General features: G+C 74.1%; 83 protein-coding genes and 1 pseudogene. 27 read left to right on the top strand and 57 right to left on the bottom strand.

Features of this window, described 5'->3' with window-relative positions; all coding sequences use genetic code 11:
- The 4 genes and pseudogenes from ACZ1IK_RS05200 to ACZ1IK_RS05185 form a co-directional block, all read right to left on the bottom strand.
- Positions 1–235: pseudogene (locus tag ACZ1IK_RS05200) on the bottom strand (transposase); the annotation flags it as partial.
- A 183-nt stretch (positions 236–418) separates the two neighbouring features.
- Positions 419–3,121 carry an aconitate hydratase AcnA gene (gene acnA, locus ACZ1IK_RS05195; protein WP_020625084.1) on the bottom strand — a complete coding sequence of 901 codons (2,703 nt, stop codon included), beginning with the start codon at positions 3,119–3,121 and terminating at the stop codon, positions 419–421.
- 201 nt (positions 3,122–3,322) lie between these two features.
- A complete protein-coding gene (locus ACZ1IK_RS05190) occupies positions 3,323–4,795 on the bottom strand; it encodes a class I SAM-dependent RNA methyltransferase (RefSeq protein ID WP_020625083.1) in 1,473 nt (490 codons plus the stop codon).
- Between the two features lie 159 nt (positions 4,796–4,954).
- On the bottom strand, positions 4,955–6,907 hold the full coding sequence (locus tag ACZ1IK_RS05185; protein ID WP_049147139.1) for an APC family permease: 1,953 nt from the start codon (positions 6,905–6,907) through the stop codon (positions 4,955–4,957).
- 134 nt (positions 6,908–7,041) lie between these two features.
- Here ACZ1IK_RS05185 and ACZ1IK_RS05180 point away from each other — a divergent pair, with 134 nt between their 5' ends.
- Complete coding sequence (locus ACZ1IK_RS05180; protein ID WP_020625081.1) at positions 7,042–7,743, top strand: potassium channel family protein; 702 nt, start codon at positions 7,042–7,044, stop codon at positions 7,741–7,743.
- Positions 7,740–8,453 carry a potassium channel family protein gene (locus tag ACZ1IK_RS05175; protein ID WP_020625080.1) on the top strand — a complete coding sequence of 238 codons (714 nt, stop codon included), beginning with the start codon at positions 7,740–7,742 and terminating at the stop codon, positions 8,451–8,453. The genes ACZ1IK_RS05180 and ACZ1IK_RS05175 overlap by 4 nt, the downstream gene beginning before the upstream one ends.
- Here ACZ1IK_RS05175 and ACZ1IK_RS05170 read toward each other — a convergent pair.
- Genes ACZ1IK_RS05170 through dut form a run of 4 tightly spaced genes read right to left on the bottom strand, consistent with a single transcriptional unit; the run spans position 8,405 to position 10,702 of the window.
- Positions 8,405–9,109, bottom strand: a complete 705-nt coding sequence (locus ACZ1IK_RS05170; protein WP_020625079.1) for a DUF3159 domain-containing protein — start codon at positions 9,107–9,109, stop codon at positions 8,405–8,407. The two genes, ACZ1IK_RS05175 and ACZ1IK_RS05170, sit on opposite strands and share 49 nt — an antisense overlap.
- Positions 9,110–9,132: 23 nt before the next feature.
- Positions 9,133–9,450, bottom strand: a complete 318-nt coding sequence (locus tag ACZ1IK_RS05165) for a single stranded DNA-binding domain-containing protein (protein ID WP_041104625.1) — start codon at positions 9,448–9,450, stop codon at positions 9,133–9,135.
- Entirely contained in the window at positions 9,447–10,223 is a 777-nt protein-coding gene (locus ACZ1IK_RS05160; RefSeq protein WP_134377119.1) for a DUF3710 domain-containing protein, read from the bottom strand. The genes ACZ1IK_RS05165 and ACZ1IK_RS05160 overlap by 4 nt, the downstream gene beginning before the upstream one ends.
- Positions 10,220–10,702, bottom strand: a complete 483-nt coding sequence (gene dut, locus ACZ1IK_RS05155) for a dUTP diphosphatase (protein ID WP_010078549.1) — start codon at positions 10,700–10,702, stop codon at positions 10,220–10,222. The genes ACZ1IK_RS05160 and dut overlap by 4 nt, the downstream gene beginning before the upstream one ends.
- Before the next feature lie 117 nt (positions 10,703–10,819).
- Between dut and ACZ1IK_RS05150 the strand changes: the two genes are divergently transcribed.
- Positions 10,820–11,362 (top strand): DUF3093 domain-containing protein, encoded by a 543-nt coding sequence (locus ACZ1IK_RS05150; protein ID WP_036382817.1) that lies wholly within the window; start codon positions 10,820–10,822, stop codon positions 11,360–11,362.
- A gap of 19 nt (positions 11,363–11,381) precedes the next feature.
- Here ACZ1IK_RS05150 and ACZ1IK_RS05145 read toward each other — a convergent pair whose 3' ends face one another.
- Positions 11,382–11,681, bottom strand: coding sequence for a DUF4193 domain-containing protein (locus tag ACZ1IK_RS05145; RefSeq protein WP_002858157.1), 300 nt, complete (start codon positions 11,679–11,681; stop codon positions 11,382–11,384).
- Between the two features lie 291 nt (positions 11,682–11,972).
- Here ACZ1IK_RS05145 and sepH point away from each other — a divergent pair, with 291 nt between their 5' ends.
- The gene (gene sepH, locus ACZ1IK_RS05140) at positions 11,973–13,412 is read left to right on the top strand and encodes a septation protein SepH (RefSeq protein WP_044659533.1); all 1,440 of its coding nucleotides are present in this window, start codon (positions 11,973–11,975) and stop codon (positions 13,410–13,412) included.
- 30 nt (positions 13,413–13,442) lie between these two features.
- On the opposite strand, the gene ACZ1IK_RS05135 is transcribed toward sepH, so the two are convergent.
- The 3 genes from ACZ1IK_RS05135 to ACZ1IK_RS05125 are packed head-to-tail and all read right to left on the bottom strand — an operon-like array spanning position 13,443 to position 18,076.
- Complete coding sequence (locus ACZ1IK_RS05135) at positions 13,443–14,624, bottom strand: alkaline phosphatase family protein (protein WP_044659532.1); 1,182 nt, start codon at positions 14,622–14,624, stop codon at positions 13,443–13,445.
- On the bottom strand, positions 14,621–15,289 hold the full coding sequence (locus ACZ1IK_RS05130) for a DUF5998 family protein (RefSeq protein ID WP_044659536.1): 669 nt from the start codon (positions 15,287–15,289) through the stop codon (positions 14,621–14,623). Before ACZ1IK_RS05130 ends, ACZ1IK_RS05135 begins: the two co-directional genes overlap by 4 nt.
- Before the next feature lie 57 nt (positions 15,290–15,346).
- On the bottom strand, positions 15,347–18,076 hold the full coding sequence (locus ACZ1IK_RS05125; RefSeq protein ID WP_044659531.1) for a bifunctional acetate--CoA ligase family protein/GNAT family N-acetyltransferase: 2,730 nt from the start codon (positions 18,074–18,076) through the stop codon (positions 15,347–15,349).
- A gap of 48 nt (positions 18,077–18,124) precedes the next feature.
- Here ACZ1IK_RS05125 and ACZ1IK_RS05120 point away from each other — a divergent pair, with 48 nt between their 5' ends.
- The 4 genes from ACZ1IK_RS05120 to ACZ1IK_RS05105 are packed head-to-tail and all read left to right on the top strand — an operon-like array spanning position 18,125 to position 25,926.
- Positions 18,125–20,833, top strand: a complete 2,709-nt coding sequence (locus ACZ1IK_RS05120) for a DNA gyrase/topoisomerase IV subunit A (protein WP_465098371.1) — start codon at positions 18,125–18,127, stop codon at positions 20,831–20,833.
- A gap of 36 nt (positions 20,834–20,869) precedes the next feature.
- Positions 20,870–21,901 carry a 3-oxoacyl-ACP synthase III gene (locus tag ACZ1IK_RS05115; RefSeq protein WP_002858168.1) on the top strand — a complete coding sequence of 344 codons (1,032 nt, stop codon included), beginning with the start codon at positions 20,870–20,872 and terminating at the stop codon, positions 21,899–21,901.
- An 18-nt stretch (positions 21,902–21,919) separates the two neighbouring features.
- Positions 21,920–24,856, top strand: coding sequence for an alpha/beta fold hydrolase (locus ACZ1IK_RS05110; RefSeq protein WP_447127176.1), 2,937 nt, complete (start codon positions 21,920–21,922; stop codon positions 24,854–24,856).
- A complete protein-coding gene (locus tag ACZ1IK_RS05105) occupies positions 24,853–25,926 on the top strand; it encodes an NAD-dependent epimerase/dehydratase family protein (protein WP_285139790.1) in 1,074 nt (357 codons plus the stop codon). The genes ACZ1IK_RS05110 and ACZ1IK_RS05105 overlap by 4 nt, the downstream gene beginning before the upstream one ends.
- Before the next feature lie 227 nt (positions 25,927–26,153).
- Here ACZ1IK_RS05105 and ACZ1IK_RS05100 read toward each other — a convergent pair whose 3' ends face one another.
- Complete coding sequence (locus ACZ1IK_RS05100) at positions 26,154–28,259, bottom strand: DNA gyrase/topoisomerase IV subunit B (protein WP_073116530.1); 2,106 nt, start codon at positions 28,257–28,259, stop codon at positions 26,154–26,156.
- 252 nt (positions 28,260–28,511) lie between these two features.
- Between ACZ1IK_RS05100 and ACZ1IK_RS05095 the strand changes: the two genes are divergently transcribed.
- Positions 28,512–28,721 carry a DUF7455 domain-containing protein gene (locus tag ACZ1IK_RS05095; RefSeq protein WP_002858172.1) on the top strand — a complete coding sequence of 70 codons (210 nt, stop codon included), beginning with the start codon at positions 28,512–28,514 and terminating at the stop codon, positions 28,719–28,721.
- 65 nt (positions 28,722–28,786) lie between these two features.
- Here ACZ1IK_RS05095 and ACZ1IK_RS05090 read toward each other — a convergent pair whose 3' ends face one another.
- The 3 genes from ACZ1IK_RS05090 to ACZ1IK_RS05080 form a co-directional block, all read right to left on the bottom strand.
- Entirely contained in the window at positions 28,787–30,337 is a 1,551-nt protein-coding gene (locus ACZ1IK_RS05090; protein WP_239074670.1) for an RNA polymerase sigma factor, read from the bottom strand.
- Positions 30,338–30,497: 160 nt separating this feature from the next.
- Complete coding sequence (locus ACZ1IK_RS05085) at positions 30,498–31,556, bottom strand: DUF4192 family protein (RefSeq protein ID WP_044659524.1); 1,059 nt, start codon at positions 31,554–31,556, stop codon at positions 30,498–30,500.
- 36 nt (positions 31,557–31,592) lie between these two features.
- Positions 31,593–32,549 (bottom strand): PAC2 family protein, encoded by a 957-nt coding sequence (locus ACZ1IK_RS05080; protein WP_044659523.1) that lies wholly within the window; start codon positions 32,547–32,549, stop codon positions 31,593–31,595.
- A gap of 233 nt (positions 32,550–32,782) precedes the next feature.
- On the opposite strand from ACZ1IK_RS05080, the gene ACZ1IK_RS05075 reads away from it, so the two are divergent.
- The 4 genes from ACZ1IK_RS05075 (at position 32,783) to ACZ1IK_RS05060 (ending at position 38,137) form a co-directional block, all read left to right on the top strand.
- Entirely contained in the window at positions 32,783–34,315 is a 1,533-nt protein-coding gene (locus tag ACZ1IK_RS05075) for a leucyl aminopeptidase (protein ID WP_044659535.1), read from the top strand.
- 115 nt (positions 34,316–34,430) lie between these two features.
- Positions 34,431–35,810, top strand: a complete 1,380-nt coding sequence (lpdA, locus tag ACZ1IK_RS05070; RefSeq protein ID WP_036383063.1) for a dihydrolipoyl dehydrogenase — start codon at positions 34,431–34,433, stop codon at positions 35,808–35,810.
- Between the two features lie 98 nt (positions 35,811–35,908).
- A complete protein-coding gene (gene sucB, locus ACZ1IK_RS05065; protein ID WP_044659522.1) occupies positions 35,909–37,774 on the top strand; it encodes a 2-oxoglutarate dehydrogenase, E2 component, dihydrolipoamide succinyltransferase in 1,866 nt (621 codons plus the stop codon).
- 18 nt (positions 37,775–37,792) lie between these two features.
- Positions 37,793–38,137: a hypothetical protein gene (locus tag ACZ1IK_RS05060; RefSeq protein WP_010078527.1), complete on the top strand. Its 345-nt coding sequence runs from the start codon at positions 37,793–37,795 to the stop codon at positions 38,135–38,137.
- Positions 38,138–38,253: 116 nt separating this feature from the next.
- On the opposite strand, the gene ACZ1IK_RS05055 is transcribed toward ACZ1IK_RS05060, so the two are convergent.
- Complete coding sequence (locus tag ACZ1IK_RS05055) at positions 38,254–39,927, bottom strand: serine/threonine-protein kinase (protein ID WP_230277972.1); 1,674 nt, start codon at positions 39,925–39,927, stop codon at positions 38,254–38,256.
- 108 nt (positions 39,928–40,035) lie between these two features.
- On the opposite strand from ACZ1IK_RS05055, the gene lipB reads away from it, so the two are divergent.
- Genes lipB through ACZ1IK_RS05040 form a run of 3 tightly spaced genes read left to right on the top strand, consistent with a single transcriptional unit; the run spans position 40,036 to position 42,580 of the window.
- A complete protein-coding gene (gene lipB / locus ACZ1IK_RS05050) occupies positions 40,036–40,737 on the top strand; it encodes a lipoyl(octanoyl) transferase LipB (RefSeq protein ID WP_036314221.1) in 702 nt (233 codons plus the stop codon).
- Positions 40,734–41,741, top strand: coding sequence for a lipoyl synthase (gene lipA / locus ACZ1IK_RS05045; protein WP_002857341.1), 1,008 nt, complete (start codon positions 40,734–40,736; stop codon positions 41,739–41,741). The genes lipB and lipA overlap by 4 nt, the downstream gene beginning before the upstream one ends.
- A 26-nt stretch (positions 41,742–41,767) precedes the next feature.
- Complete coding sequence (locus ACZ1IK_RS05040; protein ID WP_044659516.1) at positions 41,768–42,580, top strand: DUF4191 domain-containing protein; 813 nt, start codon at positions 41,768–41,770, stop codon at positions 42,578–42,580.
- A 122-nt stretch (positions 42,581–42,702) separates the two neighbouring features.
- Here ACZ1IK_RS05040 and ACZ1IK_RS05035 read toward each other — a convergent pair whose 3' ends face one another.
- The gene (locus ACZ1IK_RS05035; protein WP_049146950.1) at positions 42,703–43,203 is read right to left on the bottom strand and encodes an RDD family protein; all 501 of its coding nucleotides are present in this window, start codon (positions 43,201–43,203) and stop codon (positions 42,703–42,705) included.
- 151 nt (positions 43,204–43,354) lie between these two features.
- Between ACZ1IK_RS05035 and glnA the strand changes: the two genes are divergently transcribed.
- Together glnA and ACZ1IK_RS05025 are read left to right on the top strand one after the other, a co-directional pair.
- On the top strand, positions 43,355–44,779 hold the full coding sequence (gene glnA / locus ACZ1IK_RS05030) for a type I glutamate--ammonia ligase (protein WP_036314201.1): 1,425 nt from the start codon (positions 43,355–43,357) through the stop codon (positions 44,777–44,779).
- A 153-nt stretch (positions 44,780–44,932) separates the two neighbouring features.
- The gene (locus tag ACZ1IK_RS05025) at positions 44,933–45,937 is read left to right on the top strand and encodes an LLM class flavin-dependent oxidoreductase (RefSeq protein WP_036314199.1); all 1,005 of its coding nucleotides are present in this window, start codon (positions 44,933–44,935) and stop codon (positions 45,935–45,937) included.
- Positions 45,938–46,003: 66 nt separating this feature from the next.
- On the opposite strand, the gene ACZ1IK_RS05020 is transcribed toward ACZ1IK_RS05025, so the two are convergent.
- Both ACZ1IK_RS05020 and ACZ1IK_RS05015 read right to left on the bottom strand, forming a co-directional pair.
- Positions 46,004–49,126: a bifunctional [glutamine synthetase] adenylyltransferase/[glutamine synthetase]-adenylyl-L-tyrosine phosphorylase gene (locus tag ACZ1IK_RS05020; protein ID WP_082067608.1), complete on the bottom strand. Its 3,123-nt coding sequence runs from the start codon at positions 49,124–49,126 to the stop codon at positions 46,004–46,006.
- A 10-nt stretch (positions 49,127–49,136) separates the two neighbouring features.
- Positions 49,137–50,477: a glutamine synthetase family protein gene (locus ACZ1IK_RS05015; protein WP_044659515.1), complete on the bottom strand. Its 1,341-nt coding sequence runs from the start codon at positions 50,475–50,477 to the stop codon at positions 49,137–49,139.
- A 36-nt stretch (positions 50,478–50,513) separates the two neighbouring features.
- On the opposite strand from ACZ1IK_RS05015, the gene panB reads away from it, so the two are divergent.
- Positions 50,514–51,377, top strand: a complete 864-nt coding sequence (gene panB, locus ACZ1IK_RS05010; RefSeq protein WP_044659514.1) for a 3-methyl-2-oxobutanoate hydroxymethyltransferase — start codon at positions 50,514–50,516, stop codon at positions 51,375–51,377.
- A gap of 68 nt (positions 51,378–51,445) precedes the next feature.
- On the opposite strand, the gene ACZ1IK_RS05005 is transcribed toward panB, so the two are convergent.
- Positions 51,446–51,658 (bottom strand): SPOR domain-containing protein, encoded by a 213-nt coding sequence (locus ACZ1IK_RS05005; RefSeq protein ID WP_036340724.1) that lies wholly within the window; start codon positions 51,656–51,658, stop codon positions 51,446–51,448.
- A 36-nt stretch (positions 51,659–51,694) separates the two neighbouring features.
- On the opposite strand from ACZ1IK_RS05005, the gene map reads away from it, so the two are divergent.
- Positions 51,695–52,639 carry a type I methionyl aminopeptidase gene (map, locus tag ACZ1IK_RS05000; RefSeq protein WP_127435149.1) on the top strand — a complete coding sequence of 315 codons (945 nt, stop codon included), beginning with the start codon at positions 51,695–51,697 and terminating at the stop codon, positions 52,637–52,639.
- A gap of 21 nt (positions 52,640–52,660) precedes the next feature.
- Complete coding sequence (ppgK, locus tag ACZ1IK_RS04995; protein ID WP_049146942.1) at positions 52,661–53,485, top strand: polyphosphate--glucose phosphotransferase; 825 nt, start codon at positions 52,661–52,663, stop codon at positions 53,483–53,485.
- A gap of 158 nt (positions 53,486–53,643) precedes the next feature.
- Here ppgK and nrdR read toward each other — a convergent pair whose 3' ends face one another.
- The 24 genes from nrdR to dinB all read right to left on the bottom strand — a co-directional run bounded on the left by nrdR (position 53,644) and on the right by dinB (position 81,182).
- Complete coding sequence (nrdR, locus tag ACZ1IK_RS04990) at positions 53,644–54,138, bottom strand: transcriptional regulator NrdR (protein ID WP_002855838.1); 495 nt, start codon at positions 54,136–54,138, stop codon at positions 53,644–53,646.
- A gap of 43 nt (positions 54,139–54,181) precedes the next feature.
- Complete coding sequence (dnaE, locus tag ACZ1IK_RS04985; protein WP_044659512.1) at positions 54,182–57,778, bottom strand: DNA polymerase III subunit alpha; 3,597 nt, start codon at positions 57,776–57,778, stop codon at positions 54,182–54,184.
- Between the two features lie 107 nt (positions 57,779–57,885).
- The gene (locus ACZ1IK_RS04980; protein WP_082067607.1) at positions 57,886–58,848 is read right to left on the bottom strand and encodes an RluA family pseudouridine synthase; all 963 of its coding nucleotides are present in this window, start codon (positions 58,846–58,848) and stop codon (positions 57,886–57,888) included.
- Between the two features lie 4 nt (positions 58,849–58,852).
- Positions 58,853–59,323 (bottom strand): signal peptidase II, encoded by a 471-nt coding sequence (gene lspA / locus ACZ1IK_RS04975; protein ID WP_115166288.1) that lies wholly within the window; start codon positions 59,321–59,323, stop codon positions 58,853–58,855.
- Positions 59,324–59,379: 56 nt separating this feature from the next.
- Positions 59,380–59,979, bottom strand: a complete 600-nt coding sequence (locus ACZ1IK_RS04970) for a DivIVA domain-containing protein (protein WP_073116553.1) — start codon at positions 59,977–59,979, stop codon at positions 59,380–59,382.
- Between the two features lie 139 nt (positions 59,980–60,118).
- Positions 60,119–60,415: a YggT family protein gene (locus tag ACZ1IK_RS04965; protein ID WP_049146938.1), complete on the bottom strand. Its 297-nt coding sequence runs from the start codon at positions 60,413–60,415 to the stop codon at positions 60,119–60,121.
- Between the two features lie 7 nt (positions 60,416–60,422).
- Positions 60,423–61,055, bottom strand: a complete 633-nt coding sequence (locus tag ACZ1IK_RS04960) for a cell division protein SepF (protein ID WP_127435625.1) — start codon at positions 61,053–61,055, stop codon at positions 60,423–60,425.
- A gap of 110 nt (positions 61,056–61,165) precedes the next feature.
- Positions 61,166–61,954, bottom strand: coding sequence for a YggS family pyridoxal phosphate-dependent enzyme (locus ACZ1IK_RS04955; protein WP_256748603.1), 789 nt, complete (start codon positions 61,952–61,954; stop codon positions 61,166–61,168).
- Positions 61,951–62,772 carry a purine nucleoside phosphorylase YfiH/LACC1 family protein gene (locus tag ACZ1IK_RS04950; RefSeq protein WP_060974345.1) on the bottom strand — a complete coding sequence of 274 codons (822 nt, stop codon included), beginning with the start codon at positions 62,770–62,772 and terminating at the stop codon, positions 61,951–61,953. Before ACZ1IK_RS04950 ends, ACZ1IK_RS04955 begins: the two co-directional genes overlap by 4 nt.
- On the bottom strand, positions 62,769–63,992 hold the full coding sequence (gene ftsZ / locus ACZ1IK_RS04945) for a cell division protein FtsZ (protein ID WP_049146932.1): 1,224 nt from the start codon (positions 63,990–63,992) through the stop codon (positions 62,769–62,771). The genes ACZ1IK_RS04950 and ftsZ overlap by 4 nt, the downstream gene beginning before the upstream one ends.
- A 317-nt stretch (positions 63,993–64,309) precedes the next feature.
- Positions 64,310–65,038, bottom strand: a complete 729-nt coding sequence (locus tag ACZ1IK_RS04940; RefSeq protein WP_465098370.1) for a cell division protein FtsQ/DivIB — start codon at positions 65,036–65,038, stop codon at positions 64,310–64,312.
- 53 nt (positions 65,039–65,091) lie between these two features.
- Entirely contained in the window at positions 65,092–66,579 is a 1,488-nt protein-coding gene (gene murC / locus ACZ1IK_RS04935) for a UDP-N-acetylmuramate--L-alanine ligase (RefSeq protein WP_036314167.1), read from the bottom strand.
- The gene (gene murG / locus ACZ1IK_RS04930) at positions 66,576–67,706 is read right to left on the bottom strand and encodes an undecaprenyldiphospho-muramoylpentapeptide beta-N-acetylglucosaminyltransferase (protein ID WP_010078501.1); all 1,131 of its coding nucleotides are present in this window, start codon (positions 67,704–67,706) and stop codon (positions 66,576–66,578) included. Before murG ends, murC begins: the two co-directional genes overlap by 4 nt.
- Positions 67,703–68,995, bottom strand: coding sequence for a putative lipid II flippase FtsW (gene ftsW, locus ACZ1IK_RS04925; protein WP_070709560.1), 1,293 nt, complete (start codon positions 68,993–68,995; stop codon positions 67,703–67,705). Before ftsW ends, murG begins: the two co-directional genes overlap by 4 nt.
- A gap of 43 nt (positions 68,996–69,038) precedes the next feature.
- On the bottom strand, positions 69,039–70,634 hold the full coding sequence (murD, locus tag ACZ1IK_RS04920) for a UDP-N-acetylmuramoyl-L-alanine--D-glutamate ligase (protein WP_063189725.1): 1,596 nt from the start codon (positions 70,632–70,634) through the stop codon (positions 69,039–69,041).
- Positions 70,631–71,758 carry a phospho-N-acetylmuramoyl-pentapeptide-transferase gene (gene mraY / locus ACZ1IK_RS04915; protein WP_036314159.1) on the bottom strand — a complete coding sequence of 376 codons (1,128 nt, stop codon included), beginning with the start codon at positions 71,756–71,758 and terminating at the stop codon, positions 70,631–70,633. The genes murD and mraY overlap by 4 nt, the downstream gene beginning before the upstream one ends.
- A complete protein-coding gene (locus ACZ1IK_RS04910; RefSeq protein ID WP_063189728.1) occupies positions 71,755–73,269 on the bottom strand; it encodes a UDP-N-acetylmuramoyl-tripeptide--D-alanyl-D-alanine ligase in 1,515 nt (504 codons plus the stop codon). Before ACZ1IK_RS04910 ends, mraY begins: the two co-directional genes overlap by 4 nt.
- A complete protein-coding gene (locus ACZ1IK_RS04905; RefSeq protein ID WP_465098369.1) occupies positions 73,266–75,023 on the bottom strand; it encodes a Mur ligase family protein in 1,758 nt (585 codons plus the stop codon). The genes ACZ1IK_RS04910 and ACZ1IK_RS04905 overlap by 4 nt, the downstream gene beginning before the upstream one ends.
- 38 nt (positions 75,024–75,061) lie before the next feature.
- Positions 75,062–76,816: a peptidoglycan D,D-transpeptidase FtsI family protein gene (locus ACZ1IK_RS04900; protein ID WP_230594441.1), complete on the bottom strand. Its 1,755-nt coding sequence runs from the start codon at positions 76,814–76,816 to the stop codon at positions 75,062–75,064.
- Between the two features lie 68 nt (positions 76,817–76,884).
- The gene (gene ftsL / locus ACZ1IK_RS04895; protein WP_230297511.1) at positions 76,885–77,454 is read right to left on the bottom strand and encodes a cell division protein FtsL; all 570 of its coding nucleotides are present in this window, start codon (positions 77,452–77,454) and stop codon (positions 76,885–76,887) included.
- Positions 77,455–77,474: 20 nt separating this feature from the next.
- Positions 77,475–78,470 (bottom strand): 16S rRNA (cytosine(1402)-N(4))-methyltransferase RsmH, encoded by a 996-nt coding sequence (gene rsmH / locus ACZ1IK_RS04890; RefSeq protein WP_036314148.1) that lies wholly within the window; start codon positions 78,468–78,470, stop codon positions 77,475–77,477.
- Positions 78,471–78,612: 142 nt separating this feature from the next.
- A complete protein-coding gene (gene mraZ, locus ACZ1IK_RS04885) occupies positions 78,613–79,044 on the bottom strand; it encodes a division/cell wall cluster transcriptional repressor MraZ (RefSeq protein WP_002854575.1) in 432 nt (143 codons plus the stop codon).
- Between the two features lie 322 nt (positions 79,045–79,366).
- Positions 79,367–79,753, bottom strand: a complete 387-nt coding sequence (locus ACZ1IK_RS04880) for a DUF3040 domain-containing protein (RefSeq protein ID WP_012750919.1) — start codon at positions 79,751–79,753, stop codon at positions 79,367–79,369.
- A gap of 133 nt (positions 79,754–79,886) precedes the next feature.
- Positions 79,887–81,182 carry a DNA polymerase IV gene (gene dinB / locus ACZ1IK_RS04875; RefSeq protein WP_063189731.1) on the bottom strand — a complete coding sequence of 432 codons (1,296 nt, stop codon included), beginning with the start codon at positions 81,180–81,182 and terminating at the stop codon, positions 79,887–79,889.
- Between the two features lie 56 nt (positions 81,183–81,238).
- Between dinB and ACZ1IK_RS04870 the strand changes: the two genes are divergently transcribed.
- A complete protein-coding gene (locus ACZ1IK_RS04870; protein WP_063189733.1) occupies positions 81,239–82,354 on the top strand; it encodes a polyprenyl synthetase family protein in 1,116 nt (371 codons plus the stop codon).
- 42 nt (positions 82,355–82,396) lie between these two features.
- On the opposite strand, the gene ACZ1IK_RS04865 is transcribed toward ACZ1IK_RS04870, so the two are convergent.
- Entirely contained in the window at positions 82,397–82,795 is a 399-nt protein-coding gene (locus ACZ1IK_RS04865) for an Rv2175c family DNA-binding protein (RefSeq protein ID WP_044659490.1), read from the bottom strand.
- Positions 82,796–83,005: 210 nt separating this feature from the next.
- Here ACZ1IK_RS04865 and ACZ1IK_RS04860 point away from each other — a divergent pair, with 210 nt between their 5' ends.
- Both ACZ1IK_RS04860 and pknB read left to right on the top strand, forming a co-directional pair.
- A complete protein-coding gene (locus ACZ1IK_RS04860; RefSeq protein ID WP_063189735.1) occupies positions 83,006–84,178 on the top strand; it encodes a LysM peptidoglycan-binding domain-containing protein in 1,173 nt (390 codons plus the stop codon).
- A 54-nt stretch (positions 84,179–84,232) separates the two neighbouring features.
- Positions 84,233–86,182 carry a Stk1 family PASTA domain-containing Ser/Thr kinase gene (gene pknB, locus ACZ1IK_RS04855; protein WP_465098368.1) on the top strand — a complete coding sequence of 650 codons (1,950 nt, stop codon included), beginning with the start codon at positions 84,233–84,235 and terminating at the stop codon, positions 86,180–86,182.
- A 24-nt stretch (positions 86,183–86,206) separates the two neighbouring features.
- Here pknB and ACZ1IK_RS04850 read toward each other — a convergent pair whose 3' ends face one another.
- Positions 86,207–87,619 (bottom strand): class II 3-deoxy-7-phosphoheptulonate synthase, encoded by a 1,413-nt coding sequence (locus ACZ1IK_RS04850; protein ID WP_036316682.1) that lies wholly within the window; start codon positions 87,617–87,619, stop codon positions 86,207–86,209.
- Between the two features lie 71 nt (positions 87,620–87,690).
- Positions 87,691–88,398: a lysophospholipid acyltransferase family protein gene (locus ACZ1IK_RS04845; protein ID WP_036384573.1), complete on the bottom strand. Its 708-nt coding sequence runs from the start codon at positions 88,396–88,398 to the stop codon at positions 87,691–87,693.
- A gap of 68 nt (positions 88,399–88,466) precedes the next feature.
- On the opposite strand from ACZ1IK_RS04845, the gene ACZ1IK_RS04840 reads away from it, so the two are divergent.
- Both ACZ1IK_RS04840 and ACZ1IK_RS04835 read left to right on the top strand, forming a co-directional pair.
- Positions 88,467–89,237 carry an alpha/beta hydrolase gene (locus ACZ1IK_RS04840; protein ID WP_170080066.1) on the top strand — a complete coding sequence of 257 codons (771 nt, stop codon included), beginning with the start codon at positions 88,467–88,469 and terminating at the stop codon, positions 89,235–89,237.
- Between the two features lie 114 nt (positions 89,238–89,351).
- Positions 89,352–91,187: an AMP-dependent synthetase/ligase gene (locus tag ACZ1IK_RS04835; protein ID WP_049146976.1), complete on the top strand. Its 1,836-nt coding sequence runs from the start codon at positions 89,352–89,354 to the stop codon at positions 91,185–91,187.
- A 61-nt stretch (positions 91,188–91,248) separates the two neighbouring features.
- On the opposite strand, the gene ACZ1IK_RS04830 is transcribed toward ACZ1IK_RS04835, so the two are convergent.
- From ACZ1IK_RS04830 to ACZ1IK_RS04795, 8 genes are all read right to left on the bottom strand, one after another.
- Entirely contained in the window at positions 91,249–92,712 is a 1,464-nt protein-coding gene (locus ACZ1IK_RS04830; protein WP_049146974.1) for a mycothione reductase, read from the bottom strand.
- A gap of 82 nt (positions 92,713–92,794) precedes the next feature.
- Entirely contained in the window at positions 92,795–96,313 is a 3,519-nt protein-coding gene (locus ACZ1IK_RS04825; RefSeq protein ID WP_134377089.1) for a pyruvate carboxylase, read from the bottom strand.
- Between the two features lie 111 nt (positions 96,314–96,424).
- Positions 96,425–96,988 (bottom strand): MerR family transcriptional regulator, encoded by a 564-nt coding sequence (locus tag ACZ1IK_RS04820; protein ID WP_036384587.1) that lies wholly within the window; start codon positions 96,986–96,988, stop codon positions 96,425–96,427.
- Between the two features lie 212 nt (positions 96,989–97,200).
- Positions 97,201–97,716 carry a bifunctional nuclease family protein gene (locus ACZ1IK_RS04815; RefSeq protein WP_073116584.1) on the bottom strand — a complete coding sequence of 172 codons (516 nt, stop codon included), beginning with the start codon at positions 97,714–97,716 and terminating at the stop codon, positions 97,201–97,203.
- Positions 97,709–98,452, bottom strand: a complete 744-nt coding sequence (ftsR, locus tag ACZ1IK_RS04810; RefSeq protein ID WP_060974307.1) for a transcriptional regulator FtsR — start codon at positions 98,450–98,452, stop codon at positions 97,709–97,711. The genes ACZ1IK_RS04815 and ftsR overlap by 8 nt, the downstream gene beginning before the upstream one ends.
- 12 nt (positions 98,453–98,464) lie before the next feature.
- Complete coding sequence (locus ACZ1IK_RS04805) at positions 98,465–98,890, bottom strand: FHA domain-containing protein (protein WP_049146965.1); 426 nt, start codon at positions 98,888–98,890, stop codon at positions 98,465–98,467.
- Between the two features lie 101 nt (positions 98,891–98,991).
- On the bottom strand, positions 98,992–99,378 hold the full coding sequence (gene gcvH / locus ACZ1IK_RS04800) for a glycine cleavage system protein GcvH (protein ID WP_002854607.1): 387 nt from the start codon (positions 99,376–99,378) through the stop codon (positions 98,992–98,994).
- A gap of 85 nt (positions 99,379–99,463) precedes the next feature.
- Complete coding sequence (locus tag ACZ1IK_RS04795; protein WP_134377088.1) at positions 99,464–100,999, bottom strand: peptide MFS transporter; 1,536 nt, start codon at positions 100,997–100,999, stop codon at positions 99,464–99,466.
- Between the two features lie 100 nt (positions 101,000–101,099).
- On the opposite strand from ACZ1IK_RS04795, the gene ACZ1IK_RS04790 reads away from it, so the two are divergent.
- The gene (locus ACZ1IK_RS04790; RefSeq protein ID WP_036316668.1) at positions 101,100–101,621 is read left to right on the top strand and encodes an adenine phosphoribosyltransferase; all 522 of its coding nucleotides are present in this window, start codon (positions 101,100–101,102) and stop codon (positions 101,619–101,621) included.
- A gap of 108 nt (positions 101,622–101,729) precedes the next feature.
- Here ACZ1IK_RS04790 and ACZ1IK_RS04785 read toward each other — a convergent pair.
- On the bottom strand, positions 101,730–103,104 hold a 1,375-nt coding region (locus tag ACZ1IK_RS04785), incomplete at its 5' end, for an AAA family ATPase (protein WP_445373305.1).

The raw sequence follows: 103,104 nt of genomic DNA, 5'->3' as shown, positions 1-103,104 counted from the left end.
ACCGTGTCCCAGGTGCCCTCTTCGGCCATGCGGCCGTGCCAGGTCCACACTACTCAGCCAGGGCCCGGAGACCTCGGGCAGGTCCCGCCACGGGATCGAAGCACCTGTCCCGGTGGATGATGGCTTCGACCCTCGTGCGGTCATCGGCGAACGGCCGGCCCTGCCGGCCCGTGCAGGCGGGGAGCATCTGGAACCGGGACGTGTCTTCGAGGGCGCCAGCCGACCCTGGATTCATTGTCAGACACGCCCTAGGCCCGTCTGGCCCGAGGGTGAGCCGGACTCTGAACTGGGGGATGAAGAGCGGTCGTGCACCGGGGTCGGCCCCAGCGGCCACGACGACGGCGGCCCGCCGCCCTCCGTGCGGAGGGCGGCGGGCCGCCGTCGTCGTGGTGCCCGCGCGCGGGCGGTGTCCCGTGGATCAGGCCTTCGCGGCGATCTGACGGAGCACGTACTGCAGGATGCCGCCGTTGCGGTAGTACTCGGCCTCACCGGGGGTGTCGATGCGGACGACCGCGTCGAACTCGGTGACCCTGCCGTCCTCACCGGTGGCCGTGACCTTCACGGTCTTCGGCGTGGTGCCCTCGTTGAGGGCGGTGATGCCGGAGATGTCGAAGGTCTCGGTGCCGGTCAGGCCCAGCGAGTCGGCGTTCTCACCCTCCGGGAACTGCAGCGGCAGCACGCCCATGCCGATGAGGTTCGAGCGGTGGATGCGCTCGAAGGACTCCGTGATCACGGCCTTGACGCCCAGGAGCGCGGTGCCCTTGGCCGCCCAGTCACGGGAGGAGCCGGAGCCGTACTCCTTGCCGCCCAGGACCACCAGCGGGGTGCCCTGCTCGGCGTAGTTCTGCGCCGCGTCGTACACGTAGGCCTGCGGGGCGCCCTCCTGGGTGAAGTCGCGCGTGAAGCCGCCCTCCACGCCGTCGAGCAGCTGGTTCTTGATGCGGATGTTCGCGAACGTGCCGCGGATCATGACCTCGTGGTTGCCACGACGGGATCCGTAGGAGTTGAAGTCCTTGCGCTGCACGCCGTTCTCCAGCAGGTAGCGGCCCGCCGGGGTGTCCGACTTGAAGGAGCCGGCCGGGGAGATGTGGTCCGTGGTCACGGAGTCACCCAGCTTGAGCAGGACGCGGGCGCCGGAGATGTCCGACACCGGGTCCGGCTGCATGGTCATGCCCTCGAAGTACGGGGGCTTGCGCACGTAGGTGGACTTCTCGTCCCACTCGAAGGTGGAGCCCGAGGGGGTCTCCAGGGACTGCCAGCGCTCGTCGCCGTCGAAGATCGTGGCGTACTGCGAGGTGAACATCTCGGTGTCGATCGACGCGTCGATGATCTGCTGGACCTCGGTCGGGTCCGGCCAGATGTCCTTGAGGAAGACGTCGTTGCCCTCCGTGTCCTGGCCCAGGGCCTCGTTCTCGAAGTCGAAGTCCATGGTGCCGGCCAGGGCGTAGGCGACCACCAGCGGCGGGGAGGCCAGGTAGTTCATCTTCACGTCCGGGTTGATGCGGCCCTCGAAGTTGCGGTTGCCGGAGAGCACCGCGGTCACGGACAGGTCGTTCTCCTGGATGGCCTCGGAGATCTCGGACTCCAGCGGGCCGGAGTTGCCGATGCAGGTGGTGCAGCCGTAGCCGACCACGTTGAAGCCGAGGTCGTTGAGGGACTCGCGCAGCCCGGACTTCTCGTAGTAGTCGGTCACCACGCGGGAGCCCGGGGCCACGGAGGTCTTCACCCACGGCTTGGACTTCAGGCCCTTGGCGACCGCGTTGCGGGCCAGCACGCCGGCCGCCATCATCACGGAGGGGTTGGACGTGTTGGTGCACGAGGTGATCGAGGCGATGGACACGGCACCGTGGTCCAGCTGGAACTGGCGGCCGTCCGGCATGGCCACGTCCACGAGCTTGGACGGGCGGCCCTCGCCGGCCTCGTCCTGCGTGGCGTAGTTGTGCAGGTCCTTGCGGAACTGGTCCTTGGAGTCGGTGAGCTCGATGCGGTCCTGGGGACGCTTCGGGCCGGAGATGGAGGGCACCACGGTGGACAGGTCCAGCTCGAGGTACTCGGAGTAGGCGACCTCGGAGGACGGGTCGTGCCACATCCCCTGCTCCTTGGTGTACGCCTCCACGAGGGCGACCTGCTCCTCGGAGCGGCCGGTCAGGCGCAGGTAGTCGAGGGTGACCTCGTCGATCGGGAAGATCGCGGCGGTGGAGCCGAACTCGGGCGACATGTTGCCGATGGTGGCGCGGTTGGCCAGGGGCACGGAGCCGACGCCCTCGCCGTAGAACTCGACGAACTTGCCGACCACGCCGTGCTGGCGGAGCATCTCGGTGATGGTCAGCACCACGTCGGTCGCGGTGGCGCCGGACGGGATGCTGCCGGTCAGCTTGAAGCCCACGACCCGCGGGATCAGCATGGACACGGGCTGGCCGAGCATCGCGGCCTCGGCCTCGATGCCGCCGACGCCCCAGCCGAGCACGCCCAGGCCGTTGACCATGGTGGTGTGCGAGTCGGTGCCGACGCAGGAGTCCGGGTAGGCGCGCAGCACGCCGTCGACCTCGCGGGTCATCACGGTGCGGGCCAGGTTCTCGATGTTGACCTGGTGGACGATGCCCATGCCCGGGGGGACGACCTTGAAGTCGTCGAAGGCGGTCTGGCCCCAGCGCAGGAACTTGTAGCGCTCGCCGTTGCGCTCGTACTCGATCTCCATGTTCCGCTCGATGGCGGCGTCGTTGCCGAAGGAGTCGATCTGCACGGAGTGGTCGATCACGAGCTCGGCCGGGGAGAGCGGGTTCACGCGCTCCGGGTCGCCGCCCAGGTCCTGGATGGCCTCACGCATGGTGGCCAGGTCCACGACGCAGGGCACGCCGGTGAAGTCCTGCATGATCACGCGCGCCGGCGTGAACTGGATCTCGGTGTCCGGCTGGGCGTTCGGGTCCCAGGCGGCCAGGGCCTTGATCTGGTCGGCGGTCACGTTGGCGCCGTCCTCGGTGCGCAGCAGGTTCTCCAGCAGCACCTTCAAGGAGTAGGGCAGCTTCTGCGCCCCCTCGACCTTGTTCAGACGGAAAATCTCATACTCGGCGCCCTTGACGTCCAGGACGCCCTTGGAGCCGAAGCTGTCGACGGTGGTCACGAGAGGACTCCTCTTCCCGCCCGGTTTCCTCCGGGCGCTCGTCCAGTGGGGGGTGGTCACCCGCGGCCGCGGACCGCGCCCCGTCCGGGACGGGCGTCGTCTGCGTCACAGGTGCCGCACTGCGTCCCAGGGTACCGCGCCGGTCCCGTGTGACGCGGGCATGGCGCGCGGCGGCCCGCAGGCCGCCGCGCGGATGCCGGGTCAGATCTCGACGACGGCCGCGGCCGGGGCGCTCTGGGCGGCCGGCACCAGCACGGTCACCGACTCGAGGTGGTGCGTGTCCGGGTAGAGGTCGAACACGCGGGCGCGCTCCACCTCGTAGCCGCCGTCGCGCAGCCACGCCAGGTCGCGGGCGAACGAGGCGGGGTCGCACGAGACGTACACGATGCGGCCCGGCTCGAGCGCGAGGATGCGCTCGATCGCCCGCCGCCCCGCGCCCGCCCGCGGCGGGTCCAGGACGACGGTGTCCAGCGCGGCACCGCCGAGGCCGCCGTCCGCCACGGGACGCTCGGGGTACTTCAGCCAGCTGCCGAGCACCTTGTCCGTGGGGCCGTTGAGCACCGAGGCCTGCGGCTGGTCGTGCAGGTTGCGGCGGGCGTCCTTCGAGGCCTGGCGGGAGGCCTCCACCGAGTACACGCGGCCCTCGGGTCCCACGGCGTCCGCCAGGTACGCGCTGAACAGGCCGGCGCCGCCGTAGAGGTCGGCCACGACCTGGCCCGGCTCGACGCGCGCGTCCTCGAGCACCGCGTCCACGAGGGTGGCCGGGGCGTGCTGGTGGACCTGCCAGAAGCCGTCACCCGTGACGCGGAAGCGCTTGGTGCCGCCGCGCTCGGACTCCACGGTCTCCTCGACCCAGGTCTTGCCGGTGATGCGCTCGACCTTGACCGGCTGGAACTGCTTCGGGCCGGGCAGGGCCAGGCCGGTGGAGACGTCCACGCCGCACGCATTGGCCGCCTGGCGGATCCGGGTGCGCAGCCGGCCGAGCTTGACCTCGTCCGCCCGCGTCTGCGGGGTGGGCGTCACCAGCACGAGGGGGCGGGAGCCGGAGGCCGGCGTCGCAACGTCCACGCGGGCGGCTCCGGTGAAGTCCCAGTCCCACAGGGCGAGCGCATCGAGGGCCGGCACGCCGAGCGGCATGTTGCGCACGGGTAGGAGGGTCGCCGAACGGTAGGCGTGCATCGCGATGTGCCCCTGGGGGGTCACCGCGAACGCGTTCCGGGTCCGCCAGCGCTGGCCGGTGGGCTCGTCCTCGGAGCCGGCGAAGCACACCTCCGGCTCCACCGCGAGGTCGGCGATGCGGTGCACCGTGTCCCGGAAGACCTGGGCCTTGAGCCGGCGCTGGTGCGGGACCACGATGTGGCCGAACTCGGCGCCGCCCACGGGCGGGCGACCCGAGGCGTGGGCGCGCAGCATGTCCGCGAGCTTCCACTGGTGGATGCGGCGGAACTCGGAGGGCCGCAGCACCTCCACGACGTCGCCGCGCCAGAAGCGGGCCCCGTCCTCGGCCTCGGTCAGGGCCACCCGGACCTTCTCGCCGGGCACGGCGTGGCGCACGAAGACGACCCGCCCCTCGTGCCGGGCCACGCAGTGGCCGCCGTGGGCCATGGCCCCGACCTCCACCTCGATGGTCCTCCCGATCCCGGTGACGTCTGTGGACGTGTCGACGACTGCCATGTCTGGCTCCTCTCGCATCGCAGCGCGCTTCAGGTCTTGCCCTGAGCATCGACTGGTCAGATCATCATCATCCTTGCAGACCGATGCGGCTGTGTCGCCTCGATCGTGGGCGCGCCGTCGGACGGCGTCATCCGCCGCTCCCCGGGGGCGCCGGGGCGGTCAAGAGCCCTGGCCCTCGTGGACCTGCCACGGCACCGAGCCCACCATCACGCCCGGCTCCCGCTGCAGTCGCCGCGTCTGGCGGGTGGCGGTCCGGTTGTGCAGGAGCGTGCGCCAGCCCGGCCGGACCACGTACTCCGGGATGAACACCATGGTCAGGTCCCGCGGGGAGCGGCGTCGGTGCTCGCGCACATGCCGCACCAGGGGGGCCACCGTGTCGCGGTAGGGCGAGGCGATCACGGTGAGCGACATCGGCAGGCCGGCACGCTCCCAGGCGTCGATCACCTCCAGGGTGGCGGCGCGCTCGGCGTCCACGACGACGGCCTCGAGGGAGGACGGCCGCGACGCGCGGGCGTAGGCCAGCGCCCGCAGCGCCGGCCGGTCCAGCGTGGTCACGACGACCACCACGTGGACCCGCGAGGGCAGGGCCCGCGCGTCGTCCTGGGGGTCCGGTGCGAGCTCGCGGTCCACGTCCGCGTAGTGGCGGCGGATCCGCCCCATCACCAGCGAGCCGAGCACGATCGCCAGCAGCGCCACCCACGCGCCCTGCGTGAAGCGGGTGACCAGGACGACGACGCCCGCCAGCGCCGTGACCACCCAGGCCACCGCCGTGATGATCAGGCGCAGCCGGACGGCCGCGCGGGCCCGGGCGCCCGGTGTGTGCACGAGCCGGCGGCGCCACAGCCGCAGCATGCCGGCCTGCGCGAGCGTGAAGGCCAGCAGCACGCCGATGACGTAAAGCTGCACGAGCAGGGCGGTCCGGGCCTCGAAGAACAGCACGAGCGAGAGGGCCACGGCCCCCATCCCGAGGACGCTCCACGTGTGCACCAGCCGGTCGCTGCGGACCCTCAGCTGCCGGGGCAGGTAGCCGTCCTCGGCCACGCGCGCGGCCAGGGCGGGGAACGAGCGGAACGCCGACTTGGCCGCGAACAGCAGGAGCAGGGCGGTGGCCGCGATGGTGGCGACGGACAGGATGCTGCCCGGGCCGTACACGGTGTCCGCGAGCTGGGCGAGCACGGGGGCGGGGGCGCGGTCGGGCGTGACCTCGGCACCCGCGGCGTCCCGGAGGTTCTCCAGCTCCAGCCCGACGACGACGCCGGTGCGCTGAGCCAGGTGCATGACGCCCACGGTCAGCGCGCCGAGGGTGAGGGCCATCACGGTGAGCACCCACCGCACCGTGGGCACGGCCGGCCGGGCCATCAGGCGGGTGCTCGAGACCGGCACCTCGACGCCGGTGAGCAGCACCGATCCCGCGCTGAACGCGCGCAGGGCGAGCAGCGCCGTCGCCACGGTGCCGACGGTCCCGCCGACCCCGGCGCCCTCCTGCGTCCAGCCGGCCGTCGGCGCCGCGCCGAGCAGCCCACGGCCCTCCTGCCACAGGCCCGCCAGGACGAGCAGCGCGGTCAGGGCGACGAACACGCTCACGAGCACGGGCAGCACCCACCGGGACAGCCGCACCCCGCGGAGCGCGGCCAGCAGTACGCCCACGAGCGCGGCCGAGGCCACCAGCACGCGGCTGCCGACGGTGAGTCCGGGGGCCAGCGCCGCCACGAAGTGGGCGAAGGCGGCCACGGAGACCGCGGCGGTGAACACGAAGTCCAGCAGGAGTGCGGCCGAGGCGACGACGCCGGCCCTCGGGCCCAGCTTCGTGCCGGCCATGTGATAGATGCCGCCGTGCGGAACGGCGGCGACCGCGGCGCGGAAGGACACGACGATGAGCAGCATCACCGCGACGACGGCCCAGCCGACGGCGGGTCCGAGCGCGAGCGCGGACGTGCCGGCCGCGACCAGGGTGAGGATGACCTCGTCCGGGGCGTAGGCGAGGGAGGACAGGGCGTTCGACGACGTCACGGGCAGCGCCCGCCACCGGTTCATGCGGGGCTCGTCGGCGGCGTGCGACGTCACGGGGCGACCGAGGAGGCCGCGGCGCAGGAGGGAGGACAGCGTGGCCACCGCACCACGGTACCCCCGCCGGGCCCGGGCGCCGCGGCGACGCGGATGCTCCCGGACGTGCCCGCCGGATGCGAGGATGGAGCGCGCGTCGGCTCCCCGGCGCACGGAGCACCGCACGAGAGGCAGGGACGGGCATGGCCCACTACGTGATCGTCGGCGGCGGACGGGTGGGCACCCGGTTGGCGGCCGCGCTGGACGCGGCCGGTCACGGCGTCGCCCTCGTGGACCGCGACCCGCGGACCGTGGAGGGGCTGGCCCCCGGCTTCTCCGGCGAGCTCGTGGCCGGCGTGGGCTTCGACCGCTCCGCGCTGCTCGCCGCCGGCATCGACCGCGCGCAGGGCCTGGCGGCCGTGACCGCGGACGACAACACGAACATCATCGCCGCCCGCGTGGCCCGCGAGACCTTCCACGTGGACCACGTGGTGGCGCGCATCTACGACGCCGACCGGGCCCGGCTGTACCAGCGCCTCGGCATCCCCACGGTCGCCTCGATCCAGTGGACGGCCGACCAGGTGCTGCACCGGCTGCTGCCGGCCGGCACCGCCGACGCGGAGCACCGCGACGCCTCCGGCCGGCTGCTCGTGACCGAGCTGGTCCCCCACTCTTCGTGGTGGGGCCGTCGGCTGACCGACGTCGAGTCCACGGTGGGGATGCGCATCGCCTACCTCACCCGGCTCGGCGACGGCCAGCTGCCCCGGCCGGGCGACCGCCTGCAGGAGGGCGACGTGCTGCACGCCGTCTACCCGGTGGACCGCCGGGACCAGGTGGAGGCCGCCCTGCAGGGCGAGGCACGCGTGCCGGACGGCACGGACGAGGACGAGGAGGGACGGGCATGAGGGCCGTCATCGCCGGAGCCGGCGCCGTGGGCGCCTCCATCGCGCGGGAGCTGCACGCGCACGGCCACGAGGTGGTCGTCGTCGAGGCGCGCACGGACGCGGCCCGCAAGGCCGACGTCGGCGGCGCACGCCTCGTCCTCGGGGATGCGTGCGACCTGACCGTGCTCGAGCAGTGCGGCGCCCTGGAGGCGGACGTGCTCGTCGCGGCGACCGGCGACGACCGGGTCAACCTCGTGTGCTCCCTGCTGAGCCGCTCGGAGTTCGGCGTCGGCCGCACCGTGGCTCGCGTCAACAACCCGCTCAACGACTGGCTCTTCGACGAGTCGTGGGGCGTGGACGTGGCCGTGTCCACCCCCTCGATCATGACGGCGCTCGTGGAGGAGGCCGTGGAGACCGGGGACCTCGTGCGCCTGCTCAGGCTGGAGGCCGGCGGCGCGGCGCTGTCCGAGTTCCGGGTCCCGGCAAAGCACTGGCTCGAGGGCCGGCGCATCGGCACCGTGTCCTGGCCGCAGGAGGCTCCGCTCGTGGCGGTCGTGCGCGACGGCGCCCCCCGGCAGGCGTCGGCGGACGAGGTCCTGGAGGTGGGCGACGAGCTCTTCTTCCTGGCCGCCGGCTCCGCCGAGCCGGCCCTGCGTCGCCTCCTCGTCGGCGAGGGCCGCGCTCAGGGACGCTCGGAGGCGGCGGAGTCCGCCGGCACGCCGTCGTCCTGACCGGGCGAGCTGACGGACCAGGCGAGCCAGAGCCCCAGGGCATAGAGCGGCAGGCCCATCACCAGGCGGGCCACCCCGAGCGCGGTGACGGCGTCCCCGAGGTAGAGGGGCACCTGCACCGCCAGGCGCAGTGCGAACACGGCCACGAGGATCCAGGTGGCCGCGGCGTAGGCGCGGCGCCGACGCCGGTGGGCCCGCCAGCGGGTGCCCTCGGCGCGCACGAGGCCGAGCACCAGGCCCGCCGCGGGCCAGCCCACGAGGACGGACACCGCGAACGCGAGGCCGTAGGCGGCGTTGGTGACGAAGCCCCACAGGTAGTAGTCGCGGGCCTGGCCGGTGGTCAGGGAGACCACGACGGACAGGACGACGACGGCGAGGCCGGCCAGCACCTGGACCGGCGACTGGCGCTGGACGAGGCGCGCGACGCCCAGCACGAGAGCGACCGCGACGGCCGCCACGCCGGAGGGCCACACCTGCTGGGTGGCGACGTAGCCGACCATGTAGACGAGGGTGGGCAGGGAGGCCTCGACGATGCCGCGCCAGCCACCGACGCTGCCCAGCGCGTCGAGGCGGCCGCGCTCGTCCAGGCGGGCTCGAGACGGCAGGGGGCCGGCCCCGTCCGGGGCGGCGGTGACGGGGCCACGCGGCTCGGTCATGGGCTCTCCTCTCGGGGCCGTGCTCAGAGCGTGGCCTCGGGCGCGTCGACCAGGTCGAACTCGGGGTTGTGCAGGGTGGGCACGCCGTCCATCTGGGTGACGCGGCCGCGGACCGTCAGCCACTCCCCCGGCATGACGCCGGGCACGCGGCGCCGCCCGTGCCAGACCAGCTGCAGCGTCTCGGCGGGCGCCATGCTCCCGGGTGCGGGCAGGCGGTCGGCCAGGGCCGCGCGGAAGACGGTCGCCTCGTCCGCGCCGGGCAGCGTGACGGAGGCGATGACGCCGCGGCGCTCGATGCGGCCTGCGGCGCCGGTCGGGCGGGCCGCGACGGCGGGGCTCACCGGATCTCCGTGATCTCCGGACCGCGCTCGGGCAGCGCGGTGGTCTCCGGTGCCGCGCCGTCCCCCGGGCCGGCGGCGGTGTCCGCGAGCACGTCCCGGCCCTCGTCCGGGGCCGGGCGGCGACGCTGCAGCGGGCGCGCGTTGGGCGGCGGACGCAGGGGCAGCAGCTCGCGCGGCGGGAGCGGCTCGTCGCCCCGCACCACGACCAGGTCGGAGAACACCTGTTCCAGCGGCTCGGCGGCCTCCGGCTGGAAGGCGGCCTCGCCGTGGAACACGCCGCGGACGAACCAGCGCGGTCCGTCCACGCCCACGAACCGGGCGACGTTCCACCCCGGCGAGCCGTCCGGCAGCGCCGCCGGCACGCGCGTGAGGATCTCGACGCCGAAACGGCCGGTCTGCTCCTGCACGGTCGCGTGGGCCGTGGTCGACAGGGAGTCGTGCAGCTCGGCGCGCAGGTCGTCCCACAGACCCGTGCGACGGGGGGCGCTGAACGCCTGGACCTGCAGGGCCGAGCGTCCGAGGCTGATGGTGGCGGCGACGATCCGCTTCGTCGCGTCCTCGACGTCGAGGCGCAGCTTCATGCCCTGGACGGCCCTCAGGCGCAGCGACCCCAGGTCGATCATGCCGGCGGGATCCGGGCGGGTGGCGACGTCGTGCGGACCGACGTCGGCGGTTGCCGGCGCGGCGGCGATCTCGAGGTCGCGCTCCTCCAGCAGCTCGTCCGGCAGGCTGACCTGCTCGTGGCGCACGGTGCGGTTGCGTCCGAAGATCACGACGTCCTCCCAGGGGTGGTGTCGGCGGTGAAGCCGCCGGTCGAGCCGAAGCCGCCGGCCCCGCGCTCGGAGTCGGGCAGCACGTCCACGGGCTCGAAGCGGGCGCGCACGACCGGCTGCAGCACGAGCTGGGCGATCCGGTCGCCGCGGCGCAGCACGATCGGCTCGGTCGGGTCCAGGTTGATCAGGGGCACCTTGATCTCGCCGCGGTAGCCGGCGTCGATGGTGCCCGGGGCGTTGACGATGGTCAGGCCGCGACGGACCGCGAGACCCGAGCGGGGGTGCACGAACCCCGCGTGGCCTTCCGGGATGGCCAACGCCACGCCGGTCGGCACCAGGGCGCGCTCGCCCGGGGCCAGGGTCACGTCGACGGCGGTGCGCAGGTCCGCGCCCGCGTCGCCCGGCTGCGCGTAGGCGGGCGGGGCCAGGCCCGGATCGAGGGCGTGCAGGGGCACGGGCAGCTCGGCGGAGTCGGTCACGAGGCCCGACCCTACACGAGCACCCGTCGGCCCGGGGCCGCGTCGAGGCGGCCGGGCGGGCGCCCTCACCGGTGCCGCGCGGCGGGACCGGAGTCCGGATGTGGGAAGCTGGGACCCATGCGTGATCCCCAGCAGCACCCCGTCGCCGATGCCTCCCGCCGCGCCCCCGAGGGCGCTGCGGCGGGACCCGATCCGGTCCTGTTCGAGGAGCGGTTGACGCCCTCCCCGGGGGTCTGGGCCGTGGCGCTCATGCTGGCGGCGCTGACGATACTCGTGTTCGCGCCGATCGACCTCGGGGTGGGCATCGCGGCCGCCGTCGCGTTCTTCGCCGTCGAGGTCCTGATCCTGGTGGCCACCACCCCGCGCATCGTGGTGCGCGAACGCACCCTCCAGGTGGGCCGCGCCAGCATCGAACGGCACCACGTCGGTCAGGTCACGGGGTATCGCGGCGAGGACGCCCGGGCCCAGCGCGGCCCGCTGCTGCACGGGCTGGCCTTCGTGAACGTGCGCGGCTGGATCGCGCCCGTCGTGCGGATCCAGCTGACCGACGAGCGCGACCGCACACCCTACTGGCTGACCAGCACCCGGCGTCCGGAGGAGCTGGTCGCGGCCCTCGGCGGGACCATGGCCCGGCAGGAGGGGACGGCCGAGGGCCGCTGACCGCCCCGGCGGCGGGGGCTCAGCCCTCGCAGTCGGTGCAGTAGATCAGGCCGTTCTTCTCACGCGCGGCCTGCGAGCGATGGCGGACCAGGAAGCAGGAGGCGCAGGTGAACTCATCCGACTGGGCGGGCAGCACCCGCACCATCAGCTCTTCACCCGAGAGGTCGGCGCCGGGCAGCTCGAACCCCTCGGCGGCCTCCGCTTCGTCCTCGTCCACGACGGCGGACTGGGTGTCCGTGCGCCGTGCCTTCAGCTCCTCGATGGAGTTCTGGCTCAGCTCTTCCTCGTTCTTGCGAGGGGCGTCGTAGTCAGTGGCCATGGGGTTTCACGCTCCGCTGGTGGGGGACGGCACCGGGACCGGTGCCGGCACTGCGCAGGCGGCGTCGTGGGCGGGCCACGCATCACCGGCCTGCGCCGTTGCGCGTAGATTGTGCACCATGGCCGAACCCGTGCCAAATGTTGACCGGCATGCTCGCCCAGGGCGGATTCGCGCGGGCGCGCGCCCCTCGCCCGGGCCGTGGTCTGCGGCCCGGCGGCTAGGATCGGGGCATGCCCGGCCGGGCGTCCGCATGCCCGGTGACCAGAACACGATGTGGGAGGGACCACCGCCATGGCAGAGCTGCGACTGACCGGACCCACCGAGGACGGCGACGCGCTGCGCCTGTCGGGGCCCGAGGGCGAGGAGCACACGCTCCCCCTCTCCCCCTATCTGCGCCGGCTGGTCATCGAGGGCGCCGCGCCCGAGGACGGGCGACCGGCCGAGGACGGCCCCGCGGCCTGGCACGACATGACGGAGATGGACGTCCCCGGGGCGGACGACGAGGACGCCGAGGGACCGGTGGACGCGGCGACGCACGCCGACGATGCCGCGGAGGAGGACGAGCGGGCTCCCGAGGCGCCCTCCGGCCCGGCCCGGCCGGACGAGGACCTCGCGCTCACCCCGCGGATCGACCCGCGGCCCGTGGCCGACGACTCGACCGCGGACGGACCGACCCCGGCGCCGCTGACCGACCAGGAGTCCGTCAAGGCCGCCGCGACCCAGGAGGCCGTGCCCCTCACCCCCCGGGAGATCCAGCAGCGCATCCGTGCGGGCGCCTCCGTGGAGCAGGTGGCCCGGGAGAGCGGGAACGCGTTCTCGCGCATCCGCACCTACGGTCACCCCGTCTTGGCCGAGCGCGACTGGATCGCCCGGCAGGCCCGCGCCGTCGAGGTCTGGGTCGGCGGGCCCGACCTCTACTCGGACCTCGTCCAGGACGGCGGCCCCACGACGCTCGGTGAGCTCGCCGCGCACCGGCTCGCCGAGCTGGGCGTGGACGAGGCGAGCCTCGAGTGGGACGCGTGGCGCGAGGACCAGGCCGGCTGGACCGTGGCCGCCCGGTTCGCCGTGTCCGGTGCGGGGAGTCTGCCCACCCGCGAGGAGCCGCCGGCGCTCTGGACGTTCCGCCCGGCCGGACGCCACCTCGAACCCGAGAACGCCTGGGCCCGCGCCCTGTCCGAGGCGGAGGCCTGGGACCTGGTCCCCCGCGCCCCCGCGGCCGAACCGGTGACGGACGACGTGGACGCCGAGGACGCCGTGACCCCCGCGGGTGCGCACTCCCCGGCCGCCGACCGCGACGCCGATCTGCTGGAGATCCTGCGGGTGCGCCGGGGTCAGCGTGTGGGCGCGGACCTGGAGTCGGACGACACGCTCGCGCACCTGATCGCCCGCGAGCACCAGGACCGGAGTCGGCGCGAGGCCGCCCAGGCGCCCGAGCCGCTCGCCCCGGTCGACGCCGAGGGGGCCCTGACGACCGCCGACGACGCCCCGGGCATCGACGAGCCGGAACCGGCCGCCGAGACCGACCGCGCCGAGGACACTGCCGCAGACGTCGCGGACGCGGAGGTCGCGGACGCGGGTGTCGAGGACGAGGGGGCGGAGCCCGCGCCTCGCGAGCGTGCCGCGCGCCCTGCCATGCCGGCCGTCACGCCGCGCCCCCGGGCCCGCTCGGCCGCTCGCCGCGCGTCCGTGCCCAGCTGGGACGAGATCGTCTTCGGCCGCAAGGGCGACTGACCCCGGCCCGGCCCCGGCCGCGGGGCGGGCTCAGCGGTGCCAGGTGAGCAGCGGGACCTCCCGCTCGGCGCGCGTGGGCGCGCCGTGCTGGCCCACCATCTCGAAGGCGTGCGGGGGCACCCGCCGGCCGTCGTAGAGGGCAAGATCCCCGTGCACGGCGACGAGCAGATCCCCGATGCGGGCACGGACCCGGTCCTCGACGACGGCGCCGAACCAGCCGGCGTCGACGGCCTCGTCCCGCGTGAGCACCCACGCGTGCGCCCCGTAGCGCTCGGCCCAGGTGCGCCGCACCCTCTCGCGCACGTCCGGACCCGCGTCGGATCGGAAGTGCAGCTGCACGAGGCGGGGCTCCCCCGCGGTGTGCGCGATCCCCTCGAGCAGCGCGGGGTCGGCGAGCTCCCCGGCCTCGTCCAGGGCGGCGTAGTCCACGCGGCGCGACGGCGGCACGTCGACCATGCCGTGGTCGCCGGTGGCGAGCACCACCGTCCCGGCGGGCACGCGGTCCACCAGGCGCCGCACCGCCGCGTCGATCTCCTCGAGGGCGTGCAGCCACCGGTCCGAGCCCACGCCGTCCCGGTGGCCGGCCTTGTCCAGCTCGTTGACGTAGAAGTAGACGAGCGTGGGCACGCGGGCGTCCTTCAGCACGCGTTCGACGGCCTGGGCGCGGGCGATCAGGGCGCGGCCGGCCACGAACCGGCCGCCACGCAGCCCCGCCCGTGTCAGGGCCGAACGCTCGAAGGCGGGCAGCGAGACCGTGACGGCGTCCACGCCGGCCGCGGCGGCGCGCTCGAACACGGTGGGCTTCGGCTGCCACCCCACCGGGTCGGTGGCCTCGTCCCAGCCGCCCAGCTGGTTGATCACCACGTCCCGGTCCGGGTCGAGCACGTCGTAGCCGGCCACGCCGTGCTCCCCGACGTCCAGCCCGGTGCCCAGGCTCGTGAGGGACGCGGCCGTCGTGGTGGGCACGGCCGCCTCGAGGACGCGGCCGCCGTCGGCCATCGCCGAGCGCAGCGTGGGGGCGTGGCCGCCGAAGCGCTTCAGGAGGGACCGTCCGAGGCCGTCCACCAGGGCGACGACCACGCGGCGGCCCGCCGGGACCGCGAGCGCGTTCTCACAGCCCGGGACACCGAGGGCGGCCGCGGCGGAGGTCAGGACGGAGCGCAGGGCACGGTCGGCGGGGACCACGCCGTCGGGGAGGGCGGGCCCCGTCACGTGGTGGCCGCCAGGTGGGCGCGGCGCAGGGCCCGGGCGAAGGCCAGGGCGCCGTCGACGGCCCCCTGCCCGTCGGCGTCGGCGGCGACGCGGATCACGAGGTCCTCGCGGGTGGCGGTGCCGGTGTAGCCGTGGTCGAGGTCGCACTGGGGGTCGGCGCAGCCGGCGGGCTGCAGGTCCAGTCGCTGGCCTCCGGCCCACATCAGCCCGAGGGTCATCTCGGCCACGGGGTCGGACGGCCGGAAGCGGGCGGGGTCGGCGTGGCCGGTGGTCAGGACCACGGAGCCGAGGGCGCGGACCGGGACCATCTCGGTGGAGACCTGGGCGAGGACCGCCTGGCCGGCCGGGTCGGCGGCGTGGTCGTCGAGGTGGACGGCCAGCAGGGTGTCCCCGGCGAGCACGAGGGCCGTGATGTGCCGGTGGATCTCCTCGTAGTCGAAGTGCGTGTCCACGTGGACGAGGTGCGCGTCCGGGGTGCGGCCTTCGAGCTCGAGGGCGATGGCGTGCGCCACGAGGTCCGGGTAGAAGCCGGCGCGGACGAGTGAGGCGTCGAGGCCGCCGCTGCCGTCCAGGGTGCGGGCCTCGCGCTGCCGGCCCTCGGCCTCGGGGGCGTCGGGGCGGTGGTCGGGACGGCCTGGCTCGTGACTCCTGCGGAACGGGCTCATGTCCCCCATGCTACGGGTCCGGCGCCGGGCCGTCCGGGCCCGCTGTGGACGGCCCGGTCAGCGGCCGCGCAACGCGCGCCGGGCCGAGTCGGTGCGGCGGGCCGCGTTGGCGACGTGCACCTCGGCCTGCAGCACCGTCACGCCCTCGGGGGCGGCCAGCACGGGCGCGAAGCGCAGGCGGGCGACCTGCGGCAGGTCGTCCTTGAGGACGCTGACGCGGCCCACGAGGTCCTCCAGCGCGGCGAGGTCGACGGAGGGCACCCCGCCGGTGCCGCGCAGCTTCACGGCGGCGCGGGGGGCGCGGACCATGCGGGCCACGTCCCGGTCCGTGAGCGGGGGCACGCGGTGCACCCAGTCCCCCAGCAGGTCCGTGGCGTCGCCGGCGATGCCGAAGGAGACCACGGGGCCCAGCAGCGGGTCCTCGAGCGCCGTGAGCATGCAGGCCTGGCCGGCGGGGGCCATGGCCTGGACCTCGAGCTCGCGCACGCCGAACGGCGCGAGCAGACGGCGCATGTGCTCGACGTTGCGGCGCAGGGAATCGGCGTCCACCACGTTCAGGCGGACGCCGCCCAGGTCGAGTCGGTGCCGCAGGTGGGGGTCCACGGCCTTGAGCGCCACGGGGAAGCCGAGCCGCTCGGCGGCCGCCACGGCCTCGTCGGCGGTCTCGAACCGGGCCGAGGGCAGCACGGTGATCCCGTAGTGGCCCAGCAGCGTCTCGGTCTCCTCGTCGGAGAGCCGGACGAGTTCGGTGCCCTCGGCACGCGCGGCGGCCGCCTCCACGAGCTCCTCGGCCTCGTGCGGGTGCAGGCCGGTCGGCTCGAGCGGCTCGCCGACCTCCTGGCGGCGCCAGTGGACGTAGTCCGCGAGCGCGCCGAGCACGGTCATGGCCTGCTGCGGCGACGGGTAGAAGGGCAGGCCGGGCTGCAGGGAGCCGGGCTCGGCGTCGTCACCCACGGGCCCGGTGGCGCCGAGCGTGGCGCCGCGGTAGCGCGGGGAGACGACGTCGGTCAGGCAGCCGAGCACGGGGATGCGGGCGTCCCGGGTCGCGTCCGCGAGGGCGTGGGCCAGCCGCTCCGGCTCGTCGTCCGCCTGGTGCAGGCCGAGGCGGGCCAGCACCACGACGGCGTCGGCCTGCTCGTGGCGGACGGCGTCCCGGACGGCGGAGACCAGCGTCTCGGCGGGCGGGGCGATGCCCTGTTCGCTGCCGACGAGGCCGACGGTGGCCGTGACCTCCAGCCCGGCCTCGGCCGCGGCGTCGCGGCCCAGCCGGTCCAGGGCGAGCGAGTCGGCCACGAGGACGACGCGGTGGCCCGTGGGCAGCGGCTGGCTGGCCACGGCCATGAGGATGTCGAGCATGGCCTCGTGCGTGTGGGCCTCGAGCACGCCGGTCTGGTCGAGCATCGAGTCCACGGCGCCCTCGGGGGCCTGGGTGGTGCGGGTCTCGTGGCCCGGGGGCAGGAAGCGCCCGGTGACGTCGGAGCGGACCACCACGACGGGCTTGGTGCGGGAGAGCCGCCGGGCGATGCGGGAGAACTTGCGCGGGTTGCCGAACGACTCGAGGTACACGCCGACGGCGGCGGTGTGGGGGTCCGCCTCGAAGAACTGCATGGCGTCGTTGCCCGAGACGTCCGCACGGTTGCCGGCGCTGATCGAGGTGGAGATCCCCACCCCGCGGCGCTTGACGCCGGCGGAGACCATGGCGCCGACGGCGCCGGACTGGCTGAACAGGCCGACGGGGCCGCGCTGGGCCAGGCCCGGGGACGGGGAGGCGTTGAGGCGGATCGCGGGGTCGGTGCGGACCAGGCCGGCCGAGGCCGGGCCGATCACACGCATGCCGTGGGCGCGGGCGCGGGAGACCAGGCGGCGCTGGGCCTCGAGCCCCTCGGCGCCGGCGTCGGCGTAGCCCGAGGTGAGGACCACGAGGCCCTGGGCCCCGGCCGCGGCGGCCTCGGGGATGAGGGCCTCGACCTCGTCGGCGGGCACGGCGACGACGACGAGGTCGACCGGCTCGCCGATGTCGGCCAGGGAGCGGTGGGCGGTGAGGCCCTGGACGTCCTCGGCGGCGCGGTTCACGGCGTGGACGGCTCCCGTGAAGCCCGCCTCGAGGACGTGGCGCAGCACGAGCGAGCCGACGGCCTGCGGATCGCGGGAGGCGCCGACGACGGCCACGGACGCGGGCTCGACCAGCTCGGCGACGCTGCGGGACTCGGCGCGGTGCTCGCGGGACTCGACGACGGCGCGCCACCGGGCGGTGGGGTCGATGGGGAACTCGACGGCCACGACGCCGTCCTCGAACCGGCGGGTCACCTCGAAGCCGGACTCCTGGAACACCGAGAGCATCTTGCGGTTCTCGGGCAGGACCTCGGCGGTGAAGCGGCGGATGCCGTTCTCGCGGGCGGCCACGGCCAGGTGCTCCATGAGGATGGAGCCCAGCCCGCGGCCCTGCGCGGCGTCGGAGATGTTGAAGGCGACCTCCGCGGCGTCGGAGTCCCCGTAGCGGTCGTAGCGGCCCACGCCCAGCAGGCGGCCGCCCCGGGTGATCACGAACGCCACCCGGTCCCGGTGGTCCACGTGGGTGAACCGGTCCAGGTCCTTGGCGCTCAGCTCGGACTTGTACGTGAAGTAGCGCAGGTAGATGGAGTTCTCGGACTGCCCGGCGTGCATGCGCTGCAGCTCGGCGGCGTCCTCGGGCGAGATGGGCCGCAGGTGGGCCGTCGCACCGTCACGGAGCACCACATCGGCCTCCCAGTGGGAGGGATATCCGCGGACGGCTTCGGTCTCACCCATAGGATCACTGTAGACAATCCCCGACGCCGTGAGGACTCCCCGACCACCATGATGGCCCGTTCATCCCGTTCCCGCCCCGCCGAGCAGGACGCCCCGCGCCCGCTGCCGCTGGAGCAGGAGAACATCGTCGACGTCGACGTCTCCGAGGAGATGGAGGCGTCCTTCCTCGAGTACGCCTACTCGGTGATCTACTCGCGCGCCCTGCCGGACGCGCGCGACGGCCTCAAGCCGGTGCAGCGGCGCATCCTCTACATGATGGCCCGCATGGGCCTGCGCCCGGACCGCGGCCATGTGAAGTCCGCCCGGGTGGTAGGCGAGGTGATGGGCAAGCTGCACCCCCACGGCGACGCCGCGATCTACGACGCGATGGTCCGCCTCGCCCAGCCGTTCTCCCTGCGTCTGCCCGTGGTGGACGGGCACGGCAACTTCGGCTCGCTCGACGACGGCCCCGCGGCCCCGCGCTACACGGAGGCCCGCATGGCCCCGGCCGCCCTGGCGCTCACCGCGGACCTCGACGAGGGCACCGTGGACTTCGTCCCCAACTACGACAACCAGCTCCAGCAGCCGGCCGTGCTGCCCGCCGCCTACCCCAACCTGCTTGTCAACGGCACCACCGGCATCGCCGTCGGCATGGCCACGAACATGGCCCCGCACAACCTGCGCGAGGTCGTGGCGGGCGCGCGCCACCTGCTCGCGGACCCCGAGGCGGACCTCGAGGCGATCATGGCCCACATCCCCGGCCCCGACCTCCCCTCGGGCGGCCGGATCGTGGGGCTCGACGGCGTCCGCGACGCCTACGCGACCGGCCGCGGCACGTTCCGCATGCGAGCCGCTGTCGCCGTGGAGCAGGTCTCCGCGCGTCGCACCGGCCTGGTCGTCACCGAGCTGCCGTACGGCGTGGGCCCCGAGAAGGTCATCGAGCGGATCAAGGCCGGCGTCGACGCGAAGAAGCTCAGCGGCATCGCCGACGTCGTGGACCTGACGGACCGCAAGAACGGGCTGCGCCTGCAGATCGAGCTCAAGTCCGGGTTCAACCCCCAGGCCGTGCTGGCCGCCCTGTACCGGCACACCCCGCTCGAGGAGACGTTCGGGATCAACAACGTCGCGCTCGTCGACGGGCAGCCGCAGACCCTGGGCCTGCTGCCCCTGCTGCGGGTCTACGTGGACCACCGTCTGGACGTGGTGCGGCGCCGCACGGGGCACCGCCTCGGCAAGCACCGCGATCGTCTCCACCTCGTCGAGGGCCTGCTGCTGGCGCTCGTGGACATCGACGAGGTCATCGAGATCATCCGTTCCTCGGACGACACCGCGGCCGCGCGCACCCGCCTCATGGGCGTCTTCGACCTCACCCAGGTGCAGGCCGACCACATCCTGGAGCTGCGGCTGCGCCAGCTGACGAAGTTCTCCCGCATCGAGCTGGAGGCCGAGCGCGACGAGCTGCAGGCCGCGATCGCCGAGCTCGAGGCGATCCTCGCCTCCGACGCGCGGCTGCGCGAGGTGGTCTCGGCCGAGCTGCAGGCCGTGGCCGACGAGCACGGCGACGACCGGCGCACGGTCCTGCTCGAGGCCGAGACCGCCGCGGCCCCCGCCGCCGGGCCCGCACCGTCCGGGCCCACCCCCGCCGGCGCCGCGGAGGCCGGGGCGGACCTGATGGTCCCCGACACGGCGTGCTGGGCCCTGCTCTCCACCTCCGGACGCCTGCTGCGCACCGCGGACCGCACGCCGATCGCCCCGCAGGGCCGGCGCCGCAAGCACGACGCCTTCACCTCCGTGGTCCCGACGACGGCCCGCGGCGAGATCGGGGCCCTCACCTCCGCCGGCGCGCTGCACCGCCTCCAGGCGGTCGACCTGCCGGCGGCCGGCGAGCCGTCCGCGGCCCCCGCGATGACCGCGGCCGTCCCCGTCGCGGAGCTGGTGCCCCTGGCCAAGGGCGAGACGCTCGTGGCCCTGGTCCCCCTGGACGCCGTCCTGGCGCTGGGCACCGCCCACGGGGTCGTCAAGCGCGTCCGGCCGGAATGGCCCCTGAACCGCCAGGTCGTCGACGCCGTCGCCCTGAAGGACGGCGACGCGGTGGTCGGCGCCGCCCCCGCCCCGGACGAGGCCGACCAGCTCGTCTTCCTCACCCGCACCGGCCAGCTGCTGCGCTACGCCGCCTCCGCCGTGCGCCCCCAGGGCCCGGCCGGCGGCGGTGTCGCGGGCATCCGGCTGGCCGCCGGGGACACGGTGCTCGCGTTCGGGGTGGCCCCCGCCGCCTCCCTCACCGAGACCGGTGCGGACGCCGCGGCCCACCCGCGGCCCGCCGTCGTGGTGACCGTGACGGACGGCGAGGCGGACGTGCTCGGCTCCGCCCCGGGCTCCGTCAAGGTCACCCCGCTCGGGGAGTATCCGGCCAAGGGCCGCGGCACCGGCGGCGTGCGCGCCCACCGGCTGCTCAAGGGCGAGAGCGGCCTCGAGCTCGGCTGGATCGGCGCCGCGCCCGCGCTCGCGGCCTCCCGGGCCGGCGTGGCCCGCGCGCTGCCGATCGAGTATGGGCGCCGGGACGGCTCGGGCGTGCCCGTGGACCAGCGCATCGAGGCCGTCGGCGCCGGCGCCTCCCCCGAACTCGTCTCGGCCCCGCCCGCCGAGGACGACGCCGTGGCCGTGTCCGCGGACTGTCCCGGCCGAGGCGACCCTGTTCGCCTCGGGCCGATCGACGCCTCCGATGGGCGCCTCACCCGACCCCTCCGATACAGTGGGCTGTCGTCTCACCGCAGGTGAGCGCCCCCTCCCCCGACCCCCCGCAGATTGGTCCTGGTGACGAACGTGTCCGGCAACGCCAGCTACGAGTACTCCCGCGCCGCCCTCCTGGCGGTCACCGAGGTGGAGGCCCCCGTCGAAGTCACCTCGCAGGACCTCGACGACCAGCTGGCGGAGGTGCTCACCCGCCTGCGCCTGCCCGGCTCCCTCCTGGAGCGGGTGGCCGGTGTGCGCAGCCGACGGAACTGGGACGAGACCGAGGACTTCCAGGAGGCCGCCGCGCGCGCCGGCGTCGCGGCCCTGGAGCAGGCCGGCGTCCCGCGGGAGCGGGTGGGCCTGCTCGTGAACACGTCGGTGACCCGGGCCACGCTCGAGCCCTCCGTGGCCGTGCGGATCCACCACCTCATGGGGCTGCCGACCTCGGCGACCAACTTCGACATCACGAACGCGTGCCTCGGGTTCGTCAACGGCCTCATGCTCGCCTCCACCCTCGTGGACGCCGGCCAGATCGACTACGCGGTCGTGGTCGCCGCGGAGGACGCCTCGAAGGTGCAGGCCGCCACCGTGGCCAACCTGCACGCCGAGACCACGCACCGCGGCAACTTCATGGAGCAGTTCGCGTCCCTGACGCTGGGCTCCGGGGCCGCCGCCGCCGTCGTCGGCCGCATCGAGGACCACCCGGACGCCCATCGGATCGTCCGCGGGATCACCCGCGCCGGCACCGACCACCACGGCCTGTGCGTGGGCGACCACCACGGCATGTACACCGACTCCACCGCCCTGCTCAAGGACGGTCTCGAGCTCGTGATGGACGCGTGGCACGACGTCCCGGCGGAGTGGGCGTGGCCGGAGGCCGACCGGTTCATCACGCACCAGGTCTCGCAGATGCACACCGACGCGATCGCGGAGTCCGCCCACCTGGACCCGGCGCGCATCCCGACGACGTTCCCCACGCTGGGCAACGTCGGCCCGGCGTCGTTGCCCATCACCCTCGTGCGGGAGATGGACGCCCTGGAGGACGGGGACACGGTGGTCTGCCTGGGCGTGGGCTCGGGTCTGAACACCGCGATGCTCGAGATCGAATGGTGAGCTGAAGGAGCCAGAGCCATGCCCCAGATCCCCGCCGCCCCCGCCGCCCTGCCGCCGGCCGACCGACTGCCCGGCTGGGACCCGGCGTGGTCCCGCCTCGTGGAGATCCGCTCCGCCGCGGACCCGGAGGGGACCGTGCGGACGCTGCACGTGGCGGACACCGGTCCCGTGCTCGCGGCGGCCGGGGCGGAGATCGTCGGCACGATCGTGGCGGTGCACGGCAACCCGACGTGGTCCTGGCTGTGGCGGTCCCTGCTCGCGGAGACCGTGCGCCGGGCACGCCGGGGCATGGCCGCGTGGCGCGTCGTGGCGCCGGACCAGCTGGACATGGGCTTCTCCGAGCGCCTCGCGCACGCGGGCTCCCCGTCCGCCGCGTCGATGGGCCGTGCCGGCGACACCTACCGCACGCTGGGCGGCCGCATCGACGACCTGGACGCCCTGCTGGCGGCTCTCGGGCTGCGCGACCTGGCAGCCACCGGCCACCCGCTGATCACGCTCGGCCACGACTGGGGCGGCGTCGTGTCCCTCGGCTGGGCGGCGCGTCATCCGGAGCTGGTGGCCGGCGTCGCGACCCTGAACACCGCGGTCCACCAGCCCGAGGGGGCGCCGATCCCCGCCCCGCTGCAGGCCGCCCTCGCCGGGCCCGTCCTGCCGGCCTCCACCGTCACCACGGACGCCTTCCTCTCCGTGACGACCTCCCTCGCCACCCCGGCCCTCGACCGCGAGACCCGGGCCGCCTACCACCTGCCCTACGACACGGCGGCCCGACGCGGCGGCGTCGGCGGCTTCGTCGCGGACATCCCGGCCGACCCCGGCCACGGCAGCCATCCCGAACTGCAGCGGGTGGGCGAGGACCTCGCCGCCCTGGGCCGCACCGACGTGCCCGCCCTCATCCTGTGGGGCGCCGACGACCCGGTCTTCCTGGACCGCTACCTCGACGACCTCCGCGACCGCCTGCCCCACGCGCGCGTGCACCGTTACGAGCGGGCGGGGCACCTGCTCGTGGACGACCGCGACATCACCGCGCCCCTGCTGCAGTGGGCCCAGCTGCTGCGCGGCGGCCAGCTCTCCGACCCCGCCTCGGGGCTGCCGGGCCCCGTCCCGCACGCCACCGCCGACGCGGCCGCCGACCCGGGCCTGGAGGTGGACCTCGGGGAGGAGCCCGGAGCCCGCGAGCCCGGCGTGGTCCGGCTCTGGGACCACCTGCGCGACTGGGGCGCCCCCGGCTCGGACCACCGCGAGTACACCGCACTGGTGGACATGGCCGGCGCCCAGGCCGGCCGCTCGCTCGTGGGCACCGCCCGCCGCCCCGTGGCCGTCACCTGGGGCGAGCTGCAGGAGATGGTCTCGGCCATCGCCACCGGGCTGTGGGCCGCGGGCATGCGGCCGGGCGACCGGGTCGCCATGCTCGTGCCGCCGGGTCGCGACCTGTCGGCGGCCCTGTACGCCGTGCTGCGCGTGGGCGCCGTCGCCGTGGTGGCGGACCAGGGCCTCGGGGTCAAGGGCATGACCCGGGCGATGAAGTCGGCCCGCCCCCGCTGGATCATCGGCCGCACCCCCGGGCTGACGCTGGCCCGCGCCCAGTCCTGGCCGGGCACCCGGATCTCCGTGACCGAGCCGGGCGCCGCCCAGCGCCGCCTGCTCGACGTCTCCGACTCGCTCTACGCGATGGTGGACCGCCACCGCGACCCGGCCGCGGGCGACGCCGTCGACGAGCACGGCACCGTGCTGCCCGAGCCCGCCCTGGACGCGGACGCCGCGGTGCTGTTCACGTCCGGCTCCACGGGCCCGGCCAAGGGCGTCGTGTACACGCACGAGCGGCTGGGCCGCCTCGTGGCGCTGATCTCCCGCACCCTGGGCATCCGCCCGGGCGGCTCCCTGCTGGCCGGCTTCGCCCCGTTCGCGCTGCTCGGACCCGCCCTCGGCGCCGCGTCCGTCTCCCCGGACATGGATGTCACCCAGCCAGCCACCCTCACCGCGCAGAAGCTGGCCGACGCCGCGATCGCCGGGCAGTCGAGTGTGCTGTTCGCCTCCCCCGCCGCCCTGGCGAACGTGGTCGCGACCGCCGACGGCCTCGACGCGCCCCGGCGCGAGGCGCTCGACGCCGTGCGTCTCGTGCTCTCGGCCGGCGCCCCCGTGCACCCGCAGCTGATGCGTCAGGTCTCGGACCTGATGCCGAACGCCCGGGTCCACACGCCGTGGGGCATGACCGAGGGGCTGCTGCTCACGGACATCGACGGCGCCGAGGTGCAGCGCCTGCGCGCCGCCGACGACGAGGGCGTCTGCGTGGGCTCCGCGCTGCCCACGGTGTCCCTGGCCATCGCGCCGCTGCTCGAGGACGGCAGCGCCGAGGACGTCATCCTCGACCCCGCGCGGGGCCACGGCGTCCTCGGCGAGATCGTGGTCAGCGCCCCCCACCTGAAGGACCGCTACGACGCGCTCTGGCACACCGACCAGCAGAGCAAGCGCGACGGGCTGTGGCGGCGGGACGGCCGGGTATGGCACCGCACCGCCGACGTCGGCCACTTCGACGCCGAGGGCCGCGTCTGGCTCGAGGGTCGGCTCCAGCACGTGATCACCACGCCCGAGGGCCCGGTCGGTCCGGGTGGGCCCGAGAAGACCGTCGACGCGCTCGGGCCGGTGCGACGCAGCGCCGTCGTCGGCGTCGGGCCCCGGGGCACGCAGGCCGTGGTCGTCGTCGTGGAGGCGGCCGTGCCGGCCACGCGCCCGGCGCGGCGCCCGGGTCACCACCGGGACGGCCGGCCCAAGCAGGGCCTCGCCCCGACCGCGCTGGCCTCCGCCGTGCGCGCGGCCCTCGAGCCGCTGCCGGTGGCCGCGGTGCTCGTGGCCGATGAGATCCCCACGGACATCCGGCACAACTCCAAGATCGACCGCGCCCGGGTGGCCGACTGGGCGGAGGCCGTGCTCGCCGGCGGGACGGCGGGTGCGCTGTGAGCGGCTTCGGCTACGACGTCGCCCTCGACGCCGCCGGGATGCCCGACCTCGTCGAGCGCCTCGCGTCGCGCCGCGTCCTGGTGACCGGCGCCTCGGGGCTGCTGGGTGCGGGCGTCGCCCGGGTGCTCGCCGATGCCGGCAACGACGTGACCACCCTGCAGCGGCGTCCGTCGGGCGTGCCCGGTGCGCGGGACGTGCGCGGGTCCGTGACCGACCCGGCCGCCGTCGAGGAGGCCCTGACCGGCGCGGACACCGTGGTGCACGTGGCCGCGAAGGTGTCCGTGTCCGGCCCCGAGCACGAGTACGAGGCCGTGAACGTGGAGGGCACGCGCATCCTGTTGCACGCCGCACAGCGCCACGGCGTGCGACGCTTCGTCCACGTCTCCTCCCCCTCCGTGGCGCACGCCGGCGACTCCATCGTCGGCGAGGGCGCCGGAGCCGCCAGCCCCGAGCACGCGCGCGGACCCTACGCGCGCACGAAGGCGGCCGGCGAGCGACTGGCCCTGGCCGCCGACCGCGACGACTTCCGCGTCCTGGTGCTGCGCCCCCACCTGATGTGGGGGCCCGGGGACCTGCAGCTCACCGACCGGATCGTGCAGCGCGCGCGGGCCGGGCGAATGCCCGTGCTCGGCACGGGCGCTCCCCTGGTCGACACGCTGTACACGGCCAACGCCGTCGAGGCCGTGGTGGCGGCTGTGTCCGCGGCCGACGTGCACCACGGCGAGGCCCTCGTGGTCACCAACGGCGAGCCGCGACCGGTCGGCGAGCTGATCCGCCAGATCGCGCTGGCGGGCGGCGCCGCGGAGCCCGAACGCCGCGTCCCGGCGGGCCTGGCCCGGCGCGCCGGCGCCCTGATCGAGCGGGCGTGGGAGCGGGATCTGTTCGGGCTGCGGTCCCGGGGCGTGGGCTCCGACGACGGCGAGCCGCCGCTGACCGAGTTCCTCGCCGAGCAGCTCTCGACCGCCCACTGGTTCGACCAGCGTCGCACCCGTGAGGTCCTCGCGTGGACGCCGACCGTGAGCATCGACGAGGGCCTGCACCGCGTCGCGGCGTACTACCGCGACCGCTGACGTCCGCCGCGGTTGGCACGGGCGCCCGCCCAGGGCTTTCGTTCGGGAAACGGCGCGGGTCACGCCGCTTTCGTTCGGGAAACGGCGCGGGTCACGCCGCTTTCGTTCGGAGAACGGCGGCGGCCGCAGCGTCGTGCCGGGGGCCTGCGGCGCCGTCGTCTCGGTGCCCGCCGTTTCCCGAACGACGACGCTCCTGGGGCCGCCGTTTCCCGAACGAAAGTGGGGGGTCAGGCGTCGATGCGCTCGCGGTCCAGCTCGTCGGCATGGGAGACGATGAAGTCCTTGCGCGGGGCCACCGCGGAGCCCATGAGCAGGTCGAAGACGCGCTCGGCGGCCTCCACCTCGGCGATGTTCACGCGGCGGAGCATGCGGTGGCGCGGGTCCATCGTGGTCTCGGCCAGCTGGTCGGCGTCCATCTCGCCCAGGCCCTTGTAGCGCTGGATCGGCTCGCGGTACGAGCGACCCTCCCGCTCCAGGCGGGCGAGCGTCGCGTGCAGCTCCTGCTCCGAGTACGTGTAGATGACCTCGCGTTCCTTCACGCCGCGGGTCACCGCCTCGATCCGGTGCAGCGGCGGGACGGCCGCGTACACGCGCCCGGCCTCGACCATGGGCCGCATGTAGCGGAAGAAGAGCGTCAGCAGGAGGGTGCGGATGTGGGCACCGTCCACGTCCGCGTCCGTCATCAGCACGACCTTGCCGTAGCGGGCCGCGTCCAGGTCGAAGCTGCGCCCCGCGCCGCCCCCGACGACCTGGATCAGCGCCGCGCACTCGGCATTGGCCAGGATGTCCGAGACGGAGGCCTTCTGCACGTTCAGGATCTTGCCCCGGATCGGCAGCAGGGCCTGGAAGTCGGAGGACCGGGCCAGCTTGGCGGTGCCGAGCGCCGAGTCGCCCTCGACGATGAACAGCTCCGAGGAGGCGACGTCGTTGCTGCGGCAGTCCGCCAGCTTGGCCGGCATCGTCGAGGTCTCCAGGGCGTTCTTGCGCCGCTGGTTCTCCTTGTGGGTGCGCGCGGAGATGCGCGACTTCATCTCCGCGACGACCTTCTCCAGCAGCGTGTGCACCTGCTGCTTCTGGGCGCGGGCCGTGGAGGTGAGGCGGGCGGTCAGCTGCTTCTCCACCACCTGGGAGACGATCCGCCGCACCGCGGAGGTGCCGAGGATCTCCTTGGTCTGTCCCTCGAACTGCGGCTCGGCGAGCCGCACCGTCAGGACAGCGGTCATGCCGGCCAGCACGTCGTCCTTCTCCACCTTGTCCGACCCGGCCTTGAGCCGGCGCGCGTTGGCCTCGACCTGGGCGCGGAACACCTTCAGCAGTGCCGCCTCGAACCCGGACTGGTGGGTGCCCCCCTTGGGCGTGGCGATGATGTTCACGAAGGACCGGAAGACGGTGCCGTAGCCGACGTCCCAGCGCAGGGCGACGTCCACCTCGCACGTGCGCTGCACATCCTGCATGGAGGTGCGCCCGTCCTCGCCGAGCACCGGGACCCGCTCCTTGAAGGTGCCGGAGCCCTGGATCCGCCACACGTCCGTCACCGGGGTGGCGGGCGTGAGGTGCTCCACGAACTCGGAGATGCCGCCGTCGTACTGGAAGACCTCCTCGACCGGGCCGTCGGCGCCGGGCGTGCCGGGTCGGCGGCGCAGGTCCTTGACCGTGATCCGCAGGCCCGGGATCAGGTAGGCGGTCTGGCGCGCCCGCGCCTGGAGCTCCTCGGCGGAGAACGTCGCGTCCTTCACGAAGATCTGCTCGTCCGCCCAGTAGCGCACGCGCGTGCCGGTCTGCCCACGTTTGGCCTTCCCGACGACGTCCAGCGGCGAGGCGTCCGTGGACGGCTCGAACGGGGCGTCCGGCGACGGGCGCGACCCGTCCTGGAAGCGGCCCGGCTCCCCGCGCCGGAACGACATCTGATGGACCTTGCCCCCGCGCAGCACCTGCACGTCCAGGCGCGAGGACAGGGCGTTGACCACCGACGCGCCCACGCCGTGCAGGCCACCCGAGGCGGCGTAGGAACCGCCGCCGAACTTGCCGCCGGCGTGGAGCTTGGTGAACACCACCTCGACGCCGGACAGGCCGGTGCGCGGCTCCACGTCCACGGGGATGCCGCGCCCGTTGTCCTCGACCTCGACGGAGCCGTCCGGATGCAGGGTGATCTCGATCGACTGCCCGAAGCCGGCCAGGGCCTCGTCCACCGAGTTGTCGATGATCTCCCAGAGGCAGTGCATGAGGCCGCGGGAATCGGTGGAGCCGATGTACATGCCCGGCCGCTTGCGGACGGCCTCGAGCCCCTCCAGCACGGAGAGGTGGCGGGCGTTGTACTCGGTGTTCGCGGGCACGGGGGCGGGCCTTTCGGTGGACGACAGCGGCCGGTCCAGCCTACTCCGCGGGCCGGACACGCCGGGCTCCGCGCCGGACGTCGCGGGCCGCCCGGCTGGGCTCCTCGCGTACGCGGGTGGCGAAACGCGGGTGGAGGGCGGGCGCGCGGGGAAGTTCCCTGCCATCCTTGCTGTTCCATGGGACAAGAGGAGGACCGGCCCGCCCCACCGGCGTCGTCGCCCTCCAGCCCCGAGAGACCCGAGGAGGACACCATGTCCATCACCGCTGTGGCCGAGCCGGCCGCCCTCACCCGTTCCGACCGCTGCGACCGCTGCGGCGCGCAGGCCTACGTCCGCGCCGTGCTGCACTCCGGCGGTGCCCTCCAGTTCTGCGCCCACCACGCACGCGCCGTCGAGGACGCGCTGCGTCCCCAGGCCGCGCTGTGGCAGGACGAGACGGACCGCCTCACCGCCGGCGCCTGACGCGCCCGGCATGACGAAGGGCCGGACCCCCGCGGGGGTCCGGCCCTTCGTCATGCCGCTCCGACTCAGTCCAGGTAGTCCCGGAGCACCTGCGAGCGGGAGGGGTGACGCAGCTTGGACATGGTCTTCGACTCGATCTGGCGGATCCGCTCGCGCGTCACGCCGTAGACCTTGCCGATCTCATCCAGCGTCTTGGGCTGGCCGTCGGTCAGGCCGAAGCGCATGGCGACGACGCCGGCCTCGCGCTCGGAGAGCGTGTCCAGCACCGAGTGCAGCTGCTCCTGGAGCAGCGTGAAGGAGACGGCGTCCGCGGGCACGACCGCCTCGGAGTCCTCGATCAGGTCGCCGAACTCGGAGTCGCCGTCCTCGCCGAGCGGGGTGTGCAGGGAGATGGGCTCGCGGCCGTACTTCTGCACCTCCACGACCTTCTCCGGGGTCATGTCCAGCTCCTTGGCCAGCTCCTCCGGGGTGGGCTCGCGGCCGAGGTCCTGGAGCATCTGCCGCTGCACGCGGGCCAGCTTGTTGATGACCTCCACCATGTGCACCGGGATGCGGATGGTGCGGGCCTGGTCCGCCATGGCGCGGGTGATGGCCTGACGGATCCACCACGTGGCATACGTGGAGAACTTGAAGCCCTTGGTGTAGTCGAACTTCTCGACGGCGCGGATCAGGCCGAGGTTGCCCTCCTGGATGAGGTCCAGGAACAGCATGCCGCGGCCGGTGTAGCGCTTGGCCAGGGAGACCACCAGACGCAGGTTGGCCTCGAGCAGGTGGTTCTTGGCCTTGCGCCCGTCCGCGATGATCAGCTGGATGTCCCGGCGCTCGCGGTAGTCGTCGGAGGCCTCGTGCTGCACGACGTGCTCGGCGTAGAGGCCGGCCTCGATGCGCATGGCCAGGTCCACCTCCTGCTCGGCGTTGAGCAGGGCGACCTTGCCGATCTGCTTCAGGTAGTCCTTCACCGGGTCCGCCGTGGCGCCCGCCACGACCACCTGCTGCACCGGGGCGTCGTCCTCGGAGTCGTCCATGACGAACGCGCCCTTGGACTGGGCCACCTTCTGGCCTGTGGCGGCCGTCGTGCCGGTCACGGCCTCCGCGTCCATCGCCGGACGCTCCGGAGCGTCCGAGCCGTCCGCGTCCTCATCATCAGAGTCTTCGGTGGCGGTCTCGTCCGCCACCACGTCCTCCTCGACGGCGTCCGCGGCCTCGGTGCGCTCGCGCGCCTGGACGAGCTCCTCGTCGTCCTCGGCCTGCTCGGCGGAGGCGGCGGACGCGGTGGCCTTCTTGCCCCCGGTCGTGGCGGTCTTCTTCGCGGCGGTGGTCTTGGCCGTGGCGGTGGTCTTGGCCGCGGTGGGCTTCCGGGTCGCCTTCTTCTTGGCCGTCGGCGTGGCAGCGGTCTTGGTCGCCGCCGACTTCGTCGCGGTCGTCCGCGTCGTGGCGCCCTTGGTCGTGGCGCTCTTCGTGGCTGCCGACTTCTTGGCTGCCGTGGAGCGGGTGCGCGTGGTCGTGGCCTCGGAGGCAGTGGTCTCCTTGCCGTCCTGCACACCGCTGGTCGTCGAAGTGGTCACTCGAGGCCTTTCCGTCTCGTCCGCGGCCACCCGCGGATCCTTGCAGTCCATAGACACGTGACCCTGTCAAGTCGCGGCCTCGGACGACCGACGTCGTCCGGGCCCGCCGACTGCAGGGTCCGTGAGTGCCAACGACGGCTGAGACCGATCTATTCCGCACCCGGGAAACGGGCTGCGGTCGGCCGTGCCGTCGTGAAGCCGCATCATTCTCTCATGGGCGGCCACCGTCGGGCCGCCACGCGGTGGCCGGGTCGGTCGCCCAGCCTGCGACGCACCCCGCGGCCACGATGCGTCGCAGGACGGAGACGAACGGGTCGCCGGGACTCAGCGCCGCCGCCGCGGTCAGGTGGGCGTCCGCGTCGGAGCCGTGGCCGCGGGCCCAGCCGACCCACCCGGCCAGCGCCAGGGCCTGCGCCGCCACAGCCGGCGTCGCGACGGGCACGAGCGCGCGCAGCCCCGCCCGCAGGGCGTCCAGCCGATCCCAGGCCGGCGCCCGGCCCGAGGCCGCGGTGAGGATCCGTTCCTCGTCCCCCGGATCCCCCGTGGCCGCGCCGGACGGCGCGGCGGCATGGAGCAGCAGGCCGTCGCGCCAGGCCGGACGCGTCAGCGGCGAGCCCAGCACGGCCGGTGCGGGCGCGCCGCGGTCACGAGCCGCGCCGGTCAGCACCGACTCCCACTGCGCCAGCCACGCGCGGCGTGCCGCGGGCGCGTCCTGCTCGGGAGGCCGCCACCGCGCGTCGTCGGCCCGGGCCGCCGCGGGACCGCGGCGCGGGACCGGGTCGGGCACTGCTGCACGGTCCCAGACCGAACCGCGGGTCATCAGGTGCAGGGACAGCGGCGCGGCTCGGGGGTCGAGCGGGCCCTCCTCGGCGACGCCGCTCCCCCACCAGGGGCGCGCCCGTCCCCGCGCGCACGTCCAGGCCGCGGTCAGGGGGCGACCCGCGGACGCCAGGGCGTCGTCGAGCGCCGCGGCCCAGCCGGGACGGGCGAGCGTGGCCCGGGCGCCGTCCGGCAGCGCGAGGCAGAGCGTCGCGTCCGCGGCTGCGTCCCGCCGGCACACCTCGGCCACGGCGCAGGCCCAGGCGCCGACGTCGACCTCCTCGGGAGGCAGGTCGACCCGCACCACGGCGCGCAGGCGCCCGTCGCGCAGGGTGAGGAGGACCAGGCTGCCCTCGGGCAACCGCCCGAGGGCGTGGCCGACGTAGGCGAGCAGGTCCTCCGGGCCGCGGGCCGGCAGGACGGGGACGTCGAGTGAGGTGGGGGCTTCCATGCCGCCACCCTGGCCGACCGGGCGCCCGCGGTGGGATCAGTCCCCGTCGCCGGTGGACGGACGGCCGGGTCCGTCCTCCTGTGCAGGAGCGGACCCGCCGCCGGCGTCCCGCGCGGCGAGGTACGCCTCGACGGCGGAGGCGAGTTCGTCGCCGTCGGGCAGGCCCTGCTCGGTCTCGAGCAACGACCGCTCCTGGTCCTCGGCGTTCTGGTCGTAGTTGCGCTCCAGGCCGGCGATCATCTGCTGGATCTCCCCGGACCCGGAGACCTGGCGCTCCAGCTCGGCCTCGATGTCCCGCGAGGCGTCTCGCAGGTCGTCCGAGGGCAGCATGAGCCCCATGGCGGCCCCCGCGTACTCGAGCGCGGCCACGGCCGCCTGGGGGAAGGACGCCTCGGCCACGTAGTGCGGCACATGGACGGTGTAGCCCGCCGTCGGCAGGTCCGCCTCCTCGGCGCGCAGCTCGAGCATCTGCAGCAGCCCCGCGACGATGTCCGCCTCCGGGCTCCAGGTGGACAGCCCCTCGACGGCGTCGGCGCGGGACCCGTGGGTCGTGACCCCGAGCCGCCGCGTGTGCGGCACGGGCAGCGGGGCCGCGTCGAGGAAGGTGAGCGAGTCCACCTCCCACTCCTGCGCGAGGCCGAGCACGGCCTCCGTCACCGCCTGCCACCGGAAGTCCGGCTCGGGGCCGGACAGCAGCAGGAAGGGGTGGCCGAGCAGGTCCTCGACCAGCTGCACCTCGAGCGCGGGCAGGCGCAGATCACGGTAGCGGTCCCGGTCGAACCGGAGCCGGGGACGCCGGGCGCGGTAGTCGAACATCGAGTCGACGTCGAAGGAGACGACGGTCCGATGGGTCAGGTGCTCGTGCAGCGCGGCCCGCACCTGCCGAGCGACCCGGCCCGCGTCCATGTGCCCGGTCAGGGCCACGAGCATGCCCAGGCCGGGGGGCACGGGCGCCCCCTCATGACGGGTGTACAGCGGCGCGGCGTCCTGCACGTCTCGTTCCCCTTCCGGTGGTCCGTCTGCGGGAGAGCCGTCCCCGCCGCCCGGATGGCGGCGGACGCGGATCCCTCCCTGTCCTCTGGCGTCAGTCAACCACGGCACGGCACCCTCCTATTCCGCGCCCGCGCGCCCTGGACGGGCGCGCGAGCCCTCTGGCTAGGATGACGCGGGACGGCCCGGCCCACCCCGCCGGGCGCATCCCCCACCCCCGGAAGAGAGGCCCGTCCGTGATCACCCTGGACCGCCCGACCCTGACCGCCCGCGCCCTGGAGGACTTGACCGCCTCCGCCCTCGTGGTGGGGGTGGGCACCGGCCCGGACGGCCCCGTGCTCCTGACGGACGCGCTGCCGGCCGAGGCGGCCACCGCCCTCGAGGCCTCGTTCGAGCTGCTGGGCGTGCGGGGCGCCGAGGACGAGGTCCATCGCCTGCCGGGCCTGGGCGGCGTGCCGGTGCCGCTGCTGGTCCTGGCCGGCGTCGGCGGTCTGGACGACGACGGCGAGGCCGCGGACGAGTCCCTGCGCCGCGCCGCCGGGGCTGCCGTGCGCTCCCTGGCCGGCACCGACGCCGTGGCCCTGGCCCTGCCGGCCGACACCCCGGCCCGACTGGCCGCCGTCGCCGAGGGCGCCGTCCTGGGCGCGTACGCCTTCACCGCCCAGAAGTCCGAGCGCGCCCGCGCCGAGACGGACACGTCCCGTCCCGTCCGCGAGGTCGAGGTCGTCACCCCGCTCGCCGCCGCGGACGCCGACCCCGTGCTGCGCCGGGCCGCCGTCGTGGGCGACGCGGTCTGCGCCGTGCGCGACCTGGTGAACACGGCCCCCTCGCACCTCTACCCGGCCACGTTCGCGGACGCCGTCGCGGAGGACCTCGCGGACTCGTCCGTGAGCGTGGACGTGTGGGACGAGGACCGCCTGCGCGCCGAGGGCTTCGGCGGCATCCTCGCGATCGGCCAGGGCTCCTCCCGCCCGCCGCGGCTCGTGCGCATCGAGCACGCGCCGGCCGACGCCGCCGCGCACATCGCGCTGGTGGGCAAGGGCATCACCTTCGACACGGGCGGCATCTCGCTGAAGCCCGCCGCCTCGATGATGACGATGAAGTCGGACATGGCCGGCGCCGCCACCGTCTTCGCCGTCGTGCGCGCCGCCGCGGCCCTGGACGTCCCTGTGAAGGTGACCGGCTGGCTGGCGCTGGCCGAGAACATGCCCTCGGGCACCGCCATCCGCCCGTCCGACGTCATCACGATGTACGGCGGCAAGACCGTGGAGGTCATGAACACGGACGCCGAGGGCCGCGTCGTCATGGCCGACGCCCTCGTGGCGGCCACCGACGAGCGACCCGACGCGGTGCTCGACGTGGCCACCCTCACCGGTGCCCAGCTGGTCGCCCTCGGCGTGCGCCACACGGGCGTCATGGGTGACGACGCGCTGCGCGACGAGGTCGTCGCCGCGGCCGACGCGGCCGGGGAGCTCGCGTGGGGCATGCCCCTGCCGGAGCAGCTGCGCGCCTCGCTCACTTCGCGCGTTGCGGACATCTCCAACATGGGCGACCGCTTCGGCGGCATGATGACCGCCGCCACCTTCCTGCGCGAATTCGTCGACGCCGGACGGTCGGAGGGCGACGCCGCCGCACGGACCCCCTGGGCCCACCTCGACATCGCCGGCCCCTCCTTCAACGAGTCGGCCGCGTACGGCTACACCCCGCAGGACGCCACCGGCGTGATGGTGCGGACCCTGGTGGGTCTCATCGAGGGGCGTGCCCGGTAAGGTTGGTCCCGATGTCCACCGCGTCCCCGGCCGCGCGGCCCGCCGCCGACGGCCGGGGGTGGCGGTGACGCACCACCACCACGATCCACCGACCCCAGCACCAAGGAGCAACACCGTGGCCGACAAGGCAACCGCTCAGGAATTCGACGTCCTCGTCCTCGGCGGTGGCTCCGCCGGGTACGCCGCAGCCCTGCGTTCCGTGCAGTACGGCAAGTCCGTCGCCCTCGTGGAGAAGTCCAAGGTCGGCGGCACCTGCCTGCACTGGGGCTGCATCCCCACGAAGGCCTACCTGCACGCCGCCGAGGTGGCCGATGAGACCCGCAACGCCGCCAAGTTCGGCGTCAACGCGACCCTCGAGTCCGTGGACATGGCGAAGGTGCGCGACTACAAGGACGGCATCGTCGCCGGCAAGCACAAGGGCCTGGCCGGCCTGCTGAAGATGCGCAAGGTCCAGGTCATCGAGGGCGAGGGCAAGCTCGTCTCGAAGAACGAGGTCGAGGTCGACGGCACCCGTTACACGGCGGAGAACATCGTGCTGGCCTCCGGCTCCGTGGCCAAGACCATGGGCCTGCCCATCTCCAAGAAGATCATGACCTCCACGGAGGCCCTCGAGCTGGACTACACCCCGAAGTCGGCCATCGTGCTCGGCGGCGGTGTCATCGGCTCCGAGTTCGCGTCCCTGTGGAACTCCTTCGGCGTCGACGTCACCATCATCGAGGGCCTGAAGACCCTGGTCCCCAACGAGGACCCGGCGATCATCAAGGTCCTCGAGCGCGAGTTCAAGAAGAAGGGCATCAAGACCAACCTGGGCACGTTCTTCGACAAGGTCGAGGAGACCGACTCGGGCGTCAAGGTGACCCTCGCGGACGGCAAGGAGTTCGAGGCCGAGGTCTGCCTCGTCGCCGTCGGCCGCGGCCCGAACACCGAGGGCCTCGGCTACGAGGAGCAGGGCGTCAAGATGGACCGCGGCTTCGTCCTCACCGACGAGCGTCTGCACACCGGCGTCGGCAACATCTACGCCGTGGGCGACATCGTTCCCGGTCTGCAGCTGGCGCACCGCGGCTTCCAGCAGGGCATCTTCGTGGCCGAGGAGATCGCCGGCAACAAGCCGATGGTCGTCGAGGACATCAACATCCCGAAGGTCACCTTCACCGAGCCGGAGATCATGTCCGTGGGCTACACCCAGCCCAAGGCGGAGGAGGAGTTCGGCAAGGACAACGTCGAGGTCGCCGAGTACAACCTGGCCGGCAACGGCAAGTCCTCGATCCTCGGCACCGGCGGCATCATCAAGATGATCCGCCAGAAGAACGGCCCGATCGTGGGCGTGCACGGCATCGGCAAGCGCATCGGCGAGCAGATCGGCGAGGCGCAGCTCATCGTGAACTGGGAGGCCTACCCCGAGGACGTCGCCCAGTTCGTGCACGCGCACCCCACGCAGAACGAGGCCCTGGGCGAGGCCGCCATGGCCCTGTTCGGCCACCCGCTGCACAGCTGACCCACCGCACTGACCATCCCGGGCCCGTGCGTCGGGCCCACCTCGCAACCCCGGGTGGGCGCCCCCGGCGCCCACCCCTCATGAGGAGCATCGGAACCATGTCTGAAACCGTGAACCTGCCCGCCCTGGGCGAATCCGTCACCGAGGGCACCGTGACCCGCTGGCTCAAGGCCGTCGGCGACGAGGTCGCCGTCGACGAGCCCCTGGTGGAGGTCTCCACCGACAAGGTCGACACCGAGATCCCGTCCCCCGTGGCCGGCGTGCTCGAGGAGATCCTGGTCGAGGAGGACGACACGGTCGAGGTCGGCGCCCCGCTGGCCACGATCGGCGACGGCTCCGGCGGCGGCTCCGCCGACGCGTCGGAGGACGACGCCGCGGCCGAGGAGCCCGCCGTCGAGGAGGCGCAGCAGGACGACGCCCAGCAGGAGCCCGCAGGCGAGCCGGCTCCGGAGGAGCGCGCCTCCACCGACCAGGGCTCGGACGGGGCCCCGTCGGCCGGCGGCGAGGCCTCCGAGGTCACCCTGCCCGCGCTGGGCGAGTCCGTGACCGAGGGCACCGTGACCCGCTGGCTGAAGTCCGTCGGCGACGAGGTCGAGGTCGACGAGCCGCTGCTCGAGGTCTCCACCGACAAGGTCGACACCGAGATCCCCTCCCCCGTGGCGGGCACCCTCCTGGAGATCCGTGCGGAGGAGGACGACACCGTCGAGGTGGGCGCCGTCCTCGCGCTCGTCGGCTCCGGCTCCGCCGGCGGCGGCTCCGCCCCGTCGGAGGGCTCCTCCGGTCAGGACGAGGCGTCCGCCGAGGAGATCGAGGACAAGGCGACCGAGGCCGAGGCCCCCGAGGAGACCGAGGAGGCCGCCGAGGCCGCCGGCGCCGAGAAGTCGGAGAAGACGCCCGAGGCGTCCCCGTCCGAGGAGGCCTCCCGGCGCGAGTCCGCTGAGCGCGACTCCGCGCAGGCCGAGTCCGCCGAGGCGCCCTCCGCCACCGAGCCCGGCCAGGGCTACGTGACCCCGCTGGTGCGCCGCCTGGCCCACCAGAACAACGTGGACCTGTCCACGGTCCGCGGCACGGGCGTCGGCGGCCGCATCCGCAAGCAGGACGTGCTCGCCGCCGCGCTGGCCTCGCAGGCCGCCGCGGGCGGGTCCGAGGCTCCGGCCGAGCAGGCCTCCGAGGCTGCCGCCCCGTCGTCGGCCCCGGCCGCTGCGTCCGCCCCGGCCGCGAGCTCCTCCGTGGACCCCTCGGTCCGCGGCGAGGTGGAGAAGGCGCCGCGCATCCGCCAGGTCATCGCCCAGCGCATGCGCGAGTCCCTCGACCTGTCCACCCAGCTCACCCAGGTGCACGAGGTGGACGTCACCCGCATCGTGCAGCTGCGCAAGAAGGCCAAGGCCTCCTTCCAGCAGCAGGCCGGCGTGAACCTGACGTACCTGCCGTTCATCACCAAGGCGGTCGCCGAGGCCCTCAAGCAGCACCCCAAGCTGAACGCGTCGTTCTCCGAGGACAACAAGGAGATCACCTACCACGCGTCCGAGGACATCGCGATCGCCGTGGACACGGAGAAGGGGCTGCTGGTGCCCGTCATCAAGGACGCCGGCTCCCTGAACCTGACGGGCCTCGCCCAGAAGATCGCCGACGTGGCCGAGCGCACCCGCACGAACAAGATCTCGCCGGACGAGCTCTCGGGCGGCACGTTCTCGATCACGAACATCGGCTCCGTGGGCGCGCTGTTCGACACGCCGATCATCAACCAGCCGCAGGTCGCGATCCTGGGCACCGGTGCGATCGTGAAGCGCCCCATGGTGGTGACCGACGCGGACGGCAACGACTCGATCGCCATCCGCCACATGATGTACCTGTCCCTGACCTACGACCACCGCCTGGTGGACGGGGCCGACGCGGGCCGCTTCCTGACGACGCTGCGTCAGCGTCTCGAGGGCGGCGAGTTCGCCAACGAGCTGGGTCTCTGACGGAAAGGGAGAAGGACTGTGGATATCCTGCACAGCATCCTGGTGGCCGTGCACATCGTGTCCGCCGCAGCGATCGTGGGCGGTTGGTTCGCGCACTTCCGCAACCCGACCGTCACCACCTCGCAGTGGTGGGGCTCCGTGGGCATGATCGTCTCCGGCGTGGTGCTTTTCGGCCTCGCCATGAGCGGGGAGCCGAACCACATGAAGCTGGGCGTCAAGTTCCTGATCGGCGTCATCGTCTTCGTGGCCGCCCTGATCGGCCGCCGCAAGTCCAACCGCGGGGAGGTCGTGCCCACGGGCCTGGCCCACGCGGTGGGCGGTCTGGGCCTGGTGAACATCCTGGTCGCCGTCCTCTGGCAGTGATCAGCCCAGGCGGCTGACGCCGCACCACGCCGCGGGCCCCGGGGAGCTTCTCCCCGGGGCCCGCGGCGTCCCCCCGTCTGGACCGCCGGCCTCCGGCGCTGGATCCGGGCCCGGGGTCAGCGCGGATCGACGGTCTCGACCCGCCACGTCCGACCCGCCGCGCCGCCGTCCCGCCCCTCGGGGCCCTCTCCGTGGCCGCTGCGCAGGACCAGCACGACCTCCTCGGCCGTCGCCTCCCGATGCGCCGCCACGCGTCCCGCGCGGTCCAGCACGGTGTGGGCCGACGTCCGGAGCACGGCGTCGACACGCAGCGCGTCGTCCCCGGCCCGCCGGGCGGGTCCGGCCTGCTCCACCGTCACCTCGAGGCCGGAGAAGGCGAACCCCTCGTCCGTCAGCCGGCGCAGCAGATCCCGGTCGTTCTCCCACGCCGGTCCCCCGGGCACGGCGTAGGCGTCCAGTCGCGCAGGCTCCGGGTCGATGAGCGCGGCAGTCCGGGCGTGGCCGACCGCGGCCAGCGCCTCGCCCACGTCGACGGCGTCCTCCCCGGCGGCGTCCTCCCCGGGGGCACCCGCGTCCGGCACCCTCGCCGGCGTCCCGCTCTCCGGCGTCCCGTCCGCCGGGCGCGCCGCGTCCACCGAGGTGCCGGCCGGCACCGCGCCCGCCGGCTCCGGCGCCCCCTCCGTCGCGTCGCCCAGGGACGCCGGCCACCACAGCCCGGCGGTGCCGCCGCCGACGGCCAGCGCGGTGGCCAGCCCGGCGGCCACGAGGACGCCCCGGCGTGGCGCCGCCCCCCGTCGGCGCGCGAGCGCGCGCCGTCTCGGAGCCGTGCGTCGTCCCCGGCGTCGCCGCGTGGGCCCGGAGCCCGGCAGCACCGTGGGCAGCAGGTGCGCCACCTCGGCGGGGGCGGCCTCTCCCAGCGGGACCGGCTCGGGCCGGGCCGTCGCGTATACGGCTGCGGCGGCCTCCTCCGCGCTCGGCCGCGCCGCCGGGTCCGGGGAGAGCGCCGCATCGAGCAGCAGCGCGAGCTCGGGGGACGCTTCGGGGACCAGGACGGGCAGCGGCGCCCGATGCCCGGCGGCGCCCGGCGCCCGACCGGTGAGCGCGTACCAGCCCAGGGCGGCCCACGCATGGACGTCACTCGGCGCCCCCACCGCCGGAGACGCCCCCGGTTCCGCCCCGGCCCCCTCCACCGCGGCGAGCGCCTCGGGGGCCGCGAAGCCCGGCGTCGCCCCGGCCCCCGACGCCCCGCCGACCACCCGGGCGACGCCGAGGTCGGCGAGGGCCGGGCTGCCGTCGACGCCGAACAGGACGTTCGCCGGGGACACGTCGCCGTGCACCACCCCCTCGCGGTGCAGGCACGCGAGAGCCTGGGCGATCGGGACGAGCACGGTGACGGCCTGCCCCGGGCTCAGGGGTCCGACCCGCTGCACCATGTCCTGCAGCGTGCCGGCCGCGCGGTGCTCGGTGAGGACCCCGAGGCCCCGGTCCGTCTCCACCACGCCGAGCACGCGCAGCAGATGGGGATGCGCGACCCGTCCGGCCTGCGCCTCCGCCGCCAGCGCATCCGGCGCCGCGCCGGCACGGGGCACCTTCAGGGCGGCCCGGACGCCCCGACCGTCCTCGACGAGCCAGACCTCCGCCTGGGCGCCCGCGCCGAGCAGCCGGACGGGTTCCCAGCCCGGGGCGCGCGGCGCAGCCGTGCCCGGCTCCGACGACCTCTCCGGTTCGGTCTCCGGCCCGCCGCCGACGCGTCCGGCCGCGCCGCCGTCCGCCTCGTCCCAGTCCCGCATCGGTCTCCCCTCTCCGCCGCGCCGTCCGTTCCAGCCCAGGGTGCCGCATGTCCCCGAGCGTCACGGCGGTTGTCCACAGGTCCGGGCCCGAGGACTACAGTGGACGTCATGCCCGAGACACCCCTGCCGCCCCTGCGCGTGCTCGGCCTGGCGCCCGACCTGGTGGACTACCACGCCGCCTGGGACGCCCAGCGCGCCCTGCACGCGGACGTCGTCGCCGGCCGCTCCGACGGCGAATTCCTCCTCCTGGAGCACGAAGCCGTCTACACGGCCGGTCGTCGCACCGAGGACGCCGAGCGCCCCACGGACGGCGCCCCCGTCGTGGACGTGGACCGCGGCGGCAAGATCACATGGCACGGGCCGGGCCAGCTGGTCGGCTACCCCGTGGTCCGGCTGCGCGACCGTGCCCACGTCAAGGACTACGTCTGGTTCCTCGAGGAGCTGCTGATCCGCACCGCCGCCGAGTTCGGCGTCACGGCCGTCCGCGTGGACGGGCGGGCAGGCATCTGGGTCCTCGCGGACCGGGACGACGACGGCACGGCCCGCCCGGACCGCAAGGTCGGCGCCATCGGCCTGTCCATCCACGACGGCGTCTCCATGCACGGCTTCGCGCTGAACTGCTCCAACTCCCTGGCCCCCTACGAGGGGATCATCGCGTGCGGCATCACGGACGCCGCCACCACCACCCTGTCGGTCGAGACGGGCCGGACCATCACGCCGGCCGACGTCGTCCCGGTGCTCACCCGTCATCTGGACGAGCTCGGGCCGGCGTACATCGCCGTCACCCCCACGGAAGGAATCCCCGCATGAGCCTCGCCCCCGAAGGCCGCCGCCTGCTGCGCGTGGAGGCGCGCAACGCCGAGGTGCCCGTCGAGCGCAAGCCCGAGTGGATCAAGGCCAAGGTCCACATGGGCCCCGAGTACATCGGCCTGAAGAACAAGGTCAAGTCCGCCGGCCTGCACACCGTGTGCGAGGAGGCCGGCTGCCCCAACATCTTCGAGTGCTGGGAGGACCGCGAGGCCACGTTCCTCATCGGCGGCGACATCTGCACCCGCCGGTGCGACTTCTGCGACATCACCTCCGGCAAGCCGCGTCCCCTGGACATGGAGGAGCCGCAGAAGGTCGCCGAGAACATCCGCGAGATGGACCTGCGGTACGCCACCGTCACGGGCGTGGCCCGTGACGACCAGAAGGACGGCGCGGCGTGGCTCTACGCGGAGACCATCCGCCGCATCCACGCGCTCAACCCGGGGACCGGCGTCGAGATCCTGCCGCCGGACTTCGGCGCGGTGCCGGAGCTCGTCCAGCAGGTGTTCGACGCGCGGCCCGAGGTGTTCGCGCACAACCTGGAGACGGTGCCGCGCATCTTCAAGCGCATCCGCCCGGCCTTCACATACGAGAAGTCCCTCAAGGTGCTCACGATGGCCAAGGCCGACGGGCTCGTCACCAAGTCCAACCTCATCCTGGGCATGGGCGAGGAGGACCACGAGATCGACCAGGCCCTGGTGGACCTGCACGAGGCCGGCTGCGACATCATCACCATCACGCAGTACGTGCGGCCCTCGAAGCTGCACCACCCCATCGACCGCTGGGTGAAGCCGCAGGAGTTCGTCCAGTGGTCCCAGCGCGCCGAGGAGATCGGCTTCCAGGGCGTCATGGCGGGCCCGCTGGTGCGCTCGTCGTACCGCGCGGGCAAGCTCTACGCGCAGGCCATGCAGCGCCTCGGCCGGACCCTGCCGGAGAACCTGGCGCACCTGGCCGGGGAGAAGACCGCCCGCCAGGAGGCCTCCGCTGTCGTCGCCCAGATGTCCTGAGCCGCCCGACTAGACTGGATCCCGTCATGACGAAGAACAGCCAGCCCCCCGCATCCTCCTCCGGCTCCACCTCCGCCACGGTCAAGGAGGTCAAGGCCATGCAGCGCGAGCGTCGCCGCCACGAGAAGGAGCAGACGAAGGCCCAGCGCCGGGACAAGCGCGCCGCGAAGGGCCCGGGCGTGATCTCCCAGCTCAAGCAGGCCTACGCCATGACCAAGGCGCACGACCCCAAGGTCGGTCTGTGGATGCTGCTGGCCTTCCTGGCCGCCCTCGTCGTCGGCCTCGTCATCGGCCTGCTGCTGGACAACTGGATCACGTGGCTGCTCATCGCGATCCCGTTCGGTGTGCTCGCCGCCGTCGTCATCCTGAACCGGAAGGCGCGCCGCGCCGGGTTCGCCCAGCTCGAGGGCCGCCCCGGCGCCGCCGGCGCCGCGCTCTCCACGCTGGGCCGCGGCTGGATCGTGCCCGAGCAGCCGGCCGCCGTGAATCCGAAGACCCAGGACCTCGTCTACCGCGCCGTGGGCCGGCCGGGCGTGGTGCTGGTGACGGAGGGCCCCTCCCCCCGCGTCGCCGCGCTGGTGGTCAAGGAGGAGAAGGCCATGCGCCGCTTCCTGCCCGGCGTGCCCGTCACCGTGGTGGAGTCCGGCAACGGCCAGGGCCAGGTCCCGCTGCACGAGCTGCCCGGCACGCTCAAGGGCATGAAGAAGGCCCTCACGGCGCAGGAGGTCCAGGCCGTGGACAAGCGTCTGACCGCGCTCAACACCAACCGGCTGCCCATCCCCAAGGGCGTCGACCCGAACAAGGTGCGCCCGAGCCGGCGCGCCATGCGCGGCCGCTGAGCGCCGACGCACCCGCGCGAAAGGGGGGCGCCCCGCCGAGGATTCGGCGGGGCGCCCCCCTTTCGTCGTGTCCGGCCTCGCGTCGAGTCGGATCCGGCGTCGTCCGGCGCGGGCCGGTGCGCTCACATGCGGATCTCGACGGTGCCGGCGACCTTGTCGTGCATGCCGCGGCCGTCCGGGCCGACGACGACGGCCGGCAGCACGAGGCACAGCAGCGCCGTGCGCACCACCACGCGGTGCACGGGGGCGGTCCGGCCGCCGAGGCGCACCACCTGGGTGCGGCACACGGCCTTGCCCACGGTGGTGGCCAGCAGGGTGATGCCCAGGATGTGCATGGTGGCGAAGACCATCAGGGTGGCGATCGCGTCGGAGTCGAAGAGCAGCCAGGACACGCCCAGGGCCAGGAACCAGTCGATCACGAGGGCGACGGCGCGGCGGGCCGCAGTGGCCATCGAGGTCGGGCCGTGCTCGGGCAGGCCCAGCAGGTCCCCCGGCCAGCGGCCGCCGGCCAGGCCGCCGCCCGGACCGTCCACCCAGCCGGCGAGGTCGCGCCGGGTGATCAGCGGCTCGTCGCGGCGGGTCGGTTCGGGCTCTTGCGCGGGGTCGGGTGCTCTGCGTGCCACCGGCCCAGCCTACCGGCGCGGAACCGCGAGGCTCGCCGTGGGGCGTCACCGACGCCCACGGAGGCCGCCGGGCAAGTAGGGTGATGACACCCGCCACGCCAGCGCCGCCGTGCCGGACATGCCACCATCGTCACGACCACAGGAGCGCACCATGTTCACCTCCCCCGCGGACGTCCTCGCGTACATCAAGGATGAGGGGATCGAGTTCGTCGACGTCCGCTTCACCGACCTCCCCGGCATGCAGCACCACTTCAACGTGCCCGCCTCGAGCGTCGACGAGGACTTCTTCGTCACGGGCCAGCTCTTCGACGGCTCCTCGATCCGGGGCTTCGCCGGCATCGCCGAGTCCGACATGCAGCTCATCCCGGACGTCGCGACGGCCTTCGTGGACCCCTTCCGGGTCCGCAAGACCCTCACGATGAACTTCTCCATCGTGAACCCCCGCACCGGCGAGCCCTACCTGCGCGACCCGCGCGGCGTGGCCCAGCGCGCGGAGGCCTACCTGAGCTCCTCCGGCATCGCCGACACGGCGTTCTTCGCCCCCGAGGCCGAGTTCTTCATCTTCGAGGACGTCCGCTACGAGTCCTCCCCCCGCGGCTCGTTCTACGCCGTGGACTCGGACGAGGCCTGGTGGAACGCCTCCCGCGAGGACGAGGGCGGCAACCTGAGCCACAAGACCGGCCTCAAGGGCGGCTACTTCCCCGTCTCCCCCACGGACAAGCAGGCCGACCTGCGCGACGAGATCTGCTCGGTCCTGGCCGAGGTCGGCCTCGAGGTAGAGCGCTCCCACCACGAGGTGGGCGCCGCGGGCCAGGCGGAGATCAACTACCGCTTCAACACGCTGACCCACTCGGCGGACGACCTGCAGAAGTTCAAGTACGTCGTCAAGAACGTCGCCAACATGTTCGGCAAGTCCGCGACCTTCATGCCCAAGCCCGTCTTCGGCGACAACGGCTCCGGCATGCACTGCCACCAGTCCCTGTGGAACGGCGGCGAGCCGCTGTTCTTCGACGAGAAGGGCTACGCGAACCTCTCGGACACCGCCCGCTGGTACATCGGCGGCCTGCTGAAGCACGCCTCCGCGGTCCTGGCCTTCACCAACCCCACGGTGAACTCCTACCGCCGCCTGGTGCCGGGCTTCGAGGCCCCCGTGAACATGGTTTACTCGCAGGGCAACCGCTCGGCGGGCATCCGCATCCCGATCACCGGCTCCAACCCGAAGGCCAAGCGCATCGAGTTCCGCGCCCCGGACGCCTCGGGCAACCCGTACCTCGCGTTCGCCGCGCAGCTGATGGCCGGCCTGGACGGCATCCGCAACCGCATCGAGCCGGCCGAGCCGATCGACAAGGACCTCTACGAGCTGCCGGCCGAGGAGGCCGCCGACATCCAGAAGGCACCCGCCACCCTGGACGAGGCCCTGAACGCCCTCGAGGAGGACCACGAGTTCCTCCTGGCCGGCGACGTGTTCACCGAGGAGCTGATCGAGACCTGGATCGCGTACAAGCGCGAGATGGAGATCGCCCCGCTGGCCCTGCGCCCGAACCCCTACGAGTTCGAGCTGTACTACTCGGTCTGATCCGCCCGCCGCGGCCCCGACGACGGCCGTTCGTCTCCCACGCCGGAGGCGGGCGGCCGTCGTCGTGCCCGGCCGCGGAATAGTCCGGGGCCGGTGGGCGCTGGATCTGTGGAGACCTCCGCCCGGCCGGGCGGCCCGCAGACCAGGAGCACCATGACCGAGCACACCGCCCCCACCCCCCTGCCGCTGTCCCTGCTGGACCTCGCCCTCGTCCGCGACGGCGCCCCGATGGGCGAAGCCTTCGCCGAATCCGTGGAGCAGGCCCGCGTCGCCGAGGCCGCCGGCTTCCGGCGCGTCTGGTACGCGGAGCACCACAACATGCCCTCCATCGCCTCCTCCGCCACGGCCGTACTCATCGCGCACGTGGCCGCGCACACCGACTCGATCCGCCTCGGCTCCGGCGGCGTCATGCTGCCCAACCACTCGCCGCTGGTGATCGCCGAGCAGTTCGGCACCCTGGCCGAGCTGCACCCCGGCCGCATCGACCTGGGCCTGGGTCGCGCCCCCGGCACCGACCAGCGGACGCTGCAGGCGCTGCGCCGGGATCCGTCGGCGGCCGAGCGCTTCCCGCAGGACGTGCTCGAGCTGCAGGGCTACCTCACCGGCCAGAGCCTGATCCCCGGCATCGACGCCTACCCCGGCAAGGGCACCAACGTGCCGCTGTACATCCTCGGCTCCTCGGCGTTCGGCGCCCAGCTGGCCGCGCAGCTCGGCCTGGGCTACGCGTTCGCGAGCCACTTCGCACCGCAGATGCTCGAGCATGCGGCGCGCCTGTACCGGGAGCACTTCGAGCCCTCCGAGGCCCTCGCGGAGCCGCACTTCATCGCGGCGGCCAACGTGATCGCCGCGGACACCGAGGAGGTGGCCGAGCGGGAGTGGCAGGCCGCGCAGCGGGCGCGCATCCGGATGATGCTCGGCCGGGGCCGCACCCTCACCGACGACGAGGTCGAGATGCTGCTGCACTCCCCCGCCGGTCAGCAGGTGCTCGGGATGCTCGAGTGCACGGCCGTGGGCACCGGCCCGACGACGGCGGCGTGGCTGCACGACTTCGCGGCGCGGGTCCAGGCGGACGAGCTGATCATCACGACGGCGGCCCAGGACGCCGGCGTGCGGCGACGCACCCTGGAGCTGCTCGGGGAGCACGTCGTGCGCGCCTGAGCCGGCGCTCGCGACACCGGAGCACGGCCGGCCCGCCACCCCGTCGAGGTGGCGGGCCGGCGTCGTTCAGAGCCCGTAGAACCGGGTCTCGAACACCTGACGGGCCAGGCGGGTCACCCGCAGGTAGCGCTCCTCGAGCTCCCCGCCGGCCGTGCCCACCCCGCTGAGGCGGGCCACGGCCTCGAGGTCGCGCATGTTCGTGGGCAGCACGTCCGAGACCTTGCCCGTCCACAGCAGCAGGGCGGCGCGGATCCGGGTGGCCAGCAGCCACGCCTCCTCCAGCACGGCGACCTCGGCCTCGGGCAGCAGCCCGTGCCGGGCGATCGCCCGCAGGGCCGGCAGCGTGCCGGTGACCCGCAGGTCCTCGACCTCTCCCGCGTGGCGCAGCTGCAGGGACTGCACCAGCCACTCCACGTCCGAGAGCCCGCCGCGGCCGAGCTTGACGTGCCGGGAGGGGTCCGCGCCGCGGGGCAGGCGCTCGGCCTCCACACGGGCCTTGATGCGCCGGATCTCCCGCGCGTCCGCGGTGGTCAGGTCCCCGGCGTAGCGGACCCCGTCGGCCCACCGCCGGAAGTCGGTGGCCAGGTCGTCGTCGCCGGCCAGGGGCCGGGCGCGCAGCAGCGCCTGACGCTCCCACATCTCCGCCCAGCGCCCGTAGTACTCCCGGTACGAGTCCAGGGTGCGCACGAGCGGCCCCTGGCGCCCCTCGGGGCGCAGGTCGGCGTCCACCTCGAGCGGCCGCTCGCCGGGCAGCGGCGGGGTCGCGGGGCGGTGCAGCAGGGACATCAGCGTCCGCACGACCTCCTCGGCCTGCTCGCGCGCCCGCCCCTCGTCGACGCCGGGGCGTGGCCGGTGCACGAACAGGGCGTCCAGGTCCGAGCCGTAGGTGATCTCCCGGCCGCCCTGGCGGCCCATGGCCACCACGAGCACGTCGGTGAGCGGGTCGGCGTCCCCGACGACGGCGCGCGAGGCCACGCGCAGGGCGCCGACGACGGTGATCTGGTCGATGTCCGACAGGGCCCCGGTGACGGCCTCGAGGTCCAGCAGCCCCGAGATGTCCGCCAGGGCCACGCGCAGGGTCTCGCTGCGGCGCACCTGCCGCACATGGCGCACGGCCGCGGGGGCCTCCTCCGCGGCCACGCGGCGGTCGAGCCGCGCGTCGACCTGGCGCCAGAGCTGTATGGCGCCCCGGGGGTCGAGCTCCCGGTCGTCCCCCACCCAGGCCACGGCCTCGGGCGAGTGCTCGAGCAGGTCCCCCACGAACCGGGAGCCGGACAGGACCAGGCACAGCCGCCGGGCGGCGTCCGAGGAGTCGCGGAGCATCCGCAGATACCAGGCCGTGCCGCCCAGCGACTCGGAGAGCCGGCGGAAGGCGAGCAGGCCGCCGTCGGGGTCGGCGCCCCGCGCGAACCAGCCGAGCATGGCCGGCAGCAGCTGCCGCTGGACCGCGGCCCGGCGCGAGACGCCCTGCGTGAGGGCCTCGATGTGCCGCAGGGCGCCCTGCGGGTCGCGGTAGCCCAGCGCCGCCAGGCGGTCGCGGACGGCCTCCGCGGACAGCCGCACGTCCTCGGCGGACAGGGCGGCCGTCGTCGACAGCAGCGGCCGGTAGAACACGGTCTCGTGGAGACCGCGCACGGCGCGGCGCACGCGCGTGAACTCGGCCTGGAGGTCCTCGCCGGTGGCGGGGCCCCGGTCGGCGGCGCCGCGCATCGACCGGGCGACGACGCGGCGGGCCTCTTCCTTGACCGGCATCAGGTGGGTGCGCCGCAGGTGCACGAGCTGGATGCGGTGCTCGAGGGTGCGCAGCCACCGGTAGTGCTCGTCGAACGCCCGCGCGTCTCGCGTGGTGACGTAGGAGGCGGCGTGCAGCGCCCGCACCGCGTCGAGCGTGCCGCGCACCCGCAGCGACTCGTCCGCACGGCCGTGCACGAGCTGGAGCAGCTGGGCCGTGAACTCGACGTCGCGCAGGCCGCCGGGCCCGAGCTTGATCTCCCGCTCGCGCTCCGCGGGGGCGAGGGTGTCCAGGACCCGGGCGCGCATGGCCCGGACGGACTCGACGAACCCGTCGCGCGCGGAGGACTCCCACACCCGGGGCCAGATTTCCGCGATGTAGCGCTCGCCGAGCTGTGGCGAGCCCGCGATGGGGCGGGCCTTGAGCAGGGCCTGGAACTCCCAGCCGTGGGCCCAGCGGCGGTAGTACTCGGCGTGGGACTCCACGGTGCGGCTCAGGGCGCCGTCCTTGCCCTCGGGACGCAGGTTGGCGTCGACTTCCCACAGTCCCGGCTCGGGGGCCGCGCCCTGGATCACGCGGCCGATGCCCGCGGCCAGCTCGGCCGCGAGCGCGGCGGCGCGCGGCCCGTCCGGGACCTCGGCGTCGGGGTCCGCGCCGTCCGCGGCCTCGCGGACGGCGTGGGCGAACACGACGTCCACGTCTGAGACGTAGTTGAGTTCGCCGGCGCCGCACTTGCCCATGCCGATCACGGCGAGGTCCACGCGGTCCACCACGGGGCCCTCCCGCTCGGTGAGGACGGCCCGTGAGACGGCGAGCGCCGCGTCCACGGCGGCGCCGGCCAGGTCCGCGAGCCAGCGGCCCACCGAGGGCATGGCCGCCGTGGGCTCGGCGGAGTCGAGGTCGCGCAGGGCGATCGCGGCCAGCTGGCGGCGGTAGGCGCGGCGCAAGGCGACGGCGGCGTCCTTGCCGGTGACGGCCGCGAGGGGGCGGTCGGCGTCCGGGTCGGCGTCCACCGAGTCCAGGAGCAGGCGGCGCAGGGCGGCGGACGCATCACCCCAGGGCTCGCCGGCGGTCGGGTCGGGCTGGGCGAGGGCGGGCGCGGTGGCGGCGGCCGCGTCCGGGTCGAGGACGAGGTCCAGTTGCTCGGGACGGCGGATGAGGAACTCGCCGAGGGCCTCGGAGGCGCCGAGCAGCCGCAGCAGGCGGGCCGTCGTCTCGGGGTCCCGGAGGGCGTGGTGGACGCGGGGCTCGCGCTCGGCCAGGCGCACCCACAGCAGCAGGGCCCGGTCGGGATCGGCGGCGTGGCCGAGGAGCTCGACAAGGGGACGCACGTCCACGCCCTCGAACTCGGGCGAGGTGAGCAGCGTCTGCACGCGGCCGGCGTCGGCGACGCCGGCGTGCGCGAGGGTGCGGCGGTCCGGGGCGTCGGCGGTCGCCGCGTCGGGCAGGGCGGACACGGCCGGCGCCTCAGAGGCCGGAGAGGTAGCGCCGCAGCTCGTACGGCGTGACCTCCACCCGGTAGTCGTCCCACTCCTGGCGCTTGTTGCGCAGCAGGGCGTCGAAGACGTGCTCGCCCAGAACGGATGCCACGAACTCGGACTCCTCGGCGGCGCGCAGGGCGTCGTGCAGGGTGCCGGGCAGGGGGACGTGGCCGAGCACGCGCCGCTCGTGGGTGGTCAGCGCGCTGATGTCCTCGGCGGCGGACTCGGGCAGCTCGTAGCCCTCCTCGATGCCCTTGAGCCCGGCCGCGATCAGCAGGGCGTAGGCGAGGTACGGGTTGGCCGAGGCGTCGATGCCGCGGTACTCGATGCGGGCCGAGCCGGCCTTGTCCGGCTTGTACAGGGGCACGCGCACGAGGGCGGAGCGGTTGTTGTGCCCCCACGAGGTGTACGACGGGGCCTCTCCCCCGCCCCAGAGGCGCTTGTAGGAGTTCACGAACTGGTGGGTCACCGCGGTGATCTCCACGGAGTGGCGCAGCAGGCCCGCGATGAACCGGCGGCCCGTGACGGAGAGCCGGAACTCGTCCGCGGGGTCGTAGAACGCGTTCGCGTCACCCTCGAAGAGGGAGAAGTGGGTGTGCATGCCGGAGCCCGGGTGGTGGGAGAACGGCTTGGGCATGAACGTGGCGTAGGTGCCCTGGGCGGCGGCGACCTCCTTGACGACGGTCCGGAACGTCATCACGTTGTCCGCCGTCGTGAGCGCGTCCGCCGCGCGCAGGTCGATCTCGTTCTGGCCGGGGCCGTTCTCGTGGTGGCTGAACTCGACGGAGATGCCCATCCCCTCGAGGAGGCTGACGGCGTCGCGGCGGAAGTCGGCCGCGTCGGAGCCGGGCACGTTGTCGAAGTAGCCCGCGCGGTCCACGGGCACCGGCTCCCCGTCCGGGCCGGGCTGGTCCGACTGCAGGAGGTAGAACTCGATCTCCGGGTGGGTGAAGCACGTGAAGCCCCGGTCGGCGGCCCGGTCCAGCACGCGGCGCAGCACGTGCCGCGGGTCGGCGGGGGCGGGGCGGCCGTCCGGGGTGAGCACGTCGCAGAACATCCGGGAGCTCTGTCCCTGGTCGCCGCGCCACGGCAGGATCTGGAAGGTCGAGGGGTCGGGCTGCAGCAGCATGTCCGACTCGGAGATGCGGGTGTATCCGTCGATCGAGGAGCCGTCGAAGCCCAGGCCCTCCGTGAAGGCGTTCTCCACCTCGGCCGGAGACAGGGCCACCGACTTCAGGGTGCCGATCACGTCCGTGAACCAGAGCCGGACGAACCTGACGTCCCGGTCCTCGATGGTGCGGAGCACGTAGTCCTGCTGTCGATCCATGCCGCCACTCTAGACGCGCCGCGTAGACTCCGGCCCATGTCTGCTCCCCAGTCCCCCCGGCAGCCTGACGACACCGCCCCCTACGGTCCGCCCGCCCCGTCCCGGTACCGGACGGTCCACCTGCAGCGGGCCAAGGACGAGGGCCGGCGCTTCGCGATGCTCACCACCTACGACGCGATGACGGCGGCCCTGTTCGACGAGGCCGGCGTCGAGGTGCTGCTCGTGGGCGACTCGGTGGGCAACACCATGCTGGGCCACCCGACCACCCTGCCGGTCACCCTGGACCAGATGATCCTGTTCACCCAGGCCGTGGTGCGCGGTGCCGAGCGTGCCCTCGTGGTCGCGGACCTGCCCTTCGGCTCGTACGAGGCCTCCCCGCGGCAGGCCGTCGAGTCGGCCGTCCGCCTCGTGAAGGAGTCCGGCGCGCACGCCGTCAAGGTGGAGGGCGACGAGCGCTTCGCCGAGCACGTGGCCGCGATGACGGCCGCCGGCGTCGCGGTCATGGCCCACATCGGCTTCACCCCGCAGTCCGAGCACGTGCTCGGCGGCTACCGGGTGCAGGGCCGCGGCGCGGGGGCGGCCGAGCGGATGACCGTGTCGGCCCAGGCCCTCGAGGCCGCGGGGGCGTTCGCCGTCCTGATGGAGATGGTCCCCTCGGACGTCGCCGCCGCCGTCGACGCCGCACTGCGGGTGCCCACCGTGGGCATCGGCGCGGGCCCGGGCACCACGGGCCAGGTGCTCGTGTGGCAGGACATGCTCGGTCTACGCGAGGGACGGGTGCCCCGGTTCGTCCGTCAGTACGCCCGCCTGCACGAGGTCGTGGGTGAGGCGGTCCGGGCCTATCGCGCGGACGTGCTCGACGGCGCGTTCCCGGCCCCGGAGCACGGCTTCGAGGGCTGAACCCGCCCCCTGAGACGACCGGGCCCCCGTCCCGAGGGACGGGGGCCCGGTGTCGTCCGGTGCCGCGGTCAGGAGGCGTCGTCGACGGGACGGCTGTCCCAGTCGTCGTCGCGCGCGTCCTCGGCGTCGGCGGCCTCGTTGTTCGCCCGCACGCGGTCCATCGCGGCCTGGGCCTCCTCACGGGTGCCGAACGGGCCCAGCAGCTGGGACCAGTCCGACTGGGCGCCCACCTCCACCTGATGCGTGTTGACGTTGTACCAGAACTCGCTCGTCTCGGTCATGGGGGCCACAGTAGCCGGGCCGATAGGCTGGAGGACATGTCCCAGCGTCAGAACCCCGCCGCCCCGTCCAGCCACAACGGTCCCCGCCCCGCGGGCCCCACCGCACCGGAGCCCGGGTCGCTCGCCCCCGTCGGCACTCTGACGCCCGGGGCCCCGTCCCCCGCCCCGCCCGTGCCGGCCGCGATCCCGCGCCCCGAGTACGTCGGCAGGGCCACCCCGGACGAGGGCAACGCCTCGGACGTCTACGACGCCACCGGCGTCGAGCGGATCCGCGCCGCCGGCCGCCTGGCCGCGCAGGCCATGGAGCACACCGCCGCCCACATCCGCCCGGGCGTCACCACGGACGAGCTGGACCGGATCGCGCACGCCTTCCTCGTGGAGCGCGGCGCCTACCCGTCCTGCCTGGGCTACCGCGGCTTCCCGCGGTCCATCTGCACCTCGATCAACGAGGTCATCTGCCACGGCATCCCGGACGGCACCGTCCTGGAGGACGGGGACATCGTCAACCTGGACATCACCGCGTACCTGGACGGCGTCCACGGGGACCACAACCGCACCTACCTGGTCGGCGACGTGGACGAGGAGTCCCGGCTGCTCGTCGAGCGCACCGAGGAGGCCCTGCGCCGCGGCATCCGCGCCGTGAAGCCCGGCCGTCAGGTCAACGTGATCGGCCGCGCCATCGAGTCCTACGCCAAGCGCTTCGGCTACGGCGTGGTGCGCGACTTCATCGGCCACGGCGTGGGCGTGGACTTCCACTCCGGCCTCGTGATCCCCCACTACGACGCGGCCCCGGCCCACGACCGCCTGCTCGTGCCCGGCATGGTGTTCACCATCGAGCCGATGCTCACCCTCGGCACGATCGAGTGGGACCAGTGGGACGACGGCTGGACCGTGGTGACCCGCGACCGCCGTCGCACCGCGCAGTTCGAGCACACGATCGTGGTCACGGACGACGGCGCGGAGATTCTCACGCTGCCGTGACCCGGCACTAAGCTGGGGGCCGTGACGACGCACACCAGCACCGCCCAGCGCTCCTCCAAGTACCCCACGACGATCGGCATCGACGTCGGGGGGACCGGCATGAAGGGCGGCCTGGTCCGCCTCGGGTCGGGGCCGAAGGCCGGCACCCTGCGCGGGGACCGCTTCCGCATCCCCACGCCGCAGCCGGCCATGCCCGAGCCCGTGGCGGCGACCCTGGCGGCCATCACCGCCGAGCTCGACGGGCGCGAGAAGGCGCCGAAGCCCTCCGCCCCGCTGGGCGTGTGCTTCCCCTCGATCGTCAAGGACGGGGTGTGCCTGTCCGCGAACAACATCGACCACTCGTGGATCGGCACCGATCTGCGCGGCACGTTCGAGGAGCACCTGCGCCGCCCCGTGACCGTGGTCAACGACGCCGACGCGGCCGGCCTCGCGGAGGCCCGCTACGGGGCCGGGCGGGGCGTGCGCGGCCTGGTGCACGTGATCACGCTCGGCACCGGCATCGGCGGCGCGATGATCCACGACGGCGTGCTCGTCCCGAACTTCGAGGTCGGATCCCTGGAGCTCGACGGCGTGATGGCCGAGTCGCGGGCCTCCGCGAAGGCCCGGGAGCGCGATCAGCTCAGCTGGGCCGAGTACGCCGAGCGACTGCAGCGCTTCTTCTCCCACGTGGAGCGGATCTTCTCGCCCGACCTGTTCATCGTCGGCGGCGGCATCTCCAAGCGGCCGGACGACTACCTGCCGCTGCTGCGCCTGCGCACCCCGATCGTCCCGGCCCAGCTGCAGAACAACGCGGGCATCGTGGGCGCCGCCCTGGCCGCGCACGGCTCGCTCGCCGACGGCAACTGAGGGCGCAGACACCGAGGGCGGTTCCGGCTTCCCCTCCGGAACCGCCCTCGGCAGTCTTGCCGGGCCGACCGAGGTCGACCCGGGGATCACTGTAGCGCCTGGAGGCCGTGCGCACCACTGCAGCGTCGATCCCGGCCGCGCCGTCGCATCGGCCCAGGTCAGCGGGTGAACAGCCGCGGCTGCACGGCGGGACGGCCGCGGTCGTCCCCGTCACCGGCCCGGAGCTCCGCGATGGCCTCCTCGAAGTCGTCGAGGGACTCGAAGTCCCGGTAGACGGAGGCGAAGCGCAGGAAGGCCACCTGGTCGAGACGGCGCAGCGGATCGAGGATGGCCAGGCCGACGTCGTGGGCGTCCACCTCGGCGTTGCCCGTGGCACGGACCGTCTCCTCGACCTCCTGGGCGAGCATGGCCAGGTCGTCGCTCGTCACCGGCCGCCCCTGGCACGCCTTCCGGACGCCGTTGATCACCTTGGAGCGGTCGAACGGCTCCGCCACCCCGGAGCGCTTGACGACGGTCAGGGCGGTGGTCTCCATGGTGGTGAACCGCTTCCCGCAGGCCTGACACTGCCGACGCCGACGGATGGCGGAGCCGTCGTCGAGGGAGCGCGAGTCGACCACGCGCGAGTCCTCATGACGGCAGAACGGGCAGTGCATCAGCTCTCTCCTCCTGGGCGGGGCACTCCCATGCTACGTCCGCTCAGCCGAGGCAGGCCGGACCCAGCAGGATCTTGAGGTCCCCGAACAGCGCCGGGTTCGGGCTCACCCGGAACTGCGGGCCCAGCTGGAACTCCTGCGTGGCACGCTGGCCCACCAGGGACAGCCGCACCTCCGAGGAGCCCTCGTGGGTGCGCAGCACGTCCGCCAGCTGGCCCATGACCTGCTCCGTGGCCTTGAACGCGGGCAGCGTGATCCGCACGGGGCCGCCGGGGCCGTCCGAGAGCTCCGGGATGGTCAGCTCCATCGCCGACAGGGACACCGACCCGTCGTCCCGGCGCTGCACCCTGCCCTTGACGGCGACGACGAGGTCCTCGGCCAGCATCATCGCGATGGGCGCGTACACCTGGCCGAAGAACATGACGTCCATCGAGCCGCCGAGGTCCTCGATCTCGCAGCGCGCGTACGCGTTGCCCGAGGACTTGGCGATGCGGCGCTCGAGCGTGGTGACCAGGCCCGCGATGGTGACGATCGCGCCGTCCGCGGGCCCGTCGTCGTCGAGCACGCGGGTGATCTGGACGTCGGCGTGCTGGGCCAGGACGCCGTCGAGGCCCTGCAGCGGATGGTCGGACACGTACAGGCCCAGCATCTCGCGCTCGAACGCGAGCTTCTCCTTCTTGGCCCACTCCGGCAGGTCCGGGACGGCGACGCCGTCCGCGGCGTCGGAGTCGTCCTCGTCGCCGCCGCCGAGCGCGAACAGGTCGAAGGTGAACTCGCCGTGATCCTCCTTGCGCTTCTGCGCCACGGTGGCGTCCACGGCCTCCTCGTGCACGGCCAGCAGGGCGCGGCGGGCGTAGCCGAGGGAGTCGAAGGCGCCGGCCTTGATCATGGACTCGATGGTGCGCTTGTTGCACACCACGAGCGGCACCTTCGCCAGGAAGTCGCCGAAGCCCGTGTACGAGCCCTTGTCCTCGCGCGCCTGGACCATGCCCTTGACCACGTTGGCGCCCACGTTGCGGACGGCGCCCATGCCGAAGCGGATGTCCCGGCCGACGGGGGTGAAGGTCAGGTGGGACTCGTTCACGTCCGGGGGCAGCACCGTGATGCCCATGTGGCGGCACTCGTTGAGGTACATGGCCAGCTTGTCCTTGTCGTCGCCCACCGAGGTGAGCAGCGCCGCCATGTACTCCGCCGGGTAGTGCGCCTTGAGGTAGGCCGTCCAGTAGGAGACCAGGCCGTAGGCGGCCGAGTGCGCCTTGTTGAACGCGTAGTCCGAGAAGGGCAGCAGGATGTCCCACAGGGCCTTCACCGCGGCCTCCGAGTAGCCGCGGTCCAGCATGCCCTGGTGGAACGCCTCGTACTGCTTGTCCAGCTCCGACTTCTTCTTCTTGCCCATCGCGCGGCGCAGGATGTCGGCCTGGCCGAGCGAGTAGCCCGCCACCTTCTGGGCGATCGCCATGACCTGCTCCTGATACACGATCAGGCCGTAGGTGGTGTCCAGGATCTCCCGCAGCGGCTCCTCCAGCTCCGGGTGGATCGGGGTGATCTCCTGCTGCCCGTTCTTGCGCAGCGCGTAGTTGGTGTGCGAGTTCGCGCCCATGGGGCCGGGGCGGTACAGGGCGATGGTCGCCGAGATGTCCTCGAAGTTGTCCGGGCGCATCATCTTCAGCAGCGAGCGCATGGGGCCGCCGTCGAGCTGGAACACGCCGAGGGTGTCGCCGCGGGCCAGCAGCTCGTAGGCCGCCGGGTCGTCCACGTCGAGGGTCTCCAGGTCCAGGTCCACGCCCTGGTTCGCCTTCACGTTCTCGAGCGCGTCCGAGATGATCGTGAGGTTGCGCAGCCCCAGGAAGTCCATCTTGATCAGGCCCAGGGACTCCGCCATCGGGTAGTCGAACTGGGTGATGACCTGGCCGTCCTGGAGACGACGCATGATCGGGATGACGTCGATCACCGGCACCGAGGACATGATCACGCCGGCCGCGTGCACGCCCCACTGCCGCTTCAGACCCTCGAGACCCTTGGCGGTCTCGAAGACCTCCTTCGCCACCGGGTCCGTGGCGATCAGCTCGCGGAAGGGCGCGGCCTCCCCGTAGCGCGGGGCCGCGGGGTCCTCGATGTCCTTGAGCGGGATGTCCTTGGCCATCACCGCCGGCGGCAGCGCCTTGGTGAGGGACTCGCCCATCGAGAACGGCTGGTCCATCACGCGGGCCGAGTCCTTCAGGGCCTGCTTGGTCTTGATGGTGCCGTACGTGACGATCATGGTGACGCGCTCGTCGCCGTACTTGCGGGTGACGTAGTCGATCACCTCGGAGCGACGGCGGTCGTCGAAGTCGACGTCGAAGTCGGGCATGGACACGCGGTCCGGGTTGAGGAACCGCTCGAAGATCAGCCCGTGCTTGAGCGGGTCCAGGTCCGTGATGCGCAGCGCGTACGCCACCATCGATCCGGCGCCCGAGCCACGGCCCGGGCCCACCCGGATGCCGTTCTCCTTGGCCCAGTTGATGAAGTCGGCCACGACGAGGAAGTACCCGGGGAAGCCCATCGAGATGATGACGTCCAGCTCGTAGTCCGCCTGCTTGCGCACGTGGTCCGGCACGCCGTCCGGGTAGCGGTAGGCCAGACCGGAGGCGACCTCCTTGATGAGCCAGCTGGTCTCGTCCTCGCCCTCCGGCGTGGGGAAGACCGGCATGTAGTTGGCCTTCGTGTCGAACTCGACCTCGCACCGCTCGGCGATGAGCAGCGTGTTGTCGCAGGCCTCGGGCAGCTCCGCGAAGAGCTCGCGCATCTGCCGCGGGGACTTCAGGTAGTACTCGGTGCCGGAGAACGCGAAGCGGGAGCCGCCCTGGTCGTAGCTGGGCTCGTTGAGCTTCGAGCCCGACTGCAGGGCCAGCAGCGCCTCGTGCGCCTTGGCGTCGTGCTCGTGGGTGTAGTGCAGGTCGTTCGTGGCCACGAACGGCAGGCCCAGGTCCTTGGCGAGCCGGCGCAGGTCCGTCATCACCCGGCGCTCGATGTCGAGGCCGTGGTGCATGATCTCGCAGTAGTAGTTGTCCTTGCCGAAGATGTCCCGGAAGTCCGAGGCCGCCTGCATCGCCTCCCGGTACTGGCCCAGGCGCAGGCGCGTCTGCACCTCGCCGGAGGGGCAGCCCGTGGTGGCGATCAGGCCCTTCGAGTACTGGCTCAGCAGCTCCCGGTCCAGCCGCGGCCACTTGGCGTACACCGAGTCCAGCGAGGCGATCGAGCCCATCCGGAACAGGTTGTGCATCCCCTCGGTGGTCTCGCTCAGCAGCGTCATGTGCGTGTACGCACCGCCGCCGGACACGTCGTCCCCCCGCTGGTGGGGCTCGCCCCAGCGGGTCTTCTCCTTGTCCGTGCGGTGCTGATGCCCGGGGGCCACGTAGGCCTCGAGCCCGATGATCGGCTTGACGCCCGCCGCCTTCGCCTTGGACCAGAAGTCGTAGGCGCCGAAGAGGTAGCCGTGGTCCGTGATGGCCAGCGAGTCCATGCCCAGCCGCTGAGCCTCGGCGAACAGGTCGTCCAGCTTCGCGGCGCCGTCGAGCATGGAGTACTCGGTGTGCGTGTGCAGGTGGACGAAGCCGCCGTCCTTCACGGCGTCGGCGCGGGCGTCGGCGGACACGGTCATGCGGGGTGGGCCTTTCGACGGGGAGGACAGCGGGGCCGCACCAGCCTACTCGTGGTGCCCGGGCGGCGGGGCCGGACCGGGACGGGGGTCACGTCGACGGTGCAGGCTCAGTCCTCGTCGCCGCGCAGCGCCGCCAGGGCGTGGGCGAGGTCCTCCGGATACGGGGAGGTGATCGTCACCGGCTCCCCCGTGACCGGGTGCGGGAACGCCAGCCGGTGGGCGTGCAGCCACTGGCGGGTCAGCCCGAGCTCGGCCGCCAGGCGCGGATCCGCCCCGTACGTGAGGTCGCCGACGCACGGGTGGCGCAGCGCCGAGGTGTGCACGCGGATCTGGTGGGTGCGCCCGGTCTCCAGGTGGACCTCGAGCAGGGTGGCCCGGCCGAACACCTCGAGCGTCTCGTAGTGGGTCACGGACGGCCGGCCGTCCTCGAGCACCGCGAACTTCCAGTGATGGCCGGGATGCCGCCCGATGGGCGCGTCCACGGTGCCGCTCAGCGGGTCCGGGATGCCCTGGACCACGGCGTGGTAGACCTTCTCCGGCACGCGCTCGCGGAACTGGTCCTTCATGGCCGTGTAGGCGCGCTCGGTCTTGGCCACGACCATGACCCCGGTGGTGCCGACGTCGAGCCGGTGCACGATCCCCTGGCGCTCGGGGGCGCCCGAGGTGGTGATGTCGTAGCCGAGGGCGGCCAGGGCGCCCACCACGGTGGGCCCGACCCAGCCGGGCGAGGGGTGTGCGGCCACGCCGGTGGGCTTGTCCACGGCCACCAGGTCCTCGTCCTCGTACAGGATGCTCAGCGCGTCCACGCGCTCTGCCCTCACTTCCAGGGGGTCGGGGTCGTCGGGGACGTCGACGGCGAGGGTCTCCCCCGCCACGGCCTTCGCGGACTTGGCCAGGACGCGGTCCCGGCGGCCGGAGCGCGACTCGGCCCGCACCAGGCCCCGGGTGAACCAGTCCGCCAGCAGCGAGCGGGAGACGCCGAACGCGTCGGCGAGCACCGCGTCGACCCGCCGGCCCGCCTCGGCCTCGGTGACCTCGAGCCGCTCGGTCAGTCCCGGTCTCATGCCCATGTCCTCACGCCTCCCGTGTGCCGTCCAGGCGGCGGCCGGTCATCACGAGCAGGGCGACGCCGATGACGGAGCAGACGATGAACGAGTCCGCCACGTTGAAGATCGCGAAGTGCGGCACGGAGATCATGTCGACCACGTGGCCGCGCCCGAACGCCGGGGGCCGGAACAGCCGGTCCGTGAGGTTGCCGAGCACGCCGCCGGCGAGCCCGCCCAACGCCAGGGCCCACGGCGTCGAGCGCACGCGGGCGATCCCGACGAGGGCGGCCACCGCCACCACGGCTTGGATGACGGTGAACACCCAGGTGTGGTCCTCGCCGATGGAGAAGGCCGCGCCCGGGTTCAGGATGTAGTGCCAGCGCAGCACCCCGGGGATCACCGTGACGGAGTCCCCCAGCTGCATCGTGCTCTCGACCGCGTACTTGGTCAGCTGGTCGAGGGCGTAGGCCAGCACCGCCACGATGAGGGCGGTGAGCACGGCTCGCCGGCCCGCGCGAGGGGATCGCGGGGCCGGCGCGGCGTCGACGGCACGACTCACGCCGTGGGCGTGGGGGGCTCGACGCGCTTCTGGGCGCGGATCTCCCGCAGCTGGCCCTCGATGTAGGAGGTGAGGCGGCTGCGGTAGTCGGTCTCGAAGCTGCGCAGCTGTTCGACCTCGCCCTCCAGACCGGCCTTCTCCTCGGCCAGGGCCTCGAGGGTGCGGGCCTTCTGCTCCTCGGCGTCGCTGACGAGCCGGGCCGCGGTGGCCTCGGCCTCGGCCACGAGCTCGGTGCTGCGCTGCTCGCCCGCGGCGACGTGCTCGTCGTGCAGCCGCTGGGCCATGGCCAGGACGCCGGCGGCGGAGGTCGCGGCCGCGTCGGCGGACTCGGGGGCGGCGGCCGGGGCCGCCTCCTCGACGGAGGCCGGCGTCGCGGCGGCCTGCGGGGTGTCCGCAGCGGGGCCGGCGGCCGGGGCGGCGCCGCCGGCGCGCAGCTCCGCGTTCTCGGACTCGAGCTGCTCGTTGAGGGCGATCAGGCGCTTGAACTCCGCCACGATCTCGTCGAGGAAGTCATCCACCTCGGTCTGGTCGTAGCCCTCGCGGAACTTCGTGGGCTGGAACTGCTTGTTGACCACGTCTTCCCAGGACAGCGCCATGGAACCGTCTCGCTCTCTGCTCGGTGCTCGGGGACGGCCGGGCGGCCCGGCGCGTCGACGGCCGGCGCGCCGGTGAGGGGCGGCGCCGATCCTGCCGCGAAGACTACCACCGGGGCCGACAGCCGCCCCGGGCCGCGGGTCAGGCCACGCCGGCCAGGCTCAGCACCAGGACCCGCAGCAGGACGACGCCGAGGAACACGATGAGGAAGGCCACGTCCAGGCCGATGCCGCCCAGGTTCACCGGCGGCACGGCACGACGCACGGGGCGCAGCAACGGGTCGGTGGCCCCGTACACGCCGCTGGCCAGCACGAGGGCCGCCCCGGTGGGGCGCCAGTGGCGGGCGAACGACTGCGTGACGTCCAGGACGATCCGCACGGTCAGCGCCGCGAGCACCACCGTCAGGGCGAGGTAGGCGAGGGCGAGGAGCAGCTGCATGGGCGCCTCAGTCGCCGTCGAACGGGGAGTCGACCGCGCCGGACTCGCCCTGCTCGGCGCCGACGACGTCCACGGTGGCCGGGGTCAGCAGGAACACCTTGCTGGTGATGCGGGAGATCGAGCCGTGCAGGCCGAAGACGAGGCCGGCCGCGAAGTCCACGAGGCGCTTGGCCTCGTTCTCACCGAGGTCGGTCACGTTCATGATCACGGGGACGCCGGAGCGGAAGGCCTCGCCGATCGCCTTCGCGTCGTTGTAGGAGCGGGGGTGGACGGTGGACAGGGTGTGCACGGAGGCTCCTTCGGCAGACGACGCTGCGGCTCGCTTGATGGGGGTCACCGGGGCCCGGTAGCCCGGGTCGACCGGCTCGGGACGCGCCGGACGCCGGGGTTCGACGGGTTCGGCCGCGGTGGAGCCGGACGGGATCACGGGCTCCGGCCGTTCGGCCGGCTCGGGATCGCGGACCGCAGCGGGGCGGACGGCCTCCATGTGGGGGTCGGTGTCCGGCTCCGCGGGGCGTCGCGCCTCGACGACCTCGTGTCGGGTCGCGGCCTCCCGCTCGGTGGCACGGGGCTGCTCGTCGTACTCGTCGCCGTCGGCCAGGCCGAGGTAGATCATCGTCTTCTTCAGGGCACCAGCCATGAGTCTTCCTTCACCACGTCCTCCGGCCCCGGGGGCCGCCGTCGTTCGTCGTCGGTGCGCATGCGTCCGCACGGTCCTGTCGCGTCCCGCCGGGACGCGCGGGGTCAACGTTAGCCCACCGCGTCCCGGGCCCCCAGAACGTCGGAGCCGATGCGCACCTGTGTCGCCCCTGCGCGCACGGCCGCCTCGAGGTCCGCGCTCATCCCCATGGACAGCGCGGTGGCCTCCGGATGCGTCTGCCGCACGCGCCCGCCGAGAGCGGCGAGCCGGCGGAACGCGTCCTCCGGGTCCAGGCCGCGCGGTGCCACGCACATCAGCCCGCCCAGCCGCAGGCCCGGCAGGCCGGCGACGACGGCCGCGAGGGCGGGGACGTCCTCGGGGCGGGCGCCGCCGCGCGGGCCGATCCCCTCGGGACGGTCCTCGTCGGCGCGGTCGTCGACATCCACCTGCACGAGGCACTCCAGGTCGGGGATCGCGGCCTCGGGCTCGCGCTCGCGCCGCAGCACGAGCGCCCGCGAGAGCGCCTCGGCCAGTTCGGGTCGGTCCACCGACTCCACCACGGACGCGTAGCGCACCACGTACTTGGCCTTGTTGGTCTGCAGCTGGCCCACGAAGTGCCAGCGCGGGGCGTCCGCCCCCAGGGCCGCAGCGACGGCCTCGGCCTTGGGCCGGGCCTCCTGGTCGCGGTTCTCCCCCACGTCGGTCACGCCGAGCGCGGTGAGGCGCACGACGTCCTCGGCGGGGTGGGTCTTGGTCACGACGACGAGCGCGGGCTCCGCCTCGCGCCCGGCGTCCCGCGCGGCGTCGGCGATGCGGGAGTGCACCGCGGCGAGCGCGTCGGCGATCTCCCGGGCGCGGGGGTCCGTCGGGGTCGGCCCGGCGGTGGCGGGGGCGGTCATGCGTCTCCTCTCGGGGTGGTGGCGTCGGGGTCGGCGCGCCAGACGAGGCCGGCGAACCGGCCCTCACCGGGCGCCCGACGGTGCGAGAACAGGCGCTCGTCCTCCCGCGTGCACACGTCGATCGTCGCGGCGGCCACCCCGCGGGCACGGAGGACCTCCGCGGCGCCGGCGGGCAGGTCGAGGGCGGGGGTGCCCCAGGACGTGGTGGCGGCGGTCGCCGGGAGGCGGGCGGCGGCGTCGTCGCGCATGGCCGCGGGCACCTCGTAGCAGCGGCCGCACACGCCGGGGCCGATCCAGGCGCGCAGGCCGGGACCGGCCCGGTCGGCCTCCGGACGCAGGGAGAGCAGCCGATCGACGGTCGCCTCCAGGACGCCCTCCAGCAGCCCGCGTCGCCCGGCGTGGGCCACGGCGGTCGCGCCGGTCGTCTCGTCGACGAGGACCACGGGGAGGCAGTCGGCCACCATGACGGCCAGCGGCCGGGACCCGTCGCGGCTCACGGCGGCGTCGGCCACGGGGGCCGGGGCACCGCCGCGCCCGGGCCCGTCCGCCCACACGACGTCGGCCGAGTGCACCTGGTCCAGATAGAGCGTGGCGCCCTCGGGGACCCCCATCACGCGCTCCAGGGCGCGACGGGCGGCGCTGACGCGAGCGAGCCCCTCGGCCTCGTCCGGCGGGACCACGTGCAGCGCGAGGTTGCCGGCGGCCACGGAGGTCCAGGCGACGTGCACGGCGCCCGTCGCGGTGCGGACGGTCTCGCGGTGCACGAAGGGGCCGGCGGGGACCCGTGTGGTCCCGGCCGGCCCCTCCGCGGCCGTCACTTGAGGAAGTCCGGGACGTCCAGGTCCGAGGACCCGGCGCCGAGGTCCGGCTCCACCACGGTGGGCAGGTCCTGCTGGCGGCGCGGCTGCTGCTCCTGCGGGGCCAGCGGCACGGTGCCGCGCACGGCGGGGCGCTCGGCCTGCTGCGGCGGGGCCGGGGCGGCCGGCTGCGGCTGGGCGGGGACGGGCTGCGGCTGCGCGGGGGCCGCGGCCCGCTGCGGGGCCGCCTGCTGCTGCTGCGCGGCCTGCGGGGCGGCCGGGGCGGAGGTGACGTCCACCTTGTCGAAGCCCGCGGCGATCACGGTCACGCGCACCTCGTCGCCGAGGGCGTCGTCGATGACCGCGCCGAAGATGATGTTGGCCTCCGGGTGGGCGACCTCCTGGACCAGTCGCGCGGCCTCGTTGATCTCGAAGAGGCCGAGGTCGGAGCCGCCCTGGATGGAGAGCAGCACGCCGTACGCGCCGTCGATGGAGGCCTCGAGCAGCGGCGAGGCGATCGCCAGCTCGGCCGCCTTGACGGCGCGGTCCTCGCCCTGCGCGTGGCCGATGCCCATGAGCGCGGAGCCCGCGCCCTGCATCACGGACTTCACGTCCGCGAAGTCGAGGTTGATCAGGCCCGGGGTGGTGATCAGGTCGGTGATGCCCTGGACGCCGGAGAGGAGCACCTGGTCCGCCTGACGGAAGGCGTCCATGACCGAGACGTTGCGGTCCGAGATGGACAGCAGGCGGTCGTTCGGGATCACGATGAGGGTGTCGACCTCGTCCCGCAGGGCGTCGATGCCCGCCTCGGCGGAGCCGGCGCGACGGCGGCCCTCGAACGTGAACGGACGGGTCACGACGCCGATGGTCAGGGCGCCGAGCGAGCGCGCGATGCGGGCCACGACGGGCGCTCCGCCGGTGCCGGTGCCGCCGCCCTCGCCCGCGGTCACGAACACCATGTCCGCGCCCCGCAGGACCTCCTCGATCTCCTCCGCGTGGTCCTCGGCGGCCTGGCGGCCGACCTCGGGGTTCGCGCCCGCGCCGAGTCCACGGGTGAGCTCGCGGCCCACGTCCAGCTTCACGTCCGCGTCCGACATCAGCAGCGCCTGGGCGTCCGTGTTGATGGCGATGAACTCCACGCCGCGGAGCCCCACCTCGATCATGCGGTTCACGGCGTTCACGCCGCCGCCGCCGATGCCGACGACCTTGATGACGGCCAGGTAGTTCTGGGGTGCAGCCACGGTGTTGGTTCCCTTTGTTCGAGATCTCGAGAGGTCAGCGCGAGGCACATCGCCCCGGTGATCGGCGGCCACCCGGGGTGGACACCTTCAAGCACAGCGTGAAGCGAGCCTCGCGCGCGTTCGGGTCCACCGTACTGGGAGGCCCGCGTCACGTGCAAAAGAAAACGGCGTGTCCACGCGGAAAAGACGGCCTCAACATCAACTTTCACGTGAGACTCGAAGGACCAGCAGCCGCGGTGAGGACCCCCCGACTCGCACGAGGTCCCGCGCCCCGACCTTCACCTTCACGTTCTACTGGAGACTCCTGTGGCCCCGGTTCAGCGCGTGATCGGCCGCGTGGGCACGGAGACGTCGATCTCGGCGACGCCGCCCGCCGCGGATCCGTGCCGCTCGTCCGCCAGGAACGCCTCGGCCACGGACCCCTTGAGACCGGCGTCCTGCGCGTCGCCCCAGACCAGGGTCACCCCGCCCTCGAGCGCCAGACGGACCTGGCCCGGGCCCCGAGAGTCCGCGGTCTCGACACGATCGGCCACGGACTCCGGCAGCGCGGCCAGCACCTCGGCCACCTCGGCGCGCTCCTCCTGCGCCCGGTGCGCCAGCTCCTCCGAGAACGCGGGGAGGTCCTCCCCCTCGAGCCGCTCCTCCGGCACTCCCGTCAGGACGGTGCCGTCCGCGAGCAGCAGCTGCACGCCGTCGTCGCCGTCCCGCCGGGCCCGCGCCTCGTGCTCCCGGACCACGACCTCCAGGCCGGTGGGCAGGCGGGGCACGGTCTGGACCTCGGCCACCCCGGGCAGACCGCCGACCAGCTCGCGCACGCGGCCGGCGCCGACGCGGGACAGCGGCACGCCGTACACGGGCTCCAGGCGCTCCTGGACGTCGGTGGCGGAGACGTGGCGGGTGCCGGTGACCTCGACGCGGTCCACCGCGAGCACGGGCGAGAAGAACACGACCGAGCCCAGGGCGCCCAGCACCGCGAGCACCGCGGCCGCCACACCCCAGCGGGTGGCGCGGCGCCGGCGCGCGGTGCGGCCCGGGAATCGGACCACGGTGGAGGCGTCGGCCCCGGCTGGTGCGACCGGCGGCGTCCCGCGGCCGAGCCTCACGGGTGGGCGACGCCGGGCGCCGCGTCCCGACCGAGCTCGGCCAGCAGGTCCGCACCCAAGGCGGTGACGTCCCCCGCGCCCATCGTCAGGACGACGTCGCCGGCCGTGGCGCCCGCCGCGAGCGAGCGCACCGCCTCGGCCCGGTCCTCAGCGACGACGCGGTCTTCGGCGGCGCCCGTCGTGAGGCGGGAGGCGATGAGGGACGAGTCGACGCCGGGCATCGGCTCCTCCCGAGCCGCGTACACGGGCAGCACGCGCACCGCGTCCGCCCCGGAGAGGGCGGCGGCGAACTCGGCGGCGAAGTCCCGGGTGCGGGAGAACAGGTGGGGCTGGAACAGGACGTGCACGCGGGCGTCGCCGGCCACGGCACGGCCGGCGGAGACCGCGGCGGCCACCTCCGTGGGATGGTGCGCGTAGTCGTCGAAGACCCGCACGCCGCGCGCGGCGCCGCGGAACTCGAAGCGGCGGGCCGTGCCCCGGAAGGCCTCCACGCCCCGCACGGCGGCCTCGAAGGCCATGCCCGCCCGGACGGCGGCCAGGACCACAGCGGCGGCGTTCAGCGCGTTGTGCCGGCCGGGCACCTGCAGATGCAGGGTGCGCTCCGGGCCGCCCGCCATCCGGAACGTGGCGCGCTGGCCCACTCCGGTCTCGCCCGGCTCCACCGCGAGGTCGGTGACCAGCAGGTCCGGCGCCACGCCGTCACGGGGCGCCGAGCCGTAGGTCACGACGTCGGCGGCCGCGTGCTCCCGTGCCCAGGCGGCCAGGTCCGCCGCGCCGGCGTCGTCGAGGCAGGCCACGAGGACCCCGCCCTGGGCGGCGGCCGGCAGCCCGCCCGCGAAGTCCCGGAAGACCTGGTGCACCGCCTCCTCGGTCCCGTAGTGGTCCAGGTGGTCGGCCTCCACGGTCGTGACGATCCCGATCGTGCTCGGGTAGTTCACCAGGGTGCCGTCGGACTCGTCGGCCTCCGCGATGAACCACTCGCCCCGGCCCGCCCGGGCGTTGGTGCCGAGCCCGGCGACGGCGGCGCCGACCGCGAACGTGGGGTCCCAGCCGGCGTCGGAGAAGGCCATGGCGGCCATGGAGGACGTGGTGGTCTTCCCGTGCGTGCCGGCGACGGCCAGCACCCGGTGGCCGCGCATGGCCAGGGCGAGGCCCTCGGAACGGTGCAGCACGCGCAGTCCGCGCGCCACGGCGGCGTCGTGCTCCGGGTTGCCCGGCCCGGCGATCGAGGAGGCGATCACCGTGGTGACGTCCCGGCCGAGATGCGCGGCATCGTAGCCGACCGTGATCCGGGCACCGCCCGCGGCGAGCTCGCGCATCACGGGCAGGTCCTTCGCGTCGGAGCCGGACACCGCGACGCCCTGCTCCTGGAGGATGCGGGCGACCCCCGACACGCCGACGCCGCCGATCCCCAGCAGGTGCACGCGGCCCAGGTCGGCGAAGCGGCCCTCGGCCGCGGGACGGGTGCTCTCGTCTCGGCTCATCGCCGGGCTCCTTCCTGGGCGGCCGAGCGCACGAGGCCGGCCATGGTGACGTCCGCGTCCCGGACGCCGAAGCGGGCGGCCGCCTCCCCCATGCGCGCGAGACGCTCAGGGTCGGTCGCCAGCGGGATCAGCTGACGCTGCACCCACGCGCGCCCGAAGGCGTCGTCGCGGACGAGCAGCGCTCCCTCCGCCTCCACCACGGGGCGGGCGTTGAGCGCCTGCTCGCCGTTGCCGATGGGCAGGGGGACGTAGACGGCGGGCAGGCCGACCGCGGACACCTCGCAGACCGTGCCGGCGCCCGAGCGGGCGACGATCAGGTCGGCGGCGGCGTAGGCCTGCTCCATGCCCGCCAGGTACTCCCGCTGGACGTAGCCGTCCCGGACCAGCAGGCTGCCGTCGTCCTCGGTGAGGGCCTTGTCCCGACCGGTCAGGTGGAACACCTGCAGACCGGCGTCCAGGAGGTCGCCCAGCGCGGCGCGCACGGTGCGGTTCACGGCCAGCGCACCCGAGCTGCCGCCGGTCACCACGACGGTGGTCCGGTCCGGGTCGAGGCCGAGGGCCTCACGGGCGGCACGGCGGGCGGCCGCCCGGTCCAGACCGGAGATCTCGGGGCGCATCGGCATGCCCACCCAGCGGGCGCCGCGGAGGCGGGTGTCCGGCAGGGCGGTGCCGACGTGCGTGGCCCGCAGGGCGCCGATGCGGTTGGCCAGGCCGGGGCGGGCGTTGGCCTCGTGGACCACCACGGGCACACCGGCACGGAACGCGGCGAGGTAGACGGGGGTCGCGACGTAGCCGCCCACGCCCACGACGACGTCGGCGCGCCGGTCCCGCAGGATCCGGGCCGCCGTGGCGACCGCGGCGCGCATGCGGGCCGGGAAGCGGACGACGTCCATCGACGGGCGGCGCGGCATCGGGACCCGGTCGATCAGGTCGAGCTCGTAGCCCGCCTCGGGGACGAGACGCGTCTCCATGCCGGAGGCGGTGCCGACCATGGTGCACTCGACGGGACCGCCGCCGTCGCCCTCCAGGGCGCGGGCGATGGCGAGCATCGGGGAGATGTGGCCGGCGGTGCCGCCGCCGGCCAGCACCACCCGCAGGGGTCCGGAGGGATGAGAGGTCTGCGTCATCGGGGCTCCTGGAGGGCGGGGGTGGGGATCACGGGGAGGGGGTCGGTGTCCGGCTCGTCCGCCTGGGGGCGGGCGTCCGGCTGGGCGGCACGGCGGCGCTCGTGGCGGGCGAAGGCCAGCACGATGCCGACCGCGCTCAAGGACAGGGTGAGCGCGGAACCACCATAGGAGATGAAGGGCAGCGGGACGCCCACCACGGGGATGACCCCGGAGACCATCGCGATGTTGACGGCCGCCTGGCCCACCAGCCAGGCCAGGATCCCCCACGTGGACAGGCGGATGAACGTGGACGTGGTCCCGGCGGCGACGCGGTAGATGCCGATCGCCAGGCCGAGGTAGGCCAGCAGCACCACCAGCGTGCCCACGAGCCCGAGCTCCTCGCCGAGGATGGTGAAGATGAAGTCGTTCTCGGCCTCCGGGATGTAGCTCCACTTCTGTCGGGACTGGCCGAGGCCCGCGCCCCACCAGCCGCCGGAGGCCAGGGCGTACATCCCGTGCGCCGGCTGGAAGCAGGGGTCGGTGGCGTCCGAGCAGTCCCCCATCCAGGCCTGCACCCGGACCATGCGGTGCGGGGCGAGGAGGGTCAGGGCCAGGATGCCCAGCACGCTCAGCGCCAGGAAGGTGAGGAAGACCCCCCAATGGGTGCCGGCCACGTACAGCACCGTGGCCAGCACGATCGCGAGGATGATCGCGGTCCCGAGGTCGCTGCCCGCCATCACCAGGACCAGCAGCAACAGGCCGCCGGGCAGCACCGGGATCAGCGCGTGCCGCACCTGGGTGACGAGGCGGTGCTTGCGCTCCAGGACCGCCGCCGCCCACAGGGCCAGGGCGAGCTTGGCGGCCTCGGAGGGCTGCATCCGGAACCCGCCGATGCCCAGCCAGTTGCGATTGCCGCCCACGGTGACGCCGAGCGGGGAGAACGCGACCAGCGCGAGCAGGATCACGGCCACGCCGAACGCCGGCCAGGCGAGCGCCTTGAGGACGCGCACCGGCAGGCGCGAGAACACGAGCAGGGCCGCCACGCCCGCCACCGCCCAGGCGCTCTGGCGCAGGAACAGCGCGTACGAGCCGCCGCCGGTGCCGATCGCCTCGACGGAGGACGAAGAGAGCACCATCACGAGCCCCAGCACGGTGAGCAGGGCGGTGCAGCCGCTGATGAGCAGGACCGACAGGTCGAGGGCGCGGCGGCCCTCGAGGACCCGCCACATCCGGCGCAGGATCCGCTCCCGGTGCTCGGGGGCGTCGTCGGCCGCGCGGGGGCGGACCGGGCGGAGCTCGATCGGGGACATGGCCCTCCTCACGGGGGAAGCGAGACGGTCGGGTGGCGGCGGGTCAGTCGGCGTCGGGCGCGGCGTCGTCGTGCACGTCCCAGCCGTGCTCGCGCATCAGCCCGGCAACGGCCTCGATGAACGCGTCGCCGCGGGCCGCGTAGGAGCGGAACTGATCCATCGACGCTGCGGCGGGCGCCATGAGCACGATGTCGCCGGGGCGGGCCAGGCCGTCGGCCACACGCACCGCCTCGGCCATCACGGCCGCACCGTCGGCGGGGCCGGTGCCGTCGGCCGCGGCGAGGGGGGCGTGGACGGGGACCTCGGGGGCGTGCGCGGCCAGGGCCGCGCGCAGGGCGGAGGTGTCCCGGCCCAGGAGCACCACCGCGCGGAGCCGGTGGGCGTGCGCGGCCACCAGCTCGTGATAGGTCACGCCCTTGGGCAGGCCGCCGGCCAGCCACACCACGGAGCTGAACGCCGCCAGCGACGCGTCCGCGGCGTGGGGGTTCGTCGCCTTGGAGTCGTTGACCCACATGACGTCGCGTGAGGTGGCCACGAGCTGGATGCGGTGCTCTCCGCGGTCGTAGGAGCGCAGGCCCTCGGCCACGGCCGCGGGGCTCACCCCGACGGCCCGGGTCAGCGCCGCCGCGGCGGCCGCGTTGGCCACGGTGTGGCGCGGCGCCACCGGGCCCAGGTCGGCGCGCTCGGCCAGGGCGATCGCCTCGTGGCGCCGGTTGTCCAGGAACGCACGGTCCACGAGGATCCCGTCCACGACGCCGATGTCGGACAGGCCCGGGGTGTCCGTGGTGAAGCCGATCGCGCGGCAGCCCTCCTGGACGTCCGCGCGCTCCACGAGGGTGCGGGTCAGCGGGTCCTGCTCGTTGAACACGCAGGCCACCCGCGTGTTCGCATACACCTTGCCCTTGGCGGCGGCGTACTCCTCCATCGAGCCGTGCCAGTCCACGTGGTCCTCGGCCAGGTTCAGCACCGCAGACGACGCCGGGGCCAGGCCGTGCGTCCAGTGCAGCTGGAAGCTGGAGAGCTCGAGGGCGAGCACGTCGAAGCCCTGCGGGTCGCGGATCGCGTCGAGCACGGGGGTGCCGACGTTGCCGCAGGCCACCGCCCGGCGCCCGTCGGCCCGCAGGATGGCCTCGACCATCGTCACGGTCGTCGTCTTGCCGTTCGTGCCCGTCAGGCACACCCAGTCGGCGGTCTTCCGGCCGGCGCGCTCGCGCAGCCGCCAGGCGAGTTCGACGTCGGACCAGATCGGCAGGCCCGCCGCGTGGGCGGCCATCAGCAGCGGCTGGTCCGGCCGCCAGCCCGGGGAGGTCACGACGAGGTCCGCGGCGGCGCCGTCGACCTCGGGCAGCGCCTGCGTGGCCGCCCGGTCCAGCAGGACCTCGCGGACCCCCACGATCCGCAGGGTCTCGGCGCGCGCCCGGTTCTCCGGCCCGTCATCGCCTTCCACCACCACGACGGCGGCGCCCAGCTCGGCCAGGGTGTCGGCCACGGAGAAGCCGGTGAGGCCCAGGCCCGTGACGACGACACGCAGGCCGGCCCACCCCGGAGCGTCCCAGGACGTGAGGTCGGCGGTGCGGGCGGTGTCGGCGCGGGGCCGGCGCACCGGTGCGGGCGCGGCGTCGGACGCGGGGCCGGTCACGGGGTCACCCCCGCGAGGCCGCCCTGGCGGATGAGCCAGTCGCCGTAGAAGATCGCGAGCCCCACGGTGACGCACATCAGGGACAGCAGCCAGAAGCGGACCACGACGGTCACCTCGGCCCAGCCCTTGAGCTCGAAGTGGTGCTGCAGCGGCGCCATGAGGAACACGCGCTTGCCGCCGGAGACCTTGAACCAGCCCACCTGGATGATGACGGAGAGGGTGATCGCGACCATGAGGCCGGCCAGCACGGCCACCAGGATCTCGGTGCGCGTGAAGATCGCGAAGCCGGCCAGGGCGCCGCCCAGGCCCAGGGAGCCGGTGTCCCCCATGAAGATCTTGGCCGGGGAGGTGTTCCACCAGAGGAAGCCCAGCAGGCTGCCCGTGAGGATCGCCGCGAGCAGGGCGAGGTCCATGGGGTCGCGGACCTCGTAGCAGCCGCGGGTGCCCTCGAGCGCGCAGGACTGGCTCGACTGGAAGAGCGATATCAGGACGTAGGCGCCCGTGATCATGGCGGTGGCGCCCGTGGCGAGCCCGTCGAGGCCGTCCGTGAGGTTCACGGCGTTCGTGGTGGCGGTGGTGATGAGGTTCGACCAGATCACGAACAGGATGACGCCGATCGCGGGTCCGGCGAAGGCCAGGTCGAGCCACGGGATGTCCCGGGCGAAGGAGATCGCCGTCGAGGCGGGGGTCAGGCCCCGCTCGTCCGGGAAGTTCAGGGCGAGGACCGCGAAGGCGGTGCCGATCAGGGCCTGGAGGATGATCTTGCCGCGCGGCGTCAGGCCGAGCGAGCGCTGCTTCGTGATCTTCGTGAAGTCGTCCACGAAACCGACGAAGGCCATGCCCACCGTGAGCAGCAGCAGGATCAGGCCGGAGGCCGTGGGCCCGCCGAAGTCGACGCCGAACACCGCGAGCAGCCCGTGGGTGATCAGGTACGCCAGCACCATGGAGCCGATGATGACCGCGCCGCCCATCGTGGGCGTGCCGCGCTTGGTCTTGTGGGTGGTCGGGCCGTCGTCGCGGACGAACTGGCCGTATCCGCGCTTGACGAGGAACCTGATGAACAGCGGGGTGCCGACGGCCGAGAGGACCAGGCCGAGCACGCCGCCGATGAGCAGTCCGATCACGGTCGGGACTCCTTCGGGGAGGCGGAGGGGGCGGCGACGGCGTCGGCCGTGGCGAGGCGCTCGCCGAGGGCCGCGAGCCCGACGCCGTTGGAGGACTTGACGAGGACGAGGTCGCCGGGGCGCAGGTGCTCGGCGAGGAACGCCTCGGCCTGCGCGGCGTCGTCGACGAAGTGCGCCTCCTCGCCCCAGCTGCCCTCGTTGAGGGCGCCGATGTAGAGCGGCCGGGCTCCGGCGCCCACCACCAGCAGCTGGGCGATGTTCAGGCGCACCACGGACTCGCCCACGAGGGTGTGCTCACGGACGCGGGCATCGCCGAGCTCGAGCATCTCCCCCAGGACGGCCCAGGTGCGGCGGCCGCTGGAGCGGCCGAGGGTGGCCAGCGTCCGCAGCGCGGCGCGCATGGACTCGGGGTTGGCGTTGTACGCGTCGTTGATGATCGTGACGCCGTCCGCGCGGTCGGTGCGCTCCATCCGGAAGCGGCTGGCGGGCCCGAGCCCGTCGAGACCACGGGCGATCTCGGCCGGGTCCATGCCGGCGGCGTGGGCGGCCGCGGCGGCGGCCAGCACGTTGTGCACGTGGTGCAGGCCGGTCAGTCCGGAGGCGACCGGATGCCGCACGGCGGCCTCATCCGTCCCGACCTGCAGGTCGAAGACGGGGCGCTCCTGGTCGTCGGCTCGCACGTCCCGTGCGGCGACGAGTCCCGACGCGCGGCCGGCGGCCACGTCCTCGGCCGCGCGGGCGACGCCCCGCTCGTCCGCGGTGAACCAGGTGATCGGGGCGGCGGTCCGTGCCGCCATGCCGGCGACACGCTCGTCGTCGAGGTTGAGGACGGCGACGCCCTCGGGGCCGAGGGCCTCCACGAGCTCGCCCTTGGTGCGCGCGATGTTCGCCACGCCGCCGAAGCTGCCCGCATGGGCGGTGCCCACCATGAGCACGACGCCGATGTCCGGGCGCACGATGTCGCAGAGGTACGCGATGTTGCCGACGTGGTCCGCGCCCATCTCGACCACGAGGAAGCGCGTGTCCAGCTCCGCCCGGAACACCGTGAGCGGCACGCCGACCTCGCCGTTGTACGAGCCGACCGGTGCGACGGTGGGGCCCTGGGTGGCCAGCAGGGCAGCGAGCAGGTCCTTGGTGGTGGTCTTGCCGGCCGAGCCGGTGATGCCGATGACGGTGGTCGGGGAGTGCCCCCGGACGCGGCGCACGACCTCCCGGGCGAGCGCGCCCATCGCGAGCACGGCGTCCTCGACGATGATCGCCGGGTGCGCGGCGCCGTCGGGGGCGTGCGTGGCGCGCTCGGCGAGCACGGCGGCGGCGCCGGCACCCAGCGCGGCGTCGATGAAGTCGTGGCCGTCGGCGCGCTCCCCCGGCTTCGCCACGTAGAGCGTGCCCTCGGCGGTGACCTCCCGCGAGTCGGGGGTGACGTGCACCAGCACGGTGGCGGGGTCGAGGGTGGCCGAGAGCGTGCCGGACACGGCCTCGGCGATCTGGGCTGCGGTGAGAGCGATCATGACTCGATGACCTTACCCTCGCGGGCGGGGCCGGAGCCCGAGGCGGAGGCCGCCGCGACACGGGCGGCCAGGGCCTCGCGCAGGGCCACCCGGTCGTCCAGCGGGACGAGCTCGCCGTCGTAGTCCATCGTGGTCTCGTGCCCGCGGCCGGCCAGGAGGATGCCGTCCTGCGGCCCCGCCAGCTCCACGGCGCGGCGGATGGCCGTGGCACGGTCGGCCACCTCCTCGATCACGACCGTGCGGCCCTCCTCCCGCGCGATGCGGTCGGCCGCGGCGCGGGCGCCGGCGAGGATGTGGGCGCGGATCGGGGCCGGGTCCTCCGAGTGGGGGGTGTCGTCGGTGACGATCAGCACATCCGCCGCCCGGGCCGCGATCGCGCCCATCACGGGCCGCTTGTCACGGTCACGGTCGCCGGCGGAGCCGAACACGATCAGGGTGCGGCCGCGCGTCCCGGCCGCCGCCCGGGCGTCGGCGAGGGAGCGCAGCGCCTGGACCATGCCGTCCGGGTTGTGCGCGAAGTCGACGACGGCGTCCGGCTCGCGGCCCACGACCTCCATCCGCCCCGGGACGGCGGCAGCCAGAGGGCCCTCCCCCGCGGGCACGTCCAGGACCGCGGCGAGCGCGTCCAGGTGCTCCTCCCCCACGGCGTGCAGCACGAGCAGAACCGCGAGGGCCGCGTTGGCCACGTTGAAGCGGCCCGGCAGACCGACGGAGGCCCGCAGCTCCCGGCCCGTGGCCGCGTGGCGCAGCGTGAAGCGGTGGCCGAGGCCGTCCGGCGCGAGCTCGGCGACCTCCCAGTCCGCCCGGAGGCCGGGGTCGTGTTCGGCCAGGGCGCCCGGCGTCGGCGCGGCCGGCCCGAGGGCGAGCGTGGTGACGGGAGCGCCGGCGGCCCGGGCCATGGCGACGCCCCAGCGGGGCCCCTCGCCGCCGTCGAGCGTGATGACGGCGTGGTCGGTGCGAGCGGGGTCGAACAGACCGGCCTTGGCCGCGAAGTACTCCTGCATCGAGCCGTGCATGTCCAGGTGGTCCTGGGTCAGGTTGGTGAACCCGGCCACCGCGTAGCGCAGGCCGGCGATCCGCTGGTACGCCACGGCGTGGGAGGAGACCTCCATGACGGCGGTGTCCACCTCCTCCTCGCGCATGAGCGCCATGAGGGCGTGCAGCTGGGTGGCCTCGGGCGTGGTGAGCGTGGAGGGGACCTCCCGCTCCCCCGCGCGGATCAGGATCGTGCCCACGATGCCCGACCGGCGCCCCAGGGCCTCGAGCAGGGCGGCGGCGAGGAAGCTCGTGGTGGTCTTGCCGTTGGTGCCGGTCACGCCGAGCAGGCGCGGGCCGGTGTCGCCCCCGCCGCCGTAGACGCGGGCCGCCACGGTGCCGGCGGCGGTGCGCACGGCGTCGACCTCGAGCACCGGGACGTCGGCCAGGCCCTGCTCCGCCAGGAGCGCGCGGCCCGCCGCGTCCGTCAGGACGCCGACGGCGCCGGCCTCCAGCGCCGTGGCCGCGAACGCCGCGCCGTGGGCGCGCGCCCCCGGAACGGCGACGTAGAGGTCGCCCGGGCGCACGACACGCGAGTCGAGGCTGACCCCCGTGACGCCGTCGGCCGGGGCCGCGCCGTGGACGTGGGCCGCGATCCCCGCCTCGGCCAGCGCCTGTGCGAGGGCGGGCCAGGCCGCGGCGGGGGTGTGGGAGGGCCGGAAGGCGGCGTCCTGCTGGGCCGGGGTCAGCGGCGCAGGGGGGTCGCTCGGAGTGGTCATGGGGGTGCTCCTGGGGTGCTCGGGGCCGGAGGCGTGGGTCACCACGGCCGGTCCTGCGGATCGTCCACGAAGACGCGGTAGTCGTTCGGCTCGGCTCCGGTGGCGGGCACGTCCGCCTGGCGGAGCATGTACTCCATGATCGTGGCGGCCGCGACGGACACGTCTCGGGAGCCCTGCTTCGACGGCGGCCGATGCATGGACACGGACACCACGAAGCGGGGGTCGTCGAGCGGGGCGACGGCGGTGAAGCCGAGGTTGTAGCCGTCGTACGTGCCGGTGTCGCTCGCGGCCTCGGCGGTGGAGGACTTGCCGCCCACGCGATACCCGGGGATCGCGGCGGCCTTGCTGGTGCCCTGCGTCACGACGGTCTCCATCATGCGGAGCATCTGCGCCGCCGTCTCCTCGGAGACCACGCGGTGGGGCTCCGCGGACGACTCCCAGCGCTTCTCCGCGCCGTCGCCGTCCACCGTGGCGTCGATCAGCCGGGCCGGGATCAGCACGCCGCCGTTGGCGAGGGCCTGGTACATCTGGGCGGTGTGCAGGGTGGTCTGGGTGTAGCCCTGGCCGAAGGCCGTGGTCAGGCGCTGGCGGCCGTCCCACTGTTCGGGCGGGACGAGGACGCTGCCCGCCTGCTGCGGCAGGCCGAGGTCGATGGGCTGGCCGACCCCGAAGGAGCGCATGTACTCGTAGCGCTGCTCGTCCGTGATCTTCTCGGCGATCTGCACCGTGCCCGTGTTGTAGGAGCGCGCGTAGATGCCTGCCACGGTCATGTCGAACGTCGGGTGCGGGGAGAAGTCCCGGATGGTCTGCCCGTCGAAGTCCTGGCTGCCGGGGACGGTGAAGCCGTCCGTGGCGGTGACCTTCCCGGCGTCGACGGCGGCCGCGATCGGCAGCGCCTTGCCCGTGGAGCCCGGCTCGTACGGCGTGCTCATCACGGTGGAGGTGCGGAAGTTCCCCTCGGTGGCGTCGGGGTCGGCGGGGTCCACCGTGGTGGAGTCCGCCATGACGATCACGTCGCCCGTCTTCACGTCCATCACGACGGCGTTCGCCCACTCCGCCTCGTACTCGGCGGCGAGGGCGCCGAGGGTCTCCTGCGCGAACCACTGGGCGTCCTTGTCCACGGTCAGGCGCAGGTCGGCGCCGTCCACGGCCGGAACCTCCTCGAGCGGGGCGTTGGGGATGCGGATGCCGTCTGCGCCCACCTCGAACGTGCGGGTGCCCGGGGTGCCGGTCATGACGTCGTCCTGGCTGAGCTCGAGGCCCTCGAGGGCGGTGCCGTCGCCACCCATGAAGCCGATGATGCTGCCGGCGACCGACCCGTTCGGGTAGGTGCGGCGGTCCACCGCCTCGGAGAGCAGGCCCGGCACGTTGAGGGCCATGGCCGCATCCCGCACCTCCGGGGTCACGGAGCGACGCACCACGGCGTACGGGCGGGAGCCGATGGTGGCCTCGCGCACCTCCTCCTCCGACATGCCGAGCACCTCGGCCAGGCTGGCCAGGCGGGAGTCCACGTCCACCAGCACGGTCTCCCGGGCCTCGCGGTCCCATTCGTTGAAGTCCTTGACGAGGCGCTGGTCCACGACGATGTCGTAGCGGCGCACGCTGGCGGCCAGCACGTCGCCGTCGCGGTCCAGGATGGACCCGCGCTGCGGCAGGGTCTCCTGGTGGGTCAGGCGCTGGTCCATGGCCGCCGCGGCCTGCCCCGTGGGGTCGATGCCCTGCACGTAGACGAGCCGCAGTGCGAGCCCGCCGAGCAGGACGAAGACGAGCAGGAGAAGGATGCGGGTGCGCACGGCGGGGTGCCCGGGAGCGGGCCCGACCGTCGATCCGCCGCGGGGAAGGTGCGAGGCGGGACGGTCGATCAACGGTCGGCGGCGTCCTGGTCGGGGGCGGCGGAGGCGTCCTCGCCGCCGAGGGTGCGCGGTCCCTCGATCTCGTCCTGGCCGTCGCCGGCCGTCCCCTGGCGGACCGCGTCCGCGTCCGCCGGCGGCGCGACGTAGGTGGCGGAGATGTCGCCGTCCTGGGCCGCCTGGGCCTCGCCGCTGAACTGGCCCGTGCCCGCGTCCACGGAGGCGGTGCCGGCGGGGGCGACCATCCCGAGGGCGTCGGCGCGCGCGGCCAGGTTCTGCGGCGCCTCGAGGTGGCCCACCTGTTCGGCCAGCCGCTCATTGGTCTCGGTGACGGCCTGCTGCTCCTGGCGCAGGTCCAGGAGGGCGTACTGCCGGTTGGACATCGTGATGTTCATGACGAGCACCGCCGCGAGCGCGGCGAGCACCACGAGGACGCACAGCACGGTCACCCCGGAGCGGGATCGGGGCAGCGGGGCGGGCACCACCGAGAGCGGCGTGCGCTCCTGCGGAGTCGGCCGCGCAGGGGCGACGGGGGTCGACCCGGGGCGCAGCGACTCTGCGATCCGTGCGTGTGCGGCCATGCTCATCTCCTCGTGCAGCGTCATGCCGTGGTCCTGGACGTCCTGATCTTCTCAACCGCACGCACTCTCGCGGAGGAGGCGCGACGGTTCTCGGAGATTTCTTCTTCGGTGGGCTTCTCGGTGCCGCGGGTGAGCACCCGCACCACGGGTTCGTGCTCCTCCAGCACCACTGGGAACCCCGGGGGCGCCGTGGACGTGGCCCACGCGCTCAGGTGCCGCTTCGTGATGCGGTCTTCGAGGGAGTGGTAGCTCATCACCACGAGGCGCCCGCCCACGTGGAGGGCGTCGAGGATGGCGGGCACGGCGGCGTCGAGGATGTCGAGCTCCTCGTTCACGGCGATGCGCAGGGCCTGGAAGGTGCGCTTGGCCGGGTGCCCGCCGGTGGCACCCGCGGCGACGGGGACGGCCGAGCGGATCACCTCGACGAGGCGGCCGGTGGTCTCGATGGGGGCCTCGTCGCGGGCCCGGACGATGGCCCGTGCGATGGGGCCGGCGAAGCGCTCCTCGCCGTCGCGACGGATGATGCGGCGCAGCTCCTGCTCGTCCAGCTCCGCCACGAGCGTCGCGGCGGAGCGCTCGGCGGTGTCGTCCATGCGCATGTCCAGCGGAGCGTCGTAGGAGTAGGCGAAGCCGCGCTCCCGGTCGTCCAGCTGGTAGGAGGACACACCGAGGTCGTAGAGCGCGGCGTCGACCTTCGTGACGCCCGCGGCGGCCATGGCCTCGGGCACCCGGTCGTAGGTGCCGTGGAAGGGGATCAGGCGCTCGGCGAGGGGGCCGAGGCGCTCGACGGCCATGGCCTGGGCGTGGACGTCGCGGTCGATGCCGATGACGCGCAGGTGGGGGAACCGGGTCAGCAGGGCCTCGGTGTGCCCGCCCATGCCCAGCGTGCCGTCGACGGCGACGGGCGTACGGCCGGCCTCGAGCGCGGCCTGGACGGCGGGGGCGAGGAGGTCGACGACGCGGTCCCGCATCACGGGCAGGTGGCGGTCCTCGGGGCGCGGCTGGCCTGCGTCCACTCTCGACCTCCTGCTCACATCGCGGTCCTGGCGGACCTCGGGCGGGATCCCCATCCGTCCGCCGCCGCGCCTGGCCCAGGGGAAGACGGGTCAGGTGCGGCGGCGTCGGCTGGAGGTCTCGCTCGAGGTCGGGTGGTCATGGTCAGAAGACGCCGGGCAGGACGTCCTCGTCGGTCTCGGAGAAGGCGGCTTCCTGCTCGGCGAGGTAGGTGTTCCAGGACTCCGAGTCCCAGATCTCCACTCGCGTCCCCGCGCCGATCACGGTCACGTCCCGGTCCAGCCCCGCGTACTGTCGCAGCGGCGCCGGCACGGTCACCCGACCCTGCTTGTCCGGGACCTCGTCCGACGCCCCCGAGAGGAAGACGCGGATGTAGTCACGGGCCTGGCGGGAGGACAGTGGAGCCGACCTCATCTGCTCGTGGACCCGCTCGAACTCACGAGCGCTGAACACGTAGATGCAGCGCTCCTGACCCCGGGTCAGGACCAGCCCCTCCGCCAGCTCCTCGCGGAACTTGGCGGGGAGGATCAGCCGGGACTTCTCGTCGAGCCGGGGGGTGTACGTGCCCAAGAACACGGCAGACCCCCTGGCTCGTCAAGCGGTCCCTCCCGACCAAGGTCGGGACCCATGCTCTCTCCTTCCCTCCACATTACCCCACTTCCCTCCACCATCAACCCCGGACGCGGGTCCCGGCGCCACGGGCGTGTCGAGGCCCCCCGAGTCCGGCGCGCCATCCCGCGGGTCCCGGGGCCGGCGTCGCCGTGGAGGGACGTGGAGGACCGGTGGGCCCCGGTGGAGGGCCGCGGCGACGACGGAGCCTCGGGCAGCGGAAAGGCCCCGATCCGGAGCGGATCGGGGCCTGGAGTGGAGGATAGTGGGGGCCCGGCGGGCCAGGCGCTCAGTCGCCTCCGGCGCGCCGCTCGTCCCAGCGCCGCTCGAGGCGGCCCATGAAGTCGCCGCCTCCCTGCCGTCGCGGTGCGCCCGACCGGCGGGCCTCCGGGCCCGAGGCCCCGGAGGCGACAGCGCGCGGCCGCGTGGTCAGCAGGAAGATGCCGGCCCCGATGACGACGACGCCGAGCACGCCCAGGAGGATCGCGTGGTTGGCGACCCCGAGGACCACGACGAGCAGCCCGACCACGGCGAGGACGGCCCCGGCCACGACGCGACCCACGGGCAGCCGATGCCGCCCCGTGTCCGCCATCTGGGTGGCCAGCCGGGGGTCCTCGGTGCGCAGCTGCTGCTCCAGCTGGTCCAGCATCCGCTGCTCATGCTCTGAGAGGGGCATGGCGACTCCTTCGAACGCGGCCTCCGACACCTCCGGGACCGGGAGGGGACGCCCGCGCGTCCGACTTGCCCTCCAGGATAGGACCTGCCGCCCCACCCTAGCCAGGTGGCGACGTCGCCGGCCCCGGAACCCCTCACTCCCGGTCCGGGCCTCCGGGGCCCGGCCGCGGCGCGTCCCGGCGGGCGTCGGCGCGGGCCTCGCGGCGACCCAGCAGCGACGCCGGCCGCACGGCCGCCGTCGGGAAGCGCCGGGCGACGGCGTCCAGGGCGGCCTCGGCACCGGCCCAGTCGCCCGCCTCCGACGCCTCGCCCTCCGTCCCCCAGGCGGGACCGCCGAAGAGCGCCTCCTGGGCCGGGGGCTGATCGGCCTCGTCCCCGAGGCGCTCGGCGCGCACGCCCACGAGCCGGACCGGATGCGGCCGTTCGGCGTGCAGCTCGCGGACGAGTCGCCGCGCCGGGCCGAGGAGGTCGTGGCCCGTGGCGGTCGGCCGGGCGAGGCGGGCGGTGCGGCTGCGGACCGACCCGTCCGGCGCCTTGAGGCGGACTGTGACCGCGCCGGCGGTGGCCTGCTCCGCACGCAGCCGGGCCGCGACCCGGTGGCACAGGCGCAGGACCTCCGGGTCGACGCCCGCGACGTCGACGGGGTCGACGTCGAAGGTGTGGTCCGCACCGATGCTGCGGGCCGCCGGGCGCGGGGCGACGGGACGCGGGTCGATGCCCCGGGCGAGCGACGCCCACTCCCGGCCGGCGGCCCCGAACGACGCCTCCAGTCGCGCGGGGTCCACCCGGGCGAGGTCGCCGATGGTCGCCACCCCCCGCCGGGCGAGCCGCTCGGCCGCCTTGGGGCCCACGCCCCACAGCCGGCCCACGGGCAGCGGATGGAGGAAGTCCAGGGTGCGCTCCGGCGGCACGATCAGCAGGCCGTCGGGCTTGGCCGCGGTGGACGCCGTCTTGGCCACGAACTTCACGGCCGAGCCGCCCACGGTGCACGGCAGCCCCAGCGCGGAGCGGACGCGCTCCCGGATCAGGTGGCCGATGTGCTCGGGCGGGCCGAGCCGACGGCGCGCGCCGGCGACGTCGAGGAACGCCTCGTCCACGCTGAGCTGCTCCATCACGGGGGTCACGTCCGCGAGCACGGCCATCACCTCGGCGGAGACGGCCCGGTAGAGCTGCTGGCGCGGCGGGATGACCACGAGGGGCGGGCACAGGGCGCGGGCGTGCGCCAGGGGCATCGCCGAGCGGACCCCGTAGGCCCGCGCCGCGTACGAGGCGGAGAGCACCACGGACCGGCCGCTCGGGGCGGCGACGGCGGCGGGACGCCCCTCGAGGTCGGGCCGTTCGCGCAGCTCGACGGACAGGAAGAACGCGTCCATGTCCACGTGGAGGATCGTCGCCTCATCGCGGGGTGCAGCGGGCGCGGTCTCGGACATGGACCGAGCCTATCCGGGACCGGCGATCCGTCGCGCGGCGCGGCTAGGGTGGGGCCATGCCCGCCGACGTCGCCGTCCCCCGCCCCCGTCCCGCCGACCAGGACCGCTTCCGCGCCGCCGTCGCCGACGCCCTCGACCGCCTGCTGGCGGAGCACCGGGACCTCGCCCGGGACGTCCACCCGCTGACCGCGCCCCTCGTGGACGCGATCGCGGACCTGACCGCGGGCGGCAAGCGCCTGCGCGCCGTCCTGGCCTGGCTCGGCTGGCGGGCGGCCGGTGGCGAGGCGGAGGACCCCCGCATCGCCGAGGCGGGGGCGGCGTTCGAGCTGTTCCAGGCCGCGGCGCTGATCCACGACGACATCCTGGACCGCTCGGACACCCGCCGCGGGATGCCCAGCGTGCACCGCCGCTTCGAGTCCCTCCACCGGGAGGCGGGCTGGCGGCACGCCGCGGAGCACTTCGGCGTCTCCGCCGCGATCCTCGCCGGCGACGTCGCGCTGGGGATGAGCGAGACGGCCTTCGCGCGCGTGCTCGCCGGCACGCCCCGGGAGGACCGGGCGCGGGTCGAGCTCGAGCGGATGCGCTTCGGCGTGATGGCGGGTCAGTACCTCGACGTGGTGGCCGAGATGGCCCCGGCGGCGCGCGACGCCCGCGAGGCCGAGGCGGCCGCCGAGGCGGTGGTGGAGCACAAGTCGGCGCGCTATTCGGCGGTGCACCCGCTCGCCCTCGGGGGGCTGCTGGCGGGGGCGGACGACGGGCTGGTGACCGCGTTCGCCCGGGTGTCGCTGCCGTTCGGCATGGCCTTCCAGTACCGGGACGACCTGCTCGGCGTGTTCGGCGACCCGGCGACCACGGGCAAGCCCGCGGGCGACGACCTGCGGGAGGGCAAGCAGACCGTGCTCATCGCCCGCGCCGTCGAGCTGCTCGCCCCGGACGAGGCCGCCGCGCTCGACGCGGACCTCGGCGACCCGGACCTCGGTGCGGACCGGGTGGCCCACTGGCAGGGCGTCCTCGAGGCGTGCGGCGCGCGCCGGGCCGTCGAAGAGCGGGTCGCGGCGCTCTCGCACGAGGCGGCCGGGGCCGTGGCGGGCCTGCTCGCGCACGGCGTCCCCGAGGACGTCAGCGCCGAGCTCACGCAGCTGATCGACGCCTACACGTCGCGCCGCCACTGAGCGGCACGGACCCCGCGGGCTAAGGCCGCCCGCGGGGCCGGCTCACCAGGCCAGGGCCTGGGCGCGACGCCGGATCTCGGTCTTCCGGCCGTCCCGGAGTGCGTCGATGGGCCGGCCGGGCAACGACTCGTCCTCGGTGAACAGCCAACGGAGGGCCTCCTCGTCGGAGAAGCCGGCGTCGGCCAGCAGCACGAGCGTGCCCTGCAGGGAGTCGAGCACGCCGGTCTCGGTGAGGAACAGGGCCGGCACGGACCGCACCGCGGGCTCGGGACGACGCACGGCCAGCAGGCGGCGATCATGCACGAGGTTGTGGACGCGGGTCACGCGCTGGTCGAGGTGCTCCGCCACGTCGGGCACGGAGAGCCACTCGCCCACGAGGGCGTCGAGCTCGGCGGGGATCGCGTCAGCGGGGACCGGGGTGTCGGAGGAAGTGGTGCTCACAGGCGCCAGCCTACGTGGCCGCCGACGGGCCCGGCCCATCGCGCCCCGGACGGCATAGATCTCAGTATGGTCACGAAGATCACATTCCGATAACATCGCCGAGGCTCCATGGCCGGGCGCCGACGTCGTCGGTCGACCGCGGGGGCCACGGGTCCCACCCGTCACTTCCCCGTCGTGTTCCATCCATCCGATCCGATGCCGAGGTCTGCCGTGCCCCACACCCCCGTCCGCTCCCGCTGCCTGCGCTCCGTCCTGACCGGCGGCGCGGTGCCCCTGCTGCTGCTCACCGGTCTGCCCGCCCAGGCCCACGCCCAGGAGGCGGCGGTGCACACCGTGCGCCCGGGCGACTCCCTCACCCGGATCTCGGCCGCCCGCGGCGTCTCCGTCGCCGACCTGCTGCGGTTCAACGGCCTGGGCCTGGAGACCGTGCTCTACCCGGGTGACGAGCTCCGCCTGACCGGCGCGGCGGCCCCGGCCCCGGCCGCGGGGACCTACACGGTGCAGCCGAACGACGGGTGGTGGGTCATCGCCCGCCGCACCGGCGTCTCCGCCGCGCAGCTGCAGCGGCTCAACGGCATGAGCGCGTCGAGCATGCTCCACCCGGGCATGGTCCTGACCACGCAGCGCACGGCCGCCGCACCGAAGGCCCCCGCGTCGCCCGCCCCGACCACGACCCCCGCCACCGCGCCGGCGTCGACGACCCCGACGGCGGCCGGCGGGACGGTCCGGTACACCGTGGTCTCCGGCGACTCCCTCTGGGGGATCTCCCAGCGGTTCGAGGTCTCCATCCCCCGTCTGCGCGAGCTCAACGGCCTGACGCGGGCCTCGACGCTGCACCCCGGCGACGTGCTCGTGATCTCCGACGGCACCCTCGAGGTGGAGCCGGTCTCGGCCGTCCAGGCGGTCGGCGACACCTTCCTCGGGCGCACCTACGCGCCGCACGTGACGGCCTCGGCGAACGAGAACCTGCGCCTGCTGCGCTCCGTCCCGCAGCCCACCCCCGAGCAGATGCAGCAGATCGTCCGCGAGACCGCCGAGCGGATGGGCGTGGACCCTCGCCTGGCCCTGGGCCACGCGTACACCGAGTCCCGCTTCCGCATGGCCTCGGTCTCCCCCGGCAACGCCGTGGGGGCGATGCAGGTCATCCCGATCACGGGCGAGTTCGCCTCGGAGCTGGTGGGCCGCGAGCTGAACCTGCTGGACCCCCACGACAACGCGGTGGCCGGCGTCGCGTTCATCAAGTACGTGCAGGACCGCACCCCCACCCTCGATGAGGGCATCGGGGCCTACTACCAGGGCCTCGGCGGGGTGCTGGACAGCGGCCTGAACCCGGAGGCACGGGACTACGTGGCCAAGGTGCGCGCCGCGATGGCGATGTTCTGATCCGCCGGCGGCGGACCGCCCCGAGGGGTCCGCCGCCTGTCCTACCCTGGGACGATGAGCAGCGCACGCCGCGACCCCCTCGTGGGGGGCATCGTCGACGGCCGCTACCGGGTCGTCGAGCGGCTGGCCCGGGGCGGCATGTCCACCGTCTACCTGGCCGTGGACGAGCGTCTCGACCGCCAGGTGGCGCTCAAGGTCATGCACCCGCACCTGGCGGAGGACCCCGTCCTCGTCGGCCGGTTCGAGCAGGAGGCCAAGACGACGGCGCGGCTGTCCCATCCGCACGTCGTCGCGGTCCTGGACCAGGGCCACACCGAGGCCGAGGACGGCGACGTGCTGGCCTACCTCGTGATGGAGCACGTGCCCGGCCGCACGCTGCGCACCGTCATCCGGGACCGTGCACCGCTCTCGCCCCGGGAGGCGCTGCGATTCCTGCGTCCGCTCGTCGACGGCCTGGCCGCCGCGCACGGCGCCGGACTGGTGCACCGGGACGTGAAGCCCGAGAACGTGCTCGTCCGCGACGACGGCCGGGTGACGGTCGCGGACTTCGGCCTGTCCCGCGCCGCCACGGCCCACACCATGGCCGGGCAGGCCGTCGTGGGCACACCCGCCTATCTCGCCCCCGAGCACATCGCCGGGGCGCCCGCCGACGCCCGTTCCGACGTGTACGCCGTGGGCATCATCCTGTTCGAGCTGCTCACGGGCCGCCAGCCGTACACCGCGGCGACCGCGCTGCAGGTCGCCTACCGGCACGTCCACGAGCGGGTCCCCGTGCCGTCCACGCTGCACCCCGGGCTCCCCGAGGACCTCGACGACCTCGTGCTGTGGTGCACCGAGCCGGACCCGGCCGACCGGCCCGCCGGTGCCGGCGAGCTCCTGCACCGCATCGAGGCCGTGGCGGCGGGCCTGGACCCCGACGCACCGGACCGCCGCCCCGCCGCGCAGCCCGCCGAGGGCCCGGGCGCGGACCCGGCCCCGGCCGGCCCCGCCGCCGATGGCCTCGAGGATGCGGCCCCGGACGGGAACCTGGAGACCCGGGCCCTCGACGCCGGCGACCACCACGCGACGCGCGTGCTCCCCGCCCTGGCCGAGTCCGACCTCGACGAGGACATGACCGACGTCATCGACACCCGTGCGGCGACGCACGGGGGCGACCCGCGGCCCGCCGCGCGCCCGGCGGAGCCGATCGGCCCGCTCGGGCTCGACCCCGCTCCGGCGGACCGGCATCCGGGGCGCGGCTCCCGGCGGCGGCTGCGTCGGGCGGCCCGCCGCCCCGCCCTCGACCTCGGCCAGGGCACCGGCCGGGCCGCGGCGATCGGCGCGGCCGTGACCCTGCTGCTCACCGGCGTCGCCCTGCTGCTGGGCTGGACGCTGGGCTCCGGCGGCCTCGGAGTCGGTGGTGTGGCGGTGGTCCCCGACCTCGACGGGCTGGCCCGGGAGGCGGCGGAGGAACGGCTGACCGCCGCGGGCTTCACCGCGGCGGTCACGGCCCGGCATGACGAACTCCGCACGGAGGGCACGGTCGTCGCCAGCTCACCCGCGGCCGGGGAGCCGGCGGGGCGCGGCGCCCCCGTCGAGCTCACCGTCTCCGCCGGCCCCGCGCCGGTGCCGGTGCCCGACCTGACCGGCGTCGTGATCCGGCAGGCCCACGGCGTGGCCCGGGACGCCCGATTCACCGTGGAGGTCGCGGAGCGCCGCACCGATCCCGCAGTGCCGGCCGGGGCCGTGATCGAGCAGCACCCGGCCCCCGGCGAGCAGGCGACGCCGGGCACCGCGGTCCGCGTGGTGCTCTCCGAGGGCCGCGCCGTGCGCCCGGTGCCGGACATGACCGGGCAGGATCCGGAGACGGCGCACACGACGCTGGCGGACGAGGGCTGGGACGCCCGCGTGCATCGCCTGCCGCTGCCGCTCTCCGCCCGGGGCGAGTCCCGGGTCCTGCACCAGTCCCCCGCCGCCGGGACCGCGCTGCCGGAGGGCACCGCGGTCCACGTCTGGGTCGGCTGAGCCGGGGCGTGCCCGGCCGCGCGGTCAGGCCCGCGGCGCGCGGCGCTCGGGGTGCGAGAGGGCCTCGGTGACCTTGAACGCCATCTCCAGGGACTGCTGGTGGTTCAGCCGCGGGTCGCACAGCGTCTCGTAGCGGGCGTCGAAGTCGGCCTCGTTGATCGGGTCGGAGCCGCCCAGGCACTCGGCGACGTCGTCGCCGGTCAGCTCGACGTGCATGCCGCCCGGGTGCGTGCCGAGCTCGCGGTGCACCTCGAAGAAGCCGCTGACCTCGTCCATCACGTCCTCGAACCGGCGGGTCTTGTAGCCGTTGGCCGCGGTCACGGTGTTGCCGTGCATGGGGTCGGTGACCCACACCGGCTCCAGCCCCGCGTCGCGGACGCCCTCGACGATGCCGGGCAGCACGTCCCGGATCCGCTCCGCACCCATGCGGGTGATGAAGGTCAGGCGGCCCGGCTCGCGCTCCGGGTCCAGCCGCTCGGCGAGCTCGAGCGCGTCCGCGACCGTGGTGGTCGGGCCGAGCTTCACGCCGATCGGGTTGCGGACCCGGGAGAGGAAGTCGACGTGGGCGCCGTCCACCTGGCGGGTGCGCTCGCCGATCCACAGGAAGTGGGCGCTCGTGGCGTAGGGGTCGCCGCTGCGTGAGTCCACGCGGGTCAGGGCACGTTCGTAGTCGAGCAGGAGCGCCTCGTGGGCCGAGTAGAACTCGGTGCGGCGCATGGCCTCGAAGTCCACGCCCGCGGCGTTCATGAAGCGGACCGCGCGGTCGATCTCGGCGGCCATCTCCTCGTACTGGGCGTAGGCCGGGTTGGCCATGAAGCCCTGGTTCCACTGGTGCACGCTGCGCAGATCGGCGAAGCCGCCCTGGGTGAAGGCGCGGACCAGGTTCAGGGTGGAGGCGGAGGTGTGGTACGCCTGCACCATCCGTCGGGCGTCGTGCCGGCGTGCCTGCTCGGTGAACTCGTAGCCGTTCACGATCTCGCCGCGGAAGCTGGGCAGCGTGACGCCGTCGCGGGTCTCCGTGTCCGAGGACCGCGGCTTGGCGAACTGGCCGGCGATCCGGCCCATCTTCACGACCGGCATGGAGGCGCCGTAGGTCAGCACCGCGGCCATCTGCAGGATGGTCTTCACCCGGGCGCTGATCCGGTTGGCGGTGGACCCGGCGAACGTCTCGGCGCAGTCGCCGCCCTGCAGGAGGAACGCGCGGCCCTGGGCGACGTCGGCCAGACGGGCGCGCAGCAGGTCGACCTCGCCCGCGAAGACGAGCGGGGGCAGGGCGCTCAGCTCGGCGACGGCGGCGCGGTGATCGGCCTCGTCCGCCCAGGACGGCGCCTGTGCGATCGGCAGCGAGCGCCAGTGGTCCAGGCCGGGGATGTCGGCGGCGCCCTCCGAGATGGCGGTGCCGAAGGCCAGGATCTTCTCGCGGGGGTCTTCAGTCATGTGCACCAGGCTAGGGGCCGCGTGCCGCGCCCCGGTCTGAGCGTCCCCGGATGACGACGCGCGGGCCCCGCTCAGTCGCGGGCGCGTGGCGGAGCGGCCGTACGGCCCGCCTTCACGTCCGCCGCGTAGGTGTCCACGTACTCCTGGCCCGACAGGCGCCGGATGGCCTCCATGATCTCGTCCGTCACCTCCCGCAGCACCCGGGGGTCGCCGACGGCCTCGGCACGGTCGGAGAAGTCCAGCGGCTCACCGAAGATCATGCCCAGGCGCCGGATCCGCGGCAGCACATGGCCGATCGGCTGGACCTGGTCCGTGCCGATCATCGCGATGGGCACCACGGGCGCGCCCGAGGCCAGCGCGAGCTTGGCCACGCCGATCTTGCCGCGGTGCAGCCGCCCGTCCGGGCTGCGGGTGCCCTCCGGGTAGATCCCGAGCAGCCGGCCCTCCCGCAGCGCCTCGAGGCCCGCGTCCAGCGAGCGCAGGGACGCCTCTCCGCCGGAGCGGTCCATGGGCAGCTGGTTCGCCGCCTCGAAGAACCGGCGGGTGACCCAGCCCTTCACGCCCGGGCCGGTGAAGTACTCACGCTTGGCCAGGAAGTGCACCTGGCGGTCGAGCATGGCCGGCATGAACACCGAGTCCGAGACGGACAGGTGGTTGCTGGCCAGGATCGCCGGGCCCTCGGCCGGCACGTTCCCGAGGCCCTTCACCCAGGGGCGGAACAGCAGGCGGGTGGCCGGAGCCACGGCGAACGTCTTGGCGGACCAGTAGAACGTGGACACGAGGGCCTTCCGGTCGGGGCGGTCGGGTGCCTGCCCATCGTATGGTCCGCCTGCCTTACCCTGGCACCATGCCCCGCCCCGTCGCCGTCGCCCCCGAAGACCTCCCCCTGCGCCTCATGCCCGCCGCTCCCGCCCGGCGCGACCACTGCGTCGTGCTCCTGCACGGGTTCACCTCGACTCCGGCCTCCGTCCGCGCCTGGGCCGAGGGGCTCGCGGCAGGCGGCTCCCCCGTGAGCGTGCCCCTGCTGCCGGGGCACGGCACCCGGTGGGAGGACCTCGCCGCCACCGGTGCGGACGAGATCCGCGCCGCCGTCCGGGCCGTCGTGGACCTCGAGCTCGCCCGACACGGCCGCGTGGTCATGGCGGGCATCTCGATGGGCGGCGCCCTCGCGCTCGACGCCGCCGCCCACCGACCCGTGGCCGGGGTGCTCGTGGTGAACCCCGCGCTGCGCTTCGCCAGCCCGCTCGCCCCCTTCGCCCCGCTGCTGGCCCCGTTCGTCCCCACGGTCGCCCCGATCGCGGACGACATCGCGGACCCGACGGCGCGCGAGCGCGCCTACCCCCGCACGCCGGTGGCCGGCGTCGCCGCCCTCGGCCGCATCCAGCGGGCCGCCCGCCGCGCCCTGCCGCGGATCACCGCTCCCGTGACGGTCTACCGGTCCGCCCGCGACGCCGTCGTGCCCGCCTCGAGCCACCGGACCCTGGTGCGGGGCCTGCGCCAGGCCCCCGTGGAGGTGGTGGGACTGCCCCGCAGCCGCCACGTCGCCACGCTCGACCACGACCTGCCGCTGCTGATCGACCACGGCCGGAGCGCGGTCGCCGCCATGACGACGCACTGAGTCGCGCCCGGACCCCACCGCTGCCGGTTGTAGAGTGTGCGTGACACGACTCACACATACTTCCGTTCCGCCGACCACCGGTCGGCGGGACCGACCCAACGCCCGAGGAGTCCCATGCACGAGATCAGCGAGCCGTACCACCCCCGCCTGTCCCCGGAGGCGAACATCACGGACTTCCTGGAACGCCAGGCCACGGAGCGTCCCGACCACGGCCTCTTCGCGGTGCCCGACGCGCAGGACCAGTGGACGGACGTCTCCGCCCGGGACGCCCGCGAGCGCGTGCGGGCCCTGGCCAAGGGGCTGATCGCCGCCGGGATCCAGCCCGGGGAGACGGTCGGGCTCCTGGCCTCCACCCGCCTGGAGTGGACACTGGTCGACTTCGCCATCTGGTATGCCGGCGCGGTCACCGTGCCCGTGTACGAGACCTCCTCCGTCAGCCAGGTGTCCTGGATCATCGAGGACTCGCACGTGCGCGCCGTCGTGACCGGGAACGAGAACCTCGCCAAGACGGTGCGGGACGCGGTGCAGCGCGAGGGCCTGCCGGAGCTGATCGGCCTGTGGACGATGGACCCGGCCGACGGCGCCCCCGGCTCCGGTCTCGAGGCGCTCGTCGCCCTGGGCACGGACGTCACCGATGAGGAGCTCGAGACGCGCCGGTCCTCCGCCGGCCTGGCCGACCTGGCGACCATCATCTACACCTCCGGCACCACGGGCCGGCCCAAGGGCTGCGAGCTCACGCACGAGAACTTCGCGGAGCTCGTCAACCAGACCCTGTCCTCCTCGCTCGGCGACGTCGTCCGCCAGGACACCTCCACCGTGCTGTTCATCCCCCTGGCGCACGTGTTCGCGCGCTTCGTATCGGTGCTCACCGTCGCCGCGGGCGCACGCTGCGGGCACGTCTCGGACATCAAGCGGCTCTCGGTCTCGCTGCAGACCTTCCAGCCGAGCTTCGTGCTGGCCGTGCCGCGCGTGTTCGAGAAGATCTACAACGCGGCGCTGCTCAACGCGCAGAGCGGCGGCAAGGAGAAGATCTTCCGCCGTGGCGCGGACGTGGCGATCCGCTGGTCCCGGGCGCTGGACTCGGGCCAGATGACGGCGCCCCTGCGGCTGCAGCGCGCGTTCTACTCCGCGCTGATCTACCGCCGCATCCGGACGGCCATGGGCGGCCGGCTCGCGTACGCGGTCTCCGGCGGCGGCCCCCTCTCCACCGACCTGGCGCACTTCTTCCGCGGCGTGGGCGTGACCATCCTCGAGGGCTACGGCCTCACCGAGACGACGGCCCCCATCACCGTGGGCCGGCCGGACCGGCTGAAGATCGGCACGGTCGGACACCCCCTCGGCGGCAACCAGGTGCGGATCGCCGAGGACGGCGAGATCCTCACGCGCGGCACCTCGCTGATGCGCGGCTACCACAACCGGCCGGAGGCGAACGAGGAGGCCTTCGAGGACGGCTGGTTCCGCACCGGCGACCTCGGGGCCCTGGACGACGACGGCTTCCTCACGATCACCGGCCGCAAGAAGGAGCTGCTGGTGACGGCCGGCGGCAAGAACGTGGCACCGGCGATGCTCGAGGACGCGATCCGCAGCGACGCGCTCGTCTCCCAGGTGATGGTGGTCGGCGACGGCAAGCCCTTCATCGCGGCGATCGTCACCCTCGACACCGACACCCTGCCCGCGTGGCTCGCCGCGAACGGGCTGCCGAAGGACCTCGACGTCGCTGCGGCCGCACGCGAGGACGCGGTGCGCCGCCACATCCAGGAGGCCGTGGACAAGGCCAACAGCCTGGTCTCGCGCGCCGAGGGGATCCGGGAGTTCCGCATCCTCGACCGCGACTTCTCCCTGGAGGAGGGCCATGTGACCCCGTCCCTGAAGATGCGCCGGTCGGCGATCATGAAGGACTTCGCCGCGCAGATCGCGGACATCTACGGGGAGCCCGCCCCGCACAACTGAACGCCCCCTCGACGACGGCGCCCGGCCCCGCGGCCGGGCGTCGTCGTCCCCGCGGTTCCGGTCAGAGCAGACCGGAGTCCGGCACGTCCAGGCCCAGCAGCGCGTTCTCGACGACCTCGGTGAGGGCCGGGTGGGGCCAGTACTGGCCCCGCGCGAGCCGGTGGGCGTCGATGCCGAACGCCATGCCGGTCACGAGCGGCTGGATGAGGTTCGCGGCCTCGTGCCCCAGGATGTGCCCGCCCAGGATCCGTCCCGTGGCCTTCTCCGCGACGACGGTGCACACGCCCTCGGTGTCCTCCATGGCCCAGCCGTAGGCGACGTCCCCGAAGGACTGGGTCTTCACCGTGATCGCGTCCGCGCCGTAGTCGGCGAGCGCCTGCTCCACCGTGAGACCGACGGAGGCCACCTGCGGATGGGTGAACACGGCCGCCGGCACGGGGCCGAGCGTGTTGGCGCGGAGATCGTCCGGATGCTCCAGGTTGTGCGCGACGACGCGGGCCTCGTGATTGGCTACGTGCTTGAGCTGCCACGTGTTGGCGACGTCCCCGAGCACGTAGACCCCCTCCACCGGAGCACCGTCGGAGAGTGCGCGCTGATGCTCGTCGCTGGCCAGGACGCCGTCGTCGGTGACGTCCAGTCCCGCGGCGGCGGGGTCGAGGCGGTCCGTGTTCGGCGTCCGGCCGACCGCGATCAGCACCGTGTCCGCCTCGATGGCCTCCTCCACGATGCCGGTCTGCTCCTGGCCCTCCGCGCGATCCAGGCGCACCCGGACCCAGCCGTCCGCGGCCCGCTCGGCGTCCTCGACCGGTTCGATCCCGGCCGGGGTCCACCCCGTGCGCAGGTCCCACCGTCGGGCAGCGATCTTCGTGAACGTCGTGGACACGGACATGTCGTGCTGCTTGAGCAGCCGGTGGCCGCGGTTGACCTGGACGACCTCGGTCCCCAGCCCGGCGAAGACGGAGGCGAACTCGCAGGCGATGAACCCGCCGCCCACCACGAGCAGCCGCCGCGGCAGCCGATCCAGTCGCATCACGGTGTCCGAGGTGTGCACCGACGGCAGGTCCAGGCCCGGGATCTCCGGGAGGGTGGGCCGCGACCCCGCGGCGACCACCACCTGGTCCGCCGTGATCTCCCGGCCCGAGGCGGTGCGCACGCGGCGGGGACCGACGAAGCGCACCTCCTCCTGGATCACGCTCGTGTAGTCCAGATCGTCCCGGCGGTAGCGCAGCCCGTCCCGGCTGATGCCGTCGATGCGCGTGAAGATGCGGTCCCGGATGGCCGGGAAGTCGGCGCCCGTGAACTCCAGCCCCACCCCGAGGCTCCGGGCCTCGGGGGGCAGCGCGGCCAGGCCGGCCGGGTAGGCGTACATCTTGGTGGGGATGCAGCCGACGTTCAGGCAGGTGCCGCCGAACGTGCCGGAGTCGGCGATCACGACGCTCCGGCCCTTCCAGTGTTCGCTGATCAGGGAGTTCCCCGATCCGGAGCCGATGATGAGCAGGTCGTGGTGTTCCGCAGAGGTGGCCATGCCTCCCAGGATAGGCACGGGCCCGGACGCGGTGGCGTCCGGGCCCGTGGGGCGGCCCGCCGGCGGCGGGCTCACGCGGGGCTCACTCGATCACGAGCAGCAGGTCTCCGCCGTTGACGGGCGTGACGCCCTCCGTGACCACGCGGCGCACGGTGCCCGCGGCCTGGGCCGTGATCGCGGCCTCCATCTTCATCGCCTCGATCGTGGCCACCGCCTGGCCGACCTCGACGGCGTCGCCCTCGGCCACCTGGACGGTGACCGAGCCCGCGAACGGGGCGGCGACGTGGCCGGGGGTGCCGGGGTCCGCCTTCTCCGCGGTCCGCACGGTGGACTCGATCGAGCGGTCCCGGACGGTCATCTGGCGCAGCTGGCCGTTCAGGGTGACCATCACCGTGCGCATGCCCTTCTCGTCCGGCTCGGAGACGGACATGAGGGTGGCGAGCAGCCGGACACCGCGTCCGAGCGAGATGACGTGCTCACGCCCGGGGACGAGGCCGTAGAGGAAGTCGCGGGTGTGCAGGGTGACGGTGTCCCCGAACTCCTCGCGGTGCGCCTCGAACTCCTTCGTGGGGCCGGGGAAGAGCAGGCGGTTCAGCACCGCGCGGCGGGTCTGTCCGGCCTCGGCGAGGGCGGTCGAGTCCTCCGCGGAGATCTCCACCATGCCCGCGCCCTCGCGGCGACCCTGGAGGGCCTTGGTCCGGAAGGGCTCCGGCCAGCCGCCGGGCGGGTCGCCGAGCTCGCCGCGCAGGAAGCCGATCACGGAGTCCGGGATGTCGAACTCCTGCGGACGCTCCGCGAACTCCTTCGGGTCCACGCCGGAACCGACCAGCTGGAGCGCCAGGTCGCCCACCACCTTGGAGGACGGGGTGACCTTGACGAGGTGGCCGAGCAGGTCGTCGGCCGCGGCGTACATCGACTCGATGGCCTCGAACCGCTCCCCCAGGCCGAGCGCGATCGCCTGCGTGCGCAGGTTGGACAGCTGGCCCCCCGGGATCTCGTGGTGGTACACGCGGCCGGTCGGGGCGGGCAGCCCCGCCTCGAAGGGCGCGTACGCCGAGCGGACGGACTCCCAGTAGGGCTCCATCGCGGTGGCGGCCTCGAGGCCGAGACCGGTGTCCCGCTCGGTGTGCTCGAGCGCCGCGACCAGGGCGGACAGCGGCACCTGGCTCGTGGTGCCCGCCATGGACGCGGTGGCCGCGTCGACGGCGTCCACGCCGGCCTCCGCCGCCGCGAGCAGGGTGGCCAGCTGGCCGCCGGCGGTGTCGTGCGTGTGCAGGTGCACGGGCAGGTCGAACTCGGCGCGCAGGGCGGTGACGAGCTCGCGCGCGGCGGCGGGCCGCAGCAGGCCCGCCATGTCCTTGATCGCCAGGACGTGGGCGCCGGCGTCGACCATCCGGCGGGCGAGGCCCAGGTAGTAGTCGAGCGTGTAGAGCGTCTCCTTCGGGTCCGTCATGTTGCCCGTGTAGCACAGGGCCGCCTCGGCCACGGCGGTGCCCGTGGCACGCACCGCCTCGATGGCCGGGGTGATCTGCTCGACGTCGTTGAGGGCGTCGAAGATGCGGAACACGTCGACGCCGGACGCCGCGGCCTCGGCCACGAACGCGTCCGTCACCTCGGTGGGGTACGGCGTGTAGCCCACCGTGTTGCGGCCGCGCAGCAGCATCTGGATCGGGATGTTCGGCAGCTCCGCGCGCAGCAGCTCGAGGCGCTGCCACGGGTCCTCGTGGAGGAAGCGCAGCGCGACGTCGTACGTCGCCCCGCCCCAGGCCTCCACGGAGAGCAGCCCCGGCAGGGTGTGCGCGACGGCGGGCGCGGCGGCCAGCAGGTCGCGCGTGCGGACGCGGGTGGCCAGCAGGGACTGGTGGGCGTCGCGGAACGTGGTGTCCGTGACGGCCAGCGCGGTCTGTTCGCGCAGGGTGCGGGCGAAGCCCTCGGGGCCCTGCTCCAGCAGCACCTGACGCCAGCCGTGCGGGGGCGCCGCGTCCTCGTTCCGGCTCGGGCCGTCGAAGGGCGAGCGGTCCGGCTCCTGGTGCTTGTCGCCCGGGTGCTCCGGGAGGCGGTCGCGGGGGTCGATGCCCTCGATGCGCGGGCCGTGCGGCTGGTTGACCGTGACGTCCACGAGGTACTGCAGGGCCTTGGAGCCGCGGTCCTGGGAGCGGTTCACCGTGGCCAGCTCGGGGTGCTTGTCGATGAAGTCCGTGGCGACGTCGCCGCTGACGAACTGCGGGTCGTCCATCACGTTCATCAGGAACGGGATGTTGGTGGCCACGCCGCGCACGCGGAACTCGGCCAGGGCGCGGCGCACGCGGCGCACGGCCGTGGCGTAGTCGCGTCCGCGGCAGGTGAGCTTGACCAGCATGGAGTCGAAGTGGGGGCTGATCTCCGCACCGGCGTAGATGGTGCCGCCGTCGAGGCGCACACCGGAGCCGCCGGCCGAGCGGTAGGCGGTGATGGTGCCGGTGTCCGGGCGGAAGCCGTTGGCCGGGTCCTCGGTGGTGATGCGGCACTGGATGGCGAAGCCGCGGACCTGGAGGGCGTCCTGGGTGATGCCCAGCTCGGGCAGGGTGGCGCCGGCGGCGATGCGCAGCTGCGCGCCCACCAGGTCCACGTCCGTGACCTCCTCGGTCACGGTGTGCTCCACCTGGATGCGGGGGTTCATCTCGATGAACACGTGCTGGCCCGCACGCTCGCCCGCCGTGTCCACGAGGAACTCGACGGTGCCCGCGTTGACGTACCCCATCTCCTTGGCGAAGGCGACGGCGTCCCGGTGCAGGGCCTGCCGGATCTCCTCGTCCAGGTTCGGGGCCGGGGCCATCTCGATGACCTTCTGGTGGCGGCGCTGGAGCGAGCAGTCCCGCTCGAAGAGGTGCACGACGTTGCCCTCGCCGTCGGCGAGGATCTGCACCTCGATGTGCCGCGGCCGCAGGACGGCCTGCTCGAGGAACACGGTGGGGTCGCCGAAGGCGGTGTCCGCCTCGCGCATCGCGGCCTCGAGGGAGCCGCGCAGGTCCTCGCGGCGCTCGACGCGGCGCATGCCGCGGCCGCCGCCGCCGGCGACGGCCTTGACGAAGATGGGGAAGCCGATCTCCTCGGCCTGCTCCAGGAGCCACTCGACGTCGGCGCTCGGGTCCGAGGAGGCCAGGGTGGGGATGCCCGCACGCTTGGCCGCGCGCAGGGCCTCGACCTTGTTGCCGGTCAGCTCGAGGACGTCGGCGGGCGGGCCGACGAAGGTGATCCCGTTCTCAGCCGCGGCACGGGCCAGGCCGGCGTTCTCCGACAGGAAGCCGTAGCCCGGGTAGATCGCGTCGGCCCCGGCGTCCTTCGCCACGCGGATGATCTCGTCCACGTCGAGGTAGGCGCGCACGGGGTGGCCCTCCTCGCCGATGCGGTAGGCCTCGTCCGCCTTCTGGCGGTGGATCGAATTGCGGTCCTCGTAGGGGAAGACGGCGACGGTGCGGGCGCCCAGCTCGTAGCAGGCGCGGAAGGCGCGGACGGCGATCTCGCCGCGGTTGGCCACCAAGACCTTGGAGAAGACGGCGCCGGCTCCGGTCGACCCGGCCGCGTCCTCTGGAGGGGTGAAGTTCTCGACAGGTGCGGTCATGGTTGGGAGTGTGTCACACCGCGCCGGAGTTCCGCCTCATGTCGCGCACAGTCACCGCTGCGAGACGAAAGATGACTGACTCGGCCCTCCGGGGCGCCCCGGGGTGGAGGATCAGGCGGAGCGGCGGGCCCGACGCCGCCCGGCCAGCTCGTCCCCCGGCTCGGGGGCGCCGACCACGCTCTCGCGGGGCAGCTCGGCGAGGCTGCCCTCGACCTCGCGCCACACGCGGCCGACGGCGATCCCGAAGACGCCCTGGCCGCCCTGGACGAGGTCCACGACCTCGTCCGCCGAGGTGCACTCGTACACCGAGGCGCCGTCGCTCATCAGGGTGATCTGCGCCAGGTCCTCGACACCCCGCTCGCGCAGGTGGCCCACGGCGGTGCGGATCTGCTGGAGCGAGACGCCGGTGTCCAGGAGGCGCTTGACGACCTTGAGGACGAGGATGTCGCGGAACGAGTAGAGCCGCTGGGAGCCGGAGCCGGAGGCGCTGCGGACCGTGGGGACCACGAGGTCCGTGCGGGCCCAGTAGTCGAGCTGGCGATAGGTGATGCCGGCGGCCTTGCACGCGGTGGGACCGCGGAAGCCGACGTCGTCGCCCCGGGTCGCGCCCTCGTCGAAGAGCGTGCCCTGGGTGCCGAGCGCGGGGGGCCGGCCAGGACCTGCAGTGGGTGTCACGGGGAACCTCCTGGTGCGGGGCCCCCGGTGCGGGGAGGGGGACGCGACCGTCGTGTGCCGCCGGTGACCGTGGCGGCGCTCCCCGGTGACCGTGGGGAGGGCGACGGAGGCGCCCCGGGTGGCGGGGCCCTCTTCCCCTCGAAGGTACGCGCGGGTCCGGGGGCGGTCAACGAAGCCGGCGGCGAGGCCGCGCCGTGTCGCGCCGGCTCCGCTCAGGCGAAGTCCTCGGGGCGCACGGTGTCCAGGAAGTCGCGGAAGTCCTCGACGGCGCGCTCCTGGCCGGCGTCCTCCTCCCCCGTCCGCGCCGGCATGCCGGCGTCCGCGAGCACGGCGGGGCTGCCCAGCACGGGGGCGTCGGCGCGCAGGGCGACCACGACGGCGTCCGACGCGCGGGCGTCGACCCGGGCGCCCGTGGAGAGCACGAGCTCGGCGTGCACGACCTCGTCCCGGACCTCGGTGAGGCGCACCCGCACGACCTCGGCGCCCAGGGCGTCGACGGCGGCCAGGAGCAGCTCATGGGTGAGGGGCCGGGGCGCGCGGACGCCCTCGAGCGCGAGCGCGGCGGCGGCGGCCTCGGGCGCGCCCACCCACAGCGGGACCATCGTGCGGCCGGGCGGATCCACCAGCAGGATCACGTGGTGCTGTTCGGGCAGCTCGACACGCACGCCGAGCACGGAGAGCGGCACGTCGCCGGCGTCGTCGGCGGGCACGGGGCGCGGCTCAGTCATCCCACTGCTCCAGTCCCACGGCCACGAGGGCCGCATGCAGCCGCAGGCTGGCCTGCGCGATCTCGCGTGCCGAGCGGGCCACGCGGGGGCGGGTGCCGGCGTCGCGGCGGGCCTGCAGCGGGGCGACGGCGCGCTCCACCAGGCCCAGTTCGCGGTCGGCCGCGGCCCGCAGCGGGCGGAGGTGCCGGGGCTCCAGGCCGTGGCCCGCGAGCACGACGGCGGCCCGGGCCACGTCCATCGCGTGGCTCGGGTAGCCGCCGTCGGGATCGACGGGCAGGAGCGAGTACTGATCCAGCTCGGCCAGCAGCTCCTCGCCCGCACCGGATTCGGCGGCGAGCTCGGCGCGGGTCCACGACCGGCGACCCCCGGCGACCTCGCGGCCGAGCCGCTCCGCGTCCGAGGACGCCGGGACCGCCGCGGTTCCGGGCAGGCCGGTGGGGCGTTCGCCGCGGTCCAGCGCGGCCAGGTGGTCGGCGATGACCTTGAGCGGCAGGAAGTGGTCGCGCTGCAGGGCGAGGACGAACCGGAGCCGGTCCACGTCCCCGGGCCGGAAGCGCCGGTAGCCGGCGGGAGTCCGCTCGGGCAGGACGAGGCCGCGGTCCTCCAGGAAGCGCACCTTGGACGCGGTGACGCCGGGGAATTCGGCTTCGAGGGCGGCCACGACCTCGCCGATGCCCAGCCGGCCCGCAGGGCGGGCGGCGGGGACGGCGTCGGGTCGCGGGCGCGGATCGGTCACGGGGATGACGGCTCAGCCCCGCGCCGGTGCGGCGTAGTACGTGAGCCGGTATTTGCCGATCTGCACGTGCATCCCGGAGCGCAGCAGGATCTCGTCCACGCGGTCGTGGTTCACGAAGGTGCCGTTGAGGGAGTTCAGGTCCACGAGCCGATGGCCGCCGTCCTCGGCCCGGAACTCCGCGTGACGACGGGAGACCGTGACGTCGTCGAGGAAGATGTCCGCGTCCGGGTGGCGCCCCACGGAGACCACGTCCTCGTCCAGCAGGAAGCGGGCGGACTGGTCCGGGCCCTCGTGGGCGAGCAGCAGCGCGGAACCGGCCGGGAGGGCGCGGATCGCGTCCGACTCCTCGCGGGTGAGGTCCGCCGAGACCAGCGGCGCCAGCTCGGTGAGGTTGATGGCGGAGGTGGACAGGTCCGGTTCACGTCCGGGCTGGTTCATGGGGTGCTCCTGTGCGGGGGCCGGCGCCGCGGCGCCGGATGGAGAGACGAAGGGGACGCCGTCGCCCCGCCGGCCAGCGACGGGGCGACGGCGGACGGGGCTCAGCTGGTGTGCGAGGCGTAGCCCTCGGCGTCCATGAGGCCCTCGAGCTGGGCCTCGTCCGCGAGGGTGATCTCGAACAGCCAGCCGCCCTCGTAGGGGGCAGAGTTGACCAGGCCGGGCTCGCCGTCGAGCTCGTCGTTGACGGCGGCCACGGTGCCGGAGACCGGGGCGTAGATGTCCGAGACGGACTTCGTGGACTCGACCTCGCCCACCGCGGTGCCCGCGGTGACCTCGGTGCCGACCTCCGGCAGGTCCACGTAGACGACGTCACCCAGCGCATCCTGGGCGAAGTCGGTGATGCCCACGCGGACCGTGCCGGCGGCACCGGCCTCGGCGATCCACTCGTGCTCGGCGGAGTACTTCAGGCCTTCGGGGATGGAGCTCATGGAGTGCGCGTCCTTTGTGTGGTCGGGAGTGATGACGTCGTCTCGCAGACTACCGAGCGGCGCGTGATTCGCGCCACTGGCGCGCTCAGAGCACGCCGCGCATGCCGCGACGCACCGGCTTGGCGATGGCCAGCACGAGCAGGCCCACGCCCAGGGTGACCGCACCGATCATGCCGAAGTAGCCCACCTCGTTCTGCTCCGAGTAGGAGCCGGCCAGGGAGCCTGCCAGGGCCGTGCCCAGGGCGACGGACAGGTTGTACAGCGACACCATCATCACCGGGTAGCTGCGCGGGGCGACCTTGGTGGCCAGGGAGAGGCCCACCGGGGAGACGAGCAGCTCGCCCATGGTGCAGACGAAGAGGATCAGCGTCAGCCACAGCAGCGGCACGGCGACGACGTCGGCCACCGGGATGAACAGCAGGAAGGCGATGCCGATCAGGACGATGCCGATGCCGAACTTCACCGGGGTGGCGGGCTGGCGGGCGCCCAGCTTGGTCCACAGCGCGGCGAACACCGGGGCGAACACGATGATGAAGATCGGGTTGATGGAGTTGACCCACTCCATGGGCATGAGCCAGCCGAACAGGTTCCGGTCGAGGCGGTGCTCGGAGTACAGCGCGATCACGGTGAACTGCTGCTGGAAGAGGGCGAAGAACACGGACGTGCCGATGAACAGCGGGATGAACGCCTTCACGCGCGAGCGCTCCTCCTCCGTGACCTTCGTGGAGGTCAGCAGGACGGCGAAGATCGCGATGGCCGCGACGGCGGCGAGCACGACGACGGCGTCGGAGAGGTTGCCCAGGGTGACGACGCCCGTGAGGAACAGGACCACGACGACGGCGACCATCCCCAGGCCGATCAGGCCCCAGCGGCCGTACTGCGACCGCGGCAGCGGATCCGGGACCCGGTGCACGTCCGTGGGCAGGTTCTTGCGGGTCAGGGCGTACTGCGCCAGGCCGATGGCCATGCCGGCGGCGGCGAGGCCGAAGCCGACGTGGAAGCCCAGCGTGTCCCGCGCCAGGCCGGTCAGCAGCGGGCCGAAGAGGGCGCCGATGTTCACGCCCATGTAGAAGATGGAGAAGCCGGCGTCGCGCTTGGGGTCCTCGCGGGAGTACAGGGAGCCGACGAGGTTCGTGGCGTTGGCCTTGAGGCCGCCCGAGCCGACGGCGACGAGCACGAGGCCGAGGGCCAGGCCCGGGACACCCGGGACGAGGGCCAGCGCGATGTGGCCGAACATGATCCCGACGGCGCTGATGAACATGGTGCGCTCGGAGCCGAGCAGGCGGTCGGCGACCCAGCCGCCGAGGATGCAGAACACGTACACCATGCCGCCGTAGGCGCCGACGATGCCCGTGGCCACGGCCGGGTCGATCCCGAGGCCGCCCTCCGCGGCGGTCCAGGACATGTAGTACACGAGCATGGCCTGCATGCCGTAGAAGGAGAAGCGCTCCCACAGCTCCACGGAGAACAGGTTCGCCAGCGGGCCGGGCTGGCCGAGGAACGGGCGGCCGCGCCAGTCGGGGGTGGCGTCGTCGGGACGGGTGGCCGTCGACGCCGCCACGCGGGCGGGCGGCTCGACGTCGGGCACGCGGCCCGCGAGAGGATTCTGGGGATTTTCCACCGATCCACTGTCCTCCTCCGAGGGAGTCAGGGCAAACTCCCTGCCCGGTGACGCCGATCACATCCGCTGCCCGCGCGGCGTCCGTCCTAGAGTGGAGGCCGTGTCCGTCACCTCCGAGATCGCCCGTGCCCGCTCCCTCATCCGCGTGGTCCCCGACCATCCCAGCCCGGGCGTGGCCTTCCAGGACATCACGCCCCTGCTCGCGGACGCCCGCGCCCTGAGGGCGTGCGTCGAAGCCCTGGTGGCGCCGTTCGAGGGGCGGTTCGACCTCGTGGCCGGCCTCGAGGCCCGCGGGTTCCTGCTCGCCGGGGCGGCCGCCGTCCTGACCGGCACCGGCCTCGTGCCGCTGCGCAAGGCCGGGCGCCTCCCGGCTCCCGCGGCCCGTGCGGACTACACGCTGGAGTACGGGAACGCGAGCATCGAGGTGTCGGAAGACCTGCGGGCCGGGTCACGGGTGCTCCTGCTCGACGACGTCCTCGCCACGGGCGGCACCCTCGCCGCCGGCCGACGGCTCATCGAGGCGCGGGGCGCGGAGGTGGTGGGCGCGGCCTGCCTGCTGGAGCTCACGGCCCTTGGCGGCCGGGCCGTCGTGCCGGACACGCACGTGCTGTTCGCGTCCTGAACCGCCCCGCCCGACCGACGGAGAGTGGCGGACCAGGCTGCTCCGCGCCGGGTACGACGAAGCCGGAGCCCCGAACTGCTGAACTCCGGCTTCGTCGACGTGGTCGGGCTAGCGGGATTTGAACCCACGACCTCTTGACCCCCAGGCGTCCAGACCGTTCATACTTCTCCGAAAATGCGACGTGACGGCGTAGCCGAGCTCCAGATGCTCGGCCGCGTAGTCGGCCGGGATCACGACGGAGCCACCTCGCTTCCGGCCAGCACGGCGGAGGGCGAGGGAGTCGTCGTCGCGGACGTCGGTGACCGTCCACCTGTTGCTGTTGCTGACCCAGCCACGCCCGGAGCGCAGGCGCCGGTCGTTGTGTCGGGTGATGACGGTGTCCCCGGCGGCGGCGCGGGTGCCGTCGTGCAGTTCGACTTCGCGGAGGGCGTTCACGATGCCGTCAAGGATCAGCTCGGCGCGGGCTCGCCGGTTGAGGGCGAGCACGGCTTCGTTGGAGTCGGCCACGAGCACCGCCGCCCGCCCGGCCAGCGTGTCGGCGCGCCACGCCCGGTAGGCGACTTCGACCATCGCCTCGCTGTCGCCTTCGGCGATGCGGCCGTGGTCCGCGTAGGCGTTGATGACGCTGGTGTCGCCGTGGCGCAGGCCGAGGGAGGCAGTCTTCTCCCAGGCGTGGGCGAGGCGGTGCACGGCGGTGAGCTCGGGGGCGTCATCCCGGTCGTGGACGAGCATCGCGTAGGCGCCGGCCGCGGTCGGCAACTGGAGCTGAGCGTAGTCCCCGACGACCAACGTCTTCGCCCCGGCCGCGGTGGCGAGGGCGGTGATGCGGTCGAGGGCGAGGGTGCCGGCCATCGACGCCTCATCGACGATGACGAGCTGCCCCCGGCGGAACGTGGCCCCGGTGCGGTCGTGGGTGTCCAGCCACTTCGCCGTGTTCTCGGCGGCAATCCCGAGGTCGTCGGCGAGGACGTGCGCCGCGACCGCGGACGGAGCGAGGCCGACGACAGAGCCTCGGCCGTGCTCGTGCTCCCACGCTCGGCGCAGCGCGTTCATCGCCGTCGTCTTCCCAGCCCCGGCCGGCCCTACGAGCACGTCGATCATCCGGCCTGACAGCGCGATCCTCGCCAACGCGTCCGCCTGGTCCGGGCCGAGGGTGCGGCCCTCCCGGTCGGGCCGGGCCGTGATCCGCTCTACCGTCGCCAACGGCACGGTCGGGCCGGTAGTGGTGCGGGCGCGCTCGAGGAGGCGGTCTTCGGCCGCCAGCAGAACCTCGGAGGAGAACACGGCCGAGTGCTTCGGCCGGAACACTGATGTGCCATCCGGGCGGCGGAACGCCGCGGGGCTCGAAGCGAGCTCGGGCGGGGTCAGCCGCAGCGACACGGACTCGGCGGCGTCGACCACGAGGCCGACGATCGCTTCCCGGTCTTCGGTGGAGGCGAACCTGTAGCCGGTGGTCTGCCGGGCGGCCTCGGCCATCAGGTTC

The organism is Micrococcus sp. CS26, from assembly GCF_055522295.1.
Note: the sequence above shows the minus strand (reverse complement) of the source record. Positions and strands in the feature narration are given on the sequence as shown.

What these genes read in the sequence shown, in the direction of transcription:
- ACZ1IK_RS05190 (WP_020625083.1), bottom strand. Translation starts at nt 4,795, where the DNA reads ATGGCAGTCGTCGACACGTCCACAGACGTCACCGGGATCGGGAGGACC.
- ACZ1IK_RS05180 (WP_020625081.1), top strand. Translation starts at nt 7,042, where the DNA reads ATGGCCCACTACGTGATCGTCGGCGGCGGACGGGTGGGCACCCGGTTG.
- ACZ1IK_RS05175 (WP_020625080.1), top strand. Translation starts at nt 7,740, where the DNA reads ATGAGGGCCGTCATCGCCGGAGCCGGCGCCGTGGGCGCCTCCATCGCG.
- ACZ1IK_RS05170 (WP_020625079.1), bottom strand. Translation starts at nt 9,109, where the DNA reads ATGACCGAGCCGCGTGGCCCCGTCACCGCCGCCCCGGACGGGGCCGGC.
- ACZ1IK_RS05150 (WP_036382817.1), top strand. Translation starts at nt 10,820, where the DNA reads ATGCGTGATCCCCAGCAGCACCCCGTCGCCGATGCCTCCCGCCGCGCC.
- ACZ1IK_RS05145 (WP_002858157.1), bottom strand. Translation starts at nt 11,681, where the DNA reads ATGGCCACTGACTACGACGCCCCTCGCAAGAACGAGGAAGAGCTGAGC.
- sepH (WP_044659533.1), top strand. Translation starts at nt 11,973, where the DNA reads ATGGCAGAGCTGCGACTGACCGGACCCACCGAGGACGGCGACGCGCTG.
- ACZ1IK_RS05130 (WP_044659536.1), bottom strand. Translation starts at nt 15,289, where the DNA reads ATGAGCCCGTTCCGCAGGAGTCACGAGCCAGGCCGTCCCGACCACCGC.
- ACZ1IK_RS05125 (WP_044659531.1), bottom strand. Translation starts at nt 18,076, where the DNA reads ATGGGTGAGACCGAAGCCGTCCGCGGATATCCCTCCCACTGGGAGGCC.
- ACZ1IK_RS05120 (WP_465098371.1), top strand. Translation starts at nt 18,125, where the DNA reads ATGATGGCCCGTTCATCCCGTTCCCGCCCCGCCGAGCAGGACGCCCCG.
- ACZ1IK_RS05110 (WP_447127176.1), top strand. Translation starts at nt 21,920, where the DNA reads ATGCCCCAGATCCCCGCCGCCCCCGCCGCCCTGCCGCCGGCCGACCGA.
- ACZ1IK_RS05095 (WP_002858172.1), top strand. Translation starts at nt 28,512, where the DNA reads ATGTCCATCACCGCTGTGGCCGAGCCGGCCGCCCTCACCCGTTCCGAC.
- ACZ1IK_RS05090 (WP_239074670.1), bottom strand. Translation starts at nt 30,337, where the DNA reads ATGGACTGCAAGGATCCGCGGGTGGCCGCGGACGAGACGGAAAGGCCT.
- ACZ1IK_RS05085 (WP_044659524.1), bottom strand. Translation starts at nt 31,556, where the DNA reads ATGGAAGCCCCCACCTCACTCGACGTCCCCGTCCTGCCGGCCCGCGGC.
- sucB (WP_044659522.1), top strand. Translation starts at nt 35,909, where the DNA reads ATGTCTGAAACCGTGAACCTGCCCGCCCTGGGCGAATCCGTCACCGAG.
- ACZ1IK_RS05055 (WP_230277972.1), bottom strand. Translation starts at nt 39,927, where the DNA reads ATGCGGGACTGGGACGAGGCGGACGGCGGCGCGGCCGGACGCGTCGGC.
- lipB (WP_036314221.1), top strand. Translation starts at nt 40,036, where the DNA reads ATGCCCGAGACACCCCTGCCGCCCCTGCGCGTGCTCGGCCTGGCGCCC.
- lipA (WP_002857341.1), top strand. Translation starts at nt 40,734, where the DNA reads ATGAGCCTCGCCCCCGAAGGCCGCCGCCTGCTGCGCGTGGAGGCGCGC.
- ACZ1IK_RS05040 (WP_044659516.1), top strand. Translation starts at nt 41,768, where the DNA reads ATGACGAAGAACAGCCAGCCCCCCGCATCCTCCTCCGGCTCCACCTCC.
- glnA (WP_036314201.1), top strand. Translation starts at nt 43,355, where the DNA reads ATGTTCACCTCCCCCGCGGACGTCCTCGCGTACATCAAGGATGAGGGG.
- ACZ1IK_RS05025 (WP_036314199.1), top strand. Translation starts at nt 44,933, where the DNA reads ATGACCGAGCACACCGCCCCCACCCCCCTGCCGCTGTCCCTGCTGGAC.
- ACZ1IK_RS05015 (WP_044659515.1), bottom strand. Translation starts at nt 50,477, where the DNA reads ATGGATCGACAGCAGGACTACGTGCTCCGCACCATCGAGGACCGGGAC.
- panB (WP_044659514.1), top strand. Translation starts at nt 50,514, where the DNA reads ATGTCTGCTCCCCAGTCCCCCCGGCAGCCTGACGACACCGCCCCCTAC.
- ACZ1IK_RS05005 (WP_036340724.1), bottom strand. Translation starts at nt 51,658, where the DNA reads ATGACCGAGACGAGCGAGTTCTGGTACAACGTCAACACGCATCAGGTG.
- map (WP_127435149.1), top strand. Translation starts at nt 51,695, where the DNA reads ATGTCCCAGCGTCAGAACCCCGCCGCCCCGTCCAGCCACAACGGTCCC.
- nrdR (WP_002855838.1), bottom strand. Translation starts at nt 54,138, where the DNA reads ATGCACTGCCCGTTCTGCCGTCATGAGGACTCGCGCGTGGTCGACTCG.
- dnaE (WP_044659512.1), bottom strand. Translation starts at nt 57,778, where the DNA reads ATGACCGTGTCCGCCGACGCCCGCGCCGACGCCGTGAAGGACGGCGGC.
- ACZ1IK_RS04980 (WP_082067607.1), bottom strand. Translation starts at nt 58,848, where the DNA reads ATGGGCATGAGACCGGGACTGACCGAGCGGCTCGAGGTCACCGAGGCC.
- ACZ1IK_RS04970 (WP_073116553.1), bottom strand. Translation starts at nt 59,979, where the DNA reads ATGGCGCTGTCCTGGGAAGACGTGGTCAACAAGCAGTTCCAGCCCACG.
- ACZ1IK_RS04965 (WP_049146938.1), bottom strand. Translation starts at nt 60,415, where the DNA reads ATGCAGCTGCTCCTCGCCCTCGCCTACCTCGCCCTGACGGTGGTGCTC.
- ACZ1IK_RS04960 (WP_127435625.1), bottom strand. Translation starts at nt 61,055, where the DNA reads ATGGCTGGTGCCCTGAAGAAGACGATGATCTACCTCGGCCTGGCCGAC.
- ACZ1IK_RS04955 (WP_256748603.1), bottom strand. Translation starts at nt 61,954, where the DNA reads ATGACCGCCCCCGCCACCGCCGGGCCGACCCCGACGGACCCCCGCGCC.
- murC (WP_036314167.1), bottom strand. Translation starts at nt 66,579, where the DNA reads ATGAGCCGAGACGAGAGCACCCGTCCCGCGGCCGAGGGCCGCTTCGCC.
- murG (WP_010078501.1), bottom strand. Translation starts at nt 67,706, where the DNA reads ATGACGCAGACCTCTCATCCCTCCGGACCCCTGCGGGTGGTGCTGGCC.
- ftsW (WP_070709560.1), bottom strand. Translation starts at nt 68,995, where the DNA reads ATGTCCCCGATCGAGCTCCGCCCGGTCCGCCCCCGCGCGGCCGACGAC.
- ACZ1IK_RS04910 (WP_063189728.1), bottom strand. Translation starts at nt 73,269, where the DNA reads ATGATCGCTCTCACCGCAGCCCAGATCGCCGAGGCCGTGTCCGGCACG.
- ACZ1IK_RS04905 (WP_465098369.1), bottom strand. Translation starts at nt 75,023, where the DNA reads ATGACCACTCCGAGCGACCCCCCTGCGCCGCTGACCCCGGCCCAGCAG.
- ftsL (WP_230297511.1), bottom strand. Translation starts at nt 77,454, where the DNA reads ATGGCCGCACACGCACGGATCGCAGAGTCGCTGCGCCCCGGGTCGACC.
- ACZ1IK_RS04880 (WP_012750919.1), bottom strand. Translation starts at nt 79,753, where the DNA reads ATGCCCCTCTCAGAGCATGAGCAGCGGATGCTGGACCAGCTGGAGCAG.
- dinB (WP_063189731.1), bottom strand. Translation starts at nt 81,182, where the DNA reads ATGTCCGAGACCGCGCCCGCTGCACCCCGCGATGAGGCGACGATCCTC.
- ACZ1IK_RS04870 (WP_063189733.1), top strand. Translation starts at nt 81,239, where the DNA reads ATGCCCGCCGACGTCGCCGTCCCCCGCCCCCGTCCCGCCGACCAGGAC.
- pknB (WP_465098368.1), top strand. Translation starts at nt 84,233, where the DNA reads ATGAGCAGCGCACGCCGCGACCCCCTCGTGGGGGGCATCGTCGACGGC.
- ACZ1IK_RS04850 (WP_036316682.1), bottom strand. Translation starts at nt 87,619, where the DNA reads ATGACTGAAGACCCCCGCGAGAAGATCCTGGCCTTCGGCACCGCCATC.
- ACZ1IK_RS04840 (WP_170080066.1), top strand. Translation starts at nt 88,467, where the DNA reads ATGCCCCGCCCCGTCGCCGTCGCCCCCGAAGACCTCCCCCTGCGCCTC.
- ACZ1IK_RS04835 (WP_049146976.1), top strand. Translation starts at nt 89,352, where the DNA reads ATGCACGAGATCAGCGAGCCGTACCACCCCCGCCTGTCCCCGGAGGCG.
- ACZ1IK_RS04830 (WP_049146974.1), bottom strand. Translation starts at nt 92,712, where the DNA reads ATGGCCACCTCTGCGGAACACCACGACCTGCTCATCATCGGCTCCGGA.
- ACZ1IK_RS04825 (WP_134377089.1), bottom strand. Translation starts at nt 96,313, where the DNA reads ATGACCGCACCTGTCGAGAACTTCACCCCTCCAGAGGACGCGGCCGGG.
- ACZ1IK_RS04815 (WP_073116584.1), bottom strand. Translation starts at nt 97,716, where the DNA reads ATGACTGAGCCGCGCCCCGTGCCCGCCGACGACGCCGGCGACGTGCCG.
- ACZ1IK_RS04805 (WP_049146965.1), bottom strand. Translation starts at nt 98,890, where the DNA reads ATGAACCAGCCCGGACGTGAACCGGACCTGTCCACCTCCGCCATCAAC.
- gcvH (WP_002854607.1), bottom strand. Translation starts at nt 99,378, where the DNA reads ATGAGCTCCATCCCCGAAGGCCTGAAGTACTCCGCCGAGCACGAGTGG.